General features: G+C 61.8%; 100 protein-coding genes, 2 pseudogenes and 1 riboswitch (1 of these 103 running past the window's edge). Of the genes and pseudogenes, 56 read left to right on the forward strand and 46 right to left on the reverse strand.

Features of this window, described 5'->3' with window-relative positions:
- The 3 genes from repA to repC all read left to right on the forward strand — a co-directional run bounded on the left by repA (window position 1) and on the right by repC (window position 3,712).
- Window positions 1–1,197, forward strand: coding sequence for a plasmid partitioning protein RepA (repA, locus tag RLCC275e_RS30405; RefSeq protein ID WP_003552154.1), 1,197 nt, complete (start codon window positions 1–3; stop codon window positions 1,195–1,197).
- Between the two features lie 75 nt (window positions 1,198–1,272).
- Window positions 1,273–2,253: a plasmid partitioning protein RepB gene (gene repB, locus RLCC275e_RS30410; RefSeq protein ID WP_033183904.1), complete on the forward strand. Its 981-nt coding sequence runs from the start codon at window positions 1,273–1,275 to the stop codon at window positions 2,251–2,253.
- A gap of 154 nt (window positions 2,254–2,407) precedes the next feature.
- Window positions 2,408–3,712, forward strand: coding sequence for a plasmid replication protein RepC (gene repC, locus RLCC275e_RS30415; protein ID WP_033183245.1), 1,305 nt, complete (start codon window positions 2,408–2,410; stop codon window positions 3,710–3,712).
- Between the two features lie 628 nt (window positions 3,713–4,340).
- Here the strand turns inward: repC and RLCC275e_RS34455 are convergent.
- On the reverse strand, window positions 4,341–4,571 hold the full coding sequence (locus tag RLCC275e_RS34455; RefSeq protein ID WP_245485208.1) for a hypothetical protein: 231 nt from the start codon (window positions 4,569–4,571) through the stop codon (window positions 4,341–4,343).
- Here RLCC275e_RS34455 and RLCC275e_RS34460 point away from each other — a divergent pair.
- The 3 genes and pseudogenes from RLCC275e_RS34460 (at window position 4,504) to RLCC275e_RS30425 (ending at window position 5,759) form a co-directional block, all read left to right on the forward strand.
- Entirely contained in the window at window positions 4,504–4,653 is a 150-nt protein-coding gene (locus tag RLCC275e_RS34460) for a trehalase-like domain-containing protein (RefSeq protein ID WP_245483595.1), read from the forward strand. The genes RLCC275e_RS34455 and RLCC275e_RS34460 overlap by 68 nt on opposite strands.
- Window positions 4,654–4,860: 207 nt before the next feature.
- Window positions 4,861–5,342, forward strand: a pseudogene (locus RLCC275e_RS34815) (glycoside hydrolase family 15 protein); the annotation flags it as partial.
- A 270-nt stretch (window positions 5,343–5,612) separates the two neighbouring features.
- The gene (locus tag RLCC275e_RS30425) at window positions 5,613–5,759 is read left to right on the forward strand and encodes a DUF1127 domain-containing protein (RefSeq protein ID WP_003552150.1); all 147 of its coding nucleotides are present in this window, start codon (window positions 5,613–5,615) and stop codon (window positions 5,757–5,759) included.
- 555 nt (window positions 5,760–6,314) lie between these two features.
- Here the strand turns inward: RLCC275e_RS30425 and RLCC275e_RS30430 are convergent.
- Together RLCC275e_RS30430 and RLCC275e_RS30435 are read right to left on the reverse strand one after the other, a co-directional pair.
- A complete protein-coding gene (locus RLCC275e_RS30430; protein ID WP_033184086.1) occupies window positions 6,315–6,707 on the reverse strand; it encodes an SMI1/KNR4 family protein in 393 nt (130 codons plus the stop codon).
- Window positions 6,708–6,851: 144 nt separating this feature from the next.
- Window positions 6,852–7,730, reverse strand: a complete 879-nt coding sequence (locus tag RLCC275e_RS30435; RefSeq protein ID WP_245485204.1) for a helix-turn-helix domain-containing protein — start codon at window positions 7,728–7,730, stop codon at window positions 6,852–6,854.
- 183 nt (window positions 7,731–7,913) lie between these two features.
- Here RLCC275e_RS30435 and RLCC275e_RS30440 point away from each other — a divergent pair, with 183 nt between their 5' ends.
- From RLCC275e_RS30440 to RLCC275e_RS30455, 4 genes are read left to right on the forward strand one after another with little or no spacing between them, the layout of a single operon-like run.
- The gene (locus tag RLCC275e_RS30440; protein WP_033184085.1) at window positions 7,914–9,083 is read left to right on the forward strand and encodes a sugar ABC transporter substrate-binding protein; all 1,170 of its coding nucleotides are present in this window, start codon (window positions 7,914–7,916) and stop codon (window positions 9,081–9,083) included.
- A 25-nt stretch (window positions 9,084–9,108) separates the two neighbouring features.
- Window positions 9,109–10,674 (forward strand): sugar ABC transporter ATP-binding protein, encoded by a 1,566-nt coding sequence (locus RLCC275e_RS30445; protein ID WP_033184084.1) that lies wholly within the window; start codon window positions 9,109–9,111, stop codon window positions 10,672–10,674.
- Window positions 10,671–11,675, forward strand: a complete 1,005-nt coding sequence (locus RLCC275e_RS30450; protein ID WP_050516862.1) for an ABC transporter permease — start codon at window positions 10,671–10,673, stop codon at window positions 11,673–11,675. The genes RLCC275e_RS30445 and RLCC275e_RS30450 overlap by 4 nt, the downstream gene beginning before the upstream one ends.
- 30 nt (window positions 11,676–11,705) lie before the next feature.
- Complete coding sequence (locus RLCC275e_RS30455; protein WP_033184083.1) at window positions 11,706–13,133, forward strand: arabinose isomerase; 1,428 nt, start codon at window positions 11,706–11,708, stop codon at window positions 13,131–13,133.
- 515 nt (window positions 13,134–13,648) lie between these two features.
- Here RLCC275e_RS30455 and RLCC275e_RS30460 read toward each other — a convergent pair.
- Window positions 13,649–14,107, reverse strand: a complete 459-nt coding sequence (locus RLCC275e_RS30460; RefSeq protein WP_033184082.1) for a helix-turn-helix domain-containing protein — start codon at window positions 14,105–14,107, stop codon at window positions 13,649–13,651.
- 355 nt (window positions 14,108–14,462) lie between these two features.
- Between RLCC275e_RS30460 and RLCC275e_RS30465 the strand changes: the two genes are divergently transcribed.
- Window positions 14,463–15,665 carry an MFS transporter gene (locus RLCC275e_RS30465; protein ID WP_033184081.1) on the forward strand — a complete coding sequence of 401 codons (1,203 nt, stop codon included), beginning with the start codon at window positions 14,463–14,465 and terminating at the stop codon, window positions 15,663–15,665.
- A gap of 212 nt (window positions 15,666–15,877) precedes the next feature.
- Window positions 15,878–16,438 carry an FMN reductase gene (gene msuE, locus RLCC275e_RS30470; protein WP_033184080.1) on the forward strand — a complete coding sequence of 187 codons (561 nt, stop codon included), beginning with the start codon at window positions 15,878–15,880 and terminating at the stop codon, window positions 16,436–16,438.
- Here the strand turns inward: msuE and RLCC275e_RS30475 are convergent.
- Window positions 16,414–16,632: a hypothetical protein gene (locus tag RLCC275e_RS30475; RefSeq protein ID WP_130708140.1), complete on the reverse strand. Its 219-nt coding sequence runs from the start codon at window positions 16,630–16,632 to the stop codon at window positions 16,414–16,416. The two genes, msuE and RLCC275e_RS30475, sit on opposite strands and share 25 nt — an antisense overlap.
- 50 nt (window positions 16,633–16,682) lie before the next feature.
- On the opposite strand from RLCC275e_RS30475, the gene RLCC275e_RS30480 reads away from it, so the two are divergent.
- From RLCC275e_RS30480 to RLCC275e_RS30490, 3 genes are all read left to right on the forward strand, one after another.
- Entirely contained in the window at window positions 16,683–17,522 is an 840-nt protein-coding gene (locus RLCC275e_RS30480; RefSeq protein ID WP_033184079.1) for a MetQ/NlpA family lipoprotein, read from the forward strand.
- A gap of 359 nt (window positions 17,523–17,881) precedes the next feature.
- Window positions 17,882–18,970: a methionine ABC transporter ATP-binding protein gene (locus tag RLCC275e_RS30485; protein WP_033184078.1), complete on the forward strand. Its 1,089-nt coding sequence runs from the start codon at window positions 17,882–17,884 to the stop codon at window positions 18,968–18,970.
- Complete coding sequence (locus RLCC275e_RS30490; RefSeq protein ID WP_033184077.1) at window positions 18,951–19,604, forward strand: methionine ABC transporter permease; 654 nt, start codon at window positions 18,951–18,953, stop codon at window positions 19,602–19,604. Before RLCC275e_RS30485 ends, RLCC275e_RS30490 begins: the two co-directional genes overlap by 20 nt.
- Window position 19,605: 1 nt before the next feature.
- Here RLCC275e_RS30490 and RLCC275e_RS30495 read toward each other — a convergent pair whose 3' ends face one another.
- A complete protein-coding gene (locus tag RLCC275e_RS30495) occupies window positions 19,606–20,964 on the reverse strand; it encodes an LLM class flavin-dependent oxidoreductase (protein ID WP_033184076.1) in 1,359 nt (452 codons plus the stop codon).
- A gap of 233 nt (window positions 20,965–21,197) precedes the next feature.
- On the opposite strand from RLCC275e_RS30495, the gene scpA reads away from it, so the two are divergent.
- Entirely contained in the window at window positions 21,198–23,336 is a 2,139-nt protein-coding gene (gene scpA, locus RLCC275e_RS30500; RefSeq protein WP_033184075.1) for a methylmalonyl-CoA mutase, read from the forward strand.
- 60 nt (window positions 23,337–23,396) lie between these two features.
- Here the strand turns inward: scpA and RLCC275e_RS30505 are convergent, their stop codons facing one another.
- On the reverse strand, window positions 23,397–24,557 hold the full coding sequence (locus RLCC275e_RS30505) for a fumarylacetoacetate hydrolase family protein (protein ID WP_033184074.1): 1,161 nt from the start codon (window positions 24,555–24,557) through the stop codon (window positions 23,397–23,399).
- Window positions 24,558–24,927: 370 nt separating this feature from the next.
- Between RLCC275e_RS30505 and RLCC275e_RS30510 the strand changes: the two genes are divergently transcribed.
- From RLCC275e_RS30510 to RLCC275e_RS30520, 3 genes are read left to right on the forward strand one after another with little or no spacing between them, the layout of a single operon-like run.
- A complete protein-coding gene (locus RLCC275e_RS30510) occupies window positions 24,928–25,938 on the forward strand; it encodes a Gfo/Idh/MocA family protein (RefSeq protein ID WP_033184073.1) in 1,011 nt (336 codons plus the stop codon).
- Between the two features lie 10 nt (window positions 25,939–25,948).
- A complete protein-coding gene (locus tag RLCC275e_RS30515; RefSeq protein ID WP_033184072.1) occupies window positions 25,949–27,046 on the forward strand; it encodes a Gfo/Idh/MocA family protein in 1,098 nt (365 codons plus the stop codon).
- 18 nt (window positions 27,047–27,064) lie between these two features.
- Window positions 27,065–27,475, forward strand: a complete 411-nt coding sequence (locus tag RLCC275e_RS30520) for a VOC family protein (RefSeq protein ID WP_033184071.1) — start codon at window positions 27,065–27,067, stop codon at window positions 27,473–27,475.
- Between the two features lie 97 nt (window positions 27,476–27,572).
- Here the strand turns inward: RLCC275e_RS30520 and atzF are convergent, their stop codons facing one another.
- The 8 genes from atzF to RLCC275e_RS30560 all read right to left on the reverse strand — a co-directional run bounded on the left by atzF (window position 27,573) and on the right by RLCC275e_RS30560 (window position 38,501).
- Complete coding sequence (gene atzF, locus RLCC275e_RS30525; RefSeq protein ID WP_130685595.1) at window positions 27,573–29,378, reverse strand: allophanate hydrolase; 1,806 nt, start codon at window positions 29,376–29,378, stop codon at window positions 27,573–27,575.
- A gap of 1 nt (window position 29,379) precedes the next feature.
- Window positions 29,380–32,919: an urea carboxylase gene (uca, locus tag RLCC275e_RS30530; protein ID WP_033184070.1), complete on the reverse strand. Its 3,540-nt coding sequence runs from the start codon at window positions 32,917–32,919 to the stop codon at window positions 29,380–29,382.
- A 3-nt stretch (window positions 32,920–32,922) separates the two neighbouring features.
- Window positions 32,923–33,573, reverse strand: coding sequence for an urea amidolyase associated protein UAAP2 (locus RLCC275e_RS30535; protein WP_033184069.1), 651 nt, complete (start codon window positions 33,571–33,573; stop codon window positions 32,923–32,925).
- 12 nt (window positions 33,574–33,585) lie between these two features.
- Window positions 33,586–34,407, reverse strand: a complete 822-nt coding sequence (locus RLCC275e_RS30540) for an urea amidolyase associated protein UAAP1 (RefSeq protein WP_033184068.1) — start codon at window positions 34,405–34,407, stop codon at window positions 33,586–33,588.
- Window positions 34,404–35,234: an ABC transporter ATP-binding protein gene (locus tag RLCC275e_RS30545; RefSeq protein WP_033184067.1), complete on the reverse strand. Its 831-nt coding sequence runs from the start codon at window positions 35,232–35,234 to the stop codon at window positions 34,404–34,406. The genes RLCC275e_RS30540 and RLCC275e_RS30545 overlap by 4 nt, the downstream gene beginning before the upstream one ends.
- Window positions 35,231–36,049: an ABC transporter permease gene (locus RLCC275e_RS30550; RefSeq protein WP_033184066.1), complete on the reverse strand. Its 819-nt coding sequence runs from the start codon at window positions 36,047–36,049 to the stop codon at window positions 35,231–35,233. The genes RLCC275e_RS30545 and RLCC275e_RS30550 overlap by 4 nt, the downstream gene beginning before the upstream one ends.
- A gap of 65 nt (window positions 36,050–36,114) precedes the next feature.
- The gene (locus RLCC275e_RS30555; RefSeq protein ID WP_033184065.1) at window positions 36,115–37,188 is read right to left on the reverse strand and encodes a putative urea ABC transporter substrate-binding protein; all 1,074 of its coding nucleotides are present in this window, start codon (window positions 37,186–37,188) and stop codon (window positions 36,115–36,117) included.
- A 74-nt stretch (window positions 37,189–37,262) separates the two neighbouring features.
- Window positions 37,263–37,371, reverse strand: a riboswitch (guanidine-I (ykkC/yxkD leader).
- A 212-nt stretch (window positions 37,372–37,583) separates the two neighbouring features.
- Window positions 37,584–38,501, reverse strand: a complete 918-nt coding sequence (locus RLCC275e_RS30560; protein WP_033184064.1) for a helix-turn-helix domain-containing protein — start codon at window positions 38,499–38,501, stop codon at window positions 37,584–37,586.
- Window positions 38,502–38,587: 86 nt separating this feature from the next.
- Between RLCC275e_RS30560 and RLCC275e_RS30565 the strand changes: the two genes are divergently transcribed.
- The 5 genes from RLCC275e_RS30565 to RLCC275e_RS30585 all read left to right on the forward strand — a co-directional run bounded on the left by RLCC275e_RS30565 (window position 38,588) and on the right by RLCC275e_RS30585 (window position 44,789).
- Window positions 38,588–39,862, forward strand: coding sequence for an extracellular solute-binding protein (locus RLCC275e_RS30565; protein ID WP_033184063.1), 1,275 nt, complete (start codon window positions 38,588–38,590; stop codon window positions 39,860–39,862).
- Window positions 39,863–39,945: 83 nt separating this feature from the next.
- A complete protein-coding gene (locus RLCC275e_RS30570; protein ID WP_033184062.1) occupies window positions 39,946–40,806 on the forward strand; it encodes a carbohydrate ABC transporter permease in 861 nt (286 codons plus the stop codon).
- Window positions 40,803–41,639: a carbohydrate ABC transporter permease gene (locus RLCC275e_RS30575; RefSeq protein WP_033184061.1), complete on the forward strand. Its 837-nt coding sequence runs from the start codon at window positions 40,803–40,805 to the stop codon at window positions 41,637–41,639. The genes RLCC275e_RS30570 and RLCC275e_RS30575 overlap by 4 nt, the downstream gene beginning before the upstream one ends.
- 24 nt (window positions 41,640–41,663) lie before the next feature.
- The gene (locus tag RLCC275e_RS30580) at window positions 41,664–42,746 is read left to right on the forward strand and encodes an ABC transporter ATP-binding protein (RefSeq protein WP_033184060.1); all 1,083 of its coding nucleotides are present in this window, start codon (window positions 41,664–41,666) and stop codon (window positions 42,744–42,746) included.
- A 39-nt stretch (window positions 42,747–42,785) separates the two neighbouring features.
- Window positions 42,786–44,789, forward strand: a complete 2,004-nt coding sequence (locus tag RLCC275e_RS30585) for an aldo/keto reductase (protein ID WP_130685598.1) — start codon at window positions 42,786–42,788, stop codon at window positions 44,787–44,789.
- 43 nt (window positions 44,790–44,832) lie between these two features.
- On the opposite strand, the gene cydX is transcribed toward RLCC275e_RS30585, so the two are convergent.
- The 7 genes from cydX to RLCC275e_RS30620 form a co-directional block, all read right to left on the reverse strand.
- Entirely contained in the window at window positions 44,833–44,955 is a 123-nt protein-coding gene (gene cydX, locus RLCC275e_RS30590; protein ID WP_017957645.1) for a cytochrome bd-I oxidase subunit CydX, read from the reverse strand.
- 99 nt (window positions 44,956–45,054) lie between these two features.
- Window positions 45,055–46,209 (reverse strand): cytochrome d ubiquinol oxidase subunit II, encoded by a 1,155-nt coding sequence (cydB, locus tag RLCC275e_RS30595; RefSeq protein WP_130685599.1) that lies wholly within the window; start codon window positions 46,207–46,209, stop codon window positions 45,055–45,057.
- Between the two features lie 6 nt (window positions 46,210–46,215).
- Complete coding sequence (locus RLCC275e_RS30600; protein WP_033184057.1) at window positions 46,216–47,796, reverse strand: cytochrome ubiquinol oxidase subunit I; 1,581 nt, start codon at window positions 47,794–47,796, stop codon at window positions 46,216–46,218.
- A 76-nt stretch (window positions 47,797–47,872) separates the two neighbouring features.
- Entirely contained in the window at window positions 47,873–49,564 is a 1,692-nt protein-coding gene (locus RLCC275e_RS30605; protein ID WP_033184056.1) for an amino acid ABC transporter ATP-binding/permease protein, read from the reverse strand.
- Complete coding sequence (cydD, locus tag RLCC275e_RS30610) at window positions 49,561–51,321, reverse strand: thiol reductant ABC exporter subunit CydD (protein WP_033184055.1); 1,761 nt, start codon at window positions 51,319–51,321, stop codon at window positions 49,561–49,563. Before cydD ends, RLCC275e_RS30605 begins: the two co-directional genes overlap by 4 nt.
- A gap of 4 nt (window positions 51,322–51,325) precedes the next feature.
- The gene (locus RLCC275e_RS30615) at window positions 51,326–51,904 is read right to left on the reverse strand and encodes a GbsR/MarR family transcriptional regulator (protein WP_003552061.1); all 579 of its coding nucleotides are present in this window, start codon (window positions 51,902–51,904) and stop codon (window positions 51,326–51,328) included.
- Window positions 51,905–52,200: 296 nt separating this feature from the next.
- The gene (locus RLCC275e_RS30620; protein ID WP_033184054.1) at window positions 52,201–52,800 is read right to left on the reverse strand and encodes a HupE/UreJ family protein; all 600 of its coding nucleotides are present in this window, start codon (window positions 52,798–52,800) and stop codon (window positions 52,201–52,203) included.
- A 277-nt stretch (window positions 52,801–53,077) separates the two neighbouring features.
- Between RLCC275e_RS30620 and RLCC275e_RS30625 the strand changes: the two genes are divergently transcribed.
- The gene (locus tag RLCC275e_RS30625) at window positions 53,078–54,109 is read left to right on the forward strand and encodes a hydroxyacid dehydrogenase (RefSeq protein ID WP_033184129.1); all 1,032 of its coding nucleotides are present in this window, start codon (window positions 53,078–53,080) and stop codon (window positions 54,107–54,109) included.
- A gap of 25 nt (window positions 54,110–54,134) precedes the next feature.
- Here the strand turns inward: RLCC275e_RS30625 and RLCC275e_RS30630 are convergent, their stop codons facing one another.
- Together RLCC275e_RS30630 and RLCC275e_RS30635 are read right to left on the reverse strand one after the other, a co-directional pair.
- Window positions 54,135–55,130 (reverse strand): Tim44 domain-containing protein, encoded by a 996-nt coding sequence (locus RLCC275e_RS30630; protein WP_033184053.1) that lies wholly within the window; start codon window positions 55,128–55,130, stop codon window positions 54,135–54,137.
- A gap of 84 nt (window positions 55,131–55,214) precedes the next feature.
- Window positions 55,215–55,673: a YbaK/EbsC family protein gene (locus tag RLCC275e_RS30635; RefSeq protein ID WP_033184052.1), complete on the reverse strand. Its 459-nt coding sequence runs from the start codon at window positions 55,671–55,673 to the stop codon at window positions 55,215–55,217.
- A 247-nt stretch (window positions 55,674–55,920) separates the two neighbouring features.
- On the opposite strand from RLCC275e_RS30635, the gene RLCC275e_RS30640 reads away from it, so the two are divergent.
- The 7 genes from RLCC275e_RS30640 (at window position 55,921) to RLCC275e_RS30670 (ending at window position 63,108) form a co-directional block, all read left to right on the forward strand.
- Complete coding sequence (locus RLCC275e_RS30640; protein ID WP_033184051.1) at window positions 55,921–57,267, forward strand: extracellular solute-binding protein; 1,347 nt, start codon at window positions 55,921–55,923, stop codon at window positions 57,265–57,267.
- 63 nt (window positions 57,268–57,330) lie between these two features.
- Window positions 57,331–58,632, forward strand: a complete 1,302-nt coding sequence (locus RLCC275e_RS30645; RefSeq protein ID WP_033184050.1) for a carbohydrate ABC transporter permease — start codon at window positions 57,331–57,333, stop codon at window positions 58,630–58,632.
- Between the two features lie 2 nt (window positions 58,633–58,634).
- Window positions 58,635–59,477: a carbohydrate ABC transporter permease gene (locus RLCC275e_RS30650; protein WP_026154681.1), complete on the forward strand. Its 843-nt coding sequence runs from the start codon at window positions 58,635–58,637 to the stop codon at window positions 59,475–59,477.
- Complete coding sequence (locus tag RLCC275e_RS30655) at window positions 59,477–60,532, forward strand: ABC transporter ATP-binding protein (RefSeq protein WP_033184049.1); 1,056 nt, start codon at window positions 59,477–59,479, stop codon at window positions 60,530–60,532. The genes RLCC275e_RS30650 and RLCC275e_RS30655 overlap by 1 nt, the downstream gene beginning before the upstream one ends.
- Window positions 60,532–61,311, forward strand: coding sequence for a glycerophosphodiester phosphodiesterase (locus RLCC275e_RS30660; protein ID WP_033184048.1), 780 nt, complete (start codon window positions 60,532–60,534; stop codon window positions 61,309–61,311). The genes RLCC275e_RS30655 and RLCC275e_RS30660 overlap by 1 nt, the downstream gene beginning before the upstream one ends.
- A complete protein-coding gene (locus RLCC275e_RS30665) occupies window positions 61,295–62,299 on the forward strand; it encodes a LacI family DNA-binding transcriptional regulator (protein WP_033184047.1) in 1,005 nt (334 codons plus the stop codon). Before RLCC275e_RS30660 ends, RLCC275e_RS30665 begins: the two co-directional genes overlap by 17 nt.
- Complete coding sequence (locus RLCC275e_RS30670) at window positions 62,299–63,108, forward strand: inositol monophosphatase family protein (RefSeq protein ID WP_033184046.1); 810 nt, start codon at window positions 62,299–62,301, stop codon at window positions 63,106–63,108. Before RLCC275e_RS30665 ends, RLCC275e_RS30670 begins: the two co-directional genes overlap by 1 nt.
- A 49-nt stretch (window positions 63,109–63,157) precedes the next feature.
- Here the strand turns inward: RLCC275e_RS30670 and RLCC275e_RS30675 are convergent, their stop codons facing one another.
- The 11 genes from RLCC275e_RS30675 to RLCC275e_RS30725 all read right to left on the reverse strand — a co-directional run bounded on the left by RLCC275e_RS30675 (window position 63,158) and on the right by RLCC275e_RS30725 (window position 76,211).
- Window positions 63,158–64,813 (reverse strand): GGDEF domain-containing protein, encoded by a 1,656-nt coding sequence (locus RLCC275e_RS30675; protein WP_033184045.1) that lies wholly within the window; start codon window positions 64,811–64,813, stop codon window positions 63,158–63,160.
- Between the two features lie 129 nt (window positions 64,814–64,942).
- Complete coding sequence (locus RLCC275e_RS30680) at window positions 64,943–65,806, reverse strand: glycerophosphodiester phosphodiesterase (protein WP_171816988.1); 864 nt, start codon at window positions 65,804–65,806, stop codon at window positions 64,943–64,945.
- A 171-nt stretch (window positions 65,807–65,977) separates the two neighbouring features.
- Window positions 65,978–67,072, reverse strand: a complete 1,095-nt coding sequence (locus RLCC275e_RS30685) for a pyridoxal-phosphate-dependent aminotransferase family protein (protein WP_033184043.1) — start codon at window positions 67,070–67,072, stop codon at window positions 65,978–65,980.
- Window positions 67,073–67,083: 11 nt separating this feature from the next.
- Window positions 67,084–67,866 (reverse strand): ABC transporter ATP-binding protein, encoded by a 783-nt coding sequence (locus tag RLCC275e_RS30690; protein ID WP_033184042.1) that lies wholly within the window; start codon window positions 67,864–67,866, stop codon window positions 67,084–67,086.
- Window positions 67,863–68,657 (reverse strand): ABC transporter ATP-binding protein, encoded by a 795-nt coding sequence (locus RLCC275e_RS30695; RefSeq protein ID WP_033184128.1) that lies wholly within the window; start codon window positions 68,655–68,657, stop codon window positions 67,863–67,865. The genes RLCC275e_RS30690 and RLCC275e_RS30695 overlap by 4 nt, the downstream gene beginning before the upstream one ends.
- A 5-nt stretch (window positions 68,658–68,662) precedes the next feature.
- Window positions 68,663–69,496: an ABC transporter permease gene (locus RLCC275e_RS30700; RefSeq protein ID WP_033184041.1), complete on the reverse strand. Its 834-nt coding sequence runs from the start codon at window positions 69,494–69,496 to the stop codon at window positions 68,663–68,665.
- On the reverse strand, window positions 69,493–70,482 hold the full coding sequence (locus RLCC275e_RS30705; protein WP_033184040.1) for an ABC transporter permease: 990 nt from the start codon (window positions 70,480–70,482) through the stop codon (window positions 69,493–69,495). Before RLCC275e_RS30705 ends, RLCC275e_RS30700 begins: the two co-directional genes overlap by 4 nt.
- Window positions 70,483–70,522: 40 nt before the next feature.
- Window positions 70,523–72,133: an ABC transporter substrate-binding protein gene (locus RLCC275e_RS30710; RefSeq protein ID WP_171891373.1), complete on the reverse strand. Its 1,611-nt coding sequence runs from the start codon at window positions 72,131–72,133 to the stop codon at window positions 70,523–70,525.
- Between the two features lie 123 nt (window positions 72,134–72,256).
- A complete protein-coding gene (locus tag RLCC275e_RS30715; protein WP_171891374.1) occupies window positions 72,257–73,654 on the reverse strand; it encodes an LLM class flavin-dependent oxidoreductase in 1,398 nt (465 codons plus the stop codon).
- A gap of 17 nt (window positions 73,655–73,671) precedes the next feature.
- Entirely contained in the window at window positions 73,672–74,733 is a 1,062-nt protein-coding gene (locus RLCC275e_RS30720; protein ID WP_130728577.1) for an ABC transporter permease, read from the reverse strand.
- Window positions 74,730–76,211: a sugar ABC transporter ATP-binding protein gene (locus RLCC275e_RS30725; RefSeq protein ID WP_033184038.1), complete on the reverse strand. Its 1,482-nt coding sequence runs from the start codon at window positions 76,209–76,211 to the stop codon at window positions 74,730–74,732. The genes RLCC275e_RS30720 and RLCC275e_RS30725 overlap by 4 nt, the downstream gene beginning before the upstream one ends.
- A 234-nt stretch (window positions 76,212–76,445) precedes the next feature.
- Here RLCC275e_RS30725 and RLCC275e_RS30730 point away from each other — a divergent pair, with 234 nt between their 5' ends.
- Window positions 76,446–77,492, forward strand: coding sequence for a substrate-binding domain-containing protein (locus RLCC275e_RS30730; RefSeq protein WP_033184037.1), 1,047 nt, complete (start codon window positions 76,446–76,448; stop codon window positions 77,490–77,492).
- Window positions 77,493–77,569: 77 nt separating this feature from the next.
- Entirely contained in the window at window positions 77,570–78,778 is a 1,209-nt protein-coding gene (locus RLCC275e_RS30735; RefSeq protein WP_033184036.1) for an acyl-CoA dehydrogenase family protein, read from the forward strand.
- Between the two features lie 78 nt (window positions 78,779–78,856).
- Here RLCC275e_RS30735 and RLCC275e_RS30740 read toward each other — a convergent pair whose 3' ends face one another.
- On the reverse strand, window positions 78,857–80,074 hold the full coding sequence (locus RLCC275e_RS30740) for an SfnB family sulfur acquisition oxidoreductase (protein ID WP_033184035.1): 1,218 nt from the start codon (window positions 80,072–80,074) through the stop codon (window positions 78,857–78,859).
- 321 nt (window positions 80,075–80,395) lie between these two features.
- Between RLCC275e_RS30740 and RLCC275e_RS30745 the strand changes: the two genes are divergently transcribed.
- Window positions 80,396–81,730 carry an LLM class flavin-dependent oxidoreductase gene (locus RLCC275e_RS30745; RefSeq protein ID WP_130708132.1) on the forward strand — a complete coding sequence of 445 codons (1,335 nt, stop codon included), beginning with the start codon at window positions 80,396–80,398 and terminating at the stop codon, window positions 81,728–81,730.
- A gap of 41 nt (window positions 81,731–81,771) precedes the next feature.
- Here the strand turns inward: RLCC275e_RS30745 and RLCC275e_RS30750 are convergent, their stop codons facing one another.
- Window positions 81,772–82,815 carry a substrate-binding domain-containing protein gene (locus RLCC275e_RS30750; protein WP_033184127.1) on the reverse strand — a complete coding sequence of 348 codons (1,044 nt, stop codon included), beginning with the start codon at window positions 82,813–82,815 and terminating at the stop codon, window positions 81,772–81,774.
- Between the two features lie 215 nt (window positions 82,816–83,030).
- Here RLCC275e_RS30750 and RLCC275e_RS30755 point away from each other — a divergent pair, with 215 nt between their 5' ends.
- The 18 genes and pseudogenes from RLCC275e_RS30755 to RLCC275e_RS30835 all read left to right on the forward strand — a co-directional run bounded on the left by RLCC275e_RS30755 (window position 83,031) and on the right by RLCC275e_RS30835 (window position 102,739).
- Window positions 83,031–84,065 carry a Gfo/Idh/MocA family protein gene (locus RLCC275e_RS30755; RefSeq protein WP_033184034.1) on the forward strand — a complete coding sequence of 345 codons (1,035 nt, stop codon included), beginning with the start codon at window positions 83,031–83,033 and terminating at the stop codon, window positions 84,063–84,065.
- 11 nt (window positions 84,066–84,076) lie between these two features.
- Window positions 84,077–84,979 (forward strand): sugar phosphate isomerase/epimerase family protein, encoded by a 903-nt coding sequence (locus RLCC275e_RS30760; protein ID WP_033184033.1) that lies wholly within the window; start codon window positions 84,077–84,079, stop codon window positions 84,977–84,979.
- A gap of 62 nt (window positions 84,980–85,041) precedes the next feature.
- Window positions 85,042–86,274, forward strand: coding sequence for an ABC transporter substrate-binding protein (locus RLCC275e_RS30765; RefSeq protein WP_033184032.1), 1,233 nt, complete (start codon window positions 85,042–85,044; stop codon window positions 86,272–86,274).
- A gap of 244 nt (window positions 86,275–86,518) precedes the next feature.
- Window positions 86,519–87,421, forward strand: coding sequence for a carbohydrate ABC transporter permease (locus tag RLCC275e_RS30770; RefSeq protein ID WP_033184031.1), 903 nt, complete (start codon window positions 86,519–86,521; stop codon window positions 87,419–87,421).
- Window positions 87,418–88,245: a carbohydrate ABC transporter permease gene (locus tag RLCC275e_RS30775; RefSeq protein ID WP_033184030.1), complete on the forward strand. Its 828-nt coding sequence runs from the start codon at window positions 87,418–87,420 to the stop codon at window positions 88,243–88,245. The genes RLCC275e_RS30770 and RLCC275e_RS30775 overlap by 4 nt, the downstream gene beginning before the upstream one ends.
- Window positions 88,242–89,312: an ABC transporter ATP-binding protein gene (locus RLCC275e_RS30780; RefSeq protein ID WP_033184029.1), complete on the forward strand. Its 1,071-nt coding sequence runs from the start codon at window positions 88,242–88,244 to the stop codon at window positions 89,310–89,312. Before RLCC275e_RS30775 ends, RLCC275e_RS30780 begins: the two co-directional genes overlap by 4 nt.
- Before the next feature lie 214 nt (window positions 89,313–89,526).
- The gene (locus RLCC275e_RS30785) at window positions 89,527–90,549 is read left to right on the forward strand and encodes a LacI family DNA-binding transcriptional regulator (protein WP_033184028.1); all 1,023 of its coding nucleotides are present in this window, start codon (window positions 89,527–89,529) and stop codon (window positions 90,547–90,549) included.
- 38 nt (window positions 90,550–90,587) lie between these two features.
- Window positions 90,588–91,541 carry an ABC transporter substrate-binding protein gene (locus tag RLCC275e_RS30790; RefSeq protein WP_018496170.1) on the forward strand — a complete coding sequence of 318 codons (954 nt, stop codon included), beginning with the start codon at window positions 90,588–90,590 and terminating at the stop codon, window positions 91,539–91,541.
- Complete coding sequence (locus tag RLCC275e_RS30795) at window positions 91,538–92,359, forward strand: ATP-binding cassette domain-containing protein (protein WP_033184027.1); 822 nt, start codon at window positions 91,538–91,540, stop codon at window positions 92,357–92,359. The genes RLCC275e_RS30790 and RLCC275e_RS30795 overlap by 4 nt, the downstream gene beginning before the upstream one ends.
- Window positions 92,356–93,360 carry an ABC transporter permease gene (locus tag RLCC275e_RS30800; RefSeq protein WP_033184026.1) on the forward strand — a complete coding sequence of 335 codons (1,005 nt, stop codon included), beginning with the start codon at window positions 92,356–92,358 and terminating at the stop codon, window positions 93,358–93,360. The genes RLCC275e_RS30795 and RLCC275e_RS30800 overlap by 4 nt, the downstream gene beginning before the upstream one ends.
- Before the next feature lie 4 nt (window positions 93,361–93,364).
- Window positions 93,365–94,444, forward strand: coding sequence for a phosphotriesterase family protein (locus RLCC275e_RS30805; RefSeq protein WP_033184025.1), 1,080 nt, complete (start codon window positions 93,365–93,367; stop codon window positions 94,442–94,444).
- A gap of 37 nt (window positions 94,445–94,481) precedes the next feature.
- Complete coding sequence (locus RLCC275e_RS30810; RefSeq protein WP_033184024.1) at window positions 94,482–95,255, forward strand: glutamine amidotransferase; 774 nt, start codon at window positions 94,482–94,484, stop codon at window positions 95,253–95,255.
- A gap of 35 nt (window positions 95,256–95,290) precedes the next feature.
- Window positions 95,291–96,133 carry a BtpA/SgcQ family protein gene (locus RLCC275e_RS30815; protein WP_033184126.1) on the forward strand — a complete coding sequence of 281 codons (843 nt, stop codon included), beginning with the start codon at window positions 95,291–95,293 and terminating at the stop codon, window positions 96,131–96,133.
- Window positions 96,134–96,135: 2 nt separating this feature from the next.
- Window positions 96,136–96,783 (forward strand): TenA family protein, encoded by a 648-nt coding sequence (locus RLCC275e_RS30820; protein WP_033184023.1) that lies wholly within the window; start codon window positions 96,136–96,138, stop codon window positions 96,781–96,783.
- 124 nt (window positions 96,784–96,907) lie between these two features.
- A complete protein-coding gene (locus RLCC275e_RS30825; RefSeq protein WP_033184022.1) occupies window positions 96,908–97,801 on the forward strand; it encodes a ribokinase in 894 nt (297 codons plus the stop codon).
- Between the two features lie 582 nt (window positions 97,802–98,383).
- Window positions 98,384–99,313, forward strand: a pseudogene (locus tag RLCC275e_RS34820) (PAS domain-containing protein); the annotation flags it as partial.
- Between the two features lie 21 nt (window positions 99,314–99,334).
- The gene (locus tag RLCC275e_RS34825) at window positions 99,335–101,791 is read left to right on the forward strand and encodes a PAS domain S-box protein (RefSeq protein ID WP_130728600.1); all 2,457 of its coding nucleotides are present in this window, start codon (window positions 99,335–99,337) and stop codon (window positions 101,789–101,791) included.
- A gap of 114 nt (window positions 101,792–101,905) precedes the next feature.
- Window positions 101,906–102,739: an inositol monophosphatase family protein gene (locus RLCC275e_RS30835; RefSeq protein WP_033184021.1), complete on the forward strand. Its 834-nt coding sequence runs from the start codon at window positions 101,906–101,908 to the stop codon at window positions 102,737–102,739.
- 116 nt (window positions 102,740–102,855) lie between these two features.
- Here the strand turns inward: RLCC275e_RS30835 and RLCC275e_RS30840 are convergent, their stop codons facing one another.
- The 4 genes from RLCC275e_RS30840 to RLCC275e_RS30855 are packed head-to-tail and all read right to left on the reverse strand — an operon-like array spanning window position 102,856 to window position 106,829.
- Entirely contained in the window at window positions 102,856–103,935 is a 1,080-nt protein-coding gene (locus RLCC275e_RS30840; protein ID WP_033184020.1) for an ABC transporter ATP-binding protein, read from the reverse strand.
- Window positions 103,936–103,969: 34 nt separating this feature from the next.
- Window positions 103,970–104,797, reverse strand: coding sequence for an ABC transporter permease (locus RLCC275e_RS30845; protein ID WP_033184019.1), 828 nt, complete (start codon window positions 104,795–104,797; stop codon window positions 103,970–103,972).
- Window positions 104,794–105,684 carry an ABC transporter permease gene (locus RLCC275e_RS30850; RefSeq protein ID WP_033184018.1) on the reverse strand — a complete coding sequence of 297 codons (891 nt, stop codon included), beginning with the start codon at window positions 105,682–105,684 and terminating at the stop codon, window positions 104,794–104,796. The genes RLCC275e_RS30845 and RLCC275e_RS30850 overlap by 4 nt, the downstream gene beginning before the upstream one ends.
- Window positions 105,684–106,829, reverse strand: a complete 1,146-nt coding sequence (locus RLCC275e_RS30855; protein WP_033184017.1) for an extracellular solute-binding protein — start codon at window positions 106,827–106,829, stop codon at window positions 105,684–105,686. The genes RLCC275e_RS30850 and RLCC275e_RS30855 overlap by 1 nt, the downstream gene beginning before the upstream one ends.
- Window positions 106,830–107,014: 185 nt before the next feature.
- On the opposite strand from RLCC275e_RS30855, the gene msrA reads away from it, so the two are divergent.
- Window positions 107,015–107,524: a peptide-methionine (S)-S-oxide reductase MsrA gene (gene msrA, locus RLCC275e_RS30860; RefSeq protein ID WP_033184016.1), complete on the forward strand. Its 510-nt coding sequence runs from the start codon at window positions 107,015–107,017 to the stop codon at window positions 107,522–107,524.
- 6 nt (window positions 107,525–107,530) lie between these two features.
- Here the strand turns inward: msrA and RLCC275e_RS30865 are convergent, their stop codons facing one another.
- Entirely contained in the window at window positions 107,531–108,403 is an 873-nt protein-coding gene (locus RLCC275e_RS30865; protein WP_033184015.1) for a LysR family transcriptional regulator, read from the reverse strand.
- Window positions 108,404–108,496: 93 nt separating this feature from the next.
- Between RLCC275e_RS30865 and RLCC275e_RS30870 the strand changes: the two genes are divergently transcribed.
- Entirely contained in the window at window positions 108,497–109,282 is a 786-nt protein-coding gene (locus RLCC275e_RS30870; protein ID WP_033184014.1) for an SDR family oxidoreductase, read from the forward strand.
- Between the two features lie 27 nt (window positions 109,283–109,309).
- Window positions 109,310–110,008: a ribonuclease activity regulator RraA gene (locus RLCC275e_RS30875; protein WP_033184013.1), complete on the forward strand. Its 699-nt coding sequence runs from the start codon at window positions 109,310–109,312 to the stop codon at window positions 110,006–110,008.
- Window positions 110,009–110,070: 62 nt separating this feature from the next.
- Here RLCC275e_RS30875 and RLCC275e_RS30880 read toward each other — a convergent pair whose 3' ends face one another.
- The 4 genes in view from RLCC275e_RS30880 to RLCC275e_RS30895 are tightly spaced (at most 26 nt apart) and all read right to left on the reverse strand, a layout consistent with a single transcriptional unit that may run on beyond the window.
- Entirely contained in the window at window positions 110,071–111,360 is a 1,290-nt protein-coding gene (locus tag RLCC275e_RS30880; RefSeq protein ID WP_033184012.1) for an amidohydrolase family protein, read from the reverse strand.
- Between the two features lie 26 nt (window positions 111,361–111,386).
- Window positions 111,387–112,331 (reverse strand): ABC transporter permease, encoded by a 945-nt coding sequence (locus RLCC275e_RS30885; protein WP_033184011.1) that lies wholly within the window; start codon window positions 112,329–112,331, stop codon window positions 111,387–111,389.
- Window positions 112,328–113,377 (reverse strand): ABC transporter permease, encoded by a 1,050-nt coding sequence (locus RLCC275e_RS30890; RefSeq protein ID WP_033184010.1) that lies wholly within the window; start codon window positions 113,375–113,377, stop codon window positions 112,328–112,330. The genes RLCC275e_RS30885 and RLCC275e_RS30890 overlap by 4 nt, the downstream gene beginning before the upstream one ends.
- On the reverse strand, window positions 113,367–114,554 hold the 3' portion of the coding sequence (locus tag RLCC275e_RS30895) for an ABC transporter ATP-binding protein (protein ID WP_033184009.1). Its footprint extends 345 nt past the window's final position; only the last 1,188 of its 1,533 coding nucleotides appear in the window; its start codon lies off the right edge, out of view — the gene reads right to left on this strand; the stop codon is at window positions 113,367–113,369. The genes RLCC275e_RS30890 and RLCC275e_RS30895 overlap by 11 nt, the downstream gene beginning before the upstream one ends.

The following is a 114,554-nucleotide window of genomic DNA, read 5'->3' on the forward strand; positions in this document are numbered from 1 at the left end:
ATGAACGCGTTTAGCCCGCTACCGTCGTTTGAGTTTGACGACAAGATTCTGATGCAAGGTGCGGAAATTTCGCGCAAGCTCGATCAGCTGCGTCTGGAGAATTTTCCCCCGAACGCGAAAAAGAACCTGCGCCAGTTCTCGCTCGCGGAGGTCGCACACTATCTTGGCGTCACCCCGAGCAACTTGAAGCGCCTCTATCTCGACGGCAAGGGCCCGAAGCCAATCACAATGTCGGGAAATCGCAGATATTATACTGCCGAGCAGATGTTGGAGCTGCGTTTTTTTCTCGACAGGACGGGTAAGTCGGAAGCTAAGAAATATGTTCCTCACCGCAAGCCGGGCGATAAATTGCAGGTAATTGCGGTCGTCAACTTCAAGGGAGGCTCTGGCAAGACGACCACCACGGCTCACCTTGCGCAGCACTTGGCGCTTACCGGACACCGTGTGCTTGCAATTGATCTTGACCCACAGGCGTCGCTCTCGGCTCTGCACGGTTTCCAGCCGGAGCTTGATCGAAATCCCTCGCTCTACGATGCGATACGCTATGACGACGAGCGCAAGTCGATTGCCGACGTCATTCTGCCGACCAATTTCCCTGGTCTCGATATTGTCCCGGCGAATTTAGAATTGCAGGAATATGAATACGACACGCCTCTTGCGATGCAGACTGGCGCCGATGGGAAGCGCTTCTTCACACGTCTCGGTAAGTCGCTCGAGGAAGTTGACAGCCGCTACGACGTTGTGGTGGTCGATTGCCCTCCGCAACTGGGATATCTCACCTTAACCGCGCTCACCGCGGCGACCTCCGTCTTGATTACAGTCCATCCGCAAATGTTGGACCTGATGTCGATGTCGCAGTTCCTGCTCATGCTCGGCAATATCACCAAGACAATCAAAAAGGCGGGCGCCAATGTGCGTATGGACTGGCTCCGTTACCTGATCACCAGATTTGAGCCTACCGATGTTCCACAGGTGCAGATGCTGGGCTTCATGCAATCGATGTTCGCTGAGGAAATCCTCAAGAGCCCGATGGTGAAGACAACTGCGATCTCCGATGCCGGCTTGACGAAACGCACCCTCTACGAGCTCGATCGCTCAAATTTCACGCGAGAAACCTACGACCGCGCGATCGAATGCATGGATGCCGTCAATTTCGAGATCCAAGGATTGATCCATAGGGCTTGGGGGAGGCTCTAACGATGTTGACCGCCGTCAAAACTACAAGATTTTGCAACCGAAACAAACCGATAACGAGGCTTCGAGGATAGCGATATGGCTCGGAAAAACCCATTCGCGAATGTGATGAGCGACTCGCCGGCCGACAACAACCGGGCGGTGTTTGATTACACCATCCGGGGCGCTTCTAAGTCGATCCTGAATTCCATCGATGAGATGGCGGCCCGTGCAGACAAGCTGCTGGAGGGCGAGACTGTCATCGAATTGGACCCGGATCTAGTCGATGCATCATTCGTGCGCGATCGCATTGAGGAAGACGAACAGGAGTTTAACGAATTGCTTTCGGCAATTCGGGAGCGAGGGCAGGACAGCCCGATCCTGGTGAGGCCTCACCCCAAGGATTCCGAGCGCTATATGGTGGTGTTCGGGCATCGACGTCTTCGAGCGGCAAGGGCGCTCGGAAGAAACGTACGTGCAGTCGTCAAAGACCTAAAAGATAGCGATCATCTAGTCGCGCAGGGGCAAGAGAATTCGGCGCGCGCCAATCTGTCATTTTTTGAGAAGGCAATGTTCGCGAGTGAAATCGCGCGGCTTCACTTCGATGGTGACAACGCAATTATTCTCTCAGCACTCTCCGTGGACAGGGCGACCCTTTCGAAGATGCTGGCGGTGGCGAGCATGCCTCGCGAATTGCTGGATGCGGTCGGAGCAGCCAAGGGCATTGGACGTGACCGGTGGTATGAGCTGAAGACCCTGTTGGAGCGCCCCTCGAATTTGGAGAGGGCACGTGCTTTCCTCGGAACCGAGGAATTCAACGCGAAGACAGGCGACGATCGGTTTAACGTCATGCTGACGCATATCAAGGCATCCGGCCGATCAGGTCCATCGAAACAAGTTCGTGCGAGCAAATGGATTTCTGAAGATAGGTCCGTCGCCGCCGATCTACGGAGCGACGGACGAACTTTTACACTGGCGTTGAAGGCCAAGGATGCGGTTGGGTTTGGAGATTTCCTCTCCGAGAACCTGACGGATCTCTACAAGGCTTATCGAGGCCGAAACGTTCAACAAGGAGAGTAGACCGCAAAAGAAAAAGGCCCCCAACGACGCCGTCGTGGAAGCCTTCCTCGTATTCCTAGCAGATCGAGAATCGCATTTCCACGAATCACAGTCAAGAGTCTTGGCGCCGTTTTTGGTGAGCAGAATTCTTTTGCCTAAACTGAGGTGAAGGCAAATGGAGAGTGGATATGTGACGACGCCCTTTGGGCGGCGGCCGATGTCGCTTGGCATGCTGGCAAGCCAGCAACTGGCCGAGACCATCGAGCCGGGAATGAAACGCAGCAAATGGAAGCTGTTCAGGGCGATCTGCGAAGCACGGCCGGCGCTTGGCGTCACCGATCGGGCGTTGACGGTGCTCGACGCGCTTCTGACCTTCTACCCTGACGACGAAATCTCCGAGGAAAAGGGACTGATTGTCTTCCCGTCGAATGCGCAGCTTTCGTTGCGCGCCCGCGGCATGACGCCGGCAACCCTCAGGCGGCATCTTGCCGTCCTGGTCGAGGCCGGCCTGATCCTGCGCAAGGACAGCCCGAATGGAAAGCGCTATGCGCGCCGCGACAGGGCAGGGGCCGTCGGCGAGGCCTTCGGCTTCAGTGTCGCACCGCTTCTGGCACGTGCTGCCGAGATCGAAAGCCTGGCCGCCCGGACCGTAACCGACCGGGAGCTGTTGCGAGTGACCAGGGAACGCCTGACGCTATGCCGGCGTGACATTTCCAAATTGATCATGACGGCACTCGAAGAAGGGGTTTCCGGTGATTGGGAAGGCATTTCGGCGATGTTTCGAACGCTTCTCGCCCGGATTCCACGCGTGGCGACAGCCGAAGATCTGGTACCGCTGCTCGATGAGATGGGGCTGCTGCGCGCAGAGATCGTCAACATGCTGGAAAGACGGATAAAAACACAAAAAATAGACGCCAATGAGTCTCAAATTGAGCATCACAAACAGAATTCAAAACCCGACTCCATTTATGAACTTGAACCAAGCTTCGAAACGAAGCAGGGCGAAAAGGCAGCGGCCGATAACAACCCGAACGCCGGGCCGCTGGAGGAGCAAAGATTGAAACAGCAAAAGCCTTCCGTCGGGATGAGCAACAGGGCGGGAGGCGCGGCCGATCCGGGCGCCGGACCAGGCCTGAAATCCTTCCCGCTCGGCCTCGTCCTCCAAGCCTGCCCCAGTATTCTCGACTATGGGCCCGGCGGAAGCATCGGCAATTGGCGAGACCTGATGTCGGCTGCCGTCGTCGTGCGCTCGATGCTCGGCGTCAGTCCCTCGGCCTATGAGGAAGCCTGCTCGGGCATGGGGCCGGAAAACGCCGCCACCGTGATCGCCTGCATCCTGGAGAGGGGAGGGCACATCAACTCACCCGGCGGTTATCTCAGAGATCTGACCCGAAGGACCGAAAGAGGCGAGTTTGCAATCGGACCGATGCTGATGGCGCTCGCGCGGGCGAATGGGCCGACGGCGAGGCAGGCCAGCTGAGGGGAGGGGAGGCGGGTGTCTGCTTCGGCCGAAAATGCCTGCCCGGATGAGGTTCACTTTGGCGGAGCGATTTCCTCCACTGTCGCGGCCGGCGTCAGGATCGAATGGGCTTTGGGGATGAGAGCGGTGGTTGTCTCTGTCAACTCTATCGTTCAGCGGCCCATCGGTCTCATTAGGCCCGGTGGCTTCCATCAAGGGGTCCGAAAGCCTTGGAATTTAGTCGACCTTTCATGCGTCAAGGCTGGTTTCCTGGCAAATAATCACTCGTCAATCCTGACGAGCGTCGGTGGGATCCCAGCGACACGGAAGAGAAGGCAATGCAATGGCGGAAGTAATCTGAGATATAGCTTCTAGTTAACGAGGTGTTTACCATAATTTCAATGTGTTGTGCATCAACATTATCTCTCACATCATGCGGCGCGGTGGGGATAACGGGTGGCGGATCGTCATTGTTATGATTGACGGTGACAGCGTTGAAGGAATTGTGGGCGCAGCATCGGCGACGAACGATCCAGACGCAATTGGTCGGCCCAGTAGGTTCCGGCGACCTCATTCGCCATTGCCGTTTCGAACCAAAGCGGCAAGTCCGTGAAGTGGGGGAGCTCCCTGCGGACTTTTCATCCGAAGCTCAGCCCAAGAGGAACGCAGCATGGATGCAAGTGGCGATTTGATCGAGAATATAGTTGCCGCCGAACATAGCCAGCTGGACGCAGCCGTCGTTCCGCGCGCGATAGAGAACCACGGCGTCATCGGCGATCGCGCTTGTCGCTACCGATGGCACGATAGACTTTCTGTGCTGGCCCGATTTCGACAGTCCGACGATTTTTGCGGCGCTGCTCGAACCGGAGCGTGGTGGCATGTTTCAGCTTGCTCCGGAGCTTGCAGATGCCCGCGTGACGCAACAGTACCTTCCGGATACAAAGGTATTGCTCACACGTTGAATGGCAAGCGACGAACTCACTGACTTTATGTAAGTGAAGAACAGACGTAGCGGCGGCTCGAGCATGATCGTCCAGCGCTTTCGTGCGACGCGCGGGAGTTTGAAAGTGCGTATGTCATGCGCTCCTCGGTTCGAATACGCGACGAGACAGATCCCAGTGGAATCTGAAGACGGCGCTGTGATCGCAGATGATGACCCTCCAAGCTGGATGTGCTGGGTGGCGGTCGATCGGGGAATTCGCCTCGCGACCAGGCGATCCCTCGCAGCGCCCTTTTCCAAGGGCGCATGACATCAGGAACGACATTTACGGAGACATTTGGAAAAATTTCTGGAACGAGGAGAAGGGGCACTTTGTGCAGACCAAGAGCGGCGACATGCTACGACGCGTCGCTGCTGCTCATGCCGCTTGTGAGGTTTGTCAGGGCCACGGATCGGAGGTGGCTGTCGACCTTGAAGGCGATCGGCGACCAACTGGCGGACGACGGCGTCGAGCACCGGTATCGCAGTAACGACGGCCTTGAGGGGGAGGAGGGCGCCTTTTCAGCCTGCTCGTTCTGGTATGCCGAGCGTCTTGCACGAGCAGGCGACACCAAGAGAGCCCGCAAGGTCTTTGAGTCAATTCTGAACTATGCCAACCATCTCGGCCTGTACGCCGAAGAGTTTGATACTAAGGCACAGCTCGCTGGCAATTTCTCCCATTATTATCCAAGCCGTTTGTAGCATCGACCTCACCTCCGTGGCGCAAGCCACGGAGGTGAGGTCCCACTTGCTATTCGTCCGCGGTTTGAAAAAGGGAGTCTTTGCGCGAAAAAGAAGCACATCATGCGCTCACCGCATAGCTGAGATGAGAGATTGTGGCTGTTTTAAACCGATTGAAGCGCCTATATCTCCATCATCGAAACGGCGCCGGAACCAACCAAGGTTGCTGACGTCAGACAGCCCTCATGAAAGGGGATCATCATGAACGTAGCACGCTCTTTCAACAACTGGCGCAAGTTCCGTCAGACGGTCACCGAACTCGGACGCATGTCCAGCCGTGAACTGCAGGACCTCGGCATCGATCGGGCAGACATTCGCAGCGTTGCCCGCGCCTCGATCGCGCGCTAACCGCCCAGCACGACTTGAATCCACATCGGTTGATGCCCGCTCCTAAGGCGGGCATTTTTGCGTCGAGGGCCGTGCCCGGCGACGTATGGAGCTCCGGTCGTATTGGATTCTTGCGGTTTGCGCCTTACGCATGGCTGCGGTGCAACATAAGACATTTGCATCGTCCGGGGCCTGTGTATGATTGTATCTGTCGAAGCAATGCACCTCCTCCCGCAAAGCTTCGCTTTCAGCCGGCCCACTTCTCCTCCCATGGGACGTCTGTAAAAACAGCGGCACTCCTCCTCCCAGTCGCTGTTCGATCTTCAAAAAGCCTGCCGCACCTCCTCCCGCGGCAGGCTTTTTTTGTATCAAGCCTCTTCCCGACGCAGATTAAGATCGAGTGCAGCCGTCCCCAACCTCGTCACTCAGCCTGCCGGACTCGGCTGCCCCTGGCACCGGGCCGGCAGTTCGCTCGAGAGCGATATCCCGCACAGCTACTGCTGGTCTCGGAGGACACGCTGATCCAATACCGGCGCCGATGCCGTCAGTCATCGCATCATAAGGAGGTGCCGATCGCTACGAGCCTTCGCCCGCCTCAACGGCTTCGATGAACTCATCGAATGTTCGTCCTAGCACGCGGACCTCTTCCGACCACGCGCCGGCAAAGACAAACGGAATGGAGATGTAACTTCCGCTGATTATCCCATAAGCGGTCGGGCCGCTATTCGAACCAATCAAGAACCGGTCGACCTGAAACTCGAGGAGTTGATAACCGTCGGCCTTGGCAAGTTCCGCGACACTCCACAGAACGAGATATCCTTGACCGACTTCATCGTTGAATCCATTCGAGATGCGCAAAAACGCCTTGTAGTCTTCCGGCAAGATGATCAAGAGCGAAGTCTCACATGCCTCGATCTCCGACAAATTGGCGCCAGGCAATTGATATCCATGCAGCAACCTTCCCAGCATGCGAGACACTCCGGTTCGAAATGCAAGGCGTTGACGAGCGCAGAATTGGGCATCCCACTCCGCATGCAACCGCGCCTGCGGATACGGACCCCGCCGGTCGATTCGACGCCAAGGAGCATAAGATCAGTCTCGACAAGGCCTACGTTACGAGCGTTTAGCCGCCCTGAAATCTGTTGGGCTCGAGCCGATCAGTTGCCGGAACTGGGTCGAAAAATGGAACGCCGAGTGAAAACCCAGGAGACCGGCGATCTCCTTGATCGATTTGTCTGTGTTCACCAGAAGGTCGATGGCCCGCTGGAGGCGTACCCTCATCTGATACTGCTTGGCCGACATGCCAGTCTGCTCGCGAAAAAGACGCCGGAAATAGGGATAGCTGACGCCAAGTTCGTCGGCAAGCTGCTCAACGGACAGAGGCTGGCCGCAGCGTTCCATGAGAATCATCCGTGCACGATCAACGAGCCTGTCGGCAGCGTTGCTATTGAGATCGGCTGGGCGGCATAAAAGGGCGAGCAGCTGAAGTCCAAGGGTCGACAGCAGCGGCTGATTGCGCAGGCAATCGTCCTGCGCCAACGCGTGAATTGACGCGAATACATCGGCAATTTCGGAGCTGCTGGCGTGGACAGGCTGCTCAGGGCGCAACAGACCTGCATCGCAGGCAAAATCGAAGGCGCTCCCCCGGCATTCGATCCAGTGCTCAACCCAACCGGCCCGACGATCTGGCGCAAAACGGTGCCATACGCCGGGAAAAAGCAGGAAAATCGAGCCGCCGGCGATGGCAACTTGCCGACGCGATGGTCCGAATTCCAGCCGGCCGCTGCCGGCGCTGATCTGGACGATCTGATAGGCGCTCAGGATCCGGCCACGCGACCAGCTGAAATGGTGGTCGTTGGGATGACGGCTCGGCGGGTAGTCGGAATTCGATCCGATCTCTGTATACCCGGTGGAGATGGCCGTACAGCCCCATGCGGCGCAGAGGCGATTGTCGGGCATGTAGACGAAGTAACTTTGCATGACGGCGGCCAAGTCTGAGGATCATATTTTGCATGCAAAAGATCACTTTTGCGGAAATTGCCGACGTGTCAACGAAAATTCCTAGTGTTAACGTCACTATGCAAGGTCAGTTTTAGAATGACGCTGCAAAATATTTGCTGAGATCATCAGCGGGCCGCCGCTGCCGGGGAGGGCAGTGGCCGGGAGGAGAAAGACATGAAAAATCAAGCCACACTGCTGGTGGTTGCCGCGTGCCTTGCGGCTTCCGCTTCTTATGCCGAGGACTTTCACGGGTTCGATCCGGCGAAGTTCGACGGCAAGATGCTATCGACCGAAAATCTGAAGGCGATGGTGGTCGATGCGACCAAGGCAACGCCACCGAGAAACGGAAAGAGTTACAGTATCGGATTCGCGAACCTGCAGCGCGACATCGCCTTCGGCGTGCTCGTCGAAAAGGGGATCCAGGAAAATGCCGATGCTGCCGGCGTCGACCTCGTGATTGCGGATAACCGCCTCGACGGGCCGACTGCGCTCGCCAATGCCAAATCCTTTGCAGAGCGCAAGGTTGACTACGTCATCGAATTTCAGACGGACGCCAATTTCGGGCAGACGGTGATGGATGTGTTCAAACCGGATGGCACAAAGGTCACTGCGATCGACATCCCGATGCCGGGCGCGAGCTTCTTCGGGGTCAACAACCCGAAATCTGGCTTCATGGGTGGGTCCTATCTCGCAACGGCGGCTGCAAAGAAATTCGGCGCCGATGTCGTGAAGACCGGTTATCTGGTCATCGGCGCTTTACCGCAGTCGGGCGTCATCCCGCGCATGCGCACGGATGGGCAGCGGGCCGGCTTTATGGCGCTGACCAAGGATTTCCCCGCCGATCATATCATCGAGATCGATACCAAGAACACGCTGCAGGAATCTTTTGCGCAGATGAACAATGTCATCGGTCGCATTCCGCCCGGCGCGCCGATCCTCATCATTGCCATCAACGATCAGGCAACGATGGGGATGCTGCAGGCCGTGCGGGCTGCCGGTCGCGTCGATCAGGCAATTGCGGTTGGCAATGGGGCAGATGAGGCTGAGGCGCTCGCCACCGATCCGAACCTGGTTGCTGCGACCGGTTCATTCCCCGGCAGCTACGGCAATTATCTAATTCCAATCGCGCTCTCCGCACTTGCCGGAAAGCCGGTTCCGGAGGCGACCTTCGTGACGCACCAAATGGTCACCAAGGCCAATATCTGCAAGTTCTACAAGGAGTTTGCCTGCGCCGGCGAGGCGGATGGATACGTGTTTCCGGAAGCGGAATTTTCAACCTACCTCGCAGACCTGAAGAAGCAGGATTGGCTGAAGGGCTATGAGGCCATTCTCCCTCAGCAATGAGCGAGACTGCGTCAGGGAGCGTGACATGACCGTCCATAGCACCGAAGGGAGCCGCAATCGGCGGCTCCAGATCGCCAATGTCAGCAAAGCATTTGCCGGCGTGACGGTACTGAAGAACGTGTCGCTTTCTGCCGATGCGGGTGAGATCGTGGCGCTTCTTGGCGCCAATGGCGCAGGTAAGTCTACGCTCATGAAAATCCTCTCCGGTGTCTACACGCTGGACACCGGACAGATTAGAATTGACGACACGCCCAGGAATATCTCCACGCCTCGGGATGCCGTTGCGGCCGGCATCCGGCTGATGCCACAGGAGCTTTCCGTACATCCGGACCTTTCGGTCGCCGAAAACATCGCGCTTGGCTCCATGCCGAAGCGCCGCTTTTTGGGTATTCCGATGATCGATCAGGTGGCCGTCGACGCACAGGCGCGGGCGCTCCTGAAGCGATTGCGGCTCGACCATATCGAGCCCGGCCGGCGCATGGGCTCGCTGCCATTGTCCGAACAGCGCATTGTCGAAATCGCCCGCGCGCTGGCCGGCAAGGCGCGGATCCTGATCATGGACGAGCCGACGGCGTCGCTGAGTGAGGCAGATGCCGACAATCTGTTCGATGTCATCGAGGCCCTGAAAGCCCAAGGCGTCACCATCATCTATATTTCGCATTATCTGGACGAGGTCTTCCGGCTAAGCGACCGTATTGTTGTCTTGCGTGACGGCGAGGTCCGAGGTCAGTTCGAAACCCGTGACACCAGTCGCGACGCAATTCTGACGGCGATGCTCGGCAGCGAACTCGGCGACCTCTACCCCGTAAAATCGAAAGTGCTTCAGGGCGCAAAGACCGTCCTGTCGGTCGATGGACTGTCACTTCCTGGATGGCTCGACGGCGTGGCATTGACCGTGCGACGCGGTGAGGTTTTCGGCGTCTTTGGCCTTATCGGCTCCGGCGCCGAGAAGATAGGCCGGGCAATCTATGGCGCCGAGCCTGCCGCCCATGCCGAGGCCATTCTGCTGAACGATGTGGACATTGGTCTCTCTGGGCCGCGAAAGAGAGTGCGTAGCGGCATCGGGTTCGTGGCCGCGGAGCGAAAGCGCCAGGGCCTGATTGGCAATTTGTCGGTGCGAACCAACACGACACTGCCTTACCTCGGACTGTTCACGCTATCCGGCGTTGTCGACCAAAAGCGGGAAGACGACAGCACCCGTGAATGGATCAAAACCCTGCGGGTCAAGACCTCAGGTCCGGACCAAGAGATCCGCCTTCTGTCCGGCGGCAATCAGCAAAAGATCTGCCTTGCGCGTTGGCTGCTCGGAAACCCGGATGTTCTGATCCTCGAAGAGCCGACACGCGGGGTCGATCTTGGTGCCCGGCGCGAGATCTACATGGAAATCCGCCGGCTGGCGGAGGCGGGGCTGGCGATCCTGATCGTCTCCTCGGATGCGGAAGAGGTGGCGGGGCTCGCAGATCGCTGCCTCGTACTCGAGGATGGCAAGGTCGTCGCCGAGCTTGGGCAGGACGCAACCGCGACGGACCTGATGCAGGCAGCCGAGCCGCGGGCAGCCCTCCGCGATACGAATGAACTGGAGAAAACATGACCAACTCGTCTTCCATTCCCTCAGCGTCGGAATCGTCGAAGAGGTCGGCAAATTCACTCAGCGACCTTCTTGGCCGCCCGGCCGCCGGCATCGTTCTTTTGCTGGTGTTCTACGCCCTGCTGCTGATCGCCTTTTCGGTTTTCTCCCCCTATTTCCTGACGCTGAGCAACCTGTCCAACATCGGCACCAATATGGCCTTCATCGGGCTGATGGCAGCCGCGGGCACGCCGCTGATCATCGGCGGAGGGCTCGATCTGTCCGTCGCCGCCGTCGCCGGTCTTGCTGGCGTTATCGTGGCGCTGATGCATGCCAAGGGAATCAATATCTGGGCGGGCTGCGTCACCGCTCTCATCATCGGCTGCGCGGTCGGCGTCCTGAACGGCTTTATCGTCACCCGGCTGAAACTCAATCCGCTCATCGCCACGCTCGGCACAATGAGCATCTTTTCCGGTCTCTCCATGGTGCTGACCGGCGGCCTTTCGAAGCCGCTCTTCATTCCGGCTTTCAACTGGCTCGGGTCAGGGCGCCTCTTTGGTATCCCGTTTCCAATCATCCTGATGCTGTTGGTCTTCGTCGCACTTTGGCTGATCCTGTCGAAGACACCGTTCGGACGCTTCGCCTATGCGAGCGGCGGCAATCCGGAAGCAAGCAGCCTGCTTGGCGTGCCCGTCGAGCGGACCCAGATGGTGCTCTATGTCGTCTCCGGCCTTTCGGGGGCGGCAGCTGGCATCATCCTTGCAGCAATGCTCGGCGCCGCAGCACCCAACGCCGCGGGCCAGCACCTGCTCACCATCATCGCCGCCATCATCCTTGGTGGCACCAGCCTCTTTGGTGGACGAGGCAGCGTCTGGGGCACGCTGATTGCCGTTTTGATCCTTGGCACGCTGAACAACGGCCTGACGCTGATGAACGTGTCCTCCTTCTGGCAGGACGTGACTCGAGGCGTCGTCCTTCTAATGGCCGTCGGCCTCGATCAGCTTCGCGTGCGCCTGCAGAGCTGACGTCATTCTCACCCCATCGGAGAAACAGAAATGTCTGAACGCCCCTTGAAGGCCGGCCTTTTCGGTATCGGTCTGGAGGCCTATTGGTCGCAATTCAACGGCCTGGAAGCGCGGTTGCGCGGCTATGTCGATACCGTCGAGGCAAAGCTTGCGCGCCCAGGCGTCGAGGTCGTCAACCTCGGGCTGATCGACACGCCCGAAAAGGCTATCGAGGCCGGTCACCAGTTTCGCCAAGCCGATGTCGATATCATCTTTCTCTACATCACCACCTATGCGTTGTCGTCGACGGTTCTTCCAGTGGTCCGTCGCGCCAAGGTTCCGGTGATCATCCTCAATCTGCAGCCGACCGCAGCCATCGACTATGCCACTTTCAATGCCCTCGGCGATCGGACAGCGATGACTGGCGACTGGCTGGCGCATTGCTCTGCCTGCCCCGTCCCAGAGATCGCCAATGTCTTCCGTCGGGCGGGCATCAGCTTTCACCAGGTGACTGGCGTTCTCACCGGCGATCCCGTCGTCGAAAACGAGATCAACGGCTGGATCGAGGCCGCCCGCGTCGCGCATGTGATGGCGCATAACCGGCTCGGCGTCTTGGGCCGCTACTACAACGGCATGCTGGATATCTATTCAGACCTCACCGCGCAGGCAGCGGCCTTCGGCACCCATATCGAGGTGCTGGAAATCGACGAACTGGCGCAGTTGCGGCGTGATGTGAGCGAAGAAGACGTCTCCACCTGCTTGGCGACGATCATCGCCGAATTCGATGTCCAGCCGGATTGCGACCCCAAGGAACTGGCCCGTGCGGCCAAGACAGCCGTGGCGCTTCGTCAGCTGGTCGACAAGAAATCGCTCGGCTCACTTGCCTATTACTACGAATCCCAGCCCGGCCACGAATATGAGGATATCATCACCTCGGTCATCGTCGGCTGTTCGATATTGACGGCCAGCGGCGTGCCGGTTGCGGGCGAATATGAGATCAAGAACGCCCAGGCGATGAAAATCATGGACAGCTTCGGCGCTGGCGGCTCATTCACCGAGTATTATGCCATGGATTTCGCCGCGGATGTCGTGCTGATGGGGCATGACGGGCCGGGGCATACGAAAATTGCTCAGGGGCGTACGAAGATCCGGCCCCTCAGCATCTTTCACGGCAAGGTCGGCTCCGGCGTCAGCGTTGAAATGTCGGTTCAGCACGGACCGGTGACGCTGCTCTCTATCGTCGAAGACGCCGGCAAAATCAGGCTGCTCTGCGCCGAAGGCGCCTCTGTGGCGGGCCCGATCCTCGAAATCGGCAACACCAACAGCCGTTATCGATTTCCACTTGGAGCCCGGCGCTTTGTTGAGGCGTGGAACGCACAGGGACCCGCCCACCATTGCGCAGTTGGCGTCGGACACATTGCCGGGCGCATCGAGAAGCTTGGAAAACTCCTGGATCTGGACGTCGTAAAAGTCTGCTGACAAGATGGGATGCGGAAGCGCGCCATAGTGGGCAACCGCTTCATCGTGCGAAAGCGCTTGCAAGATACGTTCGGGCCATTGCGGCAAAGCACCTACCCGTCAGCGTTCGTTCAGTCCCGCGTGCCGGGGTAATGAACCGTCGTGGGCGCTTTGCGGGGGAGGCAAACACCATAAGCCTGGCCAGCGATGCCAGCTCCTTGACCTGTCCCCCACGCATCTGCGTAACTGTTGCTTCGGCTGTTTCGGGCATCTGGATGTCCTCGCGGCTTCCTTTGCCCACGCGTGCTCCAAAGCGGAGACAACTTGGTTCTCTTGAACGAAGACGCGCGTGACAGGACTGCGCCGCCTTTCAGATTTCAGAAACCGGCCCGCGCAAAGCCTCGCGCTATTGTTCCTTCTGCCAAGTAGGCCCTTTTTCTGGAAGCGCCACCGACCGCCCGTCTGGGGCGATCAGCCGCAACTCGCCAAATGACGCGAGCCTGAGCTCTATGCGGGTATCACCTCGGTGTGCCTGATTACTCTCCGAGCGGATGAGTGATATCCGCTTTGGAGGTCCCCAATGTCAGACCATCGCCTTCCGCCTGCGCCATCGCCTTCACCAGCGCGATGACCGTTTCGCGGATATTGCTGTCGGCGATCTTTAGAAAGGCGCGATTGAGCACCAATCCCTCTTTCGTTCGCAGGAATTCAGCGACCGGGTCCATATTCGCGGATAGATCCAGTCCTTGCAGCGTCAACGACTCGGAATTCTCCTGCTCGAAGAAGAAGCTTGGCGACGTCTGAAGCACCTCGGCGATCCGCTGCAGCCGGCTGGCGCCGATGCGATTGATGCCCTTCTCGTACTTCTGAACCTGCTGAAAGGTCACCCCGATCTGCTCGCCAAGCCGTTCCTGGCTCATCCCGAGCAACTGCCGGCGCATTCTGATGCGCGCTCCGACATAGCTGTCTATTGCATTCGCTGTCTTGACATTCATCGTGTGTTTTCAGCCTCGATCGCATTTTCAATCGGCGCAGCTGTAGTATCCCCCGCATGGCTTTTCCATGGTTGTTTTCATATGGCATAGTGGATATGCGACGATCGCGACTGACTGTGATATGAAAGCCCCCCAAAAAGACGTGAAATCACGCAGTAATCACGCGGCGGAAGCGCAAATCGAACAAAAGCCGTACCGATTAGGATAAAACTGGGCTGTAGTTGCGTCCCGGCTTGCGTTAAATGCTCTTCAGCGACCGCCGCACGAGAGTCTTCCCAGCCCCGATCGCCCGAAAATCCATCGAATAATAGCGACGTGGCACGGCACCGGCCGTGCCTGTGCAGGAGAAGTATTGATGGCAACCGTTGCCGAGAGCGCGCCTCGTTTCGAAAAAACAACCATGTCTATTCTGATGGCGGTCAGCTTCTGCCACATGTTGAACGACATCATGCAGTCGCTGCTCGCCTCACTCTATCCGCTGTTCAAGGCGAACTACGATCTCGATTTCGTGCAGATCGGCCTCCTTACCATGACGTTCCAGGTCACGGCTTCACTGCTGCAGCCGCTGGTCGGCATCGTCACCGACCGCTGGCCGATGCCCTATTCGCTGCCCGTCGGCATGGCCAGCACCTTTTGCGGGCTCATTCTGCTCGGCAATGCCGGCAGCTTCGCCCTGCTGCTGGTTGCCGCAAGCCTGATCGGCTTCGGCTCGGCGGTCTTCCACCCGGAATCTTCGCGTGTTGCCCGTCTTGCCTCTGGCGGCCGCCACGGTTTCGCGCAATCCTTCTTCCAGGTCGGCGGCAATGCCGGCCAGGCGATCGGTCCGCTGCTTGCCGCCTTCATCGTGCTGCCGCTCGGTCAGCACAGCGTCTCATGGTTCGCCGCCATCGCCATGGTCGGCATGGTCGTGCTGAGCTGGGTCGGTAACTGGTACATCAGCCACAGGCGCCAGAATGCCAGCAAGCCGGCGGTAAGCCGGACCCTGCCGCTGCCGCAGAACAGGGTCGTCTGGGCGCTGCTCATCCTCGTGCTGCTGACGGCAACGAAGAATGTCTACATGGCCAGCGTATCGAGCTACTTCACCTTCTATGTCATCGACAAGTTCGAGCTCAGCGTGCAGCAGGCACAGCTGATGCTCTTCCTGTTCCTCGGTTCGGTCGCCGTCGGCACCTTCCTTGGCGGGCCGATCGGTGACCGCTTCGGTGCCCGTTTTGTCATCTGGTTCTCGATCCTCGGCGTCATTCCCTTCGCGCTCCTGCTTCCCTATGCCAACCTCTTCTGGACGGGTGTGCTCAGCGTCGTCATCGGCCTGATCTTCGCTTCGGCCTTCTCTGCAATCGTCGTCTTCGCGCAGGAACTGGTGCCCGGCCGCGTCGGGCTGATTGCCGGGGTCTTCTTCGGCTTCGCATTCGGGGCAGGGGGGCTTGGTGCAGCCCTGCTCGGCAGTTTCGCCGACACCCATGGCATCGATTTCGTCTACCGCATCTGCTCCTACCTGCCGCTGCTCGGTCTCCTCACGGTCTTCCTGCCGCGTATTCCCAAGCAGAAACCAGTCTGAGGCGACATCGCCATCGATCGAGCCGGAATGTCACCGACACTCCGGCCCGGTTCATCATGCAGTTTCGCACGTCGCCTTCGCCCACAGGCCCGAACGTATTTTTCTCCTCCTATGGGGAAGAGGGATCACCATTCCTTTAATCCACTATTTTTATAGATAATATTCGTGAGAATAGTGACGTCGATCTCGGCACGATATTGGAAGGAAATGGCATGTCTGCTCACAAACTGGTCGGCCTTGCGGGTAGCTTCAACCGCCCCTCGAAGACCTTTGCGCTTGTCGAAAACGTTGCCGGTCTCGCCGCTGAGAAATACGGCTTCGACAACACCATCTACGATCTGACCGATGTCGGCCCCTCGCTTGGCCAGGCGCTGCGCCGTGACGATCTCGACAGTCGCGCCAGGGAAGTGATCGACGACATCGTCAATGCCGACGTACTTGTCATCGGCGCTCCGACCTACAAGGGCAGCTATCCCGGTCTCTTCAAGCACCTGATCGACCTAATCGATCCGCATGAACTGCGCGCCAAGCCGATCGTCATCACCGCAACCGGCGGCGGCGACCGTCATGCGCTGATGGTCGAGCACCAGCTCCGCCCGCTCTTCGGTTTTTTCATGTCGCACACGCTGCCGACCGCGGTTTACGCGTCCGACCGCGACTTCACCGATTACCGCGTCTCATCCGATCCACTTTCCAAGCGAATCGGGGAAGTCATCGGCGAGCTCGAGGCGTTCTTTCCCAGCCGGAATCAGGCGCTGATCGCTGCCGAGTAAAGAGCGTCGGGATAAGCTTGAAACGGCGCCACGAAGGCGCCGTTTTCATTTTTGGAGCATGCTCTCGAGCCCCAATTAATCCATAAATTTGGTGGAAATTTATCCTGCCGATATCGATGGCAGGGCAAGAGTTTTTCCGGGCCTTGCTCCACATCAGACATTCGTGCTTCGCTCGCGATCTGCGCATTTGCCATGATCGGCCCGCTCGGGGCGTTCGGCCTCTTTCAGTCAGACGGGATATACAATGACCAAGAACAAAAATCTTCACGGCTTCCACCTTTCGCGCCGGGCGGCTCTTGCCGCCGTCGCCATTTCCGCGGCCGCAGTCTTTTCCTTTGCCGCACCCGCGCCTTCCCATGCCGAGGATAAGTCGATCAAGGTCGGCATCATGGCCGGCGAGGAGGAGGATATTTGGCGCGTGGTCGCAAGCGAGGCGGGCAAGAAGGGTCTCAAGATCGAGACCGTCATCTTCAACGACTACACCCAGCCGAATGAAGCGCTGGAGCGCGGCGAAGTCGATGCCAACGCCTTCCAGCACCAGCCCTATCTCGACAACCAGATCCAGCAGCACGGCTATCACATCGTTCGCGTCGGTTATACCGGGGTCTGGCCGATCGGCCTTTACACCAAGAAATACAAGTCCGTCGCCGAGATCCCGGAAGGTGCCGTCATCGGCGTGCCGAACGATCCCTCGAACGAAGGACGCGCACTGCGCGTTCTCCAGAGCGAAGGCCTGATCAAACTGAAGGACGGCACCGGTATTCTCGCCACCGTCGCCGACGTCACCGACAATCCAAAGAAGATCGAGATCAAGGAACTCGACGCCGGCATCGTCGGCCGTTCGATCGACGATCTGGATGCCGGTATCGTCAACACCGACTGGGCGCTGAAGAGCGGTCTTTCGCCGGCCGAACGCATTGCCCAGGAGCCGATCGCTGATAATCCATACCGCAACTTCATCGCCGTCAAGGACGACAACAAGGATGCCGAATGGGTCAAGACGCTTGTGTCTTCTTATCAGAACGACACCGTCAAGGCCGAATTCGACAAGGTCTACAAGGGCACCGGTCTCAGCGCCTATTGATCCGAGGCAGGGCTGGGGTTAGAGCCTTTCCGGGTTAGATTGAAGCATTCTGTTGGCTCAAACGGAGTCGGATGGTCGACCGGCCGGCGCGCGTCGTAGCCAAGCTCTACGGCCAAGCCGGCCGGTCGATCAGGCGGCCCGTTTCAGCCAACCCGAAGGGCCGGGCATCTTTGCGCCAGGGCAAAGGCGATCGGCTCGGACGTACCAAGAGGTATGCCCGTCGCCAATCGCCTTTGCCCTGACGAAAACCTGCTCCGGCAGAATGCTTCAATCTAACCCGGAAAGGCTCTAAGGCCTGCCGAAAGGCGGTCCGGGCGTTCTCTGCCCGGACCGCCTTCAGTGTTTGTAAGGAAAACCACATGAATTCCCTTGTTTCCACCACGGCGATCGAGGCGCAGTCGCAAGCGGCGGCTTCCGAAGAGGTGGTGAGACTGACCGACTTGAAGCGACGGTTCGGAACCACTGCAGCCCTCGATGGCATTTCGCTGACGGTGAAGAGAGGCGAGATCCTCGGTATCATCGGCCGCAGCGGCGCCGGCAAATCGACGCTGATCCGCTGCCTGAACGGCCTGGAGCGCGCCGATAGCGGCGAGGTCCTCATCGAGGGCCGAGACATCACCGGACTTTCAGAACGGGACCTGCAGCCGCTGCGCCGCCGCATCGGCATGATCTTCCAGCATTTCAATCTGCTTTCTGCCAAAACCGTCGAAGAAAACGTCGCGCTGCCGCTGAAGATCGAGGGTCTTGCAAAGAGCGAGCGCCTGAAACGGGCGCATGAGCTGCTCGAACTCGTCGGCCTTGCAGACAAGGCGAAGGCTTATCCCGTATCGCTATCCGGCGGCCAGAAGCAACGCGTCGGCATCGCCCGGGCGCTGGCGGCACGCCCGGCACTGCTGTTGTCCGACGAGGCGACATCGGCGCTCGATCCGGAAACGACCCGGTCGATCCTGGCATTGCTGAAGGACATCAACCGTAAGCTCGGACTGACCATTCTGCTGATCACCCACGAGATGGAAGTGGTCCGCGGCATTGCCGATCGCGTCGCGGTCATCGATGCCGGGCGGATCGTCGAGGAAGGGCAGGTCTGGTCGGTCTTCGCCAATCCGCAGGCTGAAATCACCGGGAGCCTGCTTTGCGGCATCCGCCCGCAGCTTCCTGAGCATATCGCCGGCCGGCTGTCAGCGACGGCGGGCAGCGAAGCGATCCTCAGCGTCGATCTCGCCGGGCCGCAGGCGCAGGGCGCGCTGTTTGCCGAACTCTCGGCAGCTTTGCCGCATTCCTTCCGCCTCGTCCATGGCGGCATCGACCATATCCAGAACCAGCCGGTGGCGCGGTTCTTCATCGCCGTTCCCGCACGCGACCCGGCGCTTGCCGGAAAGGTCGAACAATTCCTGACGGCCCGGTCCGCCCGGGTGGAGGTGCTTGGTTATGACACCGATCATGCTTGAACTGCTTGTTCGCTCCCTTTGGGAGACGATCCTGATGACCCTCGCCTCGGGAGTGATCTCGCTCGTCGCCGGCCTGCCGCTCGGCCTGGCACTGGTCGCGACGGCGCGCGGCGGCATCGCCGAAAGCCTGTGGATCAATCGCGTCCTCGGCGCAGTCATCAACGGCTTTCGTTCAGTGCCTTTCATCATCCTGCTGGTGGCGCTGATCCCGCTGACGCGGCTGATCGTCGGCACCGCGCTCGGCACCTGGGCGGCCATCGTGCCGCTCGCCATCGCCGCAACGCCCTATTACGCCCGTATCGCCGAAGTATCGCTGCGCGAGGTCGACCGCGGGTTGATCGACGCCGTGCGCGCCATGGGCGGCAACCGCTGGACGATCATCCGCGAGGTGCTGGTGCCTGAAGCGCTGCCAGGAATCGTCGCTGGTTTCACCGTCACCCTGGTGACGCTGATCGGCGCCTCGGCCATGGCGGGCGCGATCGGCGCCGGCGGCCTCGGCGATCTCGCCATCCGCTACGGCTATCAGCGTTTCGAAACCAGCGTGATGATCGCGGTAGTGGCCGTCCTCATCGTGCTCGTCTGCGGCATCCAGTGGCTTGGCGACAAGCTGGTTGCCGGGCTGGACCACCGATAAATCAACGCCGGAACTGGGCGGCGGGATGAGCAGCCGGCAACCTGCCGTTCCCGCCGCCGAAAAGCTTCTGCCGCAAGGGTCCTGCAGCATAGTCCGCCTTGAAGACGCCGCGCTCCTGCAGCACCGGCACGACCAGATTGACGAAATCGCGCAGGCTTTCCGGCGCCACTGTCCGCGACAGATTGAAGCCGTCGATGTCACCCTCTTCGATCCATGTCGTGAGATGATCGGCGATCTGTTCGGGCGAGCCGACCACCGGTTTCATCCGGCTGCCGAGTATCGTCTGGTCGATGATCTCACGCAGCGTCACCGGCTTCGCCGCCTGTTTCGTAATGGCCGCAAGTGCGGATTGATTGGCATTGGTCGAGCTCTGGTCGATGACGTCGTCCAATCCATACTTCGAAAAATCGACACCTGTCGAAGCGGAATAATGCGCAAGCGAGGCCTCGACGCTCGCATGGCGGCGATAGTCCTCGAGCTTGTCCTGGGCTTCCTTCTCCGTCCGACCGACGACGACGGTGATCAGGCTCAGGATCTTCAATGCATCCGCGCCGCGGCCGAATTCCTCCGCCTTCGCCCGCAGCGCATCGACGGTCGGCTTGGCCGCCTTGGGATTCGGCCCGGCAATGAAGACGCATTCGGCGTGGCGGGCGGCAAAGTCCTGCCCGCGTGCCGAGGCGCCGGCCTGGAAGAGCAGGGGCGTGCGCTGCGGCGAGGGTTCTGAGAGATGGATGCCTTCCATCCGGTAATATTTGCCGTCGTGACGGACAGAGCGCACTCTGGAGGGGTCGGCATAGACACCGCCTGCCTTGTCGCGCACCACCGCATCGTCGTCCCAGCTGCCTTCCCAGAGCTTATAGAGAATTTCGAGATATTCTTCGGCTGCGTCGTAGCGCGCATCATGTTCCGGCAGCTTGTCGAAACCCATGCTGCGGGCGGCGCTGTCGAGATAACCGGTGACGATGTTCCATCCGATCCGTCCCTTGGTCAGGTGGTCGAGCGTCGACATGCGCCGCGCCAACAGGAAGGGTGGCTCGTAGGTAGTGTTGACGGTCACGCCAAAACCCAGATGTTTGGTGACATAGGCCATCGCCGAAACCGGGATCAGCGGATCATTGACCGGGATCTGCGCGCCCGCCTCGATCACCGGTGCCGGGCTGCCCTTGTAGACATCATAGACACCGACGATATCGGCCAGGAAGATGCCGTCCAGCTTGCCGCGTTCGGCGGTCTTGGCAAGCTCCGTCCAGTAGTCGAGATCGGTATAATGCGCTGAGCGGTCGCGCGGATGCGTCCACAGGCCGTGGTTGATGTGCCCGACGCAGTTCATGTCGAAGGCATAGATCTGCATTGTCTTCATGAGGCGGTTCCCAAAGCCGGCAATAGAAATCAAGGATTTGCCGCATTAATTATCCTGGAGCATGATGCCGAAAAGTGTGAGTGGTTTTCGGGCGACATCATGCTCTAACTATATAATATAGAACAGGATTCAGATTTTAGGCCGGCTCGGCCTAAAATCATCCTGTTCGGGCTCTATCGCACGAGAGGCCGGTGAAATGGTAGGGTGGGGATGAAAAAAGCCGGAGGAACCGCATGACGAAGAAGACGCTGTCGGATTGGGCGGAGCTTGCGCAAAAGGAACTGCGCGCCTCGCCCGAGAAGCTGACCTGGCAGACGCCGGAAGGCATTGCCGTCAAGCCGCTCTATACGGCCGAGGATCTTGACGGCGCCGGGCACCTTGGTTCGCTTCCTGGTTTTTCGCCTTTCACCCGCGGCCCGCGGGCGACGATGTATGCCGGCCGGCCTTGGACGATCCGCCAATATGCCGGCTTCTCGACGGCAGAGGAATCGAACGCCTTCTATCGGCGCAATCTGGCGGCCGGCCAGAAGGGCCTGTCGGTCGCCTTCGATCTTGCCACCCACCGCGGTTATGACAGCGATCATCCGCGCGTCGAGGGTGATGTCGGCAAGGCGGGTGTGGCAATCGACAGCGTCGAGGATATGAAGATCCTGTTCGACGGCATTCCGCTGGGTGAAATGTCGGTGTCGATGACCATGAACGGTGCCGTCATCCCGATCCTTGCCTCCTTCATCGTGGCGGGCGAGGAGCAGGGTGTTTCGCGAGCCGACCTTTCTGGCACCATTCAGAATGACATCCTCAAGGAGTTCATGGTCCGCAACACCTATATCTATCCGCCGGAACCCTCGATGCGGATCGTTGCCGACATCATCGACTATACCGCCCGCGAGATGCCGAAGTTCAACTCCATCTCGATCTCCGGCTACCACATGCAGGAAGCCGGCGCGACACTGGTGCAGGAACTGGCCTTCACGCTGGCCGACGGCCGCGAATATGTCCGCGCCGCCATCGCCAAAGGCCTGAGCGTCGACGAGTTCGCCGGCAGGCTCTCCTTCTTCTTCGCCATCGGCATGAACTTCTTCATGGAAGCCGCCAAGCTGCGCGCCGCCCGCCTGCTCTGGACGCGGATCATGGAAGGGTTTCATCCGAAGAAACAGTCCTCGCTGATGCTGCGCACCCATTGCCAGACCTCCGGCGTCTCCTTGCAGGAGCAGGACCCTTATAACAACATCATCCGCACCGCCTTCGAGGCGATGTCGGCCGTGCTCGGCGGCACGCAGTCGTTACATACCAATTCCTTCGACGAAGCGATTGCGCTGCCGACTGAGTTCTCCTCTCGTATCGCCCGCAACACCCAGCTCATCCTGCAGCACGAGACCGGCGTCACCAAGGTCGTCGATCCGCTGGCGGGCTCCTACTATGTCGAAAGCCTGACGGCCGAGCTCGCCGACAAGGCCTGGGCGTTGATGGAAGAGGTCGAGGCACTGGGAGGCATGACCAAGGCCGTGGCCGATGGCCTGCCGAAACGGCTGATCGAGGAAGCGGCCGCACGCCGCCAGGCAGCCGTCGACAAGGGCGAGGAGGTCATCGTCGGCGTCAACCGCTACAGGCTCGACAACGAACAGCCGATCGACATTCTGGAGATCGACAACAGCGCGGTGCGCAAAGCGCAGATCAGACGTATCGAAGAAACGAAGCGGCGCCGCGATGGCGGAGCCGTGCGCGAGACCCTGGCGGCCCTGGTAGAGATCGCACAGAGCGGCAAGGGCAACCTGCTGGAAGCCGCCATCGCGGCGGCCCGAGCCCGTGCCACGGTCGGCGAAATATCGGACGCCATGCGCGATGCCTTCGGCGATCATGCCGCGACCCCTGAAGTCATCAAGGGCGTCTACGGCGAGGCGTATGCAAACGAGCCGGAACTCGCCGTGCTCAAGACCCGCATGACTGAGGTGACTGAAGCCATGGGGCACCGGCCGAAGATCATGGTCGCCAAGCTCGGTCAGGACGGACACGACCGAGGCGCCAAGGTGATCGCCTCGGCCTTCGGCGATATCGGCTTCGACGTGCTTGCCGGTCCCCTGTTCCAGACACCGGAGGAAGCTGCCGGTGTCGCGCTCAGCGAAAAGGTCAACGTCGTCGGCGTCTCGTCGCTGGCGGCCGGTCACAGGACGCTGCTACCGCAACTGATCGACAGGCTGAGGGAACAGGGCGGTGGCGATATCATCGTCGTCTGCGGCGGCGTCATCCCCCGCCAGGACTATGAATTCCTGCACGAACACGGCGTTGCAGCCGTGTTCGGCCCGGGGACAAACGTTCTCGAGGCGGCAAACTCCGTCCTCGATCTGCTTGAGGGCAGGCGGAGAAACCAGTAGGCTGCAACAATTCCCGGAAAAGTACGACGCGGTTTTTTCGGAATCGCGTCAAACAAAAGGTTAGAGCAGGCCGCGCTTTGCGAGGTTGCTCATCAGCGCCGAAATGCCGAAGGTCCAGGGTGGGCATTCGGTGGAAAGCCGCACGGTGTTGATGAGCGCGCCAAGGCCTGCCGAGGAAATCTCGACGACATCGCCGATCTTGTGCGTAAAGCCTTGCTTCGGCGCGTCGCGGTCCTGCGTCGGCGCAAACAGCGTGCCGAGGAAAAGCATGAAACCGTCGGGATATTGATGATGGGCGCCGACCGTCTGCTTGACGAGATCGGTCGGATCGCGACTGATCTGCGACATCGAACTCTTGCCGTGCATCACGAAGCCGTCCTGGCCTGACACCTTCAGGTCGAGTTCAGCCTTGCGTACATCATCGAGGCTGTAGCCGGCATCGAACAAGCGGATGAAAGGACCGATGGAGCAGGAGGCGTTGTTATCCTTGGCCTTGCCGAGCAGCAGCGCCGAGCGGCCCTCGACGTCGCGCAGGTTGACGTCGTTGCCGAGCGTCGCGCCCGTGATTTCGCCGCGGCTGTTGACCGCGAGCACGATTTCCGGCTCGGGATTGTTCCAGGTCGAGATCGGATGCAGGCCGACATCCGCACCCCAGCCGACGGAGGAGAGCACCGGTGACTTGGTGAAGACTTCGGCGTCCGGCCCGATACCGACCTCAAGATATTGCGACCACATGCCTTCGTCGATCAGTGCCTGCTTGACTTTGGCAGCCTCCGGCGAACCGGCCTTCAGATTGGTGAGGCTGCCACCGATCAGCGTGCTGACGCGCTCGCGGATCGAGGCGGCACGCTCCGGACTGCCGGCCGCCTTCTCCTCGATGACGCGCTCGATCATCGACTGCGCAAAGGTGACGCCGCAGGCCTTCACTGCCTGAAGGTCGACGGGCGCCAGGAGATAGGGACGCGCTTCATCCGGCGTGCCGGTGCTGTTGGCGGCGATATCCTGCAACGAGCCGATCGCCTTGCCGCTCGCAGCGCGCACGAAACCAGCAGCGTCCTGTCGCTCGAGCAGCGCGCTCAGTGTCGGCGCCTCGCGCGAGGTGATGTCGACCAGCTCCTCCTCTCGAAGCGTCACGATGCTTGGCCCGGCAACCTCGGGATTCCAGGCGCGGCCGACAAAAAGACCATCCGAAGCGGCGGCATCGAGCAGAGGTTGAGACATGGTGATCTTCCGTCACAGGCGAGCGGGGAGCGCTCTTCAAAACATTGCGGGGTGTTGCCGCCCTCCACCCCGGCGGCGGCCGAAATCGATCACATTCACGGAGATGGGGCAAGATGCGTCGGGCAAAAAAAGACTTTCGCCCGATCGGTTCAAGCCGTGGCCCGTTGTCGAAAGACCAAGCGTAAAAACCTACAAAATAACTATTTAGATACAAATTAGTCGTTATATTTCATATGTTTAATTTGCAACATGGTCGGTTTGCCCCCTCATCTCGCCTTGACAGGAGGCGGCTTTCGTTATCTGTTTTGCCCGACATGGAGGAGGCTGGCGTCACGCGGCCACACGAAAATCCCAGGAGGATATTGCAGCGATGTTGAGATTTGCCGTCGTCGGAATCGACCATGGGCACACATTCGATCACGTAAAGGGGTTGCTGGCCGCAGGCGGCGAGTTCGTCGGCTATTGCCCGCAGACCTCGGTGCCGGCACTGCGCGAGGCCTTCGAGAAGACCTATCCTGACGCGCCGCAGATCGACAGGCAAAAGCTGTTCGACGATCCGTCGATCGATGTCATCTGCATTTCCGCGATTCCGCGTGATCGTGCCGGGCTTGCCATCCGCGCAATGAGGTCGGGCAAGGACGTGATGACCGACAAGCCGGGCGTGACGACCTTCGCCCAACTTGAGGACGTCAGGCGTACCGTTGCCGAGACCGGCAAGATCTTCTCGATCTGCTTTTCCGAGCGCCACTGCGTCCGCTCCGCCGTCAAGGCCGGCAAGCTCGTCGCCGAAGGCGCGATCGGCAAGGTGATCCAGACGCTCGGCGTCGGTCCACACCGGCTGCAACTGCCGACCCGGCCGGACTGGTTCTTCGATCCCGAAGCCTTCGGCGGCATCATCGTCGATATCGCTTCACACCAGGTCGACCAGTTCCTGTTCTACACCGGCTCGACCACAGGCGAAGTCATCGCAAGCTCGATCGGCAATTTCGGCATGCCTGACAAGCCCGCCTTCGAAGATTTCGGCGAGGTGCTTCTGCGCTCCGACAAGGCGGCGGGCTATGTCCGTGTCGACTGGTTCACGCCGGAGGCGCTGCCGACCTGGGGGGACGGGCGCCTGACCATCCTCGGCACCGAAGGCTACATCGAACTGCGCAAATATATCGATATCGCCGGCCGGCCGGGCAAGGATCACCTCTTCCTGGTCAACGGCAAGGAAATGACCCATATCGATTGCAGCGGCGAAAAACTCGACTATTTCGACGCTTTCACCGCCGACGTCGGCAACCGCACACAGACGGCGATGACCCAGGATCACGTTTTTGAAGTCTGCCGCCTTTCGCTCGAAGCCCAGACGAAAGCCGCGCGCATCGGCGCTCGCTGAGGAGGATATCATGACCAGGAAATTGCGCGTCGGCGTCATCGGCGCAGGCATCGCTGCGCGGCATCTGGCCGGCTTCGGGTGGAACAAGGAGCTTTTCGAAGTCCCCGTGCTCTGCTCGCTCGACGAGGAACGCGGCAAGGCGCTGTGCGAGGAGTACGGCATTGGCGAATACACGCAGGATGCGGATGCGCTGTTTGCCCGTGACGATCTCGACATCATCGACATTTCGACGCCGCCGAGTTCGCATTTCGAACTCTGCCGCAAGGGTATCGAGTCAGGCAAGCACGTGATCTGCGAGAAGCCGCTCTTCGGCTCGATCGCCGAGGTCGACGAGATGGGGCGCATCCTCGATCGTTACCCCGGCAGGAAGCTGATGCCGATCTTCCAGTATCGCTATGGTTCCGGCCTGCAGAAGCTGAAGCTGCTGATCGAACGTGGCCTGGCCGGCAAGCCGTTTTTGACGACGATCGAAACCCATTGGTGGCGCGGGCCGGATTATTATGCCGTGCCGTGGCGCGGCAAATGGGCGAGCGAACTCGGCGGTGGCCTTCTCGGCCACGCCATCCACGCCCATGACATGCTGAACTATGTGCATGGCCCCTGCGCCGAGGTGTTTTCCTATGGGGCGACACTGGTCAATCCGATCGAGGTCGAGGATACGGCAGCCCTTTCGGTGAAGATGCAGAATGGCTCGCTGGCGACGCTGTCGATGACGCTGGGTTCGCGCAAGGAGATCTCGCGGCTGCGCTTCTGCTTCAACGACCTCGTCGCCGAAAGCATCATCGAACCCTATACGATGGGCCGTGATCCGTGGACGTTCGTCGCCGGGACAGAGGAACATCAGGCGCGGATCGACGAAGTGCTCGCTGGCTATGTGCCTGGCGAGGATGGCTACACCCGTCAGTTCGAGCTCTTCCACAAGGCGATCGTCGAGGACACCGACCCACCGGTGACGCTGCAGGATGCCCGCAATTCGCTGGAACTGGTAACGGCCGCCTATTTCTCGCAGCGAACCGGACAACCGACACCGATGCCGATCGCCGCCGATCATCCGCTCTATCGCTCCTGGCTTCCGGCAGGGGAATGGCGGGCTGCGGCGACCGTCTGAACCGGGAAGGGCTCTCCCATGCTGAAATCCTTCGAGCATGTCGGCATGACGGTCGGCGACATGGACCGCACCGTCGATTTCTACTGTGGCCTGCTCGGCCTCAGCCTGGTGCTGCGCAAGACGATGGCGAATGGCATGCAGGTCGCGTTCCTCGATGCAGGCGGCGGCATGCTGGAGGTCTTTGCGCCGCCCGGCAGCGCGTCGAGGGCGGTCGACGTGCCTGACGATACGGCCGGCGTCCGCCACCTCACCTTCAATTTCGACAATGTCGAAGAGACCTTCGCCCGCCTTGAACAGGCGGGCGTCGAGATCAAGGAGCGGCCGCGCTTCGCTGTCCACTCCGAGATGCTGAACAAGATCGCCTTCGTTCGCGACCCCGACGGAATTATCGTCGAGCTTGCCGAACGCTCTCAGAACCGCCAGGGCTGACACAGGTGCTGCCGATCGCTTCGCTGCGGGCGGTCAGACCGTCCCGCAGCAGATCGATCAGGCACTGGGCGAGTTTTGTTGCCATGTTAGGCTCTCCTCAGCTCGCCAGCTTGGCGCTGATATAGTTGCGCCAGCCGCCAAGTGCGGTGATTTCCTCGGCACCTTTCACCGCATGGGCCTCGCAGACGAAGCCGGAGACGCTGGAGCCATCTTCGAGCGTCAGCTTACCGATGCCGAGGGGTGCCGGAATCTTCTGGACGAACCTGCCGAAAGCATCGGCCGGCAGTGCCCAGACCTCGACCTCCAGCCCCTGACCCTTGTGGCCGGGTTCGCGCAGCAGCCCCGGTTTCGGCGGCGTGGTATTGGGTAAGACGAAGAGGCGATAATCGCCTGATGTGCGGCAGGTCTTGACCAGACGCCCGCCTGCGCCTGCCAGTTCGTGATTGAGCGGCATGCCGGTCAGATGCGCACCGACGACCGCGATTTCGATGAAACCGTCATCGCCAGGCACAACACGGCTTGCTTCGGGGATCGCGGCCTGCCGGTCGATGCCCATGCCGGAGCTTGCTGCGCGGTGCAGCGCATCGGCAAGTGGGGCCAGGGCATCGTCGGTGAAGGCCGGTGCGATGACGGTGACGCCGCCCGGCAGGCCGTCTTTGCCGAAGCCGGCCGGAACGGCAATCGCTGCGCAATCGAGCAGGTTGACGAAATTGGTGTAGCGGCCGAGGCGGCCGTTGAGCACGACGGGATTGGCCAGCATGTCCGCAACGGTGTAGGTGGTCGGTGCGGTCGGCAGCAGAAGCACGTCGGCCTTTTCCCATTCGGCCTCGGTCTTGCGACGCAATTCTTCCAGCCGGTATCGGCCGTTGAAAGCCTCGACCGCCGTCTTGCCCTTGGCGCCTTCGATAATCCCTCTGACCGTCGGGTCGAAATCAGCCGCGTTCGTGGCGAGGAAATCTTCGACTGCCGCCAGACGTTCGGCGACCCAAGGCCCGTCATAGAGAAGGGCGGCCGCCTCGCGGAATGGCGCGTAATCGAAAGGCACGATGGTCGCACCGAGCGCTTTGGCGCGTTCGATCGCCTGATCGTAGAGCGCCTCCACCTCCTTGTCGCCGAAGAATTCCCGTTCGGCATCGGTCAGGACGCCAATGCGCAACCTCGACACAGGCAGGGTCGCCGGTTTGGCGCGACGCGAGAAAGGATCGGCGGCATCGAAGCCCTCGGCGACCTTGCGGATCGCAACACCGTCGCCGACGGTCGCGGCAAAGATCGTGATGCAGTCGACGCTCTTGCAGGCAGGCACGGCGCCGGTGTTCGGCAGAAGGCCCGGCGTCGGCTTGATGCCGACCAGATTGTTGAAGGCAGCCGGCACGCGGCCGGAGCCGGCCGTATCGGTACCGAGTGCGAAGGCGGCAAGGCCCGAGGCGACCGTGACTGATGATCCGGAGCTCGATCCGCCGGAGATATAGGCCGCATCGAAGACCGAACGCGGCGCGCCATAGGGCGAGCGCGTGCCGTTGAGGCCGGTCGCGAACTGGTCGAGATTGGTCTTGCCGATGATGATGGCGCCAGCCGCCTTCAACCGGGCAACGACGGTGGAGTCGGCTTCCGGCCGATACTCATAGGCCGGGCAGGCCGCGGTCGTCGGCAGGCCGGCGGCATCGATATTGTCTTTGACGGCGAAGGGAACGCCCCAGAGCGGCAGGCTGTTTGCCTCAGGCGCGCGTGTCATCAGCGCTTTTGCGGCAGCGCGCAGCTCCTCATCCGGCACCGGCGTGATGAAGGTTGCCGGGTCTTTCGAGGCGGCGCGGCGGGCGATCACCTCTTCGATGGCGTCGAGCGGCGTCAGGCCGGATTGATAGGCGGCGCGAAGGCTTGAGAGATCGAGGATGGTCGGCAGCATGTCAGCATTCCTCCAGAACGACGATGATATCGCCGGCTTTGACGTTTCTTCCCGGCCCGGCACGCAGATCGCGGACGCGACCTGCCGCATGGGCGGTGACGTTGATTTCCATCTTCATCGATTCGATGATGGCGAGTGTATCGCCGGCCGCAACCGAGGCACCCGGCTCGACCAGCAATTTCCAGATATTGCCGGGTACGGCGCTGGCAACACCGAAGCAGCCGACGGGAATATCCCCATCCGGGCTTTCGCCCGCGCCTTCGTCGGTGACGAAGCTATCGAGCCCGGCTTCCTTCCAGCGCTGGCGCTCAGTATCGAAGGCGGCCTGCTGCGTTGCCTTGAAACGGCCGATCGACGCCGAATTCGCCTGCAATTCCTTCTCGTAGGCAGCATAGGAGAATTCCGTCTCCTCGATCCGGATCGGATAGCCGCCGTGCGGGAAGGCGGCGCGCGCCTCCGTCAGTTCCTGGTTACTAACAGGGAAGAAACGGATCTGGTCGAAGAAGTTCAGCAGCCAGGGTTTGCCCCTGGCAAAGGCCGGCGTCTCCCGCCAGGTGTTCCAGACCTGGATGGTACGGCCGAAGAGCTGGTAGCCGCCCGGTCCTTCCATGCCGTAGATGCACATATAGGCGCCGCCGATGCCGACGGCGTTCTCAGGAGTCCAGGTGCGGGCGGGATTATACTTGGTCGTCACGAGGCGATGGCGCGGATCGGTCGGGGTCGCAACCGGCGCGCCAAGATAGACATCGCCGAGACCGAGCACCAGGTAGCTTGCATCAAAGACGATATCGCGGACGGCCTGTTCGTCGGGAAGACCGTTGATGCGGCGGATGAACTCGATGTTCGACGGGCACCAGGGCGCGTTCGGGCGCACGAGCTCCTGATATTTGCGCATCGCGAGCTCCGCATCCGGATCGTTCCAGGAAAGCGGCAGATGCACGATGCGGCTCGGCACCGTGACCTCCTGGGCTGCCGGAAGCGTCGCCTCGATCTCGGAGAGCAATCCCAGCAGCCGCCGGCGCGTCAACTGCGTACCGTCGTAATGAATCTGCAGGGAACGGATGCCGGGGGTGAGGTCAACGACGCCGGGAAGGTGGGCCTCGATGACCGCCTGCATCAGCAGGTGCACCCGGAGCCGCAGGGCGATATCAAGCGTCATCGGCCCATATTCGACAAGCAGATTGTCGTCGCCCTGGCGGCGATAAACGACAGAAACCGGGCCATCCTCGCTGATGCCGAGGATCGGCGAACCTGCTTCTTCCGAGGGCCGCCGGACCGCCGGGCCGGCGATCGGGTCTCCCGGCCGCATGACTGCATGAAAACGGATACGGTCGCCGGGCTTGAACTGGCCCATCTTCCACTGCTCGTCGCGGGCAATCACTGCAGGGCAAACGAAGCCGCCAAGGCTCGGACCGTCGGGACCGAGAATGATCGGCATATCGCCGGTGAAATCGATCGCCCCGATCGCATAGGCATTATCGTGCAGGTTGGAGGGATGCAGCCCCGCCTCACCGCCGTCGCTACGTGCCCAAACCGGGGCGGGACCGATGAGGCGAACGCCGGTGCGGGCGCTGTTGAAATGCACCTCGTAGGCGGTCGAAAACAGCGTCTCGATATCGCTATCCTGAAAGAAATCGGGCGCCCCGTGCGGACCGTAGACCACGCCGACATCCCATTCACGCGTCAAGACGGCTGCCTCCGTCGCTGGCCTCACCGGTTCGGCCGGTACTTGGCGGGCAAAGTGCAGCACATGCCCTGTCTTCAGGGTGCCGGTGGCGTTGCCGCCGAATTGGCCAAGGCCGAAAGTCGCGCGCGAGCCGAGCACAACGGGAGCGGCAAAACCACCGGCGACCGCGAGATAGGCGCGCTGCCCCGGCCCTTCGATCGTACCGATCGACAGAACCTGACCGGCGCGGATCAATACCGGGGTGTCATGCGGCAATCTTGCGCCGTCGCATGTCATAGGCATCCGGGCGCCGGCAAGCGCGATCGTCTGGTCGGCATAGAACCGCAATGTCGGACCGGAAACGGTCAGTTCGAGTGCTGCCGTCACATCGTCATTGCCGACCAGCCGGTTGGCATGGCGGAAGGAGCGCTCGTCCATCGGCCCGCTCGGCGGCACGCCGACATGCCAGAGGCCGAGCCGGCCCGGCAGTTCCTGGATGCTTGACTGCGCGCCGGGCGCGAGGACCTCGACGACATCGGGAACGAAGGCGAAGTCGCGTAGAGCCGTCGTTGCCACCTTGGCGCTGGCCAGCAATTCGGAAGCGGCGATCGTTCTCAAGTAATCGAGATTGGTCTCGATGCCTGATATCGACGTTTCGGCGAGCGCTGTCTTCAGCTTCTCGATCGCCGCCGGCCGGTCTTCCGCCGCTACGATCAGCTTGGCAAGCATCGGGTCATAGAAGGGCGTGACCTCGGTTCCCGTCTCGATCCAGCCGTCGACGCGGGCGCTTTCCGGAAAAATGACCTCGGTCAAAAGGCCGGCACTCGGGCGGAAATCGGCATGCGGCATCTCGGCATAAACACGCATCTCGATCGCCGCACCCTTCGGCGTCAGGGCCTTAGCATCCGAGAGCACGTCCTCGCCGGCCGCCTGCCGGATCATCCATTCGACGAGGTCGATGCCGAAGACGGCCTCCGTCACCGGATGCTCGACCTGAAGACGGGTATTGACCTCGAGGAAATAGAATTCCTCGCGCTGGGGATCATAGATGAATTCGACGGTGCCGGCCGATTCATAGGAGACCGAGCTTCCCAAATCGATCGCAGCCTTGTGCAGCTGCGCCCTTGTCTCCCCGGAAAGGCCAGGAGCAGGCGTCTCCTCGACGACCTTCTGGTTCCGCCGCTGCAGCGAGCAGTCACGTTCGCCGAGCGCAATCACTCCGCCCTTGCCGTCGCCGAAGATCTGCACCTCGACATGGCGCGCTTCGGCAACGAATCGCTCGATGTAGACGCGCGCATCCCCGAAGCTGGCGCGCGCGGTCCGCTGCACGCTTTCGAAGGAAGCCTTGAGGCCTGCCGCATCGGCGCAGAGCTGCATGCCGATGCCGCCGCCGCCGGCCGTGCTTTTCAACATGACGGGATAACCGACGGTTTCTGCGGCCGAAAGCGCCTCGTCGACGCTCTGCAAGAGATGGGTGCCGGGCAGCAGCGGCACGCCGCTGGCTTTCGCCAATTCGCGCGCCGTATGCTTCAGGCCGAAGGCGGACAGATGCTCCGGCCGCGGGCCGATGAAGGCGATGCCTTCAGCGGCGAGCCGCTCGGCAAAACCGATATTCTCCGAGAGGAAGCCGTAGCCTGGGTGCACGGCCTCAGCGCCCGTCGCCTTGCAGGCAGCAATGACGGCATCGACGTCAAGATAACTTTCGGAAGCAGGCGCCGGGCCGAGGCGGACGGCCTCATCAGCGGTCAGCGCCGGCTTCGAGAACCGGTCGGCATCGGAATAGACGGCAACCGAGGCAATGCCCATCCGCTTCAATGTGCGGATGACGCGGACGGCGATTTCACCGCGATTGGCGATAAGGACTTTGGTGAACATCGATCAGTCCTCGCCGTCCCAGATCAGCACCCGGATCGGCGTCGGATCGAAACCGTTGCAGGGATTGTTGATCTGCGGGCAATTGGAGATGACGCAGAGCACGTCCATCTCCGCCACCAGTTCGACATAGTCGCCAGACGCAGAAATGCCGTCGACGATGGTCATCTCGCCGTTCGGCTTGATCGGCACGTTCATGAAGAAATTGATGTTCGGCACGATGTCGCGCTTGCTCATGCCGTGTTTAGTCACCTCGAGCACGAAATTGTCGCGGCAGGCATGCAGGTATTTGGTGCCGTGGCCAAAGCGCACCGTGTTGCTCTCGCAGGAGCAGGCGCCGGCCGACGTATCGTGGCGGCCGCAGCTGTCGGCCGTCATGATCAGCATGACGTTGCCCTCGTTCGAAATGATCTTCGTGCCGGTGCCGATATAGGCGCCACCTTGCGTCCGCATCGTATCCTGGCTGGAATAACGCTCGGCAAAGTCATCGGCACGATAAAACAGCGTATCGATTGCCTGTTGGCCGTAGCTGTCCTCGATGCGGATGGTCTGACCCTTGCGCACGATGCCGGACCACGGCGCTTCGGCCGGGATGAAATGTTCCTGCACGGCATTTTCGAGGCTGCGCGAAGCTGAAGTCTTGATGAAATCGGTCATCGTCATCCTCCCTCAGGCCAGCATCGAGGCGTTGTTCTCGAAGCCGCGAAGGGCTTCGGCGGTCGCCGTGCGCGAGAGGTCGTCGACTGCGGGTACGGGCGCGCGAAAGCGCGTGACGATCACCGGCTTCGGCGCATAGACCGGGTCGGGATCGAGCGGATGCGGGCAATTGGAAAGGCCGACAATCATGTCCATTTCGGCGCGCAGTTCGGCATAGTCGCCGCTATTGGAGAGTTTGCCGCGCCAGTGGAAGCCACCGTCATCGTCGACGCGGACGGGAGCGAAGAGATTGAGAATTGCGGGAATATCGCGCCTGGTGAGACCAAGCTTGCCGGCAACGAGCACGAGATTGTCGCGGGTGTTGCGGGTCTTGACGCCGGGATATTTTGCAGCGTTCGAAGCTGCCGTCGAGCCGCCCATGAGGCAGTCGTGGGCGCCGGAGCTATCCTCGATCAGCGAAAACATCACCCGGCCCATGTCTGAGAAGATGACGCGGCCTTTGCCGAGGGCGGTCGTCCACTGCACCTTGACCGTATCGACGAGATTGAGCCGTTCGCTCGTGTCAGCGGCGTTCCAGGCGACGAGCGCCACGGTCGATCCGCCTTCGGCCTGATCAATGCGGAGCGCTTCGCCGCGCTTCAGCGCCGTCGACCAGTGCCAGCCGCCCGGGATGGTTTCCTGATGGATGATCGCAGCCGCATCGATTGCGGGGGCGGGAAGGGGGCTCGGCGCCGGCAAGGCCTTCGGCGCAAATTCCAGCCCCTTCTTCTGATGTTCCTCGTAACGCTGCCGGTTGGCAGCGATTTCCTCGGGCGAACGTCTGACATGCATCATGGTTTTTCTCCTGACGGACTGGAAGCCGGGTCGTCCCGGCGAAGGCCCAGAGAAATGACCGGGCCGTCCCGGTCGGGGCTGAAGATGGAGGGCGCGCCGGCGAGCCTCGGCGGCCAGATCGAAATATCCTTGGTGATCGTCGCGCCGTAGCGCTCCTTTTCCTCCGGGCGGTCACGCTTGCGCTCGAAGGCGACGACCCGCGTCGCTAGCGTGAAGGCTTCGCGCATGTCATGTGTCACCATGACGACGGTCATCTGCGTTTCGTGCCAGAGCCGCTTCATCAATGTGTGGATCTCGGCGCGGATGCCGGGATCGAGCGCACCGAAGGGCTCGTCGAGCAGCAGCACCTTCGGCTTCATGATCAGCGCCTGCGCCAGCGCCAGGCGCTGCTGCATGCCGCCTGACAGTTGCGCCGGATATTTGTCCTCGGCGCCGGAAAGGCCGACCTCGCCGATCAGTCGCCGCGCTTCGTCGATGGCGTTGCGACGGGCTGCGCCGAAAAGCTTGGCTTTATAGCGAGACGCCGAGAGTTCCCGCCCAAGCAGCACATTGCCGAGTACGGTCAGATGCGGGAAGACGGAATAGCGCTGGAAGACGACGCCGCGATCCGGCCCTGGCTCCTGCGGCAGCGCTTTGCCGTCCAGCAGTATGGTCCCTCGCGTTGGCCGCTCCTGGCCGAGCAGCATGCGCAGGAACGTCGACTTGCCGCAGCCGGACGGGCCGACAAGGGCGACGAAGGCGCGCGAAGCGACGGTCAGCGACACATCTTCGAGTACGATCTGGTCGCCATACTCTTTCCAGACCTTTTCGATCACCAGTTCGCTCATGCCTGCTTCTCCAGCTCCGACCAGGGGAAGACGGCGATGCGGATGCGATCGAGGATATAATTCATGACCACGGCGAGCAGCGTGATCCAGACGACATAGGGAAAGATGACGTCCATCGAGAGATAGCGGCGGACGAGGAAGATGCGGTAGCCGAGACCGGAATCCGACGAGATCGCTTCGGCGGCGATCAGGAACAGCCAGGCAGGCCCGAGCTGAAGCCTGAGGCAGGTGATCAGCCGCGGCAGGATCTGCGGCAGCACGACACGAAGGCCGATCTGCCAGGAGGAGCCGCCGAGCGTTTCAGCCTTGACGATCTGTTCGCGCGGCAGCTCCAGCGCCTTCAGCGCAAGGTCGCGGATCATCGTCGGCGCAACGCCAATGGCGATCAGCGCGATCTTCGAGGCTTCGCCAAGCCCCATGGCGATGAAAAGGATCGGCAGCAGCGCCAGCGGCGGCACCATCGAGATGACGGCGACGAAGGGCGAGAGCAGGGCTCGGAGATACGGCAGCATGCCGATCAGCATGCCGATGACGAGCGCGGTGATCGTGGAGATACCAAGGCCGGCAAACAGGCGCATCAGGCTCGCGCCGGTATCGGACCAGAGCAAGTATTGGCCGGTGCGCGAATCGGCGATGAAGGCCAGGCGATCGATCGCATCGGCAAAACCGGCAAGACCGGGTAGCAGCTTGTCATTGGCATTTTCCGCCAGCCGAGCCGCCGAGCCGAAAGTGTAGGCAACGATCAGCAGCACGAAGGGCAACAGCGTCAAGGCAAGTTGCGCGCCCCGGCTCGGCCTGGTGTTGATCCAGCGCATGAGGAAAGCTCCACTGATGAAGGTTGGGCGGTACGGTCAAAGCCGCACCGCTGCTTTAAGATCGCTTAGAGCGAACCGTCGGCGGCTGCCTTCATGTAGGTCTCGGTGAAGCGCAGCTTGACGTTGCCGCTGTCACCGAGGATCTTGCCATCAGGCATTTCGATGCCGATGACATCGGCCGACGGCGCGCCATTGCCGAGCAGGCCCTTCTCGAACAGGAAGTTGCGGACAAGATCCATTGTCTTCGGTAGGCTGCCCGACGAAGTGAAGGCAACGGCATCGGCCGGCTTGGCAAACAGCTTGGTGGCCGCAAGCTGGGATTCGAAGCCCTTGAGATCGGTGCCCGATGCCTGGCCCATCGCCTCGCGGGCGGCCTTGCCGTTGGCACTGTCGGCAGTCAGCAGTGCTGCGGTTTCATACCAGATGCCGGCGAGCGCCTTGCCGAAATTCGGATTGTCCTTCAGCACGCCTGAATTGGCGACCATCAGGTCGATGATCTCGCCCGGCACCTGCGAGCTGTCGAAGACCTTCTTGGCCGTGGGATCCTCGAGAATGGTCGAGACCAGCGGGTTCCAGGTGACAACCGCGGTCACGTCAGCCGTCTTGTAGGCGGCGACCATATCGGCGTCGGAGGTGTTGACCACTTTCACGTCGCGCTCGGTCAGCTTGATGCTTTCGAGCGCTCGGGCGAGCAGGTAGTGCGAGACGGAAAATTCGACGAGATTGACGTTCTGTCCCTTGATGTCGGCCAGGCTCGCCTTGTCCTTGAGGATGACGGCATCATTGCCGTTCGAAAAGTCGCCGACAATCACGGCCGTCGTATCGACGCCGCCGGCAGCCGGGATCGACAGACCGTCCATATTGGTCAGCGTCACGGCGTCGAAGGCGCCGGCGGTATATTGGTTCATCGATTCGACGTAGTCGTTGAACTGCGTCACCTCGATCTTGATGCCGTATTTGTCGGCCCATTTCTTGACGATGCCGTGATCAGCGGCATAACCCCAGGGCATCCAGCCGACATAGATCGACCAGGCGACCTTGAAATCGGTCTTCTGTTCGGCCTTGGCGATGGAGCCGAGTCCCAGCGCCAGGGACGCCGTCAGTGCGGTAATGGATAGGATCTTCGAAAAAGTCTGCATTGAAATTCCCCTTTTGCTTTTCTTCAAAAGGGATCGGCAATGACCATCGTGCCGCCAATCCCTTGGCTTACGAGGTCTCCCGGGCTTTTGTCCCGCCGTGCACCCGGCGGGATGTCTCCCCTGCCGGTGGTAGCTCTCGGACCAGCCACGCCTTGCGACGCCGGAACCCTAGCCACCAACTCTGCAACTATCGAAGCAAAGTGCGTGCCAAATTATAAATCATTGATTTTATTGAGAGTGCGATGGCACCAATTCCCTGGTAAATGCAATAGTGCATGCACTTGCACAGAAAATGTGCGTATTCTGCCGCCGTCTTAGGCGCTGATTCATTTTTGCCCAGTGAAAAACAAGTCGCAGGCAGACGCACAGAACGCCGAATTGCGGCTGGCCCTGAGCTAGTTCCGGAAAGCACCGGCCGGGACCGTCGTCACCAGCCGGATATCACGGCGGAAGTCCGATGGTGACATGCCGGCGATGTGGCGGAAGGACTTGTTGAAGGCGCTGATCGAGCCGAAGCCGCTGTCCATCGCCACTTGCAGCACGTTGGCGCCCTCGCTCATCAGCATCGCCTGGGCGCGCGACAGCCGCAGCAGCGTCACATATTTGCTGAGCGTCATGCCGGTCGATCGCTTGAACAGGTTCATCGCATATTTCGGATGCAGGTCAGCGGCGCGGGCGATATCGACCGAATCGATGTCGTGCAGGAAATTGGCGGCGATGAAATCGCACATGCGCGCGACGCTGCGCGAGGAATGCGGATACGGGTGATCGCCGTCGAGATTGATGGCCGTCTGCGACGTCATCGAATAGGGTTCGAGCGCGATCCGTTCGATGCGCAGCAGCAGCTCGTCGACGGCGTGCTGGGCCTTGGCGGGATCGCCTGAGTTGGCATAGCGGAACCAGCGGGTGAAGTTCTCCCTGTCGGCGGCATCCGTTGCCGAGGTCAGCAGCGTCTCGCCCTTCATCAACCGGCTGGAAACGCTGATCGGCAGGCGCAGCCGGAAGAAATAGACGAGCGGCAGATGGGCGCCGGCATAGAGCGAATCATCCGAGGATTCGTCCATCTGATGTGGCTGACCACCCCAGAAGAGGCACATTTCGCCGGCGTTCAGCCGGAATTCGTGGTCGCTCATCCGGTAGTGCACGGTGCCGCGCATCACGTAGTTGACCTCGACCTGTGCGTGCCAGTGCGGCATGGCCATAACAGGCGGATGGGCATGAAACATCTGCAGCGCTGTCGGCAAACCCTCGATGCTGCTCGCGCCGGGCTGATAGATTGCACGTGTGCCGACCTTACTTTCCGCCAAATTCATGTTCCCTTTTTAGGAGACACCCGCTCCCTTACAGATAGTCTAACCGCGTTCGTGAAAGATCGGCAATTGAAAAGGGAGGATTTTCAATGCGCTTCAAACTTCTCGCTGCGACCGCAGCTGTCGCAGTGCTTGCTTCCGGCTCCGCATTCGCGCAGTCGGCCAATCTCACCATCTGGAGCTGGAATACGGCCGCATCAGGGCTGAAGTCCACACTCGCAGGCTTCAACAAACAGTTTCCCGATATCAAAATCACGGTGGAGGATCTTGGAAACGGCCAGGTCTTCGACAAGACGCTCGCTGCCTGCGCTGCCGGTGGCGATGGCTTGCCTGATATCGTCAGCATCGAAAACTTCGAGGCTGAAATCTTCTGGAGCCGTTTCCCGGATTGCTTCGCCAATCTGAAGGAGCTCGGCTATACGCCCGAGATCCAGGCGAAATTCCCCGAATTCAAGCGCACCGAGCTCGAGGTCGGCGACGTCGCCTACGCCATGCCGTGGGATTCCGGCCCTGTCGCCGTCTTTTACCGCCGCGACCTCTACGAAAAGGCCGGCGTCGATCCGAGCACCATCAGCACCTGGGACGATTTCATCGCTGCCGGCAAGAAGATTTCCGCCGCCAATCCCGGCGTGGTTATGGCCCAGGCCGACTTCAACGGCGACAGCGAATGGTTTCGCATGATCGCCAACGAACAGGGTTGCGGCTATTACTCGACCGACGGCCAGAATATCACCATCAACCAGCCGGCCTGCGTTGCCACGCTGCAAAAGGTGAAGGAGATGAAGGATGCCGGTACGCTGACCGCGGCCAACTGGGAAGAGAAAATCCAGGCCGATACTGCCGGCAAGGCTGCAAGCCAGATGTATGGCGGCTGGTATGAGGGCACCGTGCGCTCGACCTCTCCCGATCTCAAGGGCAAGTGGGGTGTCTACAGAATGCCGAGCCTGACGGCCGACGGGCCCCATGCCGCCAATCTCGGCGGTTCGTCGCTCGCCATTTCGGCGACGTCCGCGAATAAGGAAGCCGCCTGGAAATTCGTGAACTACGCCCTCGGCACGGATGAGGGTCAGATCACCATGCTGAAGGAGTTCGGTCTGGTCCCGTCGCTGCTTTCGGCCGAGAAAGATCCCTTCGTCAGTGAGGCGCAGCCCTATTGGGGCGGCCAGAAGGTCTGGGCCGATATCCTGGCGACGCTGCCGAAGATCGTACCGAGCCGCGGCACCGCCTTCCAGAGCGATGCCGACGCCATCTACAAGGCGACGCAGACGAAGTTCTTCTCTGGCGGCTATCCCGATGCGAAGGCGGCTCTCGACGATGCCGCCAAGCAGATCGCTTCAGCGACCGGCCTTCCGATCGCGCAATGAATGACGATGCCGGGCGCTTCAGGCGCCCGGCTTTCCCCCGGCTTGCAAAGCGGCCGGTCATTCGTTCGTGAGGAGGAGGCTTGATGCCGTTCAGAACCCGGAGCGCCTATGCGTTCCTCGCCCCCTATCTGCTGGTCTTTGCCACCTTCTGGCTCTGGCCAATCATCAATTCGTTCCTGATCTCCTTTCAGAACACGCGCATTAACCCGTGGAAATATAGTTTCCAGGCCAATTGGGGCCGGCTCTTCTATGACCCGGCCTTCTACAACGCTCTCTACAATACGCTCATCATCCTGGTGATCCAGGTGCCCATCATGATCGCGCTTGCAACCGTGATGGCGGTGCTGCTCAATTCACCGCTGCTGAAAGCGCGCCCGCTCTTCCGCTTCGCCTTCTTTGCCCCCGTGGTCGTCGGCGAGGTCGCCTATGCCGCAGTGTTCCGGCTGATGTTCAGTCTCGATTTCGGCATCATCAACAAAATGATTTCAGCCATCGGCTTCAGTCCGGTTTCCTGGTTCGACAATGCGAATGCGGCAATGGCGGTGTTGATCATCGCCGTCACATGGCGCTGGGCGGGCTATAACGCCATCATCCTCCTTGCCGGACTGCAGTCGATCCCCGAGGACGTTTACGAGGCGGCAACTCTCGACCGGGTGAGCAAGACGCAGCAATTCTTTCACATCACCCTGCCGCTTCTGAAACCGATCATCCTCTTCTGCGTGGTACTTTCGGTGATCGGCACCATGCAGCTGTTCACCGAGCCCTACCTCATCACCTATCGCGGTGGCCCGGGCGGCGGCACGGAGACCCTCGGTCTGCTGCTCTACCGCCAGGGCTTCACCTCGCTGAACTTCGGTTATGCCTCGGCGATCGCCTATACGATAGCAGCCCTTGCCGTGGTGATCTCGCTTCTCAATCTCTGGGTCGGGAGGGATCCGAAATGAGATCCAAATCGCAATCTCTTCTGCTGCGCCAGATCGCGCTGCATGCCGCGCTGGCGCCGCTTGCGATAATCTGGCTGTTTCCGCTCTGGATGATGTTCGTCTTCTCGACCATGCCCGACAACGGCATCTTCAGCCCTGACATCGTGCTCTGGCCATCGACCAACTTCGTCGAGAATTTCAAGAACCTGCAGGCCGATACCGATTTCATCGGCGCGATGCTGATCTCGATCGGCGTCGCGGTCATCTACACCGTGCTCTCGGTGATGCTGACCTCGATGGCGGGCTGGGCGCTGGCGCGTTACCGTTTCGTCGGCCGTTCCATCGTCATCGCCATCATCCTCGGCACGATCACGCTGCCGTTTTCGGTGGTCGTCATCCCGCAATTCATCATGGTGGCACGCGAATTCAAACTGGCAAACACCTGGGTGGCGCTGATCGTGCCGCCGCTGTTCAATTCGCTCGGCGTGCTGTTCATGCGGCAGTCCTTCTCGATGATGCCGGGCGAGCTTTTCGATGCCGCCCGCGTCGAGGGCGTCAAGGAATGGCAGATCTTCCTGCGCATCGCCCTGCCGCTGGCGCGCCCGACCATGGCCGCACTGGCGATCATCCTCTTCCTCGCCTCCTGGAACAACTACCTCTGGCCCCTGCTGATCAATTCCAAACCGGGAATGATGACGGCGCCGGTGGCACTGGGAACGCTGATCGGCCTCACCAAGGTCTCCTGGGGCGGCATCATGGCCGGCGCGGTGCTCCTGACGGCGCCGATCCTCGTCATCTTCGTGGCTCTTCAACGCCATTTCATCGCCGGCATCGCGGCCGGCGCAATCAAATAATCGGGCAAATAATCGGGAGGCTGCATGGCAGAGCTTTCACTCAGCAACATCGTCAAGCGCTTCGGCGGCTTTGAGATCATCCACGGCGCCAATCTGGAGGTGAAGGACGGCGAATTCGTCGTCTTCGTCGGACCTTCCGGCTGCGGCAAGTCCACGCTGCTCAGGATGATCGCCGGCCTCGAGGACATTACATCAGGCGAGCTTCAGATCGGCGGCAGGGTCGTCAACGACGTGGAGCCGGCCGATCGCGGCATTGCCATGGTCTTCCAGTCCTATGCGCTCTATCCGCACCTGACCGTCGAGGAAAATTTGAGCTTCGGCCTGCGCATGAACGGCAATCCGAAGGCCGACACCGAGCGGCGCGTGCGCCATGTCGCAGAGATCCTGCAGATCACCGAGCTGATGAAGCGTCGGCCGAAGCAGCTTTCCGGCGGCCAGCGCCAGCGCGTCGCGATCGGCCGCGCCATCGTCCGCGAACCACAGGTCTTCCTGTTCGACGAACCATTGTCGAACCTCGACGCCGAACTGCGCGTGCAGATGCGCGTCGAAATATCAAGACTGCACAAGAAGCTCGGCACGACGATGATCTACGTCACCCACGACCAGACGGAAGCGATGACGCTCGCCGACAGGATCGTCGTGCTGCGCGCCGGCAATATCGAGCAGATCGGCGCGCCGCTCGACCTATACGATGATCCCGCCAATCAGTTCGTCGCCGGCTTCGTCGGCTCGCCGAAGATGAATTTTCTTAAGGCCGTGGTGGTTGAGACGCAGCCGGGCAGGGCGGTGATCGGGCTGGAAAGTGACGCCAATACCCGCCTGACGCTGCCGGTCGCCGATCCCATCGCAGCCGGCGCAAAAGTGACGTTCGGCATCCGTCCCGAACATTTCGTCGATGCGGGCACGGGCGATGCCGACCTCACCGTCACCATCGACGTCGCCGAACACCTCGGCAATACCAGTTACATCTACGCCACCATAGGCCCCGAGCAACTGATCATCGAGCGGCCGGAATCGCGCGTCGCCGGCAATCGCGACACGCTGACAGTCGGCCTTCCCGCCAACCGCTCATTCCTTTTCGACGGCGCCGGCAAGCGGCTTCGCTGAACTAAAATCCAAAGACACAAAGACGAAAGAGGATTTTCCATGACTTCAGATCAACCGATCCGCTGGGGCATCATCGGCCCCGGCACCATCGCCCGCACCTTTGCCGATGGCGTCGCTCATTCGCGCACCGGCAGACTGGTGGCGATCGCCACCCGCAATCCTGCAAAGCCGGGTCTTGCCGAAGGTTTCCCCGGCGCCCGCATCGTCGATGGTTACGAGGCGTTGCTCTCCGATAAGGAGATCGATGCGATCTATATCGCCGTCCCGCACACCGGCCATGCCGAATGGGCGATCAAGGCGGCACGTGCCGGCAAGCACATCCTGGTGGAAAAGCCGATCGCGCTTTCGGCCTACGATGCCGAGGCCGTTTACTACGAGGCGAAAAAAGCCGGCGTCTTCGCCGGAGAGGCCTTCATGTACCGCGTGCATCCGCAGACGGAGAAGCTGGTCGAACTCGTCAAAAGCGGCGTCATCGGCACCGTTCGCATCATCCGCTCGAGCTTCGGCTTCAACATGGGCAGCTATAAGCCGGAACACCGGCTTTTCGCCAACGACACCGCCGGTGGCGGCATTCTCGATGTCGGCGGTTATCCGGTCTCGATGGCCAGACTGATATCAGGCGCCGCGGAGGGCAAGGCCTTCCTCGAACCGGAGAAGGTCTCGGGCGTCGCCCACCTCGGAGAGAGCGGTGTCGATGAATGGGCATCGGCCGTCCTCAAGTTCCCGAACGAGATCATCGCCGAAGTCTCCTGCTCGATCATGGCGCAGCAGGACAATGTGCTGCGCATCATCGGCTCGGAAGGCCGGATCGAGGTCCAGGACTTCTGGTTCGCCTCCGGCCACAAGGGCGGCGTCGGCAAGATCGAGATCTTCAAGGGCGGCAGCCGCGAAACTGTCGAACTCAGGGAGGATCGCTGGCTCTATTCCTTCGAGGCGGACGCGGCCGGCGATGCCATCCGCGCCGGCAAGACCGAATTCAGCTCTCCCGGCATGAGCTGGGCGGATTCGATCGGAAACCTGCGTGTGCTCGACCAGTGGCGTGCCTCTGTCGGCCTCGAATACGGCGTGGAGAAAGCCAGTAAACGCACGGCAAACATTGCCGGCGGCGCGATCGCGCGCGGCAATACCGTCCCGCAGCGTCAAATTCCCGGCATTTCCAAGCCGGCTTCCGTCGTGACGCTCGGCTTCGAGTTCTTTCCGAACTTCGCCTCTGCCTCGTTGACGCTCGACGCCTTTTACGAAGCCGGCGGCAATGCCTTCGACACGGCCTATGTCTACGGCGGCGGCAAGACGGAGGCGATCTTCGGCGACTGGCACACGAGCCGCAAGGTGGCTCGCGAGGAGATCGTGCTGATCGGCAAGGGCGCCCATTCGCCGCTCTGCTATCCGGATATGATCGCAAAGCAGCTCGACCAGTCGCTTGCCCGGCTGAAGACCGATTATGTCGACATTTATTTCATGCATCGCGACAATACCGACATACCCGTCGGCGAATTCGTCGATGCCATGGATGCCGAGGTCAAACGCGGCCGCATTCGCGGCATCTTCGGCGGCTCGAACTGGTCGCGGGCGCGCTTCGACGAGGCGATCGCCTATGCCGAAAAGTCAGGCAAGACGGCGCCGGCCGCACTCTCCAACAACTTCTCGCTCGCCGAGATGCTCGACCCGATCTGGGCCGGCTGCGTTGCCGCTTCCGATGACGACTGGAAGAAATGGTTGAACGAGAAGCAGATCCCGAACTTCGCCTGGTCGAGCCAGGGCCGCGGCTTCTTCACCGACCGTGCCGGCCGCGACAAGCGCGATGATGAAGAGATCGTCCGGGTCTGGTACTCCGAACGCAATTTCGGACGCCGCGACCGCGCCATCGAACTCGCCAACAAGCTCGGCCGCAACCCGATCCACATCGCGCTCGCCTATGTGATCGCCCAGCCTTTCCCGGTCATCCCGCTGATCGGGCCGCGCACCGTCGCCGAGCTGGAAGACAGCCTCTCGGCACTCGACATCAAGCTGACGCCCGAGCAGGTGAAGTGGCTGGAAGGCTGACGTAACAGCAAAGGGCGCGGTTTAAACCGCGCCCTTTGCTTTTCTACTTGCGCGGCTCGGAAGCTTTCTTCCTGGCCGCATCGTCCATTAGCTCATACCACATGGCGTTGAGGACGGCGAAGGCTGCGGCCAGCGGCAGGCCGAGGATCCATGCAAAATACCACATCGTTTGGTCTCCCTCAGAGCAATTCCAGGAAAAGTGCGAAGCGGTTTTCCGTCCGGAATTACTAAAAACAAAAGGTTAGAGCGGTTCTCCTGAATCGCTCTAGTAAGCGTGGCTATTTTTATCGGTGATGGATTTCTCGTCGACCTTGCCCCACAGGACTTTGTAGACCCAGGCTGTGTAGGCAAAGATGATCGGCAGGAAAATGACCGTCACGACAAGCATGATGAACAGCGTCATTTGGCTGGAGGATGCATCCCAGACCGTCAGGCTCGATCGCGGATCGAGCGAGGAGGGCAGGATGAACGGGAACATCGAGAGGCCAACCGTCGAGATGATGCCGAAGATCGCGAGTTTGCTGAAGAGCAGCGTCATGATCTCGCGCCTTGCCCGCATGGCAATGAAGGCCAAAACTGCGCCGACGAAGCCGAGGACGGGCGCAAGGATCATCCACGAATGGGCACCGTAATTGGTGAGCCATGCACCCTTCTCCAGCACCACGGTTTTCAACAGCGGGTTTGAAGGGCCAATCGGGCTGATATCGCTGGTGATGCGATAGCCGCCGACGCCGATCCAGAGGAAGAGGCCGCCGAGCGCGAAGAGCACGATGACGGCAAGGGCGGCGATGCTGCCATAGCGTCTGGCTCGTTCGGCCACCGGACCACTCGCCTTCAGCACCAGCCAGGCCGCACCATGCATCGCCAGCATAGCGACCGAAAGCAGGCCGCAGAGCAGCGCATAGGGGTTGAGCAGGGCGAAGAACGAACCTTCATAAAAGATCCGCATATCGTCGGCGAAGCGGAAGGGCACGCCCTGCAGCACGTTGCCGACTGCGACGCCGAAGATCAGCGACGGCACGAAACCGCCGATGAAGAGCGCCCAGTCCCAGCCGCTGCGCCAGCGGGGGCTTTCCCGCTTCGAACGATATTTGAAGCCGACCGGGCGCAGGATGAGCGCGAAGAGGATCGCAAACATCGCCAGATAGAAGCCTGAGAAGGAGACCGCATAAAGCGGCGGCCAGGCAGCAAAGATGGCGCCGCCGCCGAGGATCAGCCAGACCTGGTTGCCCTCCCATGTGGCGCCGATGGTGTTGATCGCCACGCGCCTTTCCGTATCGGTCCTGGCAACGAAAGGCAGAAGCGTGCCGACGCCGAGATCGAAGCCGCCGGTCGTCGCAAAAGCGATCAGCAGGACGCCAAGCAGCAGCCACCAGATGAGACGCAGGGTTTCATAGTCGATGAGTTCGTGAAGGATCATGGCAGGTCACTCCGCGGCCGGGACGAGGGTTTCGGAAATCAGAACAGCTTCCGGCTCGTCGTCCGGCTCAGGTCCTTGCTTGATCGCCTTGATCATCAAGCCCATCTCGATCACGATCAGCGTCGTGTAGAGTGCCGCAAAACCGATGATGGTCAGAAGCACGGTGCCTGCGCCGAGGCTGGAGACGGCGGCGGCCGTCGGCAGCACACCTTCGATCACCCAGGGCTGGCGGCCGAACTCGGCGACGATCCAGCCGAATTCGATGGCGACCCAAGGCAGCGGAATGGCGAACACGGCAACCCTTAAAAGAAGCGGGTATTTGTCGAGCTGGCGCCGCGCCGACAGCCAGAAGAAGGTGGCGGTCAGCAGGATGAAGAAAATACCGAGACCAACCATGATGCGGAAGGACCAGAAGAGCGTCGGCACGTGGGGGATCGTATCACGCGCAGCCTGAACGATCTGCTCTTCGCTCGCCTGGCGCGGATCGTCGACGTAGCGCTTCAGCAGAAGAGCGTAACCGAGGTCATGGCCGAGATCCTCGAAGGAGCTGCGCACTTCCTGCGCAACCTGGTCCTGTGCCGGTGCCGAACGGATCTGCAGCAGCGCGTCGTAAGCCTTGATGCCGTCCCGGATCCGGGCTTCGGCCTGCTGTTCGAGCTTGTCGATGCCGGGGATTTCGGTGGTCAGCGAACGCGTGCCGATCAGACCCATGACCCAGGGAATGTGCACGGCAAAATGCGTTTCGCGAGCCTCCTGATCAGGGAAGCCGAAGGCGGTGAAGGCTGCCGGCGCCGGTTCCGTCTTCCACATGCCCTCGATCGCGGCGAGCTTCATCTTCTGGTTCTCGGTGGCGAGATAACCGCTCTCGTCGCCAAGCACGACGACCGAAAGCGCCGAAGCGAGGCCGAAGGAGGCGGCGACCGTCATCGAGCGCTTGGCAAGTTCGATATGCCGGCCCTTGATTATATACCAGGCAGAAACACCGAGCACGAAGATCGAGGCGCAGACATAGCCCGCCGACACAGTGTGGACGAATTTCGCCTGGGCAACGGGGTTGAAGACCACGTCGAAGAAGCTTGTGATCTCCATGCGCATGGTCTGCGGATTGAGCGCCGATCCCACCGGGTTCTGCATCCAGCCGTTGGCAATCAGGATCCAGAGAGCCGAGAAGTTCGAGCCAAGCGCCACCGCCCAGGTCGCGACCAGATGCCCCACTTTCGACAGCTTGTCCCAGCCGAAGAAGAACAGACCGACGAAGGTCGCCTCGAGGAAGAAGGCCATCAGGCCCTCGATCGCTAGCGGCGCGCCGAAGATGTCGCCGACATAATAGCTGTAATAGCTCCAGTTCATGCCGAACTGGAATTCCATGACGATGCCGGTGGCGACGCCGAGCACGAAATTGATGCCGAACAGCGTGCCCCAGAATTTTGTCATCTGCCGCCAGATCTGGCGGCCGGTCATGACATAGACGGTTTCCATGATCGCCAAGAGCACGGACAGGCCGAGCGTCAAGGGCACGAACAGGAAGTGGTAAAGCGCCGTCAGCGCGAATTGGAAGCGCGATAACGCGACGATATCTAGTTCCATTGTTTTTCTCCCACGGTCCCACGGGGTACAAGGCGTTCCTCAGCGCCGATCGGCGCTCAGGGCATGCGGTCTCGCGCTAGTCCGGCCGAAGCCGGTGGAGTGCCTTTTCGAACGCCGCCTCTCCACGGCGCGAAACTTCTATGATGCGGCCGCCTTCGATGACGGCGATGCGGTCGGCAATCGCGGCCTCGCGGCGGATATGCGTGGCGATCACCAGCGAGCGGCCTGTCGCCATGGCCGACAGACGGCTGAGCACGTCGCGGGCGGTGACGCCGTCGAGGCCCTCGGTCGGCTCGTCGAGCAGCCAGAGCGGCGTGTCGCGCAGGAAGAGCCGGGCAAGCGCCAGCCGGCGCGACTGGCCGCCCGAAAGGCCGAGGCCGCCTTCGCCGAGCGGCGTATCGATCCCCCGCGGCATGGCCTCGACATCGGCAAGCAGGCCGGCAGCGGCGAGCACCTCGCGAAAACGAACCTCGCTCGCATCCGGGCTCGCAAGAAGCAGGTTGCCGCGCAGACTATCCTCGAAGAGTTCCGTCCGCTGCGTCAGCAGGGTTGCCCTTGCCGCGGCAACGCTTCCCGCCCTTGCCGGCAATTCGCCGGAAAGCACCGCAAGCAGGCTCGATTTGCCGGCGCCGCTGCTGCCGATGACCGCCAGTCGTTCACCCTGCTGAAGCGCGAGCTCGATGCCCTGGAGCGCCGGCGCATTGGAATTTTCATGGAAGGCGGAAACCTGCGTCAGCGAGAAAGCATATCCCGGCAGCGCCGCCGCCAAGGGCTCTTGTGCTGCGACTGTGGCAAGCCGCGGTGCGATACGCCTTGCCGCAAGCAATGTCCTGCCGAGTTCCAGCGCGCCGCGGCGCAGTGCTGCGAACGGTTCGGTCGCGGCGAAAGCGACGAGCAGGCCGAGCGCGGCGACAGGGGCGGTGATCGCCTTCGTTTCCGCAAGTGCCGCGACGGCAAGCAGCGATGCCGTCAGTAGCAAGGGCGAAACGAGGCCGAAACCGAATGTCAGGCCGGCCTCGACGCAGTTTAACCGGTCGTCGGCGCGGGCGGCGTAATGGTCGGCCGCAGCGATGGCCTCTCGCTGCGCGGCAAGCCGGCCGGCCATCAACAGATCGGTCTGGCCGGCGACAAGATCGATCGTTCGTGACCGCAGCGCTTCGATGCCATCGGCGCGCCTGCGGGCATGCTTGCGTGCCGCCCAGCCGGCAATCACAGGCAGGCCGAGGCCGGCAGTGGCGAGAAAGAGGCCGAAACACAGGCCGAACAAGGGATGCATCAGCCCCAGCACGATGCTTGCCGCAAGTGCTGCGCCGATCGCGACTGCAGCCGGCACGAGGATACGGAGGTAGAGGGAATCGAGCGCATCGATATCGGCCGTCAGCCGGAAGAGCAGCTTTGCGGGGCGATGCAACAGGGCGCGAGCCGCACCCGGTTCGGCAAAGCCGCGAAACAGCCTTTCGCGCAGGGCGGCGAGCACACTGAGCGTTGCGTCATGGGTCGCAAGCCTTTCACCGTAGCGCGCGGCCGTACGGACAATGGCGAGCAGGCGAATACCGGCTGAGGGCGCAAAGACGTCGAAGGTGATGGCGGCAGCGGCCGAAAGGCCGGCGAGCGAGGTGGCGGTGATGAACCAGCCGGACAGGCCGAGCAGGGCGATGCCGGCCGTCACCGTCGCCGCCGAAAGTACTGCGCCGAGCAGCAGCGCACGCCGGCGCTCAGCAAGGAACAGGCGCAGGATCGGTTTGAGGTCTGCAGCAAAGCCGCTCATTCCGCGGCCTCCCGGATGATGACGTCGGGATCCCGGATGGCGATATCGACATCCACCCGCACGGTGCGGTGCATGCGGGCGGCAAGCAGCGGATCGTGGGTCGCGACGATCAAGGTGCGACCTCTGGAGAGCGCAATCAGGCTTTCGGTGATCTCGGCGGCGGTCGCAGCGTCGAGATGCGCGGTCGGCTCGTCGGCCAGGATGATACTGAGATGCGGATTGCAGGCGGCGCGCGCGATCGCCAGCCGCAGTGCCTCGCCGCCGGAAAGTCCAATCCCGCCTTCGCCAAGCGGCCGGTTACCATAGGCAGCGGCGACCTTTTCGAGTTTCGCGGCATCAAGCGCATCCGCCACATCGCCGCGTGAGATGCCGGGCCTGCCGAGCGCAATGTTGCCTGATATGGTGCCGGCGAAAATATGCGGCGTCTGGCCGATCCACGCCATGTCGCCGCGCAAGGCGGCGGCGGTGTCATCCGCAAGCGCGATGCCGCCGATGACGATACGGCCGCCGGTGCAGGGTGCCAGGCCTGATATGAGCGAAAGCAGCGTCGACTTGCCGGAACCGCTTGTGCCGAGAAGCGCCAGATGTTCGCCGGCTGCGATATCGAGGTTGAAACCGTCGAGGATCAGCGGCTCGGCAGCGCCGTAGCGGAAATCGAGATTCTCAAGTCGGATAGCCGGCGCTTCGACGACGGCAGATACCGCTGGTGCAACGTCGGCTGTTCCTTGGATGGACAGGCCGCCGGCAGCGAGTGAGTCGAGGGCTTTCAGCGCCGCTTCGCCGGCCGCCCGGTCATGCCAGACGGCCGAGAGTTCGCGCAGCGGTTCGAAGAAGGCCGGTGCAAGCAGCAGGATGAACAGTCCCTCGATCAGGTCGAGCCGGCCTACCCAAGTGCCGAAGCGAATTTCGCCGAGCAGGCTGAACCCGACATAGACGGCAATCATCGCCACGCCGAGTGCGGCGAAAAGTTCGAGCACCGCCGACGACAGAAAGGCGATCTTCAGCACCGCCATGGTGCGCGTACGCAGAGACTCCGCCTCCGACCGCAGGCGTAGCGCCGTTGCATCGACTGCGTCGAGCGCACGTATGGTCGCCAGTCCGCGCAGCCTATCAAGCAAGAAGCCATTGAGGCCGCCGGTCGCGACGAGCTGTTTTTCGCTGGCCGCCTGAGCACGCCAGCCGATCAGCGCCATGAAGATAGGGATCAGCGGCGCGGCAAACAGTAAAACCAGCGCGGCAATCCAGGAGATCGGAAGGATGAAGGCAAGGATGACGAGCGGCACAAGGCTCGCCTTCATGCGCGCCGGCTGAAAACGGGCGAGGTAGGGCACGATCAGTTCGGCCTGCTCGCCAATGACGCTCGCGGCTTTGCCCGACGCAGGCCGGCTGCGATCGATGGGCGACGACATGGAAAGTACCGCGGCGGCGATCTGCCGCTTGCGGCTGAGTTCGGCGCGTGCAGCGTGAAAAGCCAGGCGGCCGCCAGCCGCGTCGAGACAGCTTTTTGCAATTCCGAGAATGAGAATGCCGAGTGTGGGCCAGACGACGTCATGCAGTCCGCCGCCATCGGCGATGCGGCCGACCGAGATCGCCAGCAATGCAGCCTGCGGAATCCAGAAGGCGGCGGCCAGCGCCTGCAGCATCGCCGCCCTGCGCAGCCCGCTTTTTGCCGCATCACGGTCGGGCGACACGGCTTTGCCATCCAGCAGCGGCGGAGCTTCAGGTCTGTGTCTCGCGTCGAAGAACGCAGTGCCCATGGCGCTAACTCTTGTTCGCAGAATATGGCCGGCGGCTACGGCCGAGCGAAACGACTCGGTCCTTGGCCTCCAGAAGCTTGGTCACTTTCGCGCCAAGCGAGAGTAGCGTTGCGAGCCTTTCTGTTTCAAGTTGTTTTACATCTTCATACCAATGCGTCAGTTGCTCGATCAGCGTGTGCATCTCGCTCATCCGTTGCTGCGCATGCCGCTCGGCGTCGCTGGCCGGCCGCTGCATCAGGATCTCACGCAGAACCGACAGCGTCGGATCGACTTCACGCTTCTTTCGCTCCTCGGCAAGCGTCCTCAATATCTGCCAGACATCATCAGGCGTGGTGAAGAAATCGCGGCGGTCGTCCGGCTTGTGTTTCAGGATGACAAGGTTCCAGGCCTGCAGTTCGCGCAGGCTCATCGAAACATTGGAGCGCGAGATCCCGAGCGACTCGGCGATCTCCTCCGCGCAGACGGGTGCGGGCGAAACGAAGAGCAGGGCATAGATCTGGCCGACGGTGCGGTTGATTCCCCAGCGCGATCCCATTTCGCCGAAATGGAGAACGAAGGACTGGACGAGAGGCGGAAGGTTCATGGTCGTTTCCGTTGCGTCTGTGATTTCAGAAATTTCTGAAATCACTATATCGACTTTCGCGTCTCGCCGGCAATCGGCAAGGCAGCCCTGCGTCAATTTGGATGTCCGTTCGTTGATCGTGGGCTAGATATAGCCGGACGCAACGTGGCTGGATTTGACTTGGGTCAAGTCCACAGCACTTTGTAGCGATGACGCAGAAACGCCCGGCAATGCGTTACGCATGCCGGGCGTTCTGTCGGATTGAGATGTTAGGGCCTGCAATCGCTGCGGTCCATGTTTCAGGAATGCGGACCGGCTTAGATCAAGCCGGTCAGGATGCCGACGCCAGCAATGGCGGCAATACCACCTGCCGTGCGCGTCACGAAGACGCCCTGGCGTTCACCGGCGCGGCCAATGACGTAACCAAGGGCGAGACCGGCGACATGCAGCAGCGCCGTCGCGGCCATGAAGCCCGCGGCATAAGCGGCACCGGCGAAATTTTCCGGCATTTCGGAGCCATGTGCGTGACCGTGGAAGATGGCGAAGAGGCCGACGATGCCGAGTGCTGCGGCGAGCGGCGCCTTTACGTTGAGCGCAACAACGGCGCCGAGGACGACGACGGAAAGCGCGATGCCAATTTCAACGAAGGGAACGTTGATGCCGGCAACGCCGAGAGCACCACCGAGTGCCATCACCAGAACGAAGGTCGTCGGCACGAGCCAGGTGGCGCGGCCACCGAGCTGAAATGCGAAAACACCGACCATCACCATGGCGAGGACATGATCGAGGCCAGACATCGGATGGGCAAAGCCATGGCTGAAGCCGGCAGCTTCGCCGATCGCGGGATGGGCGGAGGCGACGGTTGGAAGCGCTGCGGCAGCCAAGGCAAGCAGGCCGCTCTTGATTGCTGATTTCATTGCTCATTTCCCTCGTGAGTTTTCGAATATCCTGCGGCGGCCGAACACCGGCATGGTTCCAAGTCGCGCAAATCACGCTAATTCAAAGAGTTCACGCCGTCAACGAAAAGTCCACGAAATACCAAGCCAATTCAACTGCTTATCTGATAGGCAGATGCCGCTTTCGATAGCGTCCCTCAGCGCGCCGCACCTCAAGATCGAGCTGGAAACGGTTTCCGACAGGGGCTATCAATCGTTCGGCAGAGACGGCGCAACCCGCCGTGATGGAGGAGACGCCATGACGAATACCGAACGGCCGCTGGCGATCAGCGCGCCCGAACCGCGCACGCTCGATTTGATCTTCAGCGACAAGGCGCGCGCTGAACTGCGTGCGAAATACGAGATCGTCGAGGCCGATCCCGAGAATATCGCCGGGCTCGGCGACGAGATCCTGGGCAGGGCACGCTACATCATCGGCCAGCCGCCGCTTTCGACGGACACGCTGGGACGTATGCCGGCCTTGCGCTCGATCCTCAATGTCGAAAGCAATCTTCTCAACAACATGCCCTATGACGTGCTCTTCCAGCGCGGCATCCATGTCGTCACGACAGGCCAGGTCTTTGCCGAGCCGGTCGCCGAAATCGGTCTCGGCTTCGCACTGGCCTTGGCGCGCGATATCGTCGATGCGGACGTCGCCTTCCGCCAGGGCACCGAACTCTGGGGCGGCGAGGGCAATTCGAGTGCGCGGCTGCTCGCCGGTTCCGAGATCGGCATCGTCGGCTTCGGCGATCTTGGCAAGGCGCTGCGCCGTCTCCTGTCCGGCTTCAGGGCGCGCATCAGAGTATTCGATCCCTGGCTGCCGCGCTCTATCCTCGAGGAAAACGGCGTCGAGCCGGCAAGCCTGGACGATGTCCTGACGAAGAGCGATTTCGTCTTCGTCGTCGCCGCCGTCACCAGCGAAAACAAGGGATTTCTCAGCACGGAGGCCTTTGCCAGCATGCGCAAAGGCGCGGCCTTCATCCTTCTCAGCCGCGCCGATGTCGTCAATTTCGATGCGCTGATGGCCGCCGTCTCGTCGGGCCATATCGTCGCGGCGAGCGACGTCTACCCTGAAGAGCCGCTGCCGCCCGATCATCCGGTGCGGAGCCTGAAAGGTTTCATCCGCTCGGCGCATAGGGCTGGCGCCCTCGACAGCGCCTTCAAGAAGATGGGCGACATGGTGCTCGAAGACATGGACCTGATGGATCGCGGCCTGCCGCCGATGCGCTGCAAGCGGGCCGAACGCGAGACGGTCTCCCGCATGCGTTCCAAACCGGTGGCGGTGAATTAGAACAGAATTCCTGTGACGCGCCGCCTCAGGCGGCGCGCTCCTCCGCACCCTGGATCGCCGCAAGCTTCCAGTCGGCGCCGGACTTACGCACGAAGGTCCAAACCTCGGTGCTTAGACTCGGACGGCGGTCGTCGCCGGAAACGACACGGCCGCTGTCGCGTTCGACCATGGCGTCAACCGAGGAATAACGCATGGCGAGCGTCGCAAATTCCTGGCCGTCTTCGCGCCAGGCTTCGGCGATATCGCCTTGCAGCAGCTTGACGTCGGAGACGCGGTTGCGCACGCCGTTGGTAGCGTTTTCGCCGAGTTCCTCGGCAAGATAGGACATCGCCTCCGGCGTCGTCAGCCGGCGCAGCGTGCCGTAATCCTCAGCGCCGTAAGCGGTCTGCACTTGGGTCAGCAGTTCCTCGAACTGATCGAGATCGGCCTGCGCTAGCCCGATCTCGTCACTCGGCCGATTGCTGCGAGACGGCTGGCCGGAACCGGCGCCCGAACCGATCGTTGGGATCTGGAAGGACGACTTATTCGTGGGCGACATGTTATAGGACTGGCTCTGGCCGCCGACGCCGTAGGAGGGCTGGCGGCGGTTGGCGAAATAACGCATGGCGAGCATGACGGCGCCGCCGATCAGCGCGATCTGCAGCAACATGCCGAGCAAGCCGAAGCCGCCGCCGAAACCGTGACCGAGCAGCATGCCGAGAAGGCCGCCGGCAATCAGGCCGCCGATCATAGAACGGCCGAAACCGCCAAATAAGCCAGGGCGCTGGGCGCCGAGAGGCTGCTGCGCGGTAGCGGGTGCCGTGGTCTGCGAACGCGGCGTCATCGACCGTTCGATCGGTGCTGTGGCCCCAGGTGCGGTGCTGGTGACCGGCGGGGCCTGGAAAGTGCGCGTGCCGCGGCTTCCGAAACCGCCGCTGCCGGCGCGGCGCGCTTCTGCATCGTCAAGGGAAGCAAAAACGGTAGCGCTCGTCAGAGCGGCAATGGCCGCGATCTTGGCAAAACGCGAAACAGCACTCGGCATTCCTGATCTCCTGTCATGCACAGTGACGGCATGTTGAGACCTAATATAGGTAGTCTTTCCCGCGTGTGAAGCTCTTCAGCTGCGTTACTGGCAAACGTCGACCCAACTGGCGCCGGTCAGCTCCGCCAGACGTCCGGTTTCGATGCGCACGGCCGAGTTCGTCGAGCCGGCCGCCGGTACAACTTCATCGAAGCGTTTCAATGAGATATCGCAATAGATGGGCAGCGGTGAAGGCAGGCCGAAGGGGCAGACGCCGCCGACCGGATGGCCGGTGACGGCCGCAACCTCTTCGGCATCGAGCATGCGCGCCTTGGCTCCAAACGTGTCCTTGAACTTACGATTGTCGAGCCGCGCCGTGCCTCCGGCTACGACCAGCATCATCTGCTCGCCGACGCGAAGGCAAATCGTCTTGGCGATCTGGGCCGGCTCGACGCCATGGGCTTCGGCGGCAAGCGCAACCGTCGAGGAGCTCTCGGCGGTTTCGATGATTTCGATATCGGGTGCGTGGACGCTGAGGAAGGCGCGGACAGATTCAAGGCTCATGACGCAATGCTAGCCCAGGAAATACGCAATTTGAAGCGTAAAAGACGCCTGCCGAAAACCGCCGCTTGCAAGTCGCGCGGACATCGTCATAATAATTTTGCACACGTGCTCAATTTTGTCATTCGGCCGTTACGTTCAACCCCTAGAGCGGGATACGCCACGTTTTCGTGGGGTTTCGGAGCGGTCATCATCAGCAGTGCTGACCCGTCAAGAGGCCTCACACTGCTCTTCTAGGGAGACGAAGAAGATGACTATTTTGCCGACACTGAAATCCCTTGCCGTCGCAGCCGCCATCCTGGCGTCGACCTCTGCAATTGCGCTCGCCAAGGACGTTCACATCAGCGTCTGGGCCGGCGGCACCGGCCCGAACGACGTCTATCGCCTCGACGCCATCGAGATCGCAGCCCAGCAGCTGCAGCGTGAAGCCGCACTCAAGGGCGAAGACCTGAAGATCACCGTCGAAAAGAAGCCTTATTCGGCCTGGGAGGACTTCAAGCAGGCGCTGACCCTTGCCGCTGAAGCCAAGACCGCTCCGAATATCGTCGTCAGCGGCCATGAAGACATAGCACCCTGGTCGCAGGCCGGGCTGATCGTTCCGATCGAGGATTATGTCGATCTCGACTCTTGGCCGCTCAGTGACATCTATGAAAACCTGTTGCAGATCGCGTCCTATAACGGCACCGTCTACGGTATCCCGCAGGACGCCGAATCCCGTCCGATGTTCTTCTGGAAGCCTTACATGAAGGCGATCGGTTACAGCGATGCCGATCTGGATGCGCTGCCGCAGAGCGTCCAGGACGGCAAGTACACCATGAAGAACCTGCTCGAAGACGCCAAGAAGATGCAGGACAAGGGCCTCGTCCAGCCCGGCTATGGTTTCTATCCGCGCACCAGCAACGGCCCTGATTACTGGCAGTTCTACACCAGCTTCGGCGGCACGATGGAAGAAGGCGGCAAGCTCGTTTTCGACAAGGCCGCGATGACCCGCACCTATCAGTTCTTCGCCGATGCCGTGAAGAGCGGTGTTACCAAGAAGAACCACATCGGCATGCCGGGCGACCAGTGGTGGAAGGAAGTCGCCACCGGCAAGGCCGGCATCTGGGACGGCGGCACCTGGCACTATGCTCGCCTCGTCAACCAGGAAGGCCTGAAGGACTTCTTCGGCAACGTGATCTTCACGCTGATCCCCGCCGGCGAAGGCGGCAAGGCCAACACGCTGACCCATCCGCTCGTCTACCTGCTAACCGCAGGTCACGACCAGGAAGACACCGAGATCGCCGCCCAGTTGGTCAAGATCGCCTCCGAGCCACGCATCAACGCGCTGCATGCAGTCAAATCGGCCCATCTCGGCATCTCCAAGTCGGAATCCACCGTCGAATTCTATTCGGCCGACCGCTGGACCCGCGAAGCTACCGAGCGCCTGCTGCCGCATGCCAATGCGATGCCGAACAATTCCGATTTCGGCAAATATTGGAACATCATGTGGAAGAACCTTGAAGCATCCTGGACCGGCGCCAAGACCGTAGACGCCGCGGTCAGTGATGCAGAGAGCGAGCTGAAGAGCACGCTCGGCGACAAGATCGTCATCCGCTAAGATCGAAGCACTCTTCCGGGCGGCGACAGCGCTGCCCGGTCGGTCCGCGACGAGGGGGCTTCCATGAAATCGTCCAGAACGCTCGGACTGGTGATGATCGCGCCTGCGGCGATCATGATCGTTCTTTTCTTCCTGATGCCGGTCGTTCTGACGGCGGTCTTTTCGATGACCAGCATGACGACGGCGACCGGTATTTCCGGCGGCGTCTATCAGATCGCACCCAACTCGCTGATTGCGCTAAAATCGGCAATACCGGACATTGCCGCCGAGATGGCCGAACCGCGTTACACGATCGACGAGGCGGGCCTCAAGGCCGTCGAAGGACTCGGGCTTGCGCCGGGGATTGCTGGGGAATTGCGCGCCAAACATGCAGGTGAGGTGTTCACGGCACGCCGCGACGTCGAGCGCATGCTCAAGGAGCTCGCCGACCGGCCTTCGACGCGCGACGTCAAACAGATTTCCGAACAGTTCAACCGCTCTGTTCTCAACACCCGCTTCGACAGCAAGGAGCAGCTCTTTTCGGCGCTGGACAGTCTGGGTTTCAAACTCACACCCGAGCAGAAGGAAACGGTCGCCAAGGTCACTTATACCGGCTGGGTCTGGACGACCGACAATTTCTCGCGCATGACCACCTCACCCGACATGGCGCGCGTGCTCTTGAATACCGTGCTCTACGTCGCGCTGGTGCTGATGCTGTTCAATGTCGGCTATGCGCTGCTGCTGGCGATCTGGACGCATTACATGCCGCCGACGCCGGCCTCGATCTTCCGCGGCATCTGGCTCCTGCCGCGCATCACCCCCGTCGTCATCTATGTCATGCTATGGAAGTGGCTTGCCTGGGACACCGGGTTCATTTCGATCCTGATGGGCAAATTCGGCTATCCGCCAAAGAACTACCTTCTCGACAACGCTTACAACGCCTGGTTCTTCGTTGTGTTGATCAACGGCTTCATCGGCGCCTCGATGGGCATGCTGGTCTTCTCCTCGGCGATGAAGGCCATTCCGAAGAGCCAGTTCTATGCGAGCGAGGTCGACGGCGCCTCGCGCTGGCAGCAGATCCGCTACATCATCCTGCCGCAGATGCGCTGGCCGATCCTCTTCGTCACCTGCTACCAGACGCTGTCGCTGCTTGCCTCCTTCAATGAAATCCTGCTTGCCACCAATGGCGGACCGGGCAATGCGACCGAGGTCTGGGCGCTGTCCGCCTATCACACTGCGCTGAGGAACTACGCCGGCAACCTCGAATACGGCTTGGGTGCCGCCATGGCTTTGGTGCTCGTCGTCATCGGCGTGACGCTGTCGCTCCTCTATCTGCGCGTTTTCAACTACGGCACGCTTGTCGCCAAGCCCTTGATCGAGGATTGACCATGGCCGAACGATCGCAGCCCTCGGCAAATTACCGCAGCTGGCCTGTCATAACGGCGCTGACCATCGTCAGCCTGCCGCTGCTGCTGATGTATGTCTATCTCTTCCTCGACACCGTAACCGTGAAGCAGGCAGATGCGTTGCTGCCCTCCGGCTTGACGCTCGACCACTGGCGCTTCCTGTGGCAGACCACGGAAGGCAAGGCGAACATCTGGCAGGTGACTGTGAATACGCTGCTCTTTGCCGCCTGCACCACCAGCCTCGTGCTCATCGTCTCGTCGATGGCGGGCTATGTGCTGTCACGGCTGAACGTGCCGGCGCGCGGCTTCTTCCTTGCCGGCGTCATGGTGCTGCATGCCTTCCCGTCGGTGACGCTGATCATCGCCATCTTCATCGTGTTGCAGATGATCGGCCTCTACAATTCGCTGATCGGCGTCATCCTGGTGAAGGCGGCGATTGACCTGCCGCTCGGCATCTGGCTGATGAAGGGCTTCTACGACACCGTGCCGTGGGAAATCGAAATGGCCGGCGTCGTCGACGGCGCCTCGCGCTTCCGGGTCTGGCGCAGCCTCGTGCTGCCGCAGGTCAAGCCCGGCATCATGGCGCTTGGCCTCTTCTCTTTCCTCTCCGGCTGGGGCGAGTTCATTCTGCCGCAGGTGCTGGCGCCTGGTAATCAGGTGCAGGTGCTTTCGGTCTATCTCGCGGCCTTCCTCGCCGACGATAATAACTATGATTTCAACATGTTCAAAGCAGTCGGCGTCTTCTACCTCGTTCCGGTGCTGATCGTTTACGCGCTCTTCAACAAATACCTCATGAACATCTATGGCGGCGGGAGCAAAGGCTGATGCGCATCCTCCTCGACAATTTCTCGAAGAGCTTCGGCTCCACCAAGGTCATCGAGAACATGACCCTCGAAGTCCGCAACGGCGAGATGCTGGCGCTGCTCGGCCCTTCCGGCTGCGGCAAATCGACGACGCTGTTTTCCGTCTGCGGTATCCATCGGCCAAGCGGCGGACGCATCCTCTTCGGCGACCGCGACGTCACCGACCTGCCGAGCCAGGCTCGCAATGTCGGCGTCGTTTTCCAGTCCTATGCGCTCTATCCGCACATGACGGTTACCGAGAACATCGGTTTTCCGCTGAAGGTGAAGGGCATGCCGGCTGCCGAGATCCGCAAGGAGGTCGACCTTATCGCCGCCCTCGTGCAGATCGGCAACCTGATGGGCCGCAGGCCGGCCGAGCTTTCCGGCGGCCAGCAGCAGCGCGTCGCCTTGGCGCGCGCGCTGATCCGCAAGCCGGATGTGCTGCTGCTCGATGAACCGCTCGCCAATCTCGACGCCAAGCTGCGCCTCGAAATGCGATCGGAAATCCGCCGCCTGCAACGCGAAACCGGCATCACCGCCATTCTCGTCACCCACGACCAGGTCGAGGCGATGAGCATGTGCGACCGCATCGCCATCATGAAGGAAGGCGAGATCGTCCAGATCGCCACGCCGGCCGAGATGTACAATGATCCGAAGACCGCCTTCGTCGCCGGCTTTCTCGGCAATCCGCCGATCACCTTCCTGCGCGGCGTGGTGGACAAGGGCGCATTCACAATCCCGCAAAGCGAGATCCGCGTGCCGCTGCCCGATACCGTCGGTGCCGCCGAAGGTACCAAGCTGATGCTCGGCGTCCGGCCCGAGCATTTCACGCCGGCAGGCGACATCGCCGTGCCGGGCAAGGTCACCTTCGCCGAAACGCAGGGCCGCGAGAACCTCTACGACGTGGCTCTTGCCGGCGGACCGCTGTTGCGTTCGATCCAGCCGGTCCGTAGCGATGTTCATGTCGGCGACGACGTCCGCTGGGCGATCGACAGCCGCGGCATATTCGTTTTCGACGAAAATGGCAGGAGGCTCTGATGACCCGCGATTTCTCGGTATTCTTCCAGCGTTACGGTTGGCCAGCGGCCAAGGGCCGGCTTCCCTTCTGCATCGGCCATCGCGGCGCCAGTGGCCATGAACGCGAGAATACGATCGCCGCTTTCCGCCGTGCCGCCGAACTCGGCGCGGAAATGTGGGAGCTCGACACGCAACTGACCAAGGACGGCGTGGTCGTCGTCTCGCATGACGACCATCTCGATCGTGTCTTCGGCATCGACCGCCGCATTTCCGAAATGACGGCGGCGGAGCTTGGCGCACTCGAGGGCGTCGACGTGCCGAGTTTTTCAGAGGTCGCCGCACTCGGCCGCGAGACCGGGACCGGCCTTTACGTAGAGCTGAAGGCGCCTGGGACCGGCATGCGCTGCTGGCGGCACCTTGTCGAAATGAACCAACGTTTCGCCTGTCTCGGCTCCTTCGACACGGCACAGGTGCGCGAACTTAGCGACGCGGCCTGCGACTTTCCGCTTTCGGTGCTGATCCGGGTCGACCACGATCCGCATGCGCTCGGCGACGAGGCCGGCGCCGATATCCTGCATCTGTGCTGGGAGAGGGCCGGCGAACGTCCGCAGGATCTGGTGACCGACGCGCTGATGCGCCGCGCTTTCGATGCTGGCCGCGAGATCGTGCTCTGGCACGAGGAGCGGCCGGCCGTTCTCGATGACATCATGAAGCTTCCGGTTCTCGGCATCTGCACGGATCTACCCGATCTGATGCGGCCGCCTGCGGTTAAGGAAAATGCAATTGGCAGACAGGGATAAGGGACCGCGCAAGGTAACCTCCTTCGACGTGGCGCGTGTGGCCGGCGTCTCGCGCGCTGCCGTGTCGCGCGCCTTCACGCCGGATGCCAGCGTCTCGCCGAAGACGCGCGAGAAGGTCTACCAGGCCGCCAAGGAACTTGGCTACCGGGTCAACTATCTTGCTCGAAGCCTGACTAACAAACGCTCCGATCTCGTCGGCGTCGTCGCCGCCGGCCTCGATAATCCGTTCCGCACGCTGCAGATCGAGAATCTCGCAAGAGTGCTGCTTTCTCGCAATTTCCGCCCCATCCTGCTGCCGACCTCGCCTGAGGCGGATATTTCGACAGTCATCGGCCAGTTGCTGCATTACGCCGTCTCCGGCGTCATCGTCACCTCCGACGCGCCGCCGACCGAGATCTGCGAGCAGTGCGCGGCCGAAGGCGTGCCGATCGTGCTGATCAACAAGGGCAACGACATCCCCTTCGTCGACCGCATCATCTCCGACGACCGCATGGCCGGCCATCTCGCCGCCACCCACCTGATCGACAGCGGCGTGCAAAAACCCGCCGTGATGGCCGCACCCGCCATATCCTACACGGCGCGGCGGCGCAGCGAGGCCTTCATCGCACGCTGCAAGCAGCTCGGCGTCGAGGCCCAGTTCCTGCAGATCAGGATCAACGACTACCGGAGCGGCTATGATGCGGCAGCCGAACTTGCCGCATCCGGCATCGACGGGCTGTTCTGCGCCAACGACTACATGGCCTGCGGCGTGATCGACCGCGTCATGCGGGGCCGCGGCCGCGATGACGCGCCGCCGTTGCCCATCATCGGTCATGACGACATTCCCCAGGCGAGCTGGACCGCTTACGATCTCACCACCATCCGTCAACCCTGCGACGTTCAGGCCGAAAAGACGATCGACCTGCTGATGAGCCGGATGGCTGAGCCGGACCTGACGGCGCGTGTCGAATTCACGCCGGTGACACTGATCAAAAGAAGGACTGCGTGATGAATTCCGCCTTCGATGCCGCCACCATCCGCGCACGGGCGGAGGTCGCCATGTCAGTTGCCCTCGAGGTCGGACGGGAGACGGCACGGTTTCGGCGCGACTCTGACCCAGGCACACTGACCGTCGAGAACAAGGGATTGCAGGATTTCGTCACCATCGCCGACAGAAAAGCCGAGCAGGCGATCCACGAAGGGCTGCTCTCGCGCTTTCCGGATGATAGTTTCATGGGCGAAGAAAGCGGCGGACGATCGGGTAAGGGCGGCACCTGGGTCGTCGATCCGATCGACGGCACGACCAACTATATCAGGGGCTTCCGGCACTGGGGTGTCTCGATCGCCTTTGTCGTCGGCGGCAAGGTGGAGATCGGCGTGGTCTACGACGCCGCCGGAGACAAGATCTTTCACGCCGTGCGCGGCGGCGGCGCCTTCAAGGAGGGGATTCCGGTCCATGCGGCGGCGACCGTCGATCCGGCCAATGCGCTTGTCATCCTCGGCCATTCCCGCAAGACGAGCTTCGACGACCATCTCGCACTCTCGCGGCGGCTCCACGAACGCGGCATGGATTATCGCCGCATGGGCGCGGCGGCGATCGACCTCGTTCGTGTCGCCGAAGGTGCTGCCGATCTCTATTACGAACGCCACCTCAATGCCTGGGATATGCTCGCCGGCGCGCTGATCGCCGAAGAGGCCGGCGCTGTGGTGGCGATGCCGCCGGTCGACAGGCTGCTTGCGCAGGGCGGACCCGTCATCGCCTACTCGCCGGGGCTTGCCGGCGAATTCGCGTTCATCCTCGACATCGAGGGGCTATAGATACACCGTCCCAGAGACGCGATCCGCCCGATTGGCGAAGCTGCGAGCGTTACGCAACAACGCGATTGCGACCGCTGTTTTTCGCCGCATAGAGATTCTGATCGGCGATCGCCAAAACCTCGTTCGGAGACTTGGCAGACAGGGTACCGGCGACACCTATGCTGATCGTCACGTGCAGCCCGTTGCAGATCTCAGACCAATCCCATCGTTCAATGGCTGAACGCAGCCTCTCGCAGAGATCTGCGGCCCCTCGGGGAGCGCCGGCGAACAGGACGACGAATTCCTCGCCGCCAAACCGAATTGCCTGATCGGTAATGCGCAACTGGCTGCGCAATATGGTTCCAATGGCACTCAGGACCCGGTCGCCGATCATGTGAGAGAAGTTGTCGTTGATCGACTTGAAGTGGTCGACATCCAGCATCGCGATGGAATATGGACGCTTCTCAGACGTCAGTTCCTTAAAGCGGCTGTCGAGATATTTGCGGTTATAGAGCCCGGTCAGTGCGTCCAGATAGACGGCATTGGCAAGGATATCGGTTTGCTCCTGCAGCTTCTGATAGGAGGCCTCCAGCGTTTCTGCGCGCTTCGACTCCGTTTCGGCAACTTCCTTGAACCGTTTGGTTTCATAGTAGATTTCGGCGAGACGTGCGCGTCGCTGTGTATTCTCGGCGCTATTGCGCAAATAGGCTTGGTGGTACTTCTTATGTGTCTCCAGCGCCGGATCGAACTGCCCCAGCCCTTCATAGGCCTGCGACAGGTAAAGATAGATCTGGACATAGGAATCGAAACTGCCGCCGGCGTCGATCAGCTCCACCGCCTCGAGCAGCGGCGACAGGGCTTCGGTGAATTTTCCGGAATTGTTGTAGATCTGGCCCAAAGTGTAGAGATATTGCTGCCTGTCCCTGACATAGCTGTTCTCTTGAAACAGCTGATAGCGGGCCATGCACTGGAGCGCCTTCTCATGCTCGCCCAGGTGGCTGTAGAACTCGGCTTGGTTGCCGAGACAGAGGCGAGCGGCCCAGCTGTCGCCGATCTCGATTGCGATGTCGAGCGCCTGTTCGGTCAGTTCCAGCGCTCTGAACAGCATCTGGTGTTCTTGCTCCGGCTGGCCGAGCGCCCGCGCGATATATCCACCTTCCGAATGAGCGCCGCCGAGATTGATGAGCCACCAGCATTCATAGTTCTTATTGCCAATCGATCTGGCGAGTTCGACAGACCTCTCGCTCATCAAGATGGCCCGGTCGGGCTGTTTGTTGCACCAGAAGATAATTCCTATGACGTTGGTGGCTAGGCTTTGTGCTTTCGGGTCCGCGGCCTTGTCGGCCAGATCCAATGCGCGGGTAGCTTCTTCGATTGCTTCCTCCGGCAAACCCAGTTCCAAGAGCAGCCATCCGAAATATGCCCGGGCACAGGCTTCCTGTTTGCGCTCCCCGGTCAATTTCCAGAAGTCTACCGCTCGGCGGACATGCGTCAGTCCAAGTTCGGCCTTGCCGATCTGAAAACAATACCAAGCAATGTCGGTGTCGCATTGCGCGGCGAGCCGATCGTCGCCCCGCGCCTTGGCATCCGCAAGAATTTCGCCGGCCAGTGTGAGTGCCTCAACCGATCGGCCCGAACACCCAAGATGCCACGCTTCCTGCAAGCTGGAATTTGCTTGTTGCGCAATTGCTTTAGTATCAACAACTTGCATATCGGACACCAACATTTGTCTGCTGGTTATGGATAGCATCAGAAGTTTAAAATGATGGAAACTGCAAAAAACAGGCGACAAACCTAGAAACAGGGTCTCGGAAGCCTCTCACACCTTTCGGCATCATGCTCCAATGACCGCTGGTTACTCCGCCATGCGGCGGCGCCAGGCGCGTTCGGTGGCCGGTGCCTCGTCGGTGGTGATCTGATCCGGCTTCAGGGCCATCAGCGTCGAAAAACCTCGCCATTCCTCCTCGCTGAAACCGGCCTCCGGATCCTTCAGGGTGAAGGTCCAGGCATCGACGCGTTTGCCTTCGTCCTGGCAGAGCGCGATCATGTCGAGGCTTTCATTGGCGGCATCCAGGATCAGCGGCCAGTGGAGATAGATCGTGTCCGGTTCGGTCGGGCCGCGCAGGTCGGCACGCAATTCCGCCTCGACAGCCTTCCAGCCGCTGGCCTTCCTGATGTCGTAGAGCTTGTCCGTCGGATCGATGCCGCGCAAGAGATGGGGAAGCTTCTCCTTGACCGCGACGATGAGGTCGAGGCTGCCGCCGCTGACGATCACCGAGGCGGCGATATCCTGGAAATGCGCGGCCAAATGCGCGATGCCCCTGGCACCGATCGCTTCAAAGTCATCCTTCATGTCGAATTGCAGCAATGCGGTTGCATGCGTCGATTGCATCATGGCGGCGAGATCCTCGCTGAAGATCAGCGGCCGGTCGCCCTCCTGCATCCTGATATCGCTGAGATCGCCGATGCTCTTTTCGGCAACCGGCCCATGCCCTGTCGTCTCGCCTTCGAGATCCTCGTCGTGCAGCACAACGAAACCGCCGTCGCCGCGTACGCGCAGATCGAGCTCCATCGAAGCGCCTGCTGCAAAACCCTCCGCCATCACCTCGGCTGAGAACAAGGGATCGGCAAACCGCTTGCGCAACCGATGCCATTTCAGGCGGGTGCGATGCCCCTCATGCGAAATCTCCAGGCCCTGCGCATCCAGCAATCTCGTCATCTGCACCAATTCTCCGCGATCTCTCTCTCCTGCCTTGACGAGCCGTGATTATCAAGGGCCGGATACGGCTTTCATCGGGGTGCCGGGAAGTTTTCGTCAGGCCGGGCTTAAGTCGGGCTGGCGGCCGCCTTGTGGTCGCCGACATGCCTTCCCGGCTCTGAGAGCATCCTATCAGCGGCTATAGGCCGCCGACATCACCTCCGAAGCGGCTGCGATATCCGCGGCATGGCCGGCCTGCCTAAGGGCCGAGCCATACGCCACGACATTCGAGAGTACCGCCTGAAATGCGGCGCGCGGACCAGTATGGTTCAGGCGCAGGAGACGGGCCGGCGCGGTTCCGACGCCTTCGCTCAGCTCGACCCCGAGCTGTCCGGCGGCTGCGATCAGCGCGGCAGGCGCGAGCGCCTCCGGCACCGGCACCGCCGTCACCAGGTTCGACGCCTTTGCAGTCGGCACCCAGGCCGGGGCACCGAGCGCGGAAAGCCCCGCCCGTGTCGCCGATGCCGCCAGCGCATGGCGGGCGACGACATTCTCCAGGCCTTCGGCCTCGACGCGGTCGAGCGCCGTTTCCAGCGCGAAGAATTCCAGCGACGCCGGCGTTCCCGGCAGGCCGCGCCGGCCGCTATCGACCCAGGTCTTCAGATCGGCCAACGACAAGATCGAATCGCGCGGTGCACCATCTCTGAGAATGAGCTCCCAGGCGCGGTGGCTGACCGATAGCGCGGACACGCCGGCCGGCCCGCCGAGCGCCTTCTGCGGACCGATTACGGCGATGTCGATGCCGAGATCGTCGACATCGAGCCGGTGGCCACCGATCGAGGCGACCGCGTCGACGATGGTGACGACGCCGCGAGCCCGGGCAAGCGCCAAGATCTCGGGCAGGGGGTTGAGAATGCCGCTTGCGGATTCCGCGTGCACCAGAGCGAGCACATCGATCTTCGGACCCGTCTGGAGCGCTTCGGCGACTGCTTCGATCTCGATCGGCAGGCTCGGTTCGGCGACGATATCGGCGACCGCCGCGCCACCCCGCCGCAGCCATTGCCCGAACCAGCCGCCGTAGGAGCTGGTGATGATGTTGAGTGCCGTCAGGCCGGGGCGCGCAAGGCTGACCGCCGCCGCCTCCAGCGCCACCACCGCTTCTGCCTGCACGAGCAATATGTCGTTGCGGCTGCGCAAGATACCGCCGATCCTGTCGGCAAGGACGGCGTAGCGCTCCGCGGGATAAGAGGGCACGCCATGCAGGGGATTCCAACCAAGATCGGGCATGGATACTTCCTTCAGCAGGGATCGGTCACGAGATGGGGGACGGCGGCAACGAGCGCACGGGCAGCCTCCGATTGCGGCGCGGCAACGACCGCCGCTGCCGGGCCGGTCTCGACGATCCGCCCACCATCCATGACGGCAATGCGGTGGGAGACGGCCCGAACCACGGCAAGATCGTGCGAAATGAACAGGCAGGCAATGCCCTGTTCTTTCTGCAGACCGACCAGAAGCTCCAGGATCCTGCCGCGCACGGTGACGTCGAGGGCGGACACCGCCTCGTCGAGCACCAGCAGCGACGGCCGCGTCGCAATCGCCCGCGCGATCGCCACGCGCTGGCGCTGGCCGCCGGAGAGCGAACGCACGGGACGGGCAGCATGATCGGCGGTGAGGCCGACTCGCTCCAGCAGCGTGGCAATCTCGCCGGGGCGGCGGTCCTTGCCGGCAATGCCGTGGATGCGCAGCGGATCGTCGAGCACGGCACCAACGGTCGCCAGCGGATTGAAGGCGGCGAGGGGATCTTGAAACACCATCTGCATGCGCGCCCGCTTGCGGCGCAAAGATGCGCCGTTCAGCGCAAGCCAGTCTGCCCCCTCGAAACGGATCGACCCGGTATCGCAAGCGAGAAGCCGCAGCAGGATGCGCGACAGCGTCGATTTTCCACTGCCGGAGGCGCCGACGAGGCCGAGCGTTTCTCCGGCCGAGATGGTCAGCGACACATTGTCGAGGGCAGCGACCCGGCGGATCGAAGAGGAAAACCCTTTCGACAGGTTTTCGACGGAGAGCAACGTATCGTTCATGGCAGCACCTCCGCGATCAGCGGCGGTGTCGCGAGATCGCGATGACTGGCGATGAGGGCGGCGGTATAGTCGCTTTTTGACGCTGAAAGCACCGAACGGACGGGGCCTGCCTCGACCAGCCTCGCATTGCGGAAAACGGCGATGCGATCGACAAAGCCGGAGGCAAGCGCGATGTCGTGGGTGATGAAGAGCAGCGTCATGCCGTCTTCGCGTACGAGCCCGTCGAGCAGGCGGACGATCTCGGACTGAACGACGACGTCAAGCGCGCTGGTCGCCTCGTCGGCAATCAGCAGCGCAGGCCTCGCGGCGATGGCCGCGGCAATCGCCACGCGCTGGCGCTGGCCGCCGGAAAGCTGATGCGGAAAGGCCCGCATTGCCTTGTCAGGTTGCGGTATTCGTACCCGCTCGAGCAATTCCCAAGCCCTGATATAGGCCTGCTTCCAACTGAGGCCGAGATGGCGCCTTGCGCCTTCGGCAACCTGCTCGCCGATCGTCAGGACGGGATTGAGGCTAGAGCCTGGATCCTGGAAAACCAAGCCGAAATCGCGGCCTGGGCGGGGCGGATGACCAAGTCCGGACCAGAGCATCTCGCCGCCGACCTTCGCTCCCTCCGGCAGCAGGCCGGCAAGCGCGCGGGCGAGCGTACTCTTGCCGGAGCCGCTTTCGCCGATGATCGCCAGCCTTTCGCCGGCGACGATATCGAGATCGACGCCGTCGAGTGCGGCCGCACCATTCCTGTCGCGCCCATAGGTGACCGAAAGCTTTCGCAGGCTGCAGAAAATGCCGCTCATGCTGCTCATGCCGCCCCCACGTCATCATCGCCAAGCGCCTTGCCGAGACCCTCGCTGAAGAGATGGACGCCGAGAACGGTCACGGCGAGGGCAGCGCCCGGTATGACCGACAGATAGGATGCCGAACGCAGCACGCTGCGGCCCTCGGCGATCATCGAACCCCAGGTGGCGATATTGGGATTGCCGAGGCCAAGGAAGGACAGCGCCGCCTCGGTCAGGATCGCGCCGGCGACGATGGTGGCAGAAAGCGCCAGCACCGGCGGCAACGCGTTCGGCAGGATCTCCCGGAAGGCGATCTCGGCCGGATGCATGCCGATTACCCTTGCCGAGGCGACGTAATCCTGCTCGCGGATTGCAAGCACCTGCGCCCTCGTCAGCCGCGCCGGATCGGCCCAGGTGCCGAGTGCGATGGCAAGGACGACGATGGGCGTCGACACTCCGATGGTGCTGACGAAAGCAAGAGCGAGCAGGAAAGCCGGTACGATCTGGAAAGCGTCGACCACCCGCATCAGCGCCTCGTCAATGAGCCCGCCGGCAAAACCGGCCGCCAGGCCGACGCAGAGCCCCAGCACCATGGCCGAAAACGCTGCCGCCAGGCCGACGGCAAGCGAGGTTCGCGCGCCGTAGAGCAGCCCCGCCAGGACATCGCGGCCGAGACGGTCGGTGCCGAACGGAAAAGCCGGATCGGCGAATGGCGTAAGCAATGCGCGGCCGGCAATTTTCAGCGGATCGCCCGGTGAAATGACGGGAGCGAGCAGCCCGGCCAAAAGCAGGACGAAAAGGATCGCAAGTCCGGCCGCACCTTCCGGCGTGCGAAGCAGGCGCCGCAGCCAGCTCATACGCCGCCCTCCGAAGCGCCGATGCGCGGATCGAGCGCTGCATAAACGAGATCGACGAGGAAATTGACCGAAATGACAAGGATGGCGCTGGTGACGACGATGCCCATTAACAGCGGCGCGTCGCGGCCGTTGACCGCCTCCTGCGCCAGCCGCCCGAAACCCGGGATCGCAAAGACGCTCTCGATCACTACGCTGCCGCCGAGCATGGCCGCCGATTGCAGCCCGAGCATGGTGACGAGCGGTAGCAGCGCATTGCGCGCCACGTGACGCAGCACGATCCGGCTGCGCGACAGCCCCTTGGCACGGGCGAAGAGCACGAAATCCAGCCTCCACGCCTCGGCCATGCCGCTGCGCATCACCCGCAGGAACAGGGCGAGATAGATCAGGGCGAGCGCGCCGACCGGCAGAACCAGATGATCTGATATGTCGAGCGCACGCGAAAAACCCGTCTTGCCGGAAGCGATCGTCTCAATGCCGGCGATCGGAAACCAGCGCAGCTTCACCGAGAAAGCGATGCTCAGGACCAGGCCGAGCCAGAAACTCGGAATGGCATAGACGATCAGCGAGCCGATCGACAGCAATCGGTCGCGAAAACTTCCCGGCCGCGCCCCAGCAAGGATGCCGAACGCCGAGCCGAGACCGAAGGAAAGCGCCGTCGCGCTGCCCATCAGGAGCAGCGTATTGGGCAGGCGTTCGGCAATGAGTGCACCGACCGGCCGGCCGAAGGCGACCGACCAGCCGAGATCAAGCCGCGCCAGCGAAGAAAGATAGAGCCAGAGGCGCGCGAACATCGATTGGTCGAGGCCGTAGCTTTCACGCAGCGACTGCCTAAGTGCGGCATCGCCGCCGCCGATCGAACCGAGATAGGCGTCGACGGCATCGCCCGAGGCGGATTCGAGCAGGAAAAAGGTGAAGATCACCACGATCAGCAGCACTGGAATGCTGCTGATCGCCCTGCGCCTCAGGAGGATGATTGCACGTCTCACGCCGGACAGGGCCTCCGAAAGAGAATTGCTGCCGATTCTATCACGATTGCAGCGCGGTATCGCCCCAGTTCGAGACAGCCCAGCGCGGGTTGTTCGAGACGTTGAGCACGGTGTCGCGCGCAACAGTGATGAAGCCCCATTCCGCAACGTTGATCAGCGGCAGATCGGCGACGACCAACTGCTGGAACTTGCGGTAGAGATCGGTGCGCGCCGCCGTGTCGATGGTTTCGGATGCCTGCAGGATGATCTTGTCGAGTTCCGGATTGACGTAGCCACCCTGGTTGGAGAAGGGCACGCTGGCTGGCGTCCCGGACTGGACGAGAATGGTGGTGGATATCGCCGGATCACCGCGGAAGACCGGCGGGCCGACGGCGAGATCGAAGTCGTGATCTGTATAAACAGCTTTCTGGTGCGCGGCCGCATCGGCGTTGACGATCTCGGCATTGATGCCGATCACGGCCAGCGCCTGGCGAAGGTAATCGCCGAACTGGCGGGTTTCGTTGAAATAGGGCGCGGGGCGAAGCTTCAGCGTGAATCGGTTGCCGTCTGCCCCTTGCTTGTATCCTGCCTTGTCGAGGATGTCGTTGGCGGCGGCGGGGTTGAAATCATACGCCGCGACATCCGGCGTGTAGAACTGCGGCGCATTCTTCGGCACGGGACCGGTGGAGGCGGCGGCGTAACCGAGAAAGATCGTGTCGACCACGAATTTCTTGTCGATCGCCTGGGCGATCGCCTGGCGCACCCTGAGATCGGCCAGCTCCTTGCGGCGGTGATTGATTTCGACGACGAGTTGATAGGTCAGTGCCTCATAGCCCTTCGAAATCACCTTGATGCCGGCGACCTTCGAGATGCGGTCGAGATCGGCGAGCGGCACAGCCGAGAAGGCGGCAAGCTGAATTTCCTCGGCTTCGAGCGCCGAGCCCGCTGCTTCGCGATCGGGCAGCACGCGGAAGACGATCTCGTCGAGTTTCGGCTGCTCCTTGTCCCAGTAATTCTCGTTGCGCGTCAGCCGGTAATATTCGCCGGGCTTGTGTTCGGCGAACTTGAACGGACCGGTGCCGGTCAGCGTGTTGTTGGCCGGGCTGGTGGTGATATCGGTACCGTCGAAAATGTGCTTGGCGACGACGCTGGTGACAACAGGCAGGGCGTTGCGGATCAGCTGGAACGGCGTCGGCTTGGAGAAGCGGAAGATGGCGGTGTAATCGTCAGGCGTATCGACGGCTTCGAGATTGGCGAAGACCAGGCGGCCAAGATTCTGCAGCGGCTTCCAGACGTTGAGCGCCGAGAAGGCGACATCGACCGAGGTAAACGGCTTGCCGTCGTGCCAGGTGACGCCATCGCGCAGTTTGAAGGTGACGGAGAGGCCGTCATCCGAGCCCTCCCAGGAGGTGGCAAGGCGCGGCGCAAGCCCGTCCTTGCCGTCGAACGACGCTTCGGCCAGCGGCTCGATCACCTTGCTTGCGACGAAGAAGACGCCGTTCGAGGCGACGATCGCAGGATTGAGGTTCTTCGGCTCGGAATCGGCCGCAACGATCAGCCGGCCGCCGGCGGGAGCAGCTTGCGCAAGCGCCTGCCGGGCGAGCGCCGTAGAAGCAAGCAGCAGGGCTGTGCCCTTCATCAGCGTGCGCCGCGAGATAGATGATACGGTCATGACCCCTCCTGATCGGTGAAATTCGGGTGCCCATATTCAGGGCGAAATGCAAATTGTCATAGAGGTTAGATTCGAATGGTTGGACTGGGCGAGATATTTTTTTGTCACCCAGCCATTATTCGCTCAGCCGTTGGCCGCGACACGTGCCGGCTCGCCGAAGAGATTGCGATAAGCGGCACCGGGATGCGGCGCGACGAGCCGCGGCCCCGCTCCCCCAAGTTTTTCCCGCAGCGTTCCCTTGGCGTAGTCGGTCTTGTAGACGCCGCGCTTCTGCAGTTCCGGCACCAGCAGATCGACGGCATCCTCGAAACTCTCGGGCGTCACGGCATAGGCAAGGTTGAAGCCGTCGACATCGGTGTCCTCGATCCATTCCTGCATCAAATCGGCGACCGTTTGCGGCGAGCCGACGAAAACAGGGCCGAAACCGCCGACGCCGACCCAGTCGGCCATTTCGCGCACCGTCCATTCCTTGGTCGGATCGATTGTCGTGAAGGTCTCGACGGCCGATTGCACCGCATTGGTATGGCAGTGCCGCAGCACTTCGTCCGGCCCGAACTGGCCGAAATCGATGCCGGTCCAGCCGGAAATCAGCGTCAGCGCGCCTTCGAAGGAGGCGTATTTGCGATATTCGTTGAACTTGCGCTGCGCTTCCGCATCGGTCTCGCCGAGAACCACGGTCTGCAGATTGAAGGCGAGGATTTCGCGCGGGTTGCGGCCGATACGTTCGGCCGCCTCGCGGACATTGGCGACGTAGCGCTTCAGCACGGGCTTTGACGGAGATGCGACGAAGATGCATTCGGCATGGGCGCCGGCGAAATCCTTGCCGCGGCTGGAGGCGCCGGCCTGATAGAGCACCGGCGTGCGCTGCGGCGAGGGTTCGCTCAAGTGAATGCCGGGCACGTTGAAATGCTTGCCGGAATGGCGGATCGGGTGGACTTTTTCTGGATGGGTGAAGATGCCGCTTTCCCGGTCGCGGACGACCGCGCCGTCCTCCCAGCTTCCCTCCCAGAGCTTGTAGCAGACCTCGAGATATTCCTCGGCGAGATCGTAGCGGTCATCATGCTTCGTCTGCGCCGGCTGGCCGATATTGAGCGCGCCGCTGTTGAGATAGGAGGTGACGATATTCCAGCCGACACGGCCTTTGGTCAGGTGGTCGAGCGTCGATATGCGGCGGGCGAAGGTATAGGGATGCTCGAAGGAGAGCGACGCCGTCAGGCCGAAGCCGAGGTGCTCGGTCTCGTAGGCCATGGTTGGGATCAGTTGCAGCGGGTCGTTGACCGGCACCTGAGCCGAATGGCGAAGTGCGGCATCGACATTGCCGTTCAGCACATCGTAGACGCCGAGCACGTCGGCGATGAACAGCCCGTCGAACTTGCCGCGCTCCAGAGTCTTTGCCAGATGCACCCAGTAGTCGAGATCCTTGTAGGTCCAGGACTTGTCGCGCGGATGGCGCCAGAGCCCCGGCGACTGGTGTCCGACGCAATTCATGTCGAAGGCGTTCAGCCTGATTTCGCGGGTCATGTCTTTTTTCCTTGGAATTAGGGATTGCTGCGGCCGAGGCCGTAGGTCAGCGCCAACGCGCCGACGAGCACGGCGCCCTTGACGAAATCCTGGGTGTAGTAAGGGGCGTTCAGCATGGTGAGGCCGTTCAGCAGCACGCCGACGAAGACGGCGCCGGCAATGGTGCCGAGCACGTTTGGACGCCGCAAGTTGAAGACGGCAAAGCCGATCAACGCGGCAGCGACCGAATCCATCAGCAGCGAGCCGCCGGAGGAAATGTCGCCACGCCCGACGCGGGCGGCGATCACGATGCCGCCGAGCGATGCCAGCGTGCCTGAAATGACATAGGCGAGCGTCTTCAGCCGCACCGTCGAGGCGCCGGCAAGCCGGGTCGCGACCTCGTTGCCACCTGTTGCAAACAGCAGCCGACCGATGCGGGTGCGTTCAGTGAGGATGAAGAGCGCGATGGCGACCGCCGCCATCAGCACCACAGAAACGGGCAGGGCTCCGAGGATGCTGTAGCGGCCGATCAGCAAAAAGGCCGGGTCGTAGGCGCCGGTCGCTTTTGAGCCGTCGGGCAGGGTGAGGCCCGCAGAGATCGACCGGCCGGCTGTCGGGATCAGCTGCAGGCCGGAAAGCAGAAACATCATCGCCAGCGTGGCGAGCAGATCCGGCACCTTCAGGCGGACGATGAGGAAGGCGTTGACGAGGCCGATCAGGGCGCCAAAGGCGAGCACGAGCGGCACCGTCGCATAAGCATCAAGGTGCCAGACGATCATAGCGTAACTCGCCGCCATCACGCTCGATGCGGCGACCGCGCCGATCGACAGGTCGAAACCGCCGACAGCCAGTGTGACGGTGACGCCGGCGCCGAGAATGGCGACGACGGACACCGCCTGCAGGATGCTCATCAGATTGGCGATGTTGATGAAGGCGGGTTGGGCGATGGCGAAGCCGACGACGAGCAGTGCCAGCAGGATGAACACCGCGCCCGCCCGCAGGAACGCCCCGAGGGCGGCGAGACGGCCGTGATCGGCTTGCGGCGATGCCTTCGGCCGGGCGCTTGGCTGTGGAAGAGTGTCGTCGTCGATCGTCGTCATGCGGATATTCCCTGGATAGCGGAGGCAAGAGCAGCATCTGCCGCGGGCCTCAGCACGTGGCGGTCGATGACGAGGATGCGGTCGGCCACCTCATAGGCCTCCTCCGGGTCGGAGGTCGCAATCAGCGTCGCCCGGTCTCTGCGGGCGCGGATTGCCCGGATGATGTCATGACGGGCGCCGACGTCGACACCCTGGAACGGTTCGTCGAGCAACAGCAGCCGGCTCGGTTCCGCCTCCCAGCGGGCGATCACCGCCTTCTGCTGGTTGCCGCCGGACAGCGACCAGATCGAGGCGAGCGGGCCTGCGGCCTTGATGCCGAGACGAGTGATCGCCTGTTCGGCCTCGCGTCGCTCGCGGCCGCCGACCAGGAAACCGTGCGGATACCATTTGCCAAGATGCGGCAGGCTGATCGTCGCCGACAGCGAATGGCCGGGCCATGCCGGCGGCATCAGTGAGGAACGGTGACGGTCTTCGGCGGCCATGGCGACACCCGCCGCAATTGCCTCAGCCGGGCTTTTCGGCCGATAAGGCCGGCCATCGAGGAACATCTGGCCGCCGGCAAGCGCTGTCACGCCGAAGATCGCCTGGAGCAACCGGCTTTTACCGGCGCCGAGCACGCCTGTTACCGCGACCACCTCGCCTTCATGCAACGACAGGTCGATGGGTGCGCCCATCGGCAATAGGCTGATGTCGCGCATCTCGAAAATCACTGGTCCGGTCGCAGGCCGCGCATCCGGCCGGGCTGCCTCCAGTCGACGGCCGATCATCGTCTCGATGGCGCTCGAAAAATCGATCGGCCGCTCGAAGGTGCCGATGACGCGGCCGCCGCGCATAACGAGCGCGCGGTCGGCGATGGCTTCGAGGTCGGCGGTACGGTGCGAGATATAGAGGATAGCCAGGCCCCGCTCGCGAAGCTTCAGCAGAATATCGAAGAGGCGGCGACTTTCCTCTCCGGAAAGGCTCGCCGTCGGCTCGTCGAGGATGAGGAGGTCGGCGCGGTTGGCAAGCGCGCGGGCGATCGCCACCAGCTGCCGATCGGCGCTGGCGAGGTCACCAAAATCGCGGTCCAGCGGCAGGGTGAAGCCGGCGGCATCGAGCATGGACTGCGCGGCACGGCGGATGCCAGCGCGCGAGACGAAGAAGGGTGTGCTGCGATCGGCAAACCGGTTGAGCAGCAGGGCATCGGCAACGGTCAGACCGGCCGCGCCGACGAGATCCGTCGACTGATGCACTGTGACGACACCGGCCCTTGCCGCTTCGGCCGGGCTACGCGGCGCAAATGGGCGGCCATCGAGGCTGACCGTGCCGCCATCGGCCGGAAGCACGCCGGAGAGGATCTTGACCAGGGTCGATTTGCCCGCGCCGTTTGCGCCCATCAGCGCCACGATCTCACCGCGTTCCATAGAAAAATCAGCGCCGGCAAGCGCCCGCGTCGACCCGAAACTGCGGGTGATATTTTCAATGTGAAGAAGCGGCATCGATAGTGTCCAGGAGTGCATTCGAAGCGGGAGTGTGCCCTGTCCGGGCGGTCGAACTCCAGGCACGCCTTTCCGCTACGAGCCACGCTCAGGAAACAAAGAATCTCCCGCAGCCGGTAAAATCGGATCATTTACTCTACTAAAAACATAGAGATTATATCTAATAATTCAACGCGTCGCAGGGACTTCCAGACCTGTCAGACGACGCCCCGATTTGCTAGAAGGAACGCGACGATGAAATCCCTCGCACGGCTCGCACTCTCTGCCGCCGTCATTCCGTTCATTTTCATTCAAGGCGCAAAAGCCGACGGATTGTCTGGCGCTCCTGCCCCTTTCGACAAGGGCGGCGTCAAAGTAGCGCTGATCAGCTACATCTCGGCCGGCGATTTCTTCCAGGCATACCAGGCAGGGGCTGAAGCTCAGGCCAAGGCGCTGGATATCGATCTGCGCATCTTCCCCGGCCGGCAGGATGCCGCCGAGCAGCGCGAACAGATCCTGCAGGCGATCAATCTCGGCGTCTCCGGCATCGTCATCGATCACGGACTGCCGGAATCGCTCGGCGACGTCGTGCAGCAGGCGCTCGACAAGGGCATCAAGGTCGTGGCCTTCGACGTCAACCTCAACAATCCCAAGATTCCGCAGGTGGAACAGAGCGATCACGAACTCGCATCATTGGCGCTTGAACAGGTGGTGAAGGACAACGGCAACAGTTTCAGCGCCGGCTATGTCTATGTCGCCGGCTTTGCGCCGCTCGACCGCCGCAACGAGGCCTGGGACAAGTTCAAGACAGACAATAAAGGCGTGGTCGAAAAGGCCCGTTTCGGCAATGTCAGCGACACGACGGCGACCTCGACCGCCGACCAGGCGAAGGCTGTGCTCACCGCCAATCCCGATATTTCGGTCGTCTTCGCCCCCTATGACGAATTCGCCCGCGGTGTGAAGCTCGCCGCCAACGACCTCGGCATATCAAACAAGCTCAAGATCTATTCGGCCGACGTCTCGACGGCCGATATCCAGGAAATCACCGAGGAAGGCAGCCCGTGGGTTGCGACCGTCGCGACCAATCCGGCCGTCGTCGGCGCCGTCTCCATCCGCGCCGCAGCCCTCGAAATCGCTGGCCAGACGGTTCCCCACCAGATCACGATCAAGCCGACACTTCTGACACAGGAGAGCCTGCGCGCGGCCAGCGTCAAGACGATCGAGGAACTGGCTGCGAAGATCCCGGCCTTCAGCACGAGCGATGCGGCGACCGCCAGCTGGATTCCGGACAAGCTTTTCTGAGGAGGTCACCCTCGATCCTTCCGGCGGGGGCCTCGTCTCCCGCCGGATCATCTTTTTGGAGAATTGGAGTTCCGCCTATGAGCCAATCCAATGTCGTCTTCGCGACCAGCCGCAACCCGACGCGGGAAGACCTGTTTGCCCGTGCGGAGGATATCTCTGCCGACCTTTCCAGGCGCGCCGCAGACCTCGATCGCGAAGGCCGCCCGCCGCTTGGCGAAATCGTCAAATTGAAGAATGCCGGCCTGCTCAATGCGCTGCATCCCCGTGAGATCGGCGGCGGTGGCCTCGATTGGGTCGACGGACTGAAGCTGGTGCGCATTCTCGCCCGTGGCGAAAGCTCGATCGGCCAGCTGCTCGGCTACCACTATGTCAATAGCCAGTACATCTATTGGGCCCTTGATGCCGCACGCGCCCATGCGCTGGGCAGCGATACGGTCGCCAGGAACCTCTATTGGGGGGCGGCCGTCAATCCGCGCGATCCCGGGCTGGTGCTTACCCGTCGCGGCAACGGCTATGTGCTGAACGGACGCAAGTCCTTCTCCACGGCGGCGCGGGTCTCCGACTACATCAATGCCAATGCGGCGCTCGACGACAAGATCGCCGGCTTCGCCGTGCCGACCAATCGTCCAGGCTACGTCGCCAACGACGACTGGGACAATATCGGCCAGCGTCTGTCCGACAGCGGCAGCGTCGAGTTCCGCGACTTCCCGGTTTACGAGGAGGATTTCGTCGGCGCGCCGGCAGCAGCCGATGCAGCACCTCCGGTGCTTTCGACCTTCAACACGCCGTTCATTCAGCTGGTCTTCGTCAACTTCTACCTCGGCACCGCCGAGGGTGCGCTGCAGGCGGCCGTCGATTACGTCCGCAACACGACCCGGCCGTGGATAACCTCCGGTGTCGAGCGGGCAGCGGATGATCCCTATATCCTCGAACGCGTCGGCGAATTCACCGCCGCGCTGAAGGCCTCGGCGGCCCTTGCCGATAACGCGGCATCAGCCGTGCAGGCGGGCCTTGCCCGCGGCCGCGACGTCACCGCGCGTGAGCGCGGCGAGGCGGCGGCTGAAGCCTATGCCGCCAAGGTCCACGCCACCCATGTCTCGCTCGACATCACCTCGCGCGTCTTTGAACTGACGGGCGCGCGCTCGACGGCCGATAAATACCGCTTCGACCGTTTCTGGCGCAATGTCCGTACGCACACGCTGCACGATCCGGTTTTCTACAAGGCGAAGGAAGTCGGTGAATTCGTGCTGAACGACAGGATACCGGAGGTCAGCCTCTATAGCTGAGGCGGCCATCTTTCATCAAAAGCAAAAACCCCACTGCCGGCACCGGCGGTGGGGTTTTCGGTTGAAAGAGGGGAGATTTCAGAGCGCGCCGTTCTTCGGCGGCGTTACGCCGTTCAAATGGTAGTTGCCGACGACGTGGTATTTCCAGCGCACGGGATCGTGCAGCGTATGGGTGCGGGCATTGCGCCAATGGCGGTCGAGGTTGAGGCCAGCCTGCACCGACGAGGTCCCGGCAAGCTCGAAAAGTGTGTTTGAGGCCTCGAGCGCCACTTCGGTGGTCAGCACCTTGGCGGCGGCAACCGCAAGCGTCGCCGCGACCACCTTTTCCTCTGTCGTCTCGACCTGCGCGGCATCGACCTTGTGCCCGGCGCGCTCCACCAGAGCCGTTGCGGCTTCCAGCCGGATGGCGATCTGGCCGACTTTGGCGATCGTCAGCGGATCGTCGGAGGCACGGTCAAGGCCGCTATCCATCCAGGGGCGCGATTTCGTCCTGACGAACTCCAGCGTTTCAGCAAAGGCCGCCCGTGCGATACCGAGATCGACACCAGCATGGATGATCTGGCCGACCGAGCCGATCGTCGTCGGCCGCTCGAAACCCTTGTGATGGAAGACCACGGAATCGGCGCTGACATAGACATTCTCGAGGATCGTCGTGCCGCTGCCGGTGGTGCGCTGGCCAAAACCGTCCCAGTCGTCGACGATCTCGACGCCTTCAGTACCCTTCGGCACGAAGGCCATAGTCAACCGGTCCTCCGGATCGAGTGCGAAGATGGTGATCCAGTCGGCGAAGAGGACGCCGGTCGAATAGAATTTGCGGCCGTTGATCCGGTAACCCGGACCGTCGCGGGTAATGCGCGTGTTGTAGTGGCCAACCGTCTTGGTGCCGCGCTCGGACAGCGCATTGCCGAAACGGTCGCCGGCCAGCACGCGGCCGAAGAAATAGCGCTGCTGCTCCTCGCCGCCGTCGGTTCGGAGCGCCTCGAGAATATAGAAATGGTTCTGCGGGATCTGGCCGATCGAACCGTCCGCCTCAGACAGGATCGCAGTGATTTCGGCAAGCACGGCGTTGGAGACGTCAAGCCCGCCATATTGCGCCGGCACGGTGATCGCCAGAAGGCCGGACTGGGCGAGAAGATCGAGTTCGCTAAAAGGCAGGATCCTGTCGGCATCGCGCTCGGCGGCGCGGGCGGCAAATTGTGCCGCCAGTCTGCGGGCAGTGGCGATCGCCTCATCATCGCTGCCGATACGGTCGGCCACGGGCCGGATCTGATCTGCTTGCCTTAGCACGGTGTTCATCGATGTCTCCAATTCTGACGAGCCTATCGGTGAAAGAAATTAAGCGCCGACATAAGAGCACAAATTCTATAGATGCGATGGAAAATGAAAAGTGTTTGCTTATCGGCTTCTGGCTGCCGCGTTTAGTGTCTCAGTCGGGCGGTTCTGCGAAAACGTGGCCGGAAAAGCGCCGAAATCGCTACCGGAAATTAGCGGAGCCGGCCTCGATTTGAATTCGTCGAGTTCCTACGTAACCGATATCCGATGCGTCGCTGCAGCGGCTTCAGACAGAACGCCCAATGCGGGGCAGGCGGCCGCCTTGCCCGATCCATGAGGAAAGTCATGACCCCACGGCAGTTGCGCCTCGGCGCCTTTATGCGTCCCGTCAGCCTGCATACCGGCGCTTGGCGCTATCCCGGTTCTTATCCCGACGCCAACTTCAATTTCGCGCATCTGAAATCCTTCGCGCAGGCGCTGGAACGGGCGAAATTCGACGCCTTCTTCATGGCCGATCATCTTGCAGTGCTGAACATGCCGGTCGAGGCGCTGAGGCGCAGCCACACCGTGACCTCCTTCGAGCCCTTCACGCTGCTCTCGGCGCTGGCAGCGGTGACGGAGCGCATCGGCCTCGTCGCGACCGCGTCCACCACCTTCGACGAGCCCTATCACATCGCCCGGCGTTTCGCCTCGCTCGACCATATCAGCGGCGGCCGCGCCGGCTGGAACATCGTTACGACCTCCAACCCCGATGCTGCGCTCAATTTCGGCCTCGACGAACATGTGGAGCACGGCGAGCGTTACCATCGCGCCCGGGAATTCTATGATGTGGTCACCGGGCTTTGGGATAGCTTCGCCGACGACGCCTTCATCCGCGACCGAGAAAGCGGCCTGTTCTTCGATCCGGAGAAGATGCGTGTGCTCGGCCACAAGGGCGAGGAACTGAGCGTCCGCGGGCCGCTCAATATCGCCCGGCCGCCGCAGGGCTGGCCCGTCATCGTCCAGGCCGGTCAGTCGGACCCAGGCCGCCAGCTTGCCGCGGAAACCGCCGAGATGGTTTTCTGTTCGCCGCGCGATCTGGCCGCCGGCAAGGCGCTTTATGCCGATATCAAGGGCCGCATGGAAGCCATCGGCCGCAGCCGCGACCATCTGAAGATCCTGCCCGCCGCCTTTGTCATCGTCGGCGACAGCATCGAGGAGGCCCGCGCCAAACGCGCCACGCTCGACAGCCTCGTGCATTACGACAGCGCCATCGCCTCGCTCTCGATCGCGCTCGGCCATGACGCTTCCGGCTTCGATCCCGACGCACCGCTGCCGGCCGATATTCCCGACACCAATGCCAGCAAGACCGGCCGCGCCCAGGTGCTGAAACTTGCCGCCGAGGAAAATCTGACGGTGCGTCAACTGGCGCAGCGTTATGGCGGCTATGCCGGCCTTGCCTTCGTCGGCACGCCGGCAAGCATCGCCGACGAGATGGAACGCTGGCTTGACGAGGAGGGGTCGGACGGTTTCAACATCGTCTTTCCCTATCTACCGCAGGGTCTCCTCGACGTCACCGAACGGCTGGTTCCGGAGCTGCAGCGCCGCGACCTGTTCCGCAGCGAATACGAGGGCACGACACTGCGCGAGCATCTCGGATTGCCGCGGCCGGAGAACCGATTCTTTGCATCAGGTACGTGAAGGGGCCTCGCTTCTGCTTTCCGGAAGCAAGCCGATAGCGCTCAGGCCATGACCCCAACCCGAAATGCATCGCTTTCGCCCGGCATCAGTTCGAGGGGCCAGATGATGTTGCCCCCATCGCCTGGATAGAACTCTCGATAGGCCGGCATGTTGGCGAGAAGCATCCGGCCGAGCGCGACACCGAGATCGTAGAGCGAGATGCGGAAGCAGCTCAGCGCCGGCTGCAGGAACCGTGCGCGCGGAGCGTCGCGGAAGCCGACCACCGCAAGGTCGCGGCCGGGCATGACGCCCGATTCCATCAGACGGCGATAAAGGCCGATCGCCATCAGCTCGTAGATCAGGATCACCGCCGTCGGCCGCTCTTCGAGCAACAGCAGCTCATGAGCCGCCTGATAGCCGCCCTGTTCGCTCGACTTGACGCGGATGACGAGCGAGGGGTCGAAGGGAATATCGTGCCGCTCGAGCGCGCGGCGATAGCTGTCGATAAAGAGGTAGCCGAGGTTGGCCTCGCTCGATGGCGCGGTGATCGCGATCCGGCGGTGGCCCAGCGTGATCAGCCGCTCGACGGCATGGTCGGCCACGCCCTCGAAATCGAGATCGATCCAGGGGAAATTGCTGGCCGAAAGGCTGCGGCCGAGCGCGACGAAGGGGATCTTCGCGCGCGACAGAAAGTCGATTCGCCGATCGACGCGCTGCGTGTCCGAGATGATCATCGCATCGACGATGCGACGCGCCACCATCCGCTTCAGATATTCGTGCGGGTCCTCATCGCTCGGGCAGGGCAACATGAGGAGGTCGAGCTTGTGGCGGGCAAAGACGCTCTGCAGGCCGCTGGTGACGCCGAGGAAGAAGTTGTCGGCGTTCTCGACCGTCTCCTTGCTGGATTCGATCATCAACCCGATGACCTTCGTCTCCCCCTGCCTCAGGCTCCGCCCAGACTGGTTGGCGACATAGCCGAGTTCCTCGGCCGCGGCCAACACCCGCCGGCGGGTTTCCTGATTGACATCGGGCTTGCCGTTCAGCGCGCGGGAGACCGTGCCGATCGAGATATTCAAGTGTTCGGCAAGCTGGCGAATCCCCTTCATCGCTGACGATTTTCCCGGGAGCATGATGCCGAAAAGTGTGCGCGGTTTTCGGACGACATCATGCTCCATTTCTATAATTCAGATCCGTCCGGATCTGGGCCTGTAATTTCCCGTTTGGCGTCTATTGACACCGCAAAATGTTTCCGCATACAGTCGTAAACGTTTACGGAGTGCGTGTCACGAGGAGAGTTGACACCGTTCCCCTGGAGGAAATCGTGAAATTCAGTGCCATTCTGTGCGGGTGCGGAGCTATGTCCAAAGGTTGGTTGCGCGCCATCGCCTCCAACCCTCTGCTGGCCGATTCCATCACCATCGTCGGCCTTGTCGACCTGAGCCGGGAGACGGCCGAAAAGCTTGCTGCGGAATTCGGCCTTGATGGCGCCGTCATCGGTTCGGACCTGTCCGAAGTCATCGCGGCCACAAAGGCCGACCTGGTCTTCGACATCGTCATTCCGGCTGCGCGCTACGACGTCGTTTCCACCGCACTCAAGGCCGGCTGCCATGTGCTCAGCGAAAAGCCGATGGCGGCCTCGCTTGCCGAGGGCGCAGCGCTGGTCGATCTTGCCGCCGAGACCGGCCGCATCCACGCTGTCATCCAGAACCGTCGCTTCATATCAGGCGTCAGGCGCCTGCGTCGCTTCGTCGAAAGCGGCGCGATCGGCGAACTCACCGCCATCCATTGCGATTTCTTCCTGGCGCCGCATTTCGGCGGCTTCCGCGAAGAGATGGACAATGTCCTGCTTCTCGACATGGCGATCCACACTTTCGATGCGGCGCGCTACGTCGCCGACAGGAAGCCGCTCACCGTCTATTGCGTCGAGCGCAATCCGAAGGGTTCGTGGTACCGACACGGCGCCGCAGCCAACGCCATCTTCGAATTTTCCGACGACATCGTCTTCACATATCGCGGCTCCTGGTGCGCCGAGGGCGAGCGGACCAGCTGGGAAAGCCAGTGGCGCCTCGTCGGCTCGAAGGGAATGCTCGCCTGGGATGGCGAAGAGAATTTCAAGGCGACCATCGCCGGCGAAGAGCCCGGCCTTCTACGCGGCTCTGTTGCCGTAAGCGTTCCCGGTCCAGAACATGACGAGGAAACCCACGGCCACGCCAGCGTAATCGCCGACTTCATCGCGGCGATCGGCACCGGCAAACGGCCCGAGACGGTCAATTCCGACAATATCCGAAGCCTTGCCATGGTCTTCGGCGCGATCGAAAGCGCCAAGACGGGCAGGCGCGTCGAAATTTCAGCATAGGATGACGTGACGTGAGCAACCCTGCAAAATCCATTCGTATCGGCACCATGGTCAGCGGCAACAAGGGCGATGCCGCTAGCCGCATCAGCGAGATCGCCGGCATGGGCTTCGAAAGCTTCGAGCCTTTCTTCTGGCAAACGACGAAGGGCCAGGACCTTGAAGAGCTCGGCAAGCGCTGTCTCGATGCGATCGGCGACCGCGACATCACCATCTCGACGCTCGGCATGTTCGGCAATCCGCTGGAAGAGACCGCAATCGACCTCGAGACGCTGGAGGGCTGGAAGCATTGTATCGACAATGCCCATCATTTCGGCGCCACCTGCGTTGCCGGCTTCACCGGCCGCATCCGCGGCAAGCCACTGACCGACAGCCTGCCTCGCTACAAGCAGATCTGGAGCGAGCTTGCCAAGCGGGCGGCCGACAAGGGCGTCAAGATTGCTTTCGAGAATTGCGCCATGGACGGTAACTGGGCGACCGGCGACTGGAATATCGCGCATAATCCCGACGCCTGGGAACTGATGTTCAACGAGACGCCTGACGATAATATCGGGCTGGAGTGGGAGCCGTGCCATCAGATGGTCTATCTGATCGACCCCTTGCCGCAGATCCGCAAATGGGCGCACAAGTTCTTCCACGTCCACGGCAAGGACGCGACCATCCGCTGGGAGGTGATCAAGGAACACGGCATCTTCGGCAAGGAGAAGTTCGTCTTCATGCGCACGCCGGGCTTCGGCGACAGCAACTGGACCGACATCATTTCCGAGCTGCGCCTTGCCGGCTGGTCCGGTTCGATCGATATCGAAGGCTGGCACGACCCGGTCTATCGCGATGCGCTTGAAATGACCGGCCAGGTCTATGCGCTGAACCACCTCAAGCATGCCCGGGGCGGCGAATTCGTCGTCGATCCCATCTGATGATATCGTTTCCGGCGAGGAGGAATTGCCGGAAACGGGGATAACCACAAAGGAGGAGAACTATGGCTATCCGCAAATATGCAATTCTGGGTGCTCTCGCACTTGCAGGCGTCTCGCTATTCGGCCTTTCGGCCAAGGCCGAAGACGTCACACTGACCCTCTGGTCGCTGGATAAGGACACCCAGCCGGCGCCGAACCTCGTCAAGGAGTTCAACGCCCAGAACAATGGCATCAAGATCGAATATCGGCTGATCCAGTTCGACGACGTCGTCACTGAGGCGATGCGCGCCTACGCCACAGGCCAGGCGCCCGACATCATCGCCGTCGACAATCCGGAACATGCGCTGTTTTCGTCGCGCGGTGCCTTCCTCGATCTCACCGACATGATCGCCAAGTCGACCGTCATCAAGCCGGAGAACTACTTTCCGGGGCCGCTGAAATCGGTCGAGTGGGACGGCAAGTATTTTGGCGTGCCGAAGGCAACGAACACGATCGCGCTCTACTACAACAAGGACATGTTCAAGGCCAAGGGCCTCGATCCGGCGAAGCCGCCGCAGACCTGGGACGAGCTCGTCGAGGATGCACGCAAGCTGACGGACCCCGCCAAAAACGTCTACGGTCTCGCCTTCTCGGCCAAGGCAAACGAGGAGGGCACCTTCCAGTTCCTTCCCTGGGCCCAGATGGGCGGCGGCAGCTATGAGCACATCAATGCCGAGGGCGCGGTGAAGGCGCTCGGGATCTGGAAAACGATCATGGACGAGAAGCTCGCTTCTCCCGACACCTTGACGCGCGGCCAGTGGGATTCGACCGGCACCTTCAATTCCGGCAATGCTGCCATGGCGATATCGGGTCCATGGGAGCTCGACCGCATGACGCAGGAAGCGAAGTTCGACTGGGGCGTCACTCTGCTTCCGGTTCCCAAGGAAGGGGCTGAACGCTCCTCGGCCATGGGTGACTTCAACTGGGCGATCTTCGCCACCAGCAAACATCCGGCCGAAGCCTTCAAGGCGCTCGAATATTTCGCCTCGCAGGACGACAAGATGTTCAAGAACTTCGGCCAGCTTCCGGCTCGCTCCGACATTTCGATCCCGGAAACCGGTCAGCCGCTGAAAGATGCCGCCCTCAAGGTCTTCCTCGAACAGCTGAAATACGCCAAGCCGCGCGGCCCGCATCCGCAATGGCCGAAGATCTCCAAGGCGATCCAGGACGCTATCCAGGGAGCACTGACCGGCCAGATGAGCCCGAAGGACGCGCTCGACCAGGCCGCCGACAAGATCAAGGCGGTTCTTGGGTGAGGAACGTTTCGGCGCAGCCGAAGCAATCGATCCAATGAATCGATTGCAGCAACGAACGCCCTGAGCCCAACGCGAAGGGCGGGGGGCGCGCTTGCTCCCTCTTCTCCCCAGTGGGGAGAAGAGGAACCGGAAGCAACGCGTCTTTTAACCGGATGAACTTCGGTTCATCTCATAATTTCCTCCCGGCAGGGGCCGTCTTCCGCATCATGCGCCAGGCGGCCCCGTTCGGAGTATCGGAGGACGCATGAAGAGGATCCTGATGAGCGTCAGGGACGGTCGCGGTTTCGATATCGTGCTGGTCGCTTTCCCGCTCGGCTTTCTGTTCCTGATGGCGGGACTGCCGCTGATCTACAATGTCGTGATGAGTTTCCAGGAGGTCGACATGTTCAGCCTCGGGACCTTCTCGCGTCCCTTCGTCGGCTTCAAGAATTATACCGACCTCTTCGCGCAGCCGGAAACGCTGCCGATCCTCTACAACACCGTCATCTTCGTCGTCGGCTCCATCGCCGGCCAGTTCCTGATCGGCTTCGGCCTGGCGCTGTTCTTCTGGGTCAATTTTCCCGGCTCCTCATGGATGCGCGGCCTGTTCCTGGTCTCCTGGGTGATGCCCGGCCTCGTCGTCGGCGCCATCTGGAACTGGATCCTCTCCGGCGATTTCGGCGTGCTGAATTTCATTCTAAAGGAAAGCGGCATCATCTCGGGCAACATCTTCTGGCGCTCGGACCCGCATTATTCGCTTTATGCCGTCATCATCGCCAATGTCTGGCTCGGCACCTCGTTCAATATGATCCTGCTTTCCGTCGGCCTTGCCGGCATTCCTGCCGATCTCTACGAAGCGGCCGAACTCGACGGCGCCAATGTCTGGCAGCGTTTCTGGACGATCACGCTGCCGATGATGCGCTCGACCATCGGCGCCATCATCGCTCTCGGCCTGATCTTCACCCTGCAGCAGTTCGATCTTTTCGCCGCGATCACCTCGGGCGGGCCGAACAATTCGTCGAATGTCACGCAATACTGGGCCTGGGATCTCTCTTTCCGCCAATACGACTTTGCCAAGGGCGCGACGATCTCCGTCATCATGATCGTCTTCGTCATGTTCGCATCCGTCGTCTATGTCCGTTCCACACGCCATGAGGTGCGCGGATGAATACGACGAACCGCGACCGGCTGATGCTGGCGATTTCGATCGTCATGGCGGCGATCTATCTGTTCCCGCTCTACTGGATGTACATCACCGCGCTGAAAAGCGGCTCGGAGATGTTCGCGACGCCGCCGAGCTTCTGGCCGGCTGCACCCCAATGGGGCACCTATGCCTATGTCTGGGAAAGCCGCGACATGGGCCGCTATCTCTGGAACTCGCTGGTCATCGCTCTCGGCTCCATGGCGCTCATTACCCTGCTCGGCGTCGGCTGCGCCTATGTGCTTGCCAGATACCGCAATGTCTGGGTGGATATCGGACTGTTCCTGATCCTGATGCTGCAGGTCCTGCCGGCCTCGCTGATGATCACGCCGATCTTCGTCGGCTTTTCGCAGATCGGCATGCTGAATTATCCACGCCTTGCCGTCATCATCGCGGTCGCGGCAAAGAGCATGCCCTTCTTCGTCATCCTGGTGCGCGCCACTTTCATGAGCGTTCCCCAGGAGCTGGAGGAGGCGGCGCTCGTCGACGGCAATTCGCGCGTCGGCGCCTTCTTCAACATCGTGCTGCCGCTTGCCCGCAACGGCATCCTGGTCAGCGCCATCCTGATCTTCATGCAGGCCTTCGGCGAATTCGTCTATTCGAAATCGATGATCCAGGCGGTCGACCTTCAACCGGCAAGCGTCGGCCTCAACTCCTTCATGGGGCCTAACACCAACGAGTGGAACAACATCATGGCCTACGCCACGATGTATGTGACGCCGATCCTCGCCATCTTCGTTCTCTTGCAGCGCCGCATCGTATCCGGCCTCACCTCTGGAGCCCTCAAATGACCACACAGATCGAGCTCAGAGGCGTCAACAAATATTACGGCGCCTTCCACGCCCTGAAGAATATCGACCTTTCGATCGCCAAGGGCACTTTCGTCGCGCTCGTCGGCCCGTCGGGCTGCGGCAAGTCCACGCTGCTGCGCTCGCTTGCCGGCCTCGAAAGCATTTCGTCGGGCGATCTCAGGATTGCCGGCGAGCTGATGAACGGCGTGCCGCCGCGCAAGCGCGATGTCGCCATGGTCTTCCAGTCCTATGCCCTTTATCCGCATATGACGGTCGAGGAAAACCTGACCTACAGCCTGCGCATCCGCGGCATCGCCAAGGCGGAGGCCAAGAAGGCCGCCGAGGACGTGGCGGCGACGACAGGTCTTTCGCATCTCCTGAAGCGCTATCCGCGCGAGCTCTCCGGCGGCCAGCGCCAGCGCGTCGCCATGAGCCGTGCCATCATCCGCCATCCCAAGGCCTTCCTGTTCGACGAGCCGCTGTCCAACCTCGATGCTGCACTGCGCGTTCACATGCGCAAGGAAATCCGGTCGCTGCACGACCGGTTGCACGCAACCTTCGTCTACGTCACGCACGACCAGGTCGAAGCGATGACGATGGCCGACCATGTGGTGGTGATGCGCGATGGCATCATCGAGCAGCAGGGCGCGCCGCTCGACCTCTACGACCGGCCGGCGAACCGGTTCGTTGCCGGCTTCATTGGCTCACCGGCGATGAATTTCATTCCCGCGATTGCCGCGGAAAACGGCAAGAGCCTTATCCTCGATTTCGGCGCGGTGAAGCAGACGCTTGCAATCACCCGTGCCATCGAGCCTGGGCGTAAGCTCATCGCGGGCATCCGGCCCGAGCATATCGGCGTCGTCGAGCCCGGCCATGGCAGCTTCGACGTGCCGATCGCCTTCGTCGAATCGACCGGATCCTCGACCTTCATCGTCGCGGAGACCCAGCCGGAACTGACGATCGTCGAGACGCGCCGCGACAGGGTCAAGGCAGGAGACATGATCGGACTTTCGGTCGATCCGGGCCAGGTCCATCTCTTCGACGCGTCGACGGATCACCTCATATAAAGGCAGCAGCCCCCGGCTTGGAATTGTCATAAAATCGAACCAGGTGACGCCGTCGAGCCAGATCTCGAAAGTATCACCGGCGACTGGCTGCGCGACAAGCTCGATCGGACCGCAAGAAAACGAATCCCGCACGATCATCGCTGTTGACAACAGGGCACAATCGATATTGTCTTGTAAAGCGGTTTACTAAACCGCTTTACAATAGGTTCAGTCAATGGCCAAGGGAACGACACCAAGCCTGAAGGATGTTGCCGCCGCCGCTGGGGTGTCGGTCACCACCGTGTCGCGTTTCGTCAACGGCAGCCTCGATCTTCCCTTTCAGACCAAGAAACGCATCGAGGATGCGATCAAGACGCTGAATTACCGGCCGAACCCGCATGCGCGTCGCTTAAGCAGGGGACGTTCGGATACGATCGGCCTCGTTGTGCCCGATATCGCCAATCCTTTCTTCGCGACCCTTGTCGCTGCCGTCGAGCAAGCAGCCGATGAAAAGAAGCTCGCCGTCTCCTTGCACGCGACGCTCAACCGGCCGGGGCGCGAGATCGAATATCTGCAGCTGATCGAGCGCAATCACGTCGACGGCCTGATCTTCGTCACCAATCACCCCGACGACGGCGCGCTTGCCGCGCTGATCAACGGCAGCGGCAAGGTCATCATCGTCGATGAGGACATTCCCGATTCGAAGGCGCCGAAGCTGTTCTGCGACAATGAGCAGGGCGGTTATCTCGCCGGCCGGCATCTGGCCGAGCAGGGCCATCACCATGTCCTCTTCATCGGCGGCGACGAGCGCATGATCAGCGCCCGCAGGCGTTATGACGGCCTGCTGAAGGCGCTCAGGGAACAGCATGGCGGCGAGGCCCGGGCCGATCGTTATGCCGGCGAATATACGATCGAATACGGCCGTGCGGCCGCACTCGACTATCTCTCCGGAGACCGAAAAGCGACGGCGATCTTCGCCAGCTCCGACGAGATCGCCATCGGGCTCGTCGAGGTCTTCGGAAGCCAAGGCGTCTCGATCCCCGATGACATTTCGGTCATCGGCTTCGACGATGTCGGTCCACTTCATCTTTTTGCACCGCCGCTGACGGCCATCCGCCAGCCGGTGCGCCAGATCGGCCGGCGGTCGCTGGAACTGCTTCTGGAAACCAATTGGCACGAGTGGAAACCATCCGCCTCGGAGGAACTGGTGCCTGTCGAAATCGTGGTGCGGAACTCCGTTGCGCCGCCTGCGAAATAACAATCAGCAACGTCAAAAAGCCAAAAGAGGATGAGAACATGACACTGAATTTGACAAGACGAACGATGATCGCAGCCGCCGGCTTCACGGCATTGACCTTCATCGGCCTGTCCGGCGCTGCGGCACAGGAAAAGAAGACCGTCGCATTGGTGCAGATCAACCAGCAGGCGCTTTTCTTCAATCAGATGAATGAGGGCGCCCAGAAGGCGGCCGACGCCGCCGGCGTCAAGCTGGTGATCTTCAACGCCAACAACGAGACGACGGCGCAGAACAGCGCGATCGAAACCTACGTCCAGGAAAAGGTCTCCGGCCTTGCCGTCGTGGCGATCGACGTCAACGGCATCATGCCGGCGGTCAAGCAGGCGGCCGATGCCGGCATTCCGGTCGTCGCCATCGACGCCATCCTGCCTGATGGTCCGCAGAAGGCACAGATCGGCGTGGACAACGCCGCAGCCGGCGCCGACATGGGCAAATACTTCCTCGACTACGTCAAGGCGAACATGGGCGGCAAGGCCAAGCTCGGCGTTGTCGGCGCGCTGAACTCGTTCATCCAGAATATCCGCCAGGACGGCTTCGAGAAGACCCTGAAAGGCGTCGACGGCATTGAAATGGCCGGCGTCGTCGACGGCCAGAACATCCAGGACAACGCCCTTGCGGCGGCAGAAAACCTGATCACCGCCAATCCTGACCTGACCGCGATCTACGCCACCGGCGAGCCGGCCCTGATGGGGGCGATCGCCGCCGTCCAGAGCCAGGGCAAGCAGGATAAGATCAAGGTGTTCGGCTGGGATCTGACTGCCGAAGCCATTGCCGGCATCGATGCCGGCTTCGTCGTCGCCGTCGTCCAGCAGGATCCGGCCGCAATGGGCGGCGCCGCCGTCGACGCGCTCGTCAAGGCCTCGGCCGGCGAAGCCGTCACCAAGACGATCTCGGTGCCGATCACCATCGTGACCAAGGAGAATGTCGAGCCGTACCGGGCCGTCTTCAAATGATCGAAAGCGGACAGCGTGACATCGCTGCCGCCGGTTCCGGAGGGGTCGCATCCTCCGGAACCGGAACATCCGGCGGCACCCGATCCGACCCGCGCATCTCGCTGCGCGGTATCCGCAAGTCGTTCGGCTCGCACCAGGCCCTGCGCGGCGTCGATCTCGACATCTTCCCCGGCGAATGCCTGGGCCTTGTCGGCGATAACGCCGCCGGCAAATCGACGCTGACGAAAATCATCTCGGGAACCTACATTCCCGATGCCGGCACGATCACCATGGAAGGTGAGGAGGTCCGCTTCTCCGGCCCCGCGGATGCGCGTGGGCGTAACATCGAAATGGTCTTCCAGGATCTCAGCCTCTGCGATCATATCGATGTCGTCGGCAATCTCTTCCTCGGCCGCGAGCTCAGCCGCGGGCCGTTTCTCGACACCAGGACGATGCTGTCGGAAGCGCGCAAGATGCTGGATTCGCTTGAGATCCGCATTCCCAGACTGACCGGCAAGGTCGCCCAGCTCTCCGGCGGGCAGCGTCAGGCGATCGCCATTGCACGCGCGGCCTCCTTCAAGCCGAAGGTGCTGATCATGGACGAGCCGACCTCCGCACTTGCCGTCGCCGAGGTCGAGGCGGTTCTGGCCCTGATCAACCGCGTCAAGGCAAACGGGGTCTCGGTGATCCTCATTACCCACCGGCTGCAGGATCTCTTCCGGGTCTGCGACCGTATCGCCGTGATGTACGAGGGTACGAAGGTGGCCGAACGGCAGATCGGCAGCACCAATCTCGAAGATCTCGTCAGGTTGATCGTCGGTGAAGGAGCCAGACAATGACGGCTTATACGGAACGCGGTCACGGCTCGCGCGTCGCCGATTTCTTCGGCGAACACGCACAGGTCTTGTCGATCGCCATCTTCTTCCTGGCCTGCATGATCTTCTTCTCGATCGGCAGCGAAACCTTCTTCACACTCGGCAACATCCTGAACATCATCAGGCAGGCGGCTCCCATCCTGATCGTCGCCATCGCCATGACCTTCGTCATCATCACCGGCGGCATCGATCTTTCGGTCGGCTCGCAGGTCGCCCTCGTCAATGCGGTCGCGGCGATCATCATGGCGATGGGTGTTCCCTGGCCGTCGGTCCTCATCGGCATGATCCTGCTCGGCGGTTTCATGGGGCTGGTCCAGGGCTGGTTCGTCGCCTATCAGGGCATCCCGGCCTTCATCGTGACACTTGCCGGCCTATCGATCCTGCGCGGTCTGGCGCTCTATCTGACCCAGGGCTATTCCATTCCGATCAAGGATGCGCCGGGCTTCTTCGCGCTCGGCCGGGGCGAAATCCTGAGCTTCCCGATCCCGGCGGTCATCGCCGTCATCATCGCCATTCTCGGCTATGTCGTTATCACCGCGACCAAGTATGGCCGCCAGGTCGTGGCGGTCGGCTCCAATGCGGAGGCGGCGCGGCGTGTCGGCATGCCCGCCAAATGGATTATCGCCTCGGTCTATATCATCTCCGGCATCGCCTGCGCTGTCGCCGGCTTGCTGATCGCCGCCCGCCTTGGCTCCGGTTCGTCCAATGCCGCCGTCGGCTTCGAGCTGCAGGTGATCGCCGCCGTGGTGCTCGGCGGAACGTCGCTGATGGGCGGACGCGGCACCATCCTCGGCACCGTGCTCGGCACGCTGACCATCGCCGTCATCGGCAACGGCCTGATCCTGATGCACATATCGCCGTTCTTCACCCAGATCGTCACCGGCGCCATCATCCTTGTCGCCATCTGGCTGAACACGCGCATCTTCACGGCCAATTTCCATTTCCGGCTGAGCAGGAAAGGATGAGGCGATGAGCGAGCAGACAGCAGAAAGCCTGTCCGAAGCGCATGTCCAATCCGGCAAGGTGATGACCGTCACCGGTCCGATTTCGGCGGATGCGCTCGGCGTGACGCTGATGCACGAGCATATCCTCAACGACTGCCGCTGCTGGTGGCACGCGCCGAAGACGCCGGAACGGCAATATCTGGCCGAAAGCTTCGTCTGCATGGAGATCCTCGGCGAACTCAGGCAGGATCCTTTCGTCAACAAGCACAATATCACGCTCGACGACGAACATCTGGCGGTGACAGAACTCAAGGATTTCGCAACAGCAGGCGGCCGCACCGTGGTGGAACCGACCTGCAAGGGCATCGGCCGTGATCCGCTGGCGCTCCGGCGTATCTCCGAAGCGTCAGGCCTCAACATCGTCATGGGGGCGGGCTACTATCTCGGCTCCTCGCATCCCGAAGGCGTCGCCGCGATGAGCGTCGATGACATCGCGGGCGAAATCGTCCGCGAGGCGAGGGAAGGCGTCGATGGCACCGGCGTCAGGGTCGGCCTGATCGGAGAGATCGGCGTCTCCTCGGATTTCACCGCCGAGGAAGAGAAATCGCTGCGCGGTGCTGCCCGGGCGCAGGTGCTGACCGGGCTTCCCCTGATGGTACATCTGCCAGGCTGGTTCCGTCTCGGCCACCGCGTGCTTGACGTGGTCGCCGAAGAGGGGGCGGATCTCCGCCACACCGTGCTTTGCCACATGAACCCGTCGCATGACGACATCGCCTATCAGAGCGAGCTGGCAGAGCGCGGCGCCTTCATCGAATACGACATGATCGGCATGGATTTCTTCTATGCCGACCAGCAGGTGCAATGCCCGAGCGACGAGGAGGCGGCGCGCGCGATCGTGCGTCTCGTCGAAGCCGGCTATCTCGACCGGATTCTCCTGTCGCACGACGTCTTTCTGAAGATGATGCTGACGCATTACGGCGGCAATGGCTACGCCTATATCCTTCGCCATTTTCTTCCCCGTCTGGAGCGGCACGGCCTCGATAGGACGGTTCTCGACGAGATGATGCGCGGCAATCCGCGCCGCGTCTTTCATGCCGGAGCGTAGCTCCTTCCATTCAATCGATCACAGGTAACCGCAGACCATGACCAAGAAAATCCTCCTTGTCGGCGAGAGCTGGGTCAGCTCCGCCACGCATTACAAAGGCTTCGACCAGTTCGGCAGCGTCACCTTCCATCTCGGCGCCGAACCGCTGGTGAAAGCGCTCGCCGGCAGCGCCTTCGAGCTCACCTATATGCCGGCGCACGAGGCAGTGGAGAAGTTCCCCTTCGATATGGCGGGGCTCGATGCCTATGACGCCATCATCCTCTCGGATATCGGCGCCAATTCGCTGCTGCTGCCGCCGGATGTATGGCTGCATTCGCGCACGGTGCCGAACCGGCTGAAACTTCTGAAGGCCTGGGTGGAAAAGGGCGGCGGCCTGCTGATGGTCGGCGGCTACTTCTCCTTCCAGGGCATCGACGGCAAGGCGCGCTGGCGGCGCACCCCCGTCGAAGACACCCTGCCGGTGACGTGCCTGCCTTATGACGACCGCGTCGAAATTCCCGAGGGAACCGTTGCCAAGGTGGTGAAGCCGGAGCATCCGACGATGCAGGGTCTCGAAGGCGCTTGGCCGGTGCTCCTCGGCGTCAACGAGGTCGAAGTGCGCGACCGTGCCGATGTCGAGATCGTCGCACGCCTGCCTGAGGATCAGGGCGGCCATCCGCTGCTCGTCGTCGGCACGCATGGCACCGGGCGGACGGCGGCCTGGACGTCGGATATCGGCCCGCACTGGCTCTCACCCGCTTTTTGCGAATGGGAGGGTTATGGACGGCTCTGGAAGAACATCCTCGGCTGGCTCACCGAAGAGCAGGCGTGATGTCAGCGCCGGGCAGGAATTCGAAAGGGAATGACATGCAGGAAATTTCGGACAGGCCGTCCAACGCCATCAGGGATATCTTCGGCACGGACAAGGTTCTGATCGGCATGATCCATTGCCCGGCCTTTCCGGGCGCGCCGCGCTACCGGGGGGCTGCGATGGATGCGATCTACGACGCGTGCATGCGCGACGCCGAAGCCTGCGTGGAAGGCGGCCTGCACGGATTGATCATCGAAAATCACGGCGATGTACCGTTCTCGAAACCCGAGGATATCGGCCCCGAGACGACGGGATTCATGTCCGTCGTCACCGACCGGATCGCGCGCGCGGCCGGCATTCCGCTTGGCGTCAACGTGCTGGCCAATGCGCCGATCCCGGCTTTTGCCATCGCCATGGCCGGCGGCGCCAAATTCATCCGCGTCAATCAGTGGGCCAATGCCTATGTCGCCAATGAAGGCTTCATGGAGGGCAGGGCGGCTGAAGCCATGCGCTACCGCTCGCTGCTGAGAGCCGAGCACATCAAGGTCTTTGCCGACAGCCACGTCAAGCATGGCAGCCACGCCATCGTCGCCGACCGCTCGATCCAGGAGCTGACACGCGATCTCGCCTTCTTCGATGCCGATGGCGTTATTGCGACCGGCCAGCGAACCGGCAATTCGGCAACGATGGAAGAGATCGAGGAAATCGGCGCGGCCACACACCTGCCGCTGCTCGTCGGATCCGGCGTCAACAAGGACAATATCGTCGATATTCTCGCCCGTACCAATGGCGTGATTGTCGCCTCCTCGCTGAAGCACGGCGGCGTCTGGTGGAACCCCGTCGATATCGAGCGCGTGCGCGCCTTCCGGGCGGCCGCCGAACCGGGACTGGAGGGCTGAGCATGGCGGCTGAGAGCCTTTCGGCCCGCATCCTGCGCGAGAACGACGCCGTCCTCGGCGCGATGCTCAGCCATCGCTTCGTCGAAGATGTCAAGAACGACAGGTTGAGCAAGGAGGCTTTCGAGCGTTATCTCGTCTATGAAGGCGCCTTCGTCGACAGCGCCATCTCGATCTTCGCCTATGCGGCGGCGACCGCCGGGACGATAGCGCAGAAGCGCTGGCTGATCGCGGTTCTCAATGCGCTGGCCAACGAGCAGATCGCCTATTTCGAGCGCACCTTCGCCAGCCGCGGCATCGATCCCTCGTCCTTCGACACCGGCATCGCCGAGGTCGAGGCCTTTCGCGCTGGCATGTTGGATATCGCCCGCCAGGGCGGCTTCCTCGACACGGTCGCGGCGATGTTTGCGGCCGAGTGGATGTATTGGACCTGGTGTAGGCAAGCAGCTAACCGCCCGATCAGCGATCCGCTGCTGAAGGAATGGGTCGACCTGCATGTCGATCCAAATTTCGCCGCCCAGGCACAATGGCTGAAGAATGAACTCGACATCGCAGGAGAAACGCTGGAAGAGGATGAAAAAGCGCGGCTCAGCGCGATCTTCGGCCGGGCAATGCAACTCGAGATCGATTTTCACGATGCGCCTTACCTCTAGAGCAATTCCAGGAAAAGTGCGAAGCGGTTTTCCGTCCGGAATTGCGTAAAAACAAAAGGTTAGAACGGTTCTGCCTTCATGAAAAGCTGAACCGTTCTAAGCCTCACCTTGCGAAAGCGGATGCATGCGCGCCTACATAGTCGGTAACGTCGCCATCGACGAAACCATCGCCGTCTCCGAACTTCCCGTTATCGGTGCCTCCATCCTCGGCAATGCCGGTGGCAGCGATCTCGGCGGCAAGGGCACGAACCAGGCAGTGGTCATGGCCCGCTGCGGCGTTGCGACAACGCTGGTGGCGCCCGTCGGCAGGGATGCGAGAGCCGATACCATACGCCATTACCTCGCGGACGAACCGCTTCGGAGCGAACTGATCGAAATGGAAAATGCATCGAGCGATGTCTCGATCATCTTCCGGCTGCCGGGCGGCGAGAATGCCATCGTCACGATGACGGAATCGGCGCAGAGCCTCTCCCTGTCCGATGTCACGCAGATCCTCTCGGCCGTCGGTCCCGGCGATTTGATGATATTGCAGGGCAACCTCTCCGACCGGACGACGCGAGATATTCTCGGGCATGCCCGGGCGATCGGCATGGTCACCGCCTTCAATCCCTCGCCGGTGCGATCCTATTTCTCCGATCTCTGGGAACTGATCGACATCGCCTTCCTCAACAAGGGCGAGGCGCAGACCCTGACCGGAACGACGGGCAGAGCAGCCGCCGAATATCTTCTGAGCCGGGGATTGCGCGAGGTCGTCCTGACGCTGGGCGGCGAGGGTGCGATGCTCGTAAACCGGCATGACACCATCCAGGTCCCCGCGCATGCTTGCGATGTGGTCGATACCACGGGCGCAGGCGATACATTCATGGCCGCAGCACTGGCATCCTGCGCGCTGCGCGGGCAGCGGCTGGACCGGCTCGCCATCGAACACGCAGCGGCGGCCGCGGCCATCACCGTCTCAAGGCACGGGACGAGAATGGCGTTTCCGAGCATTTCAGAGCTTAAAGCGATCCTGAAATAGCCTGTCATGGCGCCAATCCTACACGGCGATTGCCTAGCGGCTAAGCTCTTGCATCAGCCACCCTTTCTTTCCACCGTATTGCGCTAGATATCGCAGGAATTCCGCACGAAAGCGGAAGTGAGATTACGCAGAGCCGCGTTACCTAAATCTGGCTTGCATGCGATTATCGGGAACAGCAGCTTGGCGGACGGTGGAGAGAAATTGCATCATGACATTCCCCACTTCCTTTCAGGCGGTGGCGAAACGGCAAGGCTGGTTGCGGCGTATGATTGGTCGACGTCGCTCGGGCCGATCGACACCTGGCCGGAGAGCCTGAAGACCACCGTGGGACTGCTTATCCATTCGCCGGTGCCGATCGTGCTGCTCTGGGGCGTCGACGGCATCATGATCTATAACGACGCCTATTCGATCTTTGCCGGCCGCCGCCATCCCAAGCTGCTGGGCAGCAAGGTGCGCGAAGGTTGGCCCGAAGTCGCCGATTTCAACGACAATGTCATGAAGGTCGGACTGGCGGGCCAGACGCTGTCCTATAGCGACCAGGAACTGACGCTCCACCGCGCCGGCAAGCCGGAGCAGGTCTTCATGAACCTCGACTATTCGCCTGTTATCGATGAAAGCGGCCGGCCTGGCGGGGTGATCGCCATCGTGGTCGAAACCACGAAGCGCCTGAAGGCCGAGCGCAACGTCGTCGCCGAACGTGAGCGTCTGGCCCGCATGTTCCATGACGCGCCGAGCTTCATGGCGCAGCTTGATGGCCCGGAGCACGTTTTCACCCTTGCCAACAAGGCTTACCAGCAACTGATCGGGCACCGCGAGGTCATCGGCAAGCCGATCCGCGAGGCGCTTCCTGAAATCGAGGGGCAGGGATTTTTCGAGCTTCTCGACGAGCTCTACGCCAGCGGCGAGAGCTACCGCGGAGACGGCAGGCGCATCAAGCTGCAGCATGCGCCCGGCGCGCCGCCGGAAGATCACCTGCTCGATTTCGTCTATCAACCGGTCTTCGACACGAACGGGCAGGTCACCGGCATCTTCGTCGAAGGCATCGACGTGACGAAAGCCCGGCAGGCCGAAGCCCGCCGCGATGCGCTTGCACGGTTGACGGAAACGCTGCGTGATGCCGACGATATTGCCGTCGTGCAGTTCGAGGCAGCAAGGATTCTCGGTGAAACGCTTGATGTCAGCCGGGTCGGCTATGGCTCGATCGATCCCGAGACCGAGATCCTCTCGGTCGACCGGGACTGGACCGCAGCCGGCGTCGAGACCCTGGCCGGCACCCTGCCGCTGCGCGACTATGGTTCCTTCGTCGACAGTTTGAAGAAAGGGGAATTCGTCTCGATCGCCGATGTCGCCAAGGACCCACGCACCGCTCACGCCGCCGAGGCGCTGCGCAAGCGCAGCGCCGGTGCCTTCGTCAACCAGCCGGTCATCGAGCGCGGCAGGCTTGTGGCCGTGCTCTACATCAACAATGCCGAGGTCCGGGACTGGTCGCCGGAGGATCTCGCACTGATCCGGGAAATTGGTGCGCGCACCCGCATGAGTTCCGAGCGCATCAGGACCTCCACCGCCATTCGTGAAAACGAGGCTCGCCTGCGCTTCCTGGACACGCTTGCGGAGCAGGCGGCCAAGAGCCTCGATGCGGATGCCATTCTTGCGACGACGACCGAAATGCTCGGCCGCCATCTGAACGTTTCGAATTGCGCCTATGCCGATATGGATGACGACCAGGACGGTTTCACCATTCGCGGCGACTGGAGCGCACCGGGCTCGCCAAGCATCGTCGGACATTACAGCCTTGCCGACTTCGGCAAGCTCGCCGTCGCCAGACTCGGGGCAGGGCTTGCCCTGATCATCGACGATAATCTGGCGGAACTTGCGCCTGACGAAGCCGCCACGTTTCAGAATATCGGAATCTCCGCCACCATCTGCATGCCCCTGGTCAAGGAGGGTCGTCTGACCGCCCTGATGGCCATCCACGACAAAGTACCCAGGATCTGGACCGCAAGCGAGCTGGCGCTTCTGACCGAGGTCACCGAACGTTCCTGGGCGCATATCGAACGCGTCAGCGCCGAAGCCGAATTGCGGGCAAGCGAACAGCAGCTCCGGACGCTCGCACAGGCGATGCCGAACCATGTCTGGACAGCGCAACCGAGCGGCTATCTCGACTGGTTCAACGACCAAGTCTACGCCTATAGCGGCCTGCGGACCAGTGAACTCGACGGGCCGAACTGGGCCGCGATGGTTCATCCCGACGATTTGCCGGAAGTGATGCGGCGGTGGACCGAAGCCGTGGAAAAGGGCACGGATTACGAAACTGAATTTCGACTGCGCCGACATGACGGCACATGGCGCTGGCATCTTGCGCGGGCCGTGCCCCTCCGCGACAGCGACGGCACCATCGTGCGTTGGATCGGCACGAATACCGATGTCGACGACCAGAAGAATGTCGAGGGTTTGCTGGAGAAGCGGCTGGAGGAAAAGACCGCCGAGCGCGACCGGATATGGCGCGTCAGCCAGGACATGCTGCTCGTCGCCGATAGCCGCGGCATATGGCAAAGCGTCAACCCCGCCTGGACCCGCGTGCTCGGCTGGAGCGAAAAGGAGCTGGTCGGCCGGACCAGCGAATGGCTGGAACATCCCGACGACAGGCAAGCCACCCGCGCCGAGCTGGAGCGGCTTGTCGCCGGCATCACGACGGTTTCCTTCATCAACCGTATTCGCGCCAGAGACGGCGAGTATCACACCCTCTCATGGTCGGCGACCCCTGTCGAAGGCATCCTCTATTGCGTCGCGCGCGATATCACAGAGCAGCGCCAGCAGGAGGCAGCGCTCAAGGAAACCGAAGAACATCTCCGGCAGGCGCAGAAAATGGAAGCGGTCGGCCATCTGACCGGCGGCATCGCCCATGACTTCAACAATCTTCTGGCCGGGATTAGCGGCAGCCTGGAATTGCTGGAGAAACGTCTGGCGACAGGCCGGCTGAGCGGCGTCGAGCGTTATATCCAGGCGGCCCAGGGCGCCGCGCGCCGCGCCGCGGCGTTGACGCAGCGCCTGCTCGCCTTTTCCCGCCGGCAGACGCTCGACCCCAAGCCCGTCGACGTCAACCGGCTCGTTGCGGGTATGGAGGATCTGATACGGCGCAGCGTCGGCCCGTTGGTGGAGGTCGAGGTCGTCGGTGCCGGCGGCCTCTGGGTCACGCGGGTCGATCCGTCGCAGCTCGAAAACTCGCTGCTGAACCTCTGCATCAACGGCCGTGACGCCATGGCGCCGAATGGCGGGCGCATCACCATCGAGACGGCCAATAAGTGGCTGGAGGACCGCGCCGCGAGGGAACGCGACCTGACGCCCGGCCAATACATATCGCTCTGTGTCACCGATACCGGCACGGGCATGACGCCCGAGGTGATCGCGCGTGCCTTCGATCCTTTCTATACGACGAAACCGCTCGGCGAAGGCACCGGACTCGGGCTTTCGATGGTCTATGGTTTCGCGCGGCAATCCGGCGGGCAGGTCCGCATTTATTCCGAAGTCGGAAAGGGCACGACCATGTGCCTCTATCTGCCGCGGTTCCTCGGCAGCGCCGAGGCGGATGAAGCCAGCATCACCGCCGCAGTCGACAAGGGCGACGGCGAGACGGTGCTCGTCATCGACGACGAACCCACCATCCGCCTGCTTGTCGTCGAAGTTCTGGAGGAAAACGGCTACACCGCGATCCAGGCGAGCGATGGCCCGAGCGGGCTGCGCATCCTCCAGTCCGATACGCGCATCGACCTTCTGATCACCGATGTCGGCCTTCCTGGCGGCATGAACGGCCGGCAGGTCGCCGATGCGGGCCGCGTCACACGACCCGACCTGAAGGTGCTTTTCATCACCGGCTTTGCCGAAAACGCTGCCATCGGCAATGGGCATCTCGGCCCGGGCATGGAGGTCATCACCAAACCCTTCATGATATCGACGCTCGCAAACAAGATCCGCGACCTCATCGATCGTTAGCTGGTATTTCCTAGCTCTCGTGCTTGATAGCTTCATAAAACCATCATCAGCCTCTGCGAAGTGATAGGCTCCTTGCGATTCGCTCGTCATATCAGCAGCATCCGGACTTTCCTCATGACATCCTCCCCGATTTCCGCGCGTCTTTCCCCGACCGCATCGTCCCGCCTTGTCGTGCTTGCAGAAACGATATTGAAGGCGGGCGAAACCGCCCGTGGCTCGCTGCGGCGACGAACGTCGGCAGAAATGCTCGCCAAGGCGCCGCGCGATTATCAGACCGAAATCGATGTCGCCGTCGAGCGGATCATCGTCAACGAGATGACGAAAGCCTTCCCGGACTATGCCATCCAGGGCGAGGAAGCCGTCGGCAACCGCACAGCGGGTCCAGAAACGCCTGTTATCTACATCGACCCGATCGATGGCACGACCAATTACGCCTGGGGCATTCCGCATTTCGGCATGACGATCTCGATCGTCGAAAGCGGCAGGCTCGTCATGGGCATCGTCTATGACGCCATGCAGGACGAGCTTTTCAGCGCCGAAATCGGCGGCGGCGCCTATCTGAACGGCGAACGCATCCACTGCGCCAATGTCGGCGACATCGAAAATGTGCTTGTCGGCGCCGGCCTGCCGATCCCCGGCCAGGTCAAGGCGGTTGCGGAAGAGACCTATTTCGAGGCCATCAAACGCCTGATGGCCAATACGGCGGGCGTGCGCCGTCTCGGTTCGGCGGCACTGTCGATTGCCTATGTCGCCTGCGACCGGCTGGACGGGTTCTTCGAGGACGGGCTCGCGATCCATGATTTCGGCGCTTCGGCGCTGCTGGTCGAAGAGGCGGGCGGCATCGTCACCCGGTTTTCCGGGGCCGAAGTCAACGGGCGGGGCGATATCCTTGCCGCCAGCAAGGCACTGCATCCCTGGCTGCTGGAAGGTTTTCAGAGCAAGGCGTGAACCGGCGCATTCCGAACGCTTAGCGGTTCAGCCTCATGAAAGCGCAGAACCGCTCTCACCTTTTGTTTTACGCAATTCCGAACGGAAAACCGCTTCGCACTTTTTCTGGAATTGCTTTAAACCCGCAGGAGTTCTTCGATCTCCACATCGCCCTTTGCCGGCATCGATTGATGGACAAGCTCGTTGTCGCGAAAGACGAAAAAGCCGGCGAAGCTCGGCTCGACCCTCATCCCGGCCCGGATCCGATCGTCCGGTGCAACCATCGCCTTCAGGCGGGTGCCGTCGGCAAGATCGACATCGACCATCTTGTGGGTGCCGAAATCGACGCTGCGATGGACTGTCGCGGCGTCGATACGCTCCGAGGGACGGATCGTCAGCGCTTCCGGGCGGGCGGCCAGCGTCACCGGCCCGTCCTCGACGGGAACCGCAAGCGGAAAGAGCGGATGCTCGCAAACGCCGTTCCGGGTGTTGCTCTGGACGAAATTCATCGAGCCGATGAAGCCGGCGACGAAGGCTGTCTGCGGCCGCCGGTAGATGGTGCTCGGCGGCGCGATCTGTTCGGTGCGTCCGTCGCGCATGACGACGATGCGGTCGGCGAGCGCCAATGCCTCGTCCTGACCGTGCGTGACGAAGAGCGTGGTGATGCCGAGGCGCTGCTGGATATCGCGCACCTCCTCCCGCAACCTTTCACGCAGATGCTGGTCGAGGCTGGCGAAGGGCTCGTCGAGCAAAAGGATCTTCGGCTCGAGCACCAGCGAGCGGGCAAGCGCGACACGCTGCTGCTGGCCGCCTGACAGTTGCGTCGTCATCCGGCGGCCGTAATCGGCAAGACCGACAAGCGCCAGTGCAGCCTCGACACGCTCAAGGATTTCCGCTTTCGGCAGCCGGCGGAGCTTCAGGCCAAAAGCGATATTGTTGAAGACGTCCATGTGCGTCCAGAGCGCATGGCTCTGGAACACCATGCCGGTCGGGCGCTGCTCGGGCGGCAGCGTCGTCACATCCTTCGCATCGATGCGGATCGTTCCGCTGCTCGGGCGCTCGAAGCCGCCGATCATTCTGAGTAGCGTCGACTTGCCGGAACCGGATGGGCCGAGCAGGCAGACGAGCTCGCCGTCGCCCACTTCAAGCGAGAAGTCGCGAACGGCAAAGGTGATCCCGAACAGCTTCGAAACGCCCTCGATCGAAAGATGTGCCATTCTCAAACCCTTCCCTGAACTGACGCGTGGCGTTTCATGCGCCGAAGCCTCTCGCAAAGGCGCCCGTGCCGATCACGCGGCGTGCAAACATCAGCGCGATGAAGGACGGCACCCACAGCATGACGGACAGTACGGCGCCGTATTGCACGACGATCTGGTTGTTGATGAAGCTGATCATCAGCACCGGCATGGTGCGAATCTCGGGCGCGCCGATCAGCCAGGCGCCTTCGGTCTCGTAGAAGGTGCCGACGAAGGTCAAAAGCAGCGCGGCTGATATCGTGGGTGCGGCCTGCGGCAGCGTGATCGACCAGAAGACGCGCAGCGGCGTTGCACCGGCATCGCGTGCTGCCTCTTCCATGCGCCGGTCGACATTCTGGAAGGCTGCGACCGGAATCCAGATCATCAGCATCAGCGTGCCGACGAGCTGGATCAGCACGACGCCCCAGAAGGTGCTGATCAGGCCGAGCTGCAGGAAGATGCCGGCAATGGCGACAAGCAGGCCGAATTTCGGAAAGGCATGCGATGCAAGAAACGACAGGAACAGGATGTTTCTGCCGGGAAAGCGCATGCGCGCGAAGGCGTAAGCCGCGGGAAGGCAGATGACGGCGGAAAGAATTGTCACCGTCGTCGTCAACCGCAGGCTGAGGAAGAGCGCATCCCAGACGTCCGGACGTGCCAGCGTCTGGCCCCAGAAACGCAGGCCGAATTGCTGCGGGATCACCGATGGATAACGCCAGACCTCGGTGAAAGCCCATGTTCCGACGACGATCAGCGGCAGCGCGATGAACAGCGTCAGCAGGCACGCAAAGAGCAGGCCGATCCAGTCGAAGCGCAGGCCGAAGCCCGATCTGCCGGCACTCATGGCTGGGCCTCGCGGTTGCGGGCGATCGACCTGATGTAGAGGATGCCGAAGATTAGGCAGAAGCCGAATGTGATGACGGCCTGGGTCATGGCGTTCAGCGGGTCGTTCATATCGGCGAAGGTGCGCTGCATGAACGGCCCCATCATCTCCGGCGATGCCGAGCCGAGCACATAGGGCAGGGTGAAGGCGGAGAAGATGCCGAGCACGGCGAAGGAAGCTGTCACCAGCAGCGAGTTGCCCATGCGCGGCAGGATGATCGAGACGAAGACCCGAAGCGGCCTTGCGCCGACATCGCGGGCGGCTTCGATCGCACTATTCGAAATGGAGGAAAGCCCCGCTGTCAGCATCAGCACCGTTAGCGGAAGATTGTCCCAGACGAGACCGATGACCGGTCCCCACGGCGTCAGATAGGGCGTGCGCAGCTTGGGCAGGCCGACGGAATTCAGCAACAGGTCGACGGTGCCGTTCGGACCGATCGTTCTGATCAGCGCATAAGCGAGGATGATCGATGGCACGAACATCGGGAAGATCGCAAGAGCCTGCACATAGGCGGCAAGGCGTCCTTGCGAGAACCGAAGGTAAAGCGCGATCGGAAGACCGATCGCCAGGAGCAGGATACCGCAGATGGCCGTGGTCCAGAGCGTCAGCCACAGATTGCCGAGGCTGTAGCCGTCGGTGAAGAAGAAGCGGTAGGAGGCAAGCGAGAATTCCGTCGCTCCGTCAGGGGCTCGAACAAAGATCGTGCCGACGACCGCCGAAAGGATCGGAAAGACGACCAGCCATGCAACCAGGAAGACCGGCAGAGCAACGAGGAGGAGCCCGATAGAGCTCCCCCTTCTGATGGACCGGTGACGGCGCAGAACCGCCGGTGCAGTGTCAGTGAACATCAGGTGCGGCTGATACCAGGAGCGACGTTGCGGTACCAGCCGTCGGCGATCGCCTTTTCCCAATCGCCACCCGGGAAGGTCGGAATGGTCGACGGAATGACGTCGGCATACTTCTTGCGAAGCTCGTCGGAGATGTGATCCCACGAGATGGCGGGGAAGCCGCCGATCTCGGTGATGATCGCTTCCTGCATTTCCTTCGTCAGCATGAATGCGGCAAGCTTCAGCGCCGCATCCTTGTTGGCGCCGTTGGAGAAGACGGCGATGCTGGAGAACCCGCCGCAAAGGGCGAGATCGGTAAGCTGCACGAGGCCGGTCGTATCAGGGAGCACACCCTGGGAGATCGCCTGCAGCACCTGGTCCGACCAGACCGGCACCATGGTGACGACGCCCTGGGCGAGCAGCTGGATCGACTGGGTGTTGCCAGCCGTATAGGCGCCCTTGTCATAGAGCGCCGGGGCGAGGTCGTTGAGGATCTTCCAGGCCGGCGTCAGCGTCTCAGTGGCAAAGTCGGCGCTGAAATTGTCGACCTTGAACTTCTTCGGATCGCGGCCATTGGCCTCATGGATCGCGCGGCGGACGAAGTTTCCGCCCGAACCGCCCTTGTCGGGACGGTTGTAGATGAACTGGCCCGGATTGGCCTTGATCCAGGTGGTGAGCTGATCCCAGCTCTTCGGCGCATCCTTCGGATCGAGCTTGGTCGTGTCGTAAGCGAGAAGCACCTGCGAACCGCGATAGGGAAGGGAGTAGGGGGTATCGAAGGCAAGCGGGTTGATATGGTCGTAGCCTTCGATGTTCTCGGCGGAGAACTTGACCCAGAGCCCGGCATCGATGCCGCCGGACGGCAGGCGCGGATCGAACTGTTCGAAAAGGTCGGCCTGCGGATCGGTGTTCGTCTTCAGCGCGGCGAGCGCACGGTCGGCGATGGCGCGCAGTCCATTATTGTCGCCGGCATCGGTCACCTTCAGGGCAACACCCGGATGCGCCTTTTCGAAAGCCGGGCGGATGACGTTGTTCCAGAGGTCGACGATGTTGGCATCCGAGCCGCTGTAGAGGTCGATCATGCCGGCCGCAGCCGATGCGAAACGCGGAAGAGCCAGCAGACCGGCTGCAGCTGATGATGTGATCAGAAATTCGCGTCTATTCATAACCCGTCTCCATCAGGTGCCGAGGCTCGGCCTCCGCAGGATTGTCTGAGGCCTTGCTAGCGCCGGCGCGTAACATCGACATGACAGATCGGGGGTATTTGAGGGAAATTGCACAGCTGTGCTCTTTGCACCGTGTGGAAATTGGCGGCAGGAGATACTATCTCTTGCGGAAAAGGAGATATCCAATGACCGAAGAACGTGCAGTCCTCGCCGGCGGTTGCTTCTGGGGCATGCAGGACCTGATCCGCCGATACAACGGCGTGATTTCGACCCGCGTCGGCTATACCGGCGGCGATGTGCCGAATGCTACCTACCGCAACCACGGAACCCATGCCGAGGCGATCGAGATCATCTTCGACCCCGCAAGGATCAGCTATCGGGAAATCCTCGAATTCTTCTTCCAGATCCACGACCCGAGCACGCGCAACCGCCAGGGCAACGACGTTGGCTTGAGCTACCGCTCGGCGATCTTCTACGTCACCCCTGAGCAGGAGCGCGTCGCCAGAGACACGATCGCCGATGTCGATGCATCGGGCCTGTGGCCCGGTAAGGTCGTCACCGAAGTCGTGCCGGTTAGCGATTTCTGGGAGGCAGAACCCGAGCACCAGGATTATCTGGAGCGGATTCCGAACGGCTATACCTGCCATTTCGTCCGGCCCGGCTGGAAACTGCCGGTCCGCCAGAAGATCGCCTGAAATTGATCAGAGCCCCATCGCCGCGCGGCTGGTTTCCAGAAGTGCGGCGACGAGATTTGCCCTCGGTGACGATCGCGTCACCACGATGCCGACGGTGCGCATAGCGGACGAGCGGGGCAGGGGCAGTTTGACGATATCTAGTCCCGCCGGCCAGGGCGGCGCCCAATCCGGCACGATCGAGATCCCGAGACCGCGGTCTACCATCACCGCGATCGCCTCCAGCGCGTCGAGTTCATAACGCTCGACCGGATGGATGCCGATCTCGCGCAGATATTCATCGGCGATGTGACCACCCCACTGGTTGCGGTCGTAGCGGATGAAGGGCAAGGTCTTCAACAGTTCGAGCGGATCGGCCCCTTCGCAGTCCCGCGGAGCGATCAGCACCAGCGGTTCCTGGCGCAGTTTGTTGAAAGTCAGCGTCTTCTGCATCGGAAATCGCGGCTCGATGATGAAGGCCGCATCCAGCGCGCCGTTTAAAACCTCGGCATAGAGATCCATCGACGCGCCCGGCTTGAGGAAGATCTCGATCAGCGGGTAATCCTGGGCGAGACGGTGGAGAATGTCGGGAACGAGGCCGGTCAGCGCCGTATTGATCGCACCGATCCGCATCTCGCCCGAAATCGTCGCCGTACCGGCCATCGCCTTCAGGTCGCGTGTGTCGCGCACCAGATCCCTGCAGCGGTCGAGAATGGCAAATCCCGCCTCCGTCGGCCGCATGACGCGGCCGGAGCGCACCAGCAGCCGCACCCCGAGCTCGGCCTCCAATGCGCGGATACGCTGGGCAACAGCCGCAGGCGTGAGGTTCAGCCGCTGGGCGGCCTCCGCCAGCGAGTGCCGCTCGGCAACGACAATGAAAGTTTCGAGAAAACGTGTGTCCATCGATAGTTTTTCTATCTCTTGAACGAAGCAGAAGCGATATTTTATTTACGATCCATTGCTCCGAAAGATGGCCCGACCATATGAGGAGATGAAATGGATTTCGGCCTGAAGGACAAGACGGCCCTGGTGCTTGGCGCCGGCGGCGGACTGGGCAGCGCGATTGCCGTCAAACTTGCGCGCGAAGGCGCCAGAATTGCCGCAGCGGATATAGATCTCGCCGCCGCTGAGAAGACCGCGGCTTCGGTTGAATCCGAAGGCGGTAAAGCGCTGGCGCTGCAATGGGACCTTTCCGATCTCAGATCGATCGATGCGCGTGTCGCTGCAATCGAGCGCCAGTTCGGACCGGTCGATATCCTTATCAACAATACCGGCGGCCCACCGCCGACCACCGTCTCCGGCCAGGATCCGACGCTCTGGAACCAGTATTTCCAAAGCATGGTCCTCTCCGTCATCGCCATTACCGATCGCGTGCTGCCTGAGATGCGGGCGCGCAAATGGGGGCGCATCGTCACCTCGACCTCGTCGGGCGTGGTCGCGCCGATCCCCCATCTCGGCATCTCCAACGCGTTGCGCCTGTCATTGGTCGGCTGGTCGAAAACGCTGGCGCGCGAGGTCGGACGCGACGGCATCACCGTCAACATCGTCCTGCCGGGCCGGATCGCCACCGGCCGCATCACCTTCCTCGACGAGCAGAAGGCCAAACGCGAAAGTCGCTCCATCGATGACGTCGTCGCAGAAAGCACCGGCAGCATTCCGCTCGGCCGCTATGGCCGGCCGGAAGAATATGGCAATGTCGTCACCTTCCTGGCGAGCGAACCTGCCTCCTATCTCACCGGATCGGTGATCCGCGTCGATGGCGGCATGATCCAGAGCATCTGACAGAAATCGAATTGGAACCGAATACCGATGTCCCTCAGCGCTGAAGCGATAGCAACCCTCAAGGCCGTCTCGACGGCGACCCTGACGACCGTTCTTCTGAAGAAGGGCCTGCGGAACGTCTGGATCCGCGGCGCCGTTCCCCTGAAGCCCGGCCAGCCGCGCATCGTCGGCCCGGCGTTCACCTTGCGCTTCGTGCCGACCCGCGAGGATCTGGCGACGCCGGCATCCTGGGCCTCGCCGATCTCGACGCGCGCCGCGATCGAGGCGATGCCGGAAGGCTGTGTCGCCGTCGTCGATGCGATGGGCGTCACCGATGCCGGCATCTTCGGCGATATCCTCTGTGCCCGCATGCAGAAGAGAGGCGTTGCCGCACTCGTCACCGACGGCGTCGTGCGCGACCTTGCCGGCGTGCTCGATGCCAACCTGCCGGTCTGGTGCCGCGGCGTCGCAGCACCCCCTTCGGTCGCCGGCCTCACCTTCGTCGCCTGGCAGCAGCCGATCGGCTGTGGCGGCGTTGCGGTCTTTCCTAACGACATCATCGTCGTCGACCAGGACGGCGCGGTGCTGATCCCAGCGGATCTGCTCGAGGCGGTGCTTGATGAAGCGCCGGAACAGGAGCGCATGGAAGCCTGGATCATGACCAGGATCGACGAAGGCGTACCGCTGCCCGGCCTCTACCCGATGAACGCCGAAACAAAGGCGCTCTACGAGGCCTCAAAGAAATAGGCTCCAGGCCAGGCGGATCGAGGAGGGCCGCGGCTTCGCGGCCCTTTTGCTTTCGCCCTATCTCAATAACGAGGCACGTAATCCAACCCGCTGTCGATCCGCGCCGGCCGCCCATCCAGCAAAAGCTCGCCGATGCGCGGCGCCGAGCGGGCGATGATCTTGCCGCGGCGGATCACTGCCAGGCGGTTGGGCTTCAGCCGCAGTGCTTCCAGCGTGTCGCTGGCCTGGAGGATGACGAGGTCGGCGTTGCATCCCTTTTCCAGGCCGTAGTCTGCAAGCCCCATCGTCTTCGCCGAATTGACGGTCAGCGCGTCGAAGATCTTCTTCTTGTCGTCGATGCCGGCCATCTGCGCGACATGGATTGCCATATGGCCAACCTCCAGCATGTCGCCCGACCCCATCGAATACCAGGGGTCCATGACGCAGTCGTGCCCGAAGGAGACATTGAGCCCGGCATCCATCAATTCCCGCACGCGGGTCATGCCGCGGCGTTTCGGATAGGTGTCGTGCCGGCCCTGCAGCATGATGTTGATCAGCGGATTGGGGATGACGTTGATCTCGGCCTCCGCCATCAGCGGAATGAGCTTGGAGACGTAGTAATTGTCCATCGAGTGCATCGAGGTCAGATGGGAGCCGGCGACGCGCCCCTGCAAGCCGAAGCGGATGGTTTCCGCAGCCAGCGTCTCGATATGGCGCGAGAGCGGATCGTCGGTTTCGTCGCAATGGATATCGACCGGCAGGCCGCGACCGGCGGCGATGCGGCAAAGCGCCTCGACCGACGCCGTACCTTCCCCCATCGTCCGTTCGAAATGGGGAATGCCGCCGACGATATCGACGCCCATGTCGAGGGCGCGGTTGAGCGCATCGATCGCGCCCGGCGATCGGTAATAACCATCCTGCGGGAAGGCGACCAGCTGTAGATCGATATAAGGCGCGACCTTCTCGCGCACCTCGATCATCGCCTCGACGGTCACAAGCCTCGGATCACTGGTATCGACATGGCTGCGGATGAAGAGCAGGCCCTGGGTGACCGCCAGGTCGCAATAACGCAGCGCACGATCGACCAGTTCCTCCTTCGTCACGATCGGGCGCAACTCTCCCCAGAGCGCGATGCCCTCGAGCAGGGTGCCGGATACGTTCATGCGCGGCAGGCCGAGCGACAGGGTGGCGTCCATATGGAAATGCGGATCGACGAAAGGCGGGCTGACCAGCCGGCCGGTCGCGTCGATTTCTTCCGCCGCCTGCGCCCGGAGATTGGGCTCGACGGCGATGATCTTGCCGCCCTGGATGCCGATATCGATACCCTTTCGGCCATCGGGGAGATTTGCATTTCTGACGATCAGATCGAACATCGGAGCCTCATTGGATGTGGGCGGTTTCAGCGTTCGCCGCGGCGATAGGGCTGCATCAACGCCTGCGGAACGCGGGCGCGGCGGGCCATGACGGCAAGGGCGGCAATGGAAAGGATATAGGGCGTCATCAGAAACAGCTGATAGGGCACGAGCCCGCTGAGTGCGGTTTGCAGGCGAAGCTGGAAGGCGTCGAAGAAGGCAAAGAGCAGCGCGCCGAACAGCGCGCGCCCCGGCCGCCAGGAGGCGAAGACGACGAGCGCTATGCAGATCCAGCCGCGTCCCTGCACCATTGTGGGGAAAAAGCTGTTGAACGCCGACAATGTCAGGAAAGCGCCGCCCATTCCCATCAGCGCGCTTCCGGCAATCACCGCGCCGTAGCGCACCTTCATCGGATTGACGCCCTGGGCTTCGGCCGCATGCGGGTTCTCGCCGGTCATGCGGATTGCAAGGCCGACGGGCGTGCGGAAGATGATGTAGGCCATCAGCAGGGCGATAGTGATTGCCAGATAGGTCGGCGCCGTCTGGGTGAAGAAGGCCGGCCCGATGAAGGGCAATGTCGAGAGACCGGGAATGGCGATCGGCTGGAACGGCACGATGGTGGGTGGGGTATTGGCAAGCGGCACGATCAGCCGGAAGACATAATAGCTGAAGCTGGAGGCAAACAGCGTGACGCCGAGACCGGAGACATGCTGGGAGAGGCCAAGCGTCACCGTCAGGCCTGCATGCAACAGGCCGAAGACGCCGCCGGCCACCGCTGCAATCAGCAGGCCGGTCCAGAGATCGGCGCCGTGATAGACCGAAAGCCAGCCGATCATTGCGGCGAAGGTCATGATGCCTTCGATGCCGAGATTGAGCACGCCCGCCCGTTCGCAGAGCAGGGCGCCGAGCGTGCCGAAAATCAGCGGCGTGGCGATCCGCAGGATTGCCGCCCAGAGCCCGGCGGAAGCGATGATGTCGAAGAGCTGCATCATCGCCGGATCCTGTATTGCGTGAAGAACAAGGCGATCAGCATCGTCAGCAGCGACAGGGCCACCGTGACATCGGCGATATAGGTCGGGATGCCGAGACCGCGGCTCATGCCGTCCGCCCCCACGAACATGGTGGCGGTGAAAATGGCGGCGAAGACGACACCGAGTGGATTGAGGTTGGCGAGCATGGCGACAACAATACCGGCATAACCGAAGCCCGGCGACAGATCGGTCGTCACATAACCCTTGACGCCCATGACCTCGATCGCTCCCGCCAACCCCGCAAGCCCACCGGAGAGACAGGCGACCTTCACCAACGTTTTGCCGAGCGGGACGCCGGCAAAGACGGCCCCGCCGGGATTGAGACCTGCGGCGCGCGACTGCATGCCGAACACGGTGCGCGACTGGACGAAATGGACGATGATGGCCAGCCCGATCGCGATCGCAAAGCCGATATGCAGGCGCGAGCGGGCGACCAGCTTCGGCAGCATGGCGTGATCGCTGACGGATTGCGACTGCGGCCAGCCGAAGGCCAGCGGATCCTTGAGGATGCCGTCGATCAGCATCGAGACGAAGAGCACGGCGATGAAATTCAGGAGCAGGCTGGTGACGACCTCATCGACCGAGAAGCGCAGCCTGAGCCAGAGCGGGATCAGGATCAGCACCATGCCGGCAATGGCGCCGACGAGCAGCAGCAGCGGGATGAGAATGGGAGCGGGAAGATTGCCGAGCAGTTTCGAGCTTGCCGCCGCAACGGCGATGGCGCCGAGATAGAACTGGCCCTCAGCGCCGATATTCCAGAGCCGCGCCCGGAAGGCGACGGCGGCAGCAAGCCCCGTCAGCATCAGCGGCGTTGCCCGCGTCAGCGTTTCGGTCGCCGACAGCCGCGAGCCGAAGGCACTGGTCAGGATGCGCCAATAGGCATCGAACACCGGCGCGCCGGCGATCGATATCAAGATGCCCGAAAGCGCCAGCGCTGCGATCACCGCGATCACAGGCGTGACGATCAGCAGGTAAAGCGGGCGGTGCTCGCGGCGCTCAAATCGCATGGCCGGCCTCTGGGTTTTCCTGCCATTCGCCGGCCATCATCAGCCCCAGCCTGCGGGCGTCGGCGCTTTCGGCCTCGACGGGCGGAGACAGGCGCCCGCCGACGATTGCCTGTATGCGATCGGCAAGCGCGATCACCTCGTCGAGGTCTTCCGAGATCAGCAGCACGGCGGTACCCTGCCGGCGGGCTTCGAGCAGGCGTGCGTGGACGGCGGCCACGGCCCCTTCATCGAGGCCACGCGCGGGCTGCGCCGCGATCAGGATGCGCGGCCGCCGATGCAGATTGCGGCCGAGAATGAGCTTCTGCATATTGCCGCCGGAGAGCAGCCGGGCGCGAATGGCCGGGCCGCCGCCTCGAACATCGAACCCGTCGATAATCTCCCTGGCAAACGCCATACCCGCTTTGCGGTTGACGAAACCACGGCGAGAAAACGCCGGCGATGCGATGCGCTCCAGCACGGCGTTTTCCCAGATCGCCATTTCGCCGATCACGCCCTCCTCGTTGCGGTCTTCGGGAATGCGGCCGATGCCCGCGTCGACGGCATCGCTAACACCAAGATTGCCGATGGCTTCGCCAAACAGCAGCAGGTCGCCGGCGCTGCGCGCCAGCATACCGGAGAGAAGATGCGCCAATGTCGCCTGGCCATTGCCTGAAACGCCGATGATGCCGAGGATCTCGCCCTGGTGCAGCTGGAAGCTGATCGACTTCAGCCGATCAATGCCGCCGGTGCGGACCGTCACATCGGCAGCTTCGAGGGCAACGGCGCCGGGTGTCGACGGCTCGCGCACGGGCCGCGTCACGCGGCGCCCGACCATCAGTTCGGCGAGCTCCGCCTTGCTGGTTTCCGACGCCTTGCGTTCAGCGACCATCTTGCCGCCGCGCAGGACCACGATGCGGTCGGCAGCCGCCATGACCTCGTCGAGCTTGTGCGAGATGAAGATCAGCGACAGGCCCTGGCGCGCCATTTCCCTCAGCGTCGTGAACAGCCGTTCGGCCTCGATATTGGTCAGCACCGCCGTCGGCTCGTCGAGGATCAGGATGCGGGCGTCGTTGTAGAGCGCCTTGAGGATCTCGACTCTCTGCTGCTCGCCGACCGACAGGTCGCCAAGGCGGGCATCCGGATCAACCTTCAGGCCGAAGCGCTCGGAAATTGCCAAGAGCTTCTTCCGCGCCGCGGA

Origin of the sequence: Rhizobium brockwellii, assembly GCF_000769405.2 — a bacterium.
Taxonomy (GTDB): domain Bacteria; phylum Pseudomonadota; class Alphaproteobacteria; order Rhizobiales; family Rhizobiaceae; genus Rhizobium; species Rhizobium brockwellii.

Coding starts and splice junctions, on each gene's coding strand:
- RLCC275e_RS30815 (WP_033184126.1), top strand. CDS start 95,291: ATGCAGGAAATTTCGGACAGGCCGTCCAACGCCATCAGGGATATCTTC.
- msrA (WP_033184016.1), top strand. CDS start 107,015: ATGACCGAAGAACGTGCAGTCCTCGCCGGCGGTTGCTTCTGGGGCATG.
- RLCC275e_RS30770 (WP_033184031.1), top strand. CDS start 86,519: ATGAAGAGGATCCTGATGAGCGTCAGGGACGGTCGCGGTTTCGATATC.
- RLCC275e_RS30540 (WP_033184068.1), bottom strand. CDS start 34,407: ATGATGCATGTCAGACGTTCGCCCGAGGAAATCGCTGCCAACCGGCAG.
- RLCC275e_RS30480 (WP_033184079.1), top strand. CDS start 16,683: ATGACCAAGAACAAAAATCTTCACGGCTTCCACCTTTCGCGCCGGGCG.
- RLCC275e_RS30695 (WP_033184128.1), bottom strand. CDS start 68,657: ATGAGCGGCATTTTCTGCAGCCTGCGAAAGCTTTCGGTCACCTATGGG.
- RLCC275e_RS30445 (WP_033184084.1), top strand. CDS start 9,109: ATGACCGTCCATAGCACCGAAGGGAGCCGCAATCGGCGGCTCCAGATC.
- scpA (WP_033184075.1), top strand. CDS start 21,198: ATGACGAAGAAGACGCTGTCGGATTGGGCGGAGCTTGCGCAAAAGGAA.
- RLCC275e_RS30465 (WP_033184081.1), top strand. CDS start 14,463: ATGGCAACCGTTGCCGAGAGCGCGCCTCGTTTCGAAAAAACAACCATG.
- RLCC275e_RS30575 (WP_033184061.1), top strand. CDS start 40,803: ATGAGATCCAAATCGCAATCTCTTCTGCTGCGCCAGATCGCGCTGCAT.
- RLCC275e_RS30625 (WP_033184129.1), top strand. CDS start 53,078: ATGACGAATACCGAACGGCCGCTGGCGATCAGCGCGCCCGAACCGCGC.
- RLCC275e_RS30850 (WP_033184018.1), bottom strand. CDS start 105,684: ATGTTCACTGACACTGCACCGGCGGTTCTGCGCCGTCACCGGTCCATC.
- RLCC275e_RS34455 (WP_245485208.1), bottom strand. CDS start 4,571: ATGCCACCACGCTCCGGTTCGAGCAGCGCCGCAAAAATCGTCGGACTG.
- cydB (WP_130685599.1), bottom strand. CDS start 46,209: ATGATCCTTCACGAACTCATCGACTATGAAACCCTGCGTCTCATCTGG.
- RLCC275e_RS30660 (WP_033184048.1), top strand. CDS start 60,532: ATGACCCGCGATTTCTCGGTATTCTTCCAGCGTTACGGTTGGCCAGCG.
- RLCC275e_RS30440 (WP_033184085.1), top strand. CDS start 7,914: ATGAAAAATCAAGCCACACTGCTGGTGGTTGCCGCGTGCCTTGCGGCT.
- RLCC275e_RS30560 (WP_033184064.1), bottom strand. CDS start 38,501: ATGAATTTGGCGGAAAGTAAGGTCGGCACACGTGCAATCTATCAGCCC.
- RLCC275e_RS30600 (WP_033184057.1), bottom strand. CDS start 47,796: ATGGAACTAGATATCGTCGCGTTATCGCGCTTCCAATTCGCGCTGACG.
- RLCC275e_RS30890 (WP_033184010.1), bottom strand. CDS start 113,377: ATGCGATTTGAGCGCCGCGAGCACCGCCCGCTTTACCTGCTGATCGTC.
- RLCC275e_RS30810 (WP_033184024.1), top strand. CDS start 94,482: ATGACCAAGAAAATCCTCCTTGTCGGCGAGAGCTGGGTCAGCTCCGCC.
- RLCC275e_RS30640 (WP_033184051.1), top strand. CDS start 55,921: ATGACTATTTTGCCGACACTGAAATCCCTTGCCGTCGCAGCCGCCATC.
- RLCC275e_RS30750 (WP_033184127.1), bottom strand. CDS start 82,815: ATGAAGGGGATTCGCCAGCTTGCCGAACACTTGAATATCTCGATCGGC.
- uca (WP_033184070.1), bottom strand. CDS start 32,919: ATGTTCACCAAAGTCCTTATCGCCAATCGCGGTGAAATCGCCGTCCGC.
- RLCC275e_RS30580 (WP_033184060.1), top strand. CDS start 41,664: ATGGCAGAGCTTTCACTCAGCAACATCGTCAAGCGCTTCGGCGGCTTT.
- RLCC275e_RS30490 (WP_033184077.1), top strand. CDS start 18,951: ATGACACCGATCATGCTTGAACTGCTTGTTCGCTCCCTTTGGGAGACG.
- RLCC275e_RS30650 (WP_026154681.1), top strand. CDS start 58,635: ATGGCCGAACGATCGCAGCCCTCGGCAAATTACCGCAGCTGGCCTGTC.
- RLCC275e_RS30800 (WP_033184026.1), top strand. CDS start 92,356: ATGACGGCTTATACGGAACGCGGTCACGGCTCGCGCGTCGCCGATTTC.
- RLCC275e_RS30635 (WP_033184052.1), bottom strand. CDS start 55,673: ATGAGCCTTGAATCTGTCCGCGCCTTCCTCAGCGTCCACGCACCCGAT.
- RLCC275e_RS30455 (WP_033184083.1), top strand. CDS start 11,706: ATGTCTGAACGCCCCTTGAAGGCCGGCCTTTTCGGTATCGGTCTGGAG.
- RLCC275e_RS30570 (WP_033184062.1), top strand. CDS start 39,946: ATGCCGTTCAGAACCCGGAGCGCCTATGCGTTCCTCGCCCCCTATCTG.
- RLCC275e_RS30670 (WP_033184046.1), top strand. CDS start 62,299: ATGAATTCCGCCTTCGATGCCGCCACCATCCGCGCACGGGCGGAGGTC.
- RLCC275e_RS30630 (WP_033184053.1), bottom strand. CDS start 55,130: ATGCCGAGTGCTGTTTCGCGTTTTGCCAAGATCGCGGCCATTGCCGCT.
- RLCC275e_RS30645 (WP_033184050.1), top strand. CDS start 57,331: ATGAAATCGTCCAGAACGCTCGGACTGGTGATGATCGCGCCTGCGGCG.
- RLCC275e_RS30865 (WP_033184015.1), bottom strand. CDS start 108,403: ATGGACACACGTTTTCTCGAAACTTTCATTGTCGTTGCCGAGCGGCAC.
- RLCC275e_RS30565 (WP_033184063.1), top strand. CDS start 38,588: ATGCGCTTCAAACTTCTCGCTGCGACCGCAGCTGTCGCAGTGCTTGCT.
- RLCC275e_RS34825 (WP_130728600.1), top strand. CDS start 99,335: ATGAGTTCCGAGCGCATCAGGACCTCCACCGCCATTCGTGAAAACGAG.
- msuE (WP_033184080.1), top strand. CDS start 15,878: ATGTCTGCTCACAAACTGGTCGGCCTTGCGGGTAGCTTCAACCGCCCC.
- RLCC275e_RS30855 (WP_033184017.1), bottom strand. CDS start 106,829: ATGAATAGACGCGAATTTCTGATCACATCATCAGCTGCAGCCGGTCTG.
- RLCC275e_RS30745 (WP_130708132.1), top strand. CDS start 80,396: ATGACCCCACGGCAGTTGCGCCTCGGCGCCTTTATGCGTCCCGTCAGC.
- RLCC275e_RS30700 (WP_033184041.1), bottom strand. CDS start 69,496: ATGAGCTGGCTGCGGCGCCTGCTTCGCACGCCGGAAGGTGCGGCCGGA.
- RLCC275e_RS30550 (WP_033184066.1), bottom strand. CDS start 36,049: ATGCGCTGGATCAACACCAGGCCGAGCCGGGGCGCGCAACTTGCCTTG.
- RLCC275e_RS30460 (WP_033184082.1), bottom strand. CDS start 14,107: ATGAATGTCAAGACAGCGAATGCAATAGACAGCTATGTCGGAGCGCGC.
- RLCC275e_RS30885 (WP_033184011.1), bottom strand. CDS start 112,331: ATGATGCAGCTCTTCGACATCATCGCTTCCGCCGGGCTCTGGGCGGCA.
- RLCC275e_RS30735 (WP_033184036.1), top strand. CDS start 77,570: ATGAGCCAATCCAATGTCGTCTTCGCGACCAGCCGCAACCCGACGCGG.
- RLCC275e_RS30495 (WP_033184076.1), bottom strand. CDS start 20,964: ATGAAGACAATGCAGATCTATGCCTTCGACATGAACTGCGTCGGGCAC.
- RLCC275e_RS30825 (WP_033184022.1), top strand. CDS start 96,908: ATGCGCGCCTACATAGTCGGTAACGTCGCCATCGACGAAACCATCGCC.
- RLCC275e_RS30690 (WP_033184042.1), bottom strand. CDS start 67,866: ATGAACGATACGTTGCTCTCCGTCGAAAACCTGTCGAAAGGGTTTTCC.
- RLCC275e_RS30585 (WP_130685598.1), top strand. CDS start 42,786: ATGACTTCAGATCAACCGATCCGCTGGGGCATCATCGGCCCCGGCACC.
- RLCC275e_RS30615 (WP_003552061.1), bottom strand. CDS start 51,904: ATGAACCTTCCGCCTCTCGTCCAGTCCTTCGTTCTCCATTTCGGCGAA.
- RLCC275e_RS30785 (WP_033184028.1), top strand. CDS start 89,527: ATGGCCAAGGGAACGACACCAAGCCTGAAGGATGTTGCCGCCGCCGCT.
- RLCC275e_RS30840 (WP_033184020.1), bottom strand. CDS start 103,935: ATGGCACATCTTTCGATCGAGGGCGTTTCGAAGCTGTTCGGGATCACC.
- RLCC275e_RS30425 (WP_003552150.1), top strand. CDS start 5,613: ATGAACGTAGCACGCTCTTTCAACAACTGGCGCAAGTTCCGTCAGACG.
- RLCC275e_RS30845 (WP_033184019.1), bottom strand. CDS start 104,797: ATGAGTGCCGGCAGATCGGGCTTCGGCCTGCGCTTCGACTGGATCGGC.
- RLCC275e_RS30680 (WP_171816988.1), bottom strand. CDS start 65,806: ATGACGAGATTGCTGGATGCGCAGGGCCTGGAGATTTCGCATGAGGGG.
- RLCC275e_RS30875 (WP_033184013.1), top strand. CDS start 109,310: ATGTCCCTCAGCGCTGAAGCGATAGCAACCCTCAAGGCCGTCTCGACG.
- RLCC275e_RS30720 (WP_130728577.1), bottom strand. CDS start 74,733: ATGACGACGATCGACGACGACACTCTTCCACAGCCAAGCGCCCGGCCG.
- RLCC275e_RS30715 (WP_171891374.1), bottom strand. CDS start 73,654: ATGACCCGCGAAATCAGGCTGAACGCCTTCGACATGAATTGCGTCGGA.
- cydX (WP_017957645.1), bottom strand. CDS start 44,955: ATGTGGTATTTTGCATGGATCCTCGGCCTGCCGCTGGCCGCAGCCTTC.
- RLCC275e_RS30730 (WP_033184037.1), top strand. CDS start 76,446: ATGAAATCCCTCGCACGGCTCGCACTCTCTGCCGCCGTCATTCCGTTC.
- RLCC275e_RS30710 (WP_171891373.1), bottom strand. CDS start 72,133: ATGACCGTATCATCTATCTCGCGGCGCACGCTGATGAAGGGCACAGCC.
- RLCC275e_RS30430 (WP_033184086.1), bottom strand. CDS start 6,707: ATGCTGGGAAGGTTGCTGCATGGATATCAATTGCCTGGCGCCAATTTG.
- RLCC275e_RS30835 (WP_033184021.1), top strand. CDS start 101,906: ATGACATCCTCCCCGATTTCCGCGCGTCTTTCCCCGACCGCATCGTCC.
- RLCC275e_RS30485 (WP_033184078.1), top strand. CDS start 17,882: ATGAATTCCCTTGTTTCCACCACGGCGATCGAGGCGCAGTCGCAAGCG.
- RLCC275e_RS30795 (WP_033184027.1), top strand. CDS start 91,538: ATGATCGAAAGCGGACAGCGTGACATCGCTGCCGCCGGTTCCGGAGGG.
- RLCC275e_RS30870 (WP_033184014.1), top strand. CDS start 108,497: ATGGATTTCGGCCTGAAGGACAAGACGGCCCTGGTGCTTGGCGCCGGC.
- RLCC275e_RS30515 (WP_033184072.1), top strand. CDS start 25,949: ATGACCAGGAAATTGCGCGTCGGCGTCATCGGCGCAGGCATCGCTGCG.
- RLCC275e_RS30620 (WP_033184054.1), bottom strand. CDS start 52,800: ATGAAATCAGCAATCAAGAGCGGCCTGCTTGCCTTGGCTGCCGCAGCG.
- RLCC275e_RS30450 (WP_050516862.1), top strand. CDS start 10,671: ATGACCAACTCGTCTTCCATTCCCTCAGCGTCGGAATCGTCGAAGAGG.
- RLCC275e_RS30605 (WP_033184056.1), bottom strand. CDS start 49,564: ATGAGCGGCTTTGCTGCAGACCTCAAACCGATCCTGCGCCTGTTCCTT.
- RLCC275e_RS30780 (WP_033184029.1), top strand. CDS start 88,242: ATGACCACACAGATCGAGCTCAGAGGCGTCAACAAATATTACGGCGCC.
- cydD (WP_033184055.1), bottom strand. CDS start 51,321: ATGGGCACTGCGTTCTTCGACGCGAGACACAGACCTGAAGCTCCGCCG.
- repA (WP_003552154.1), top strand. CDS start 1: ATGAACGCGTTTAGCCCGCTACCGTCGTTTGAGTTTGACGACAAGATT.
- RLCC275e_RS30545 (WP_033184067.1), bottom strand. CDS start 35,234: ATGAGCGAACTGGTGATCGAAAAGGTCTGGAAAGAGTATGGCGACCAG.
- RLCC275e_RS30655 (WP_033184049.1), top strand. CDS start 59,477: ATGCGCATCCTCCTCGACAATTTCTCGAAGAGCTTCGGCTCCACCAAG.
- RLCC275e_RS30505 (WP_033184074.1), bottom strand. CDS start 24,557: ATGTCTCAACCTCTGCTCGATGCCGCCGCTTCGGATGGTCTTTTTGTC.
- RLCC275e_RS30820 (WP_033184023.1), top strand. CDS start 96,136: ATGGCGGCTGAGAGCCTTTCGGCCCGCATCCTGCGCGAGAACGACGCC.
- RLCC275e_RS30725 (WP_033184038.1), bottom strand. CDS start 76,211: ATGCCGCTTCTTCACATTGAAAATATCACCCGCAGTTTCGGGTCGACG.
- repB (WP_033183904.1), top strand. CDS start 1,273: ATGGCTCGGAAAAACCCATTCGCGAATGTGATGAGCGACTCGCCGGCC.
- RLCC275e_RS30765 (WP_033184032.1), top strand. CDS start 85,042: ATGGCTATCCGCAAATATGCAATTCTGGGTGCTCTCGCACTTGCAGGC.
- RLCC275e_RS30510 (WP_033184073.1), top strand. CDS start 24,928: ATGTTGAGATTTGCCGTCGTCGGAATCGACCATGGGCACACATTCGAT.
- RLCC275e_RS30675 (WP_033184045.1), bottom strand. CDS start 64,813: ATGTTGGTGTCCGATATGCAAGTTGTTGATACTAAAGCAATTGCGCAA.
- RLCC275e_RS30685 (WP_033184043.1), bottom strand. CDS start 67,072: ATGCCCGATCTTGGTTGGAATCCCCTGCATGGCGTGCCCTCTTATCCC.
- RLCC275e_RS30775 (WP_033184030.1), top strand. CDS start 87,418: ATGAATACGACGAACCGCGACCGGCTGATGCTGGCGATTTCGATCGTC.
- RLCC275e_RS30535 (WP_033184069.1), bottom strand. CDS start 33,573: ATGACCGATTTCATCAAGACTTCAGCTTCGCGCAGCCTCGAAAATGCC.
- atzF (WP_130685595.1), bottom strand. CDS start 29,378: ATGCTGCCGACCATCCTCGATCTCTCAAGCCTTCGCGCCGCCTATCAA.
- RLCC275e_RS30475 (WP_130708140.1), bottom strand. CDS start 16,632: ATGGCAAATGCGCAGATCGCGAGCGAAGCACGAATGTCTGATGTGGAG.
- RLCC275e_RS30880 (WP_033184012.1), bottom strand. CDS start 111,360: ATGTTCGATCTGATCGTCAGAAATGCAAATCTCCCCGATGGCCGAAAG.
- RLCC275e_RS30790 (WP_018496170.1), top strand. CDS start 90,588: ATGACACTGAATTTGACAAGACGAACGATGATCGCAGCCGCCGGCTTC.
- RLCC275e_RS30805 (WP_033184025.1), top strand. CDS start 93,365: ATGAGCGAGCAGACAGCAGAAAGCCTGTCCGAAGCGCATGTCCAATCC.
- RLCC275e_RS30520 (WP_033184071.1), top strand. CDS start 27,065: ATGCTGAAATCCTTCGAGCATGTCGGCATGACGGTCGGCGACATGGAC.
- RLCC275e_RS30555 (WP_033184065.1), bottom strand. CDS start 37,188: ATGCAGACTTTTTCGAAGATCCTATCCATTACCGCACTGACGGCGTCC.
- RLCC275e_RS30740 (WP_033184035.1), bottom strand. CDS start 80,074: ATGAACACCGTGCTAAGGCAAGCAGATCAGATCCGGCCCGTGGCCGAC.
- repC (WP_033183245.1), top strand. CDS start 2,408: ATGGAGAGTGGATATGTGACGACGCCCTTTGGGCGGCGGCCGATGTCG.